We start from the raw sequence: 115,343 nt of genomic DNA, 5'->3' as shown, positions 1-115,343 counted from the left end.
GTCGCGGTAATAAAGGCCCGGTGCTTCGGAACCGTAAACCCGTGCCATACTCCAAGACACTCTTGATCGACATAGATGGCGTCACATATGCCCAAAGGATTGATTCGCGCCGCTGGCGCCTTGCTGACCGCCCTTGCCCTGTACAGTTTGCTGGGCTTTCTTATTCTCCCCGGCATTGCCCTTCGCGTGGCCAACCAACAGTTGGCCAATTACGCCACCGTGCCGGCGCATATCCAGCGTATCGAGCTCAACCCGTTCAGCCTCGAATTGACCGTGTGGGGCCTGAATATCGGTGAGCCCGGCAAGGAGCAAGTGGGCTTTGAACGCCTCTATGCCAACCTGCAACTCGACAGCCTGTGGACCCGCGCCCTGCACCTGGCGGACGTACAACTCGACAAGCCGAAGACCGAGCTGCTGTTCGACAAATCCGGCCAGCTAAACCTGGCGCAACTGTTCAAATTGCCCGCCAGCGAGCCGACGCCAACCGATCCGAACGCCAAGCCGTTCCCGCTGCGCATCGATAACATCAAGCTGGCGGGCGGTTATGTGCACTTCCAGGATTTGCGCCCCAGTGAGCCGATCGAGTTTCTCTACGACAAACTGGATTTCGAGCTGAAGAACCTCAGCACGTTGCCCGAAGACAACGCTGATATGACGCTGGTTGCGGCCGGGCCCGAAGGTGGCCAGATCGACTGGACCGGCAACTTCAGCCTCATCCCGATTGCCTCCGAAGGCAAACTCAAGGTTACCGACGGCAAGATGAAAGTCTGGTGGCCCTATGTGCGTGACGCGGTGCCTCTGGTACTCGACGACGGCGTCCTCAACTTCAGCACCGACTACAAGTTGAGCCTGGCCAAGGAAACCGAGCTTAACCTGACCAACGTCGCCTTGAGTGTCGCGCCGTTCGCGATCAAGACGCCGGATGGCCGGCCATTGGCCCGCCTGGAACGCCTGGACGTCAGTGACACCTCCGTGGACCTGGCCAAGCAGCAGGTGATTGTCGGCAAGATTCGCAGCAACAAGCTCGAAACCTGGGCCGCCCTTGAAGCAGACGGCCAGCTCGACTGGCAGAAACTGTTCGCCAGCCAACCGAGCAAGCCGGCAGCCGCGCCCGAACCGGCTACCGCACCCGCCACCGCCGACTCGCCAAAACCGGCGCCGCCAGCCCCGAGCAAGCCTTGGCAAGTGCTGCTCAAGGACGTGCAACTGCGCGACTACCAAGTGCACCTGGCTGACCGCTCGGCTAAACCGGCAGTCGCCCTGGAAGTCGGCCCGCTGAACCTGGACCTGCAGGATTTCGATAGCCTCAACCAGAGCCCGTTTACCCTCAAGCTCGATACTGGGGTAGGCAAACAAGGCAAGCTGCAGGCTACCGGCCAGGTCAACTTGAACCCGGTTACCGCCAAGCTGAAAGTGGATACCAAGGACATCGACCTGCGCGTCGCCCAGTCCTATATCAGCCCGTTTATCCGCCTGGAACTGCGTAGCGGCATGCTGGGGAGCAACCTCGACGTCAACCTGAAAAGCACCGAGCCCCTGGCGTTCCAGGTAACTGGCCGGGCGCAGGTCGACCAGTTGCACACCCTGGACACCATGAAGACCCGCGACTTCCTCAAGTGGCAGCGGTTGGTGCTCGAAGGCGTGAATTATCAACACGGCGACAGCCTGTCGATCGACAAGGTCAACCTGCTGCAACCCTATGCGCGGTTCATGATCAACGACGACCGCACCACCAACATCGATGACCTGCTGATTCCGCAGCCGGCAAACGGCGCCAGTAAGCCCGCTGCAAAACCTGCGGCTGGCAAAGAAAAGCCGCTGGGCATTCACATTGGTCAAATTGCGATCAACGACGGCTCGGCCAACTTCGCCGACTTCAGCCTGACCCCGAACTTCGCCACGGCCATCCAACAGCTCAACGGCCAGATTGGCACCATCGACAGTCGCCAGGCCAAACCGGCGACCGTCGACGTGAAGGGCAAGGTCGACCGTTACGCGCCAGTCACCATCAAGGGCAGCGTAAACCCGTTTGACCCGATGGCGGCGCTGGACATCGCCACCAGCTTCAAGCGTGTCGAACTGACCACGCTGACGCCGTACTCGGGCAAGTTCGCCGGGTTCCGCATCCGCAAGGGCCGACTCAACCTCGACCTGCATTACGTCATCACCAAGGGCCAGCTGAAAGCCGAGAACAAGGTGGTGGTTGAGCAACTGCAACTGGGCGAAAAGGTTGACAGTGCCGACGCCGTGGACCTGCCAATTCGCCTGGCGATTGCCCTGCTCAAAGACAGCGACGGCAAGATCTCCATTGAGCTGCCGGTGACCGGCGACTTGAACAACCCGCAATTCAGCGTGATGCCGATTGTGTGGCAGACGCTGCGTAACCTGGTGGTGCGTGCAGCCACGGCGCCGTTCAAGTTTATCGGCGGGCTGATTAGCGGTGGTGGTGCGCAAGACCTCGGCAACGTGTCTTTCGCCGCGGGTTCCAGCGATCTGAGCAAGGACTCCGAGTCGGCACTGGACAGCCTGGCCAAGGCGCTCAAAGAACGCCCCGCCCTGCGCCTGGAAATCGAAGGTACCGCCGCCGCCAGCAGTGACGGCCCGCTTTTGGCCGCACAGCGACTGGAACGCGAATACCAGTACAACTACTACAAGATCTTGCAGCGCCGTGGCGATAAAGTCCCGGCCCAGGCGTCGCTGCTTGCTGTCCCGGAAAAGGAAAAGGCTCCGCTGCTGGAAGGCATCTACCGCACCCGCCTCAAACTGCAGCCGCCGCCCGAGTGGAAAGACCTCAGCAGCGATGACCGCACTGCCAAGCTGCGAGACGGTGTGATCAAGTTCTGGAGCGCCAGTGACGTGCTGCTGCGCCAACTGGGCCAGGACCGCGCCAGCGCGATCAAGGACTACCTGGTGGACAAGGGGAAACTCGAAGACGACCGGGTTTACTTTATCGACGCCAACCTTGGTGAAGCGCAGAAAGATGGCCGGGTGGTGACACCGATGCATCTGGATGCCGAATAAACCGGCACCCGCTGAACATCTGTGGCGAGGGGGCTTGTCCCCCCTTGGGCTGCGTAGCGGCCCCAATGAGGGCGTCGCGGTCATTCAGGCGGATCACCGTCGTCATACCAAGGGGCCGCTACGCAGCCCAACGGGGGGTAAGCCCCCTCGCCACAAGAGCCTCTGACCTCCCCACTTTTCTACCCACAATAGAACAGGCCCCGGCACAAGTGCCGGGGCCTGTAATGACCACATCCGTGTGGCCGGTCGCATGAACCTGTGAGGTGCATTGAGCGGATGTCTAGACTCGCTCGTGGCCGCCTCTGCCTAGTTCAGGCGATTCGTTAAGCGTTACTCTGCTTGCAGGCCAGCAGCCGAAACAGATTTAACGCCTTTGATTTTCTTGGCGATATTCACCGCGGTAGTTTTCTGAGCTTCAGTGACCGCTACGGTCGAAGACAGGGAAACTACGCCTTTGTTGGTTTCGACCTTAATGTCGGTACCAGGAATGCCTTTCTCGGTTACCAGGTCAGCTTTCACTTTGGTGGTGATCCAAGTGTCCGAGGTGGACTCTTTGGCGCCAGCTGCTGCGCTTTTGGTTTTGTCGACGTTATCGGCTTTAGTTGCGCCGCCTGCCATCAGGCCGTCAGCCGAAACCGCGGTCACGCCTTTGATTTTCTTGGTGATTGCTACAGCAGTAGCTTTTTGCGAATCGGAGATAGCGACTGTCGAGGACAGGGAAACCACGCCTTTGTTGGTTTCAACCTTGATGTCCGAACCAGGAATGCCTTTCTCGGTCAGCAGGTCGGATTTAACCTTGGTGGTGATCCAGGTATCCGAAACGCTTTCTTTAGCCTTGGTGGCTTCACCAGCCGCCAGGGTCATTGGAGCTTGGGAAGTCTGAGCAAAGGCCACGTTAGCACCCATGGCCAGGGTCAGAGCGGTAGCAGTAGCGAGAGCGAACTTCTTCATACGAGTAACTCCTGTTTTATTAAAAATCTGCAGTGTGTGAACCTTGATGCTGCAGCGTTAACAGGGTTATTGCAGGCAGTGTGCCAAGACCCAAAACCAAATAAAATCCTTTTAAAACAACATGTTATAGAATCAGCTGATTTTCGGAATCGTGCAACTTGCATGAACCGGACTGTGCCTGCATGCAAGTTGCGGCTTTAGGGGCCTGGTAAGCACCTGATTTCCCGACACTTTCCGGCAGGCATAAAAAAGGACTCCGAAGAGTCCTTTTTCCAGCGTGCAGCAACGGGGTGATTAAACGCCCGAAGCCTTGGCTGCTGCTACGTCCTTGATGGACAGCTTGATACGGCCGCGGTTGTCCACGTCCAGTACCAGCACTTCCACTTCCTGGCCTTCTTTCAGAATGTCGGTCACTTTCTCAACGCGAGCGTCGCTCAGCATGGAGATGTGCACCAGACCGTCTTTGCCTGGCAGGATGTTGACGAATGCGCCGAAGTCGACGATGCGCTCAACCTTACCCACGTAGATCTTGCCGATCTCGGCTTCAGCGGTGATGCCCAGAACGCGCTGACGTGCTGCTTCAGCTGCTTCCTTGGTTTCGCCGAAGATCTTGATCGAGCCGTCGTCTTCGATGTCGATCGAAGCCTTGGTCTCTTCACAGATCGCACGAATGGTCGCGCCGCCTTTACCGATAACATCACGGATTTTGTCGGTGTCGATTTTCATCGCGATCATGGTCGGAGCATTTTCCGACAGCTCGGTACGCGACTGACCAATGATCACGTTCATCTGGCCGAGGATGTTCAGGCGCGCTTCCAGGGCTTGGCCCAGAGCGATTTCCATGATCTCTTCGGTGATGCCTTTGATCTTGATGTCCATCTGCAGCGCGGTAACACCTTTGGCGGTACCGGCTACTTTGAAGTCCATGTCGCCCAAGTGGTCTTCGTCACCCAGGATGTCGGTCAGGATGGCGAACTTCTCGCCTTCTTTAACCAGACCCATGGCGATACCGGCAACCGGTGCCTTCATCGGCACACCGGCGTCCATCAGGGCCAGGGAAGCACCGCAGACCGAAGCCATGGAGCTGGAACCGTTGGACTCGGTGATTTCCGACACAACACGAATGGTGTACGGGAACACGTCGGCGGCAGGCAGCATGGCAGCGATCGAACGACGGGCCAGGCGGCCGTGACCGATTTCGCGACGACCAGCACCACCCATGCGACCACACTCACCTACCGAGAACGGAGGGAAGTTGTAGTGCAGCATGAACGGGTCTTTTTTCTCGCCTTCCAGGGTGTCCAACAGCTGTGCGTCACGGGCAGTACCCAGTGTTGCAACTACCAGAGCCTGGGTTTCGCCACGGGTGAACAGGGCCGAACCGTGGGTTTTTGGCAGAACGCCGACTTCGATGTTCAGCGGACGTACGGTCTTGGTGTCGCGGCCGTCGATACGTGGCTTGCCGTTAACGATGTTTTCGCGAACGGTGCGGTATTCGATTTCGCCGAACGCTGCTTTGACTTCGCTGGACGAAGGCTGGCCTTCTTCACCGGACAGCTTGGCAACAACCTGGTCCTTCAGCTCACCCAGGCGAGCGTAACGGTCGGCCTTGATGGTGATGGTGTAAGCCTGGGAGATCGCGTCGCCGAACTCGGCACGGATCGCGCCCAGCAGAGCAGTCGCTTCAGGCTGTGGAGCCCAGGTCCAGGTTGGCTTGGCAGCTTCGGCGGCCAGTTCTTTAACGGCGTTGATCACAACCTGGAACTCGTCGTGAGCAAACAGTACCGCGCCCAGCATCTGGTCTTCGGTCAGCTCTTTGGCTTCCGATTCAACCATCAATACGGCTTCCGAAGTACCGGCAACGACCATGTCCAGGCTCGAAGCTTTCTGTTGTTCGTAAGTCGGGTTCAGCAGGTAGCCGGTGCTTTCGTGGAAAGCAACGCGAGCGGCGCCGATCGGGCCATCGAAAGGAATACCGGAGATGGCCAGGGCAGCCGAGGTACCGATCATCGCAGCGATGTCCGGATCTGTCTTCTTGCTGGTGGAAACGACGGTGCAGACAACCTGCACTTCGTTCATGAAGCCTTCTGGGAACAGCGGACGGATCGGACGGTCGATCAGTCGGGAAGTCAGGGTTTCTTTCTCGGAAGGACGGCCTTCGCGCTTGAAGAAACCACCAGGGATCTTACCGGCAGCGTAAGTCTTTTCCTGGTAGTGAACGGAAAGAGGGAAGAAGCCTTTGCTTGGGTCAGCGGTCTTGGCGCCTACAACGGTCACCAATACGGTGACGTCGTCGTCAACGGTGACCAGCACTGCGCCGGAGGCTTGACGGGCGATACGGCCTGTCTCGAGGGTAACGGTCGATTGACCGAACTGGAATTTTTTGATAACCGGGTTCACGGTGTCCTACCTTCTTTGTGGCTCTTGGGGAACTTGTCTTCTTGCGAAATTCTTGGGCAATGTCGGGAATCGGCCCAACGCCTGTCCAGGGTAAAACGTGTATCCAGATAAAACTTGAGGCTGGAAGCCTGCCATGGGCCAGCGGGAAACCCACTGGCACACGACAGCCAACCAACCTCTAGCGCAATCGCTTATTAGCGACGCAGACCCAGGCGACCGATCAGAGTCTGATAACGACCCAGATCCTTGCCTTTCAGGTAATCCAGCAGCTTACGACGCTGGTTTACCATGCGGATCAGACCACGACGGGAGTGGTGATCTTTACCGTTGGCCTTGAAGTGACCTTGCAGCTTGTTGATGTTGTGGGTCAGCAGTGCAACTTGCACTTCTGGCGAACCAGTGTCACCAACAGCTTGCTGGTAGTCAGCTACGATTTGAGCTTTTTCTTGAACGTCGAGAGCCATGAGGCAATCCTTTTTTCAGGAAACCACCCAAAGGGCGGTTTCAACAGGCCAGGGACAAATCCCTGTATCTAAAAATGAGTAGTGACCATGCCTGCTAACAGCCACCCTCGTTCCAGTTTGCGTAAAAGCTACTGCGCTCGGTAATCCTGCGTCAAAAACAGGCTCGGAATGCTCATTAACAGCAGTTAACTCCGCCTCCTCGCCTGTTTTTTCCTTGTCTTACCTTCGCTCGCTACGCTTTCACCACAAACTGGTTTCGGTCATTCTGACCGAATCAGTCGACGCGGCGCTATGCGCCCGTCTTCGCTCACTTCACCGATACCGATAAAGCGACCGTTGTGATCTTGTACTCGCACCATGCCGAACTTCGGCGCATCCGGCGCGCGTACCGGTTGGCCGTTAAGCCAGTAGAACGCGCTGTGCTCCGAGAAGTGCAGCAATGGCCAATCCAGCAAACCGCTGTCCGATGGCATCAGGAAGCGATCTACCGCCTCGTTGCCGCCTTCGGCATGTACTGCTTCCAGCTCTTCCAGCGTGACCGTCTGGGCCAGGGTGAAAGGGCCGGCCTGGGTACGCCGCAGCTCTGCAACGTATGCGCCACAGCCCAGTTGCTCACCGATATCTTCCACGAGGGTACGGATATAGGTGCCTTTGCTGCAGTCCACTGCCAACCGGGCAGTGTCGCCTTCAGCGGCGAGCAATTCCAAGCGCGCAATAGTAACAGAACGCGGTTCGCGCTCCACCACTTCACCTGCACGTGCCAGCTTGTAAAGAGGCTGGCCATCACGCTTGAGGGCCGAGTACATCGGCGGTATCTGACTGATTTGCCCACGAAAAGCGGGCAACGCAGCTTCGATATCAGCACGACCAACGGTCACGTCGCGAACCTGCAAAACATCACCTTCGGCGTCGGCCGTGGTGGTGGTCTTGCCCAGTTGCATCAGGGTTTCGTAACCCTTGTCGGAATCGAGCAGGTATTGCGAAAACTTGGTGGCCTCGCCAAAGCACAACGGCAATACGCCAGTGGCCAAGGGGTCGAGGCTGCCGGTGTGCCCTGCCTTCTCGGCATTGAGCAGCCAGCGAACCTTCTGCAACGCCGCATTGGAGGTAAAGCCAATGGGTTTGTCGAGCAGAATGATGCCGCTGACGTTACGACGGATACGTTTGACCTGAGCCACCGACTACTCCTTGGCGTCTTCAGGCGTGGCGGATTCCGGGTGCTGATTGTCTTCAGCCACGGCCCGCTCGATCAGTGCCGACAGGTGCGCGCCACGCACGACGCTTTCGTCGTAGTGGAAGTGCAACTGCGGAACGCTGCGCAGCTTCATTTCACGGGCCAACTGCATGCGCAGGAAGCCTGCGGCAGAGTTGAGCACCTTGATGCTTTGCGCGATTTCTTCGCTGTTGTCCTGGCCCATCACGGTGATGAAGATCTTGGCGTGACCAACGTCACGGCTCACTTCAACGGCGGTGATGGTGACCAGGCCAACACGTGGGTCTTTTACTTCACGACGGATCAGTTGTGCCAGCTCACGCTGCATCTGATCGCCGATACGTTGGGTACGGCTGTATTCTTTTGCCATGTCTTGTTACCTGTTACTGCCACACGGTGAAACCCGTGGGGTCTGAAAGCGGCAAACGCCCGGCCTGACAAAAGCCAGACCGGGCGTTGCGTTTAGAGTCCGAACACGGCGCCTGGCATTTGCATGCCCGGGCGCCGCGTGGCCCTTGAAGTGCGCGAGTTAGAGGCTGCGAGCAACCTGGACCTTCTCGTAAACTTCGATCTTGTCGCCAGCCTTGACGTCGTTGTAGCTCTTGACGCCGATACCGCATTCCATGCCGGCACGTACTTCGGAAGCGTCATCCTTGAAGCGGCGCAGGGATTCCAGCTCGCCTTCGAAGATAACGATGTCTTCACGCAGTACACGGATTGGACGGTTACGGTGCACAACACCTTCGATAACCATGCAACCGGCGATCGCGCCGAATTTCGGCGAGCGGAACACGTCACGCACCTCGGCCACACCCAGGATGTTCTCCCGGACGTCGCTGCCAAGCATGCCGGTAAGGGCTTTCTTGACGTCTTCGATGATGTCGTAGATGACGTTGTAGTAACGCATGTCCAGGCCTTCCTGCTCGACGATCTTCCGTGCGCCAGCATCGGCACGCACGTTGAAGCCGAACAGTACAGCGTTGGAAGCCAGTGCCAGGTTGGCATCGGACTCGGTGATACCACCGACACCGCCACCGACAACACGCACTTGCACTTCGTCGTTACCCAGGCCGTTCAAGGCGCCGTTCAACGCTTCGAGGGAACCACGAACGTCAGATTTGAGGACGATGTTAAGCGTCTTCTTCTCAGCCTGGCCCATGTTCTCGAAGATGTTTTCCAGCTTGCCGGCGTGAGCACGGGCCAGCTTGACTTCGCGGAACTTGCCTTGACGGAACAGAGCCACTTCACGGGCTTTCTTCTCATCCGACAGCACGCTCATCTCGTCGCCAGCGTCCGGGGTACCGTCCAGGCCGAGGATCTCGACAGGGATGGAAGGACCGGCTTCCTTGATTGGCTTGCCGTTCTCGTCGAGCATGGCACGTACACGGCCATAGTTCGAACCGACCAGCACCATGTCGCCTTGGCGCAGGGTACCGTCTTGAACCAGAACGGTTGCAACCGGGCCACGACCTTTGTCGAGACGCGATTCAACCACAACACCGCGACCAGGGGCCGATGGGGTTGCTTTCAGTTCGAGTACTTCGGCTTGCAGCAGGACCGCTTCGAGCAGTTCGTCTACACCGGTACCGACTTTCGCCGAAACCGAAACGAATGGCGTATCACCGCCCCACTCTTCGGAAGTCACGCCGTGAACCGACAGTTCGCTACGGATGCGATCGAGATCGGCGCCCGGCTTGTCGATTTTGTTCACTGCTACAACCAGTGGAACACCAGCGGCCTTGGCGTGCTGGACAGCTTCAATGGTCTGCGGCATTACGCCGTCGTCCGCTGCAACTACCAGGATCACGATGTCAGTCGCCTTGGCACCACGGGCACGCATTGCGGTAAACGCGGCGTGACCCGGGGTATCGAGGAAGGTGACCATGCCGCGTTCGGTTTCAACGTGGTAGGCACCGATGTGCTGGGTGATACCGCCGGCTTCGCCTGCAGCTACCTTGGCACGACGGATGTAGTCGAGCAGCGAGGTTTTACCGTGGTCAACGTGGCCCATTACGGTCACGACTGGCGCACGGGAGAACGTCTCACCTTCAAACTTCAGGGACTCGGCCAGGGAATCTTCCAGGGCGGTGTCGCTGACCAGGGTCACTTTGTGGCCCAGCTCTTCAGCAACCAGTTGGGCAGTTTCCTGATCCAGTACCTGGTTGATGGTGGCTGGAGTACCCAGTTTGAACATGAACTTGATGATTTCAGCAGCCTTGACCGACATCTGGTTGGCGAGGTCGCCAACAGTGATGGTCTCGCCGATCTGCACATCACGCACGACAGGGCCGGTTGGGCTCTGGAAACCGTGGGCGTTGCGCTTCTTCAGCTTGGCCTTGCCGCGACCACCGCGACGGAAGCTGTCGCTTTCTTCGTCGGTAGTACGTGGAGCAACGCGTGGCGCTGGCGCCTTCTCTTTGACCGAAGCACGATGTGGAGCGTTTTTGCGCTCACCATCGCCACTGCCACGACGATTGTTATCGTCTGCACGTGGTTTGTCCGGACGACGAGGTTCTTCGCGTTTGCGAGCGTCGGCTGCAGGAGCAGGCGCGGCGGCAACCGGAGCGGCCTCACGAACAGCTTCTACAGGCGCGCTAGGCGCAGCAACTGCATCAGCGTTAGCAGATTGCGCAGCAGCAGGCTGGCGACGCGCTTCTTCTTCGGCGCGACGCTTGGCTTCTTCTTCAGCCTTCTGACGAGCAGTATTTTCTACTGCGCGACGTTCTTCCAGTTCGCGTTTGCGCTCGGCTTCAATTTCTTCCGGGCTGCGCTGTACGAAGACTTTCTTCTTGCGTACTTCAACGCTGATGCTCTTGCTACCAGCAACACGCAGGGTGCTGGTGGTTTTGCGCTGCAATGTAATCTTGCGCGGTTCTTCCACTTTCGCCTTGTGGCTGCTCTTCAAGTGAGTCAGCAAAGACTGCTTCTCACTATCGCTCACACCTTCATCGGCGGCGGTGTGCGGCAGACCTGCCTCACGCATCTGCTGCAACAGGCGCTCTACCGGTGTTTTGACCTCATCGGCCAGTTGTTTCACCGTGACTTGCGTCATGCACTTCTCTCCTCAGGCCGCGCCTAATTACTCGAACCAATGGGCTCGGGCGGCCATGATCAACTTGCCGGCACGATCATCGTCAATGCCGTCGATGTCGAGCAGGTCGTCAATAGACTGCTCGGCCAGGTCTTCGCGGGTAATTACGCCGCGCACCGCCAGTTCCATCGCCAAATCCTTGTCCATACCCTCAAGCGAGAGCAGGTCTTCGGCCGGATGGGCGTCTGCCAGCTTTTCCTCAGTAGCGATGGCTTTAGTCAACAAACGATCCTTGGCCCGAGCGCGAAGCTCGTTGACGGTGTCTTCGTCAAAGCCGTCGATGTTGAGCATTTCTTCCAACGGTACGTAGGCAATCTCTTCCAGGCTGGTGAAGCCTTCATCTACCAGCACCTGTGCCAGGTCTTCGTCGACTTCCAGCTCGTCGATGAAGTTGCGCAGGATGTCGCCGGTTTCTGCTTGCTGTTTAGCCTGGATGTCCGATTCGGTCATCACGTTCAGGGTCCAGCCGGTCAACTGGCTGGCCAAACGTACGTTCTGACCACCGCGACCGATGGCCTGAGCCAGATTGTCTGCGCCAACGGCGATGTCCATTGCATGGGCATCCTCGTCAACGATAATTGCCGCCACTTCAGCAGGCGACATTGCGTTGATCACAAACTGCGCCGGGTTATCGTCCCACAGGACGATGTCCACACGCTCACCGCCCAATTCGCCCGACACTGCCTGGACGCGCGAACCGCGCATACCAATGCAAGCACCTTGCGGGTCGATGCGTTTGTCCTTGGAGCGGACCGCGATCTTGGCGCGCGAACCCGGATCGCGGGACGCAGCCATGACTTCGATCAGGCCTTCGGCAATTTCCGGCACTTCGATGCGGAACAACTCGATCAGCATTTCCGGCGCGGTACGCGACAGGATCAGCTGAGGGCCGCGGTTCTCGGTGCGGATTTCCTTGAGCAGCGCACGCAAGCGCACACCGACCCGGAAAGTTTCGCGGGAAATGATGTCTTCGCGGGCCAGCAACGCTTCAGCGTTGTTACCCAGGTCGACGATCACGTTGTCGCGGGTAACCTTTTTCACGGTGCCGGAGATGATTTCCCCCAGGCGCTCGCGATAGGCGTCAACGACTTGAGCGCGCTCGGCTTCGCGGACCTTCTGCACGATGACTTGCTTGGCAGTCTGTGCAGCGATGCGGCCGAACTCGATGGATTCGATCTTTTCTTCGACGACATCACCGACCTGGGCGCCCGGGTGCGTTTCAGCAACCTTGCTCGGCCAGGTTTCGATGGCCGGATCATCAAGATCGGCTTCCTCGACGACCGTCCAGCGACGGAAAGTCTCGTAGGCACCGGTGTGGCGGTTGATTTCCACACGCAGATCAACTTCGTCTTCAAAACGCTTTTTGGTAGCAGTGGCCAGGGCCAGCTCCAGCGCTTCAAAAATCACGTTTGCCGGTACGCCCTTTTCATTGGATACCGACTCAACAACCAGCAGTACTTCTTTGCTCATCGTACGCCTCGCCTTTCGCAAGCCATTGGATCCGCGGGATCCGCGTCTCAGTCAAAACTGGGAATAATGTTGGCCTTGTCGATCATATCGATCGGCAACAGGAACTCATGGTCTTCTACCTGCACCACGACGTCCTGCTCTTCTACACCGCGCAGAAGGCCCTGAAAGTTGCGTCGCCCTTCAAAGGGAGAGCGCAGCTTGATCTTCACTTGTTCACCGGCAAATTTTGCAAACTGATCAATAGTGAACAGTGGGCGTTCCATGCCAGGCGAGGAAACTTCGAGGGTGTATTCAACAGCGATCGGATCTTCAACATCCAGGACACCGCTGATCTGACGGCTGACAATGGCACAATCGTCCACCAGCACGCCGCCCTCTTTATCGATATAAACGCGCAACATTGAGTGGCGACCTTGAGCCGAAAACTCAATACCCCAGCATTCATAGCCTAGGGCCACGATCACCGGGGCCAACAAGGCCTGCAACTCTTCTAGCTTGCTCGACACCTGAACCCCCTCGTGCATGTATGTGCATGCTGTGCAAAATAAAAAAATGGGCGAAACGCCCATCCTTGAAACGCCGTCGAACAGCGGCGTTGAAAGTGTCCAGCTAACAAAAAGCCCCTTAAAAGGGGCTCCGCTAAAACTGGTTGCGGGGGCCGGATTTGAACCGACGACCTTCGGGTTATGAGCCCGACGAGCTACCAGACTGCTCCACCCCGCGACAAAGCTGGGGCGGAAGTATACGACCGATCCCTTACAGGGTCAATGTAACCTTCCACCTACAAGAAAGCCCGCAACAGCGGGCTCTCCTGATAATTGGTACCGAGAAGGGGACTCGAACCCCTACACCCTATGGGCACAACCACCTCAAGGTTGCGTGTCTACCAATTCCACCACCTCGGCAATACAGCGTTTACAACCTTCTTACTTTTGCTCTTGAGCTGGAGGCACGTCAGTCGCTGGAGTAGCCGACTTTTGCTCTTGAAGCACCGGGACATCATCAGAAGCCGGTTTTGCTTTTGGTACTTCCAACACTGCTGGGTTTGGGAGACCTACCTGAGTCAGCACATGAGCTTTCTCTTTAGCAAAGTAACCTAACCCCAAGCTGGTTATGAAGAAACCGGCGGCAAGTATAGCAGTAAACTTACTTAGAAAGGTAGAGGAACCTTGGCTTCCGAACACAGTATTTGAAGCACCTGCCCCGAAAGACGCACCAGCGTCCGCACCTTTACCCTGCTGCAGCAAAACCAGGGCAACTACGCCCAGTGCACCCAGCAGATGAAAAACAACGATGACTGTTTCCAGCATTTTTTCAGTTTCCCGCGGCGCGACAAATCGCACCGAACTCATCTGCATTCAGGGAAGCTCCACCAATGAGCCCCCCATCGATATCCGGCATGCCGAACAGTTCGACCGCATTGGCCGCCTTCACGCTGCCGCCGTATAGAAGCCGCACACCTCGTGCGACCTCAGAATTCTCTGCCGCCAACTGCGCGCGAATGGCTGCGTGCACATCCTGCGCCTGTTGCGGCGAAGCAGTCAGCCCGGTACCAATGGCCCAGACCGGCTCGTAAGCAATTACTGCATTTGCAAAGGCACCGACTCCCAGCTCCTCGATGATGCTGCCCAGCTGACGCCCGACAACTTCAAGAGTTTTACCGGACTCACGCTGCTCAAGGGTCTCCCCTATGCACAACACCGGAATCAAGCCACAAGCCTGTGCCGCTGCGAATTTGCGATTGAGTGTCCCATCACGCTCGCCCATGATCTGGCGGCGCTCGGAGTGCCCAACAAGCACCAGGGAACAACCCGCATCAACCAGCTGACTCGGTGCAATCTCACCGGTCAACGCACCCTGCATGGATTCCACCGCAGAGTTCTGCGCGCCGACCTGAATCGACTTGCCTTTCAAGCCATCAATCACTTGATTGATATACAAGCAAGGCGGGAATACCGCGACTTCTACACCGCCAGGCAAGGCCAAATGACGAAGGCCGTTGATCAGCTCAGCGACACTGGCGCGGGTACCGTGCATCTTCCAGTTACCAGCTACCATAGTGCGACGCATGCTGTACCCCGTCGGTCAAAGTGGGCGCAGATGTTACCCAACCACATCATCACTGGCAAGCCGAATTCAGGCGCAAACTTCAGTTACCAGTTTTGCCAGCTCTTCGGCATAGCCGCGAACCTGTGTTTCGTCCTCGCCTTCGACCATGACACGCACCAAAGGCTCGGTACCTGACTTGCGCAGCAAGACCCGGCCACGACCCGCCATGGCGGCAGTGACACGCTCGCTGGCCTCTTTCACGGACGGATGCTCGATAGGGTTGTCACCGCCCGCAAACCGCACATTGAGCAGCACTTGCGGGCACTTGCGCAGCGCCTGGCGCGCCTGCGCCAGGCTTTCTTCGCGACGACGCAGTGCCAGCAGCACTTGCAGCGCCGCAATAATCGCGTCCCCGGTAGTCGTGTGCTGGAAGCACACCACATGCCCGGAGTTCTCGCCGCCCACCTGCCAATTGCGCTCCAGCAGTTCAGCGATCACATAGCGGTCACCGACATTGGCGCGCACAAACGGAATCCCCAGGTCTGCCAGGGCCAGCTCCAGCCCGAGATTGCTCATCAAGGTACCCACGACGCCGCCCTGCAGCTTGTTGCGCTCATGCAAGTCGCGGGCAATGATAAACAACAGGTCATCGCCATCAACAATTGCACCGGTGTGGTCGACCATCAATACCCGATCGCCGTCGCCGTCGAACGCAATACCCAAGTCGGCATGCTCGGCCAGCACCGCCGCCTGCAACTGCCCCATGTGGGTCGAGCCGCAGTTGTCGTTGATGTTCAAGCCGTTAGGCTGGGCCGACAGCACAGTAACGTCTGCACCAAGCTCCTTGAACACACTCGGCGCCACCTTGTAGGTCGCGCCGTGGGCGCAGTCGATGACGACTTTCAACCCGGCAAAATTGGTACTGCTCGGCACGCTGCTTTTGCAGAACTCGATATAACGACCAGAAGCGTCGTTAATCCGCGAAACCTTGCCCAGCTTGCTCGACTCGACGACGGTCATCGGCGCATCCAGCAACTCTTCGATCATGTGTTCGATCTCGTCCGGCAGTTTGGTGCCCTGGCCCGAGAAGAATTTGATGCCGTTGTCATCGTGAGGATTGTGCGAAGCACTGATCACGATACCGGCTTCAGCGTGAAAGGTACGCGTCAGGTAAGCAATCGCCGGCGTAGGCATCGGGCCCAGCAACATCACATCAGCGCCGGCAGCAGACAGACCTGCCTCCAGCGCAGACTCAAACATGTACCCCGAGATACGCGTGTCCTTGCCCACCAGGATGCGACAGGCGCCCATGCTGCGGAACGCCATGCCGGCGGCCCAGCCCAGCTTGAGCATGAAGTCTGGAGTAATCGGAAATTCGCCGACCCGACCGCGAATGCCATCGGTGCCAAAATATTTTTTAGTCATAAGTGCTCCATCATTCTTATTCGGCTGATTCAACCGCTGCGATCATCCGCACTACATCTACCGTCTCGGCAACGTCATGCACCCGCAAGATACGCGCACCCTTCACCACGGCAAGCGCCGCGAGTGCCAGGCCGCCATGCAGGCGCTCACCCACCGGACGATTCAACGCCAGACCTATCATGCTCTTGCGCGAAACCCCTACCAGCAGGGGGCGACCAAGGGCATGCAGGGATTCCATATGCTTGAACAGGCTTAAATTGTGTTGCAGGGTCTTGGCAAAGCCAAATCCCGGGTCGAGGATGATCCTCTCCGGGGCAATCCCCACCGCGACGCATTGGGCCATGCGCTCGGCAAGAAAGCCTTTCACTTCACCGACCAGGTTGTCGTAATGCGGGTCGTCCTGCATCGTGCCCGGCTCACCGAGCATGTGCATCAGGCAAACCGGCAGGCCCGTGGCAGCGGCCGCATCCAGGGCGCCATCGCGCTGCAGGGAACGCACATCGTTGATCAACCCGGCGCCCAGCCGCGCGCTTTCGCGCATGACGGCCGGCGTCGACGTGTCGACAGAGATGATGACATCCAGCTCTCGATGAATGCGCTCGATAATGGGCGCGACCCGCTCCAGCTCCTCCAAGGGAGACACCGCACGAGCCCCAGGGCGCGTCGATTCGCCACCGACATCAATCAGGGTCGCGCCAGCTGCCACCATGGCCTCTGCATGGCGCAACGCAGCATCAAGCTGACTGAAGCGGCCACCATCGGAAAAGGAATCAGGGGTTACGTTAAGAATGCCCATAACGTGTGTTTGGGCCAAATCAAGAACCCGGCTGCCGCAAGGCAACCGGGTCGAGGACAACGCAGAAGTCATTTCAAACCTTAATGGTCAGCAGCCGGGCCGCCGATCGGAGCTTCAGGGCGCTCGTTCTGTACCACTGGCGGCGTGCCCGAAGTACCCGAACCACCTTCCCAATCACGAGGCTCGCGGGGCGTACGACCCGCCATGATGTCGTCGATCTGCTCGGCATCAATGGTCTCGTACTTCATCAGGGCATCAGCCATGGCGTCGAGCTTGTCACGGTTGTCTGTGAGGATCTGCTTGGCCGTGCCGTAGCACTGGTCAATGATGCTGCGCACTTCGGAGTCGATCAGCTTGGCGGTCTCACCGGAGAAGCTGGCAGCTTGACCGCCACCACCGCGACCCAGGAACACCTCGCCTTCGTCCTCGGCATACATCAAGGGGCCGAGTTTTTCCGACAGGCCCCACTTGGTCACCATGTTCCGTGCAATCTGGCTGGCACGCATGATGTCGTTGGACGCACCGGTAGTAACACCGTCGAAGCCCAAGGTCATCTCTTCCGCGATCCGGCCACCGTACAGCGAGCAGATCTGGCTGATCAACGCACGCTTGGAGAGGCTGTAGCGATCCTCTTCCGGCAGGAACATGGTGACGCCCAGCGCCCGACCACGAGGAATGATCGACACTTTGTAGACGGGGTCATGCTCAGGCACAACGCGACCGACAATGGCGTGACCGGCTTCGTGATAGGCGGTGTTTTGCTTCTCTTTCTCGGACATGACCATGGATTTGCGCTCGGCGCCCATCATGATCTTATCTTTCGCCAGTTCAAACTCTTTCATTTCGACGATGCGCTTGCCGGTACGGGCTGCGAACAGCGAGGCTTCGTTTACCAGGTTGGCAAGGTCGGCACCGGAGAAGCCAGGCGTACCACGGGCAATCACGGCCGGAGCCACGTCGTCGCCCATCGGCACTTTGCGCATGTGCACTTTCAGAATCTGTTCACGGCCACGGATGTCTGGCAGACCGACCACAACCTGACGGTCAAAACGGCCCGGACGCAGCAGCGCAGGGTCGAGTACGTCAGGACGGTTGGTCGCGGCAATCACGATGATGCCGTCGTTCATTTCGAAGCCGTCCATCTCAACCAGCAACTGGTTAAGTGTTTGCTCACGCTCATCATGACCGCCACCCATGCCAGCACCACGATGGCGACCAACGGCGTCGATTTCATCGATGAAGATGATGCATGGCGCGTGCTTCTTGGCCTGCTCGAACATATCGCGAACACGGCTGGCACCGACACCGACGAACATCTCGACGAAATCGGAACCGGAAATGGTGAAGAAAGGTACTTTGGCTTCGCCGGCAATAGCCTTGGCCAACAGGGTTTTACCGGTACCTGGCGGGCCAACCATCAGCACACCGCGTGGAATTCGGCCGCCCAGACGCTGGAACTTGCCCGGGTCGCGCAGGAATTCTACCAGCTCACCCACTTCTTCCTTGGCTTCGTCGCAACCGGCAACGTCAGCCAGGGTGGTCTTCACCTGGTCTTCGGAAAGCAGGCGTGCCTTGCTCTTGCCGAAACTCATCGGCCCGCCCTTGCCTCCCGCACCACCTTGCATCTGGCGCATGAAGAACATGAACACGGCAATGATCACCAGGATCGGGAAGCTGGCTACCAAGAGCTGGGTCCAGATGCTCTGCTGCTCAGGCTGCTTGCCTTCAACGACCACGTGGTTATCCACCAAGTCACCGATCAGGCCATTGTCCTGGATTGCCGGACGGATGGTCTTGAAGCTGTCGCCATCGTTGCGCTTGCCGGTAATCACGTAGCCGTCAACTGCTACGCGCTCGACCTTGCCATCCTTAACTTGCTGGATGAAGTCGGAATAGTTGAGGGTCTGCGGCTCGTTAGGGCTGGAGAAGTTGTTCATCACCGTCACGAGGACAGCCGCGATGATCAACCACAGGATCAGATTCTTTGCCATATCGTTCAATTAACTACCCTCTGAAGCAAGCTCCGCTACTGGCGCGTGCTTCGCATGATATTCACCGGCCTAACTTACTACATTACCTACAACTCTGGCAGGCGTCGTCTGTAACCCTTTGTGAAACTTTGACTACACAATATTCGTAAAGCTTCGTGACGAAAGCGATATAAAAAAACCTATCGCCTCCGTCAAATTCCTCAAAAACGCTCTTCACTGGCAGCGCCTTCAATGCCACGGAAACCGCGACCCAGCAAATACTGCTCACGGGACCTGTCTCGGGAAGAGTCAGGTTTGCGTGTCTGTACCTTGTCGAACAGCTTGCGGATGTTCTTGTGATACTCGTCGAAGCCTTCACCCTGGAAGACCTTGACCAGAAAATCACCACCCGGACGTAGTACCCGTCCCGCTAGGTCCAGTGCCAATTCGCAAAGGAACATGGCTCGCGGCATATCAACAGCTGGTAATCCACTCATATTGGGGGCCATATCGGAAATCACAAGGTCTACCTGCGAATTTCCGACTGCCTCGAGGATCTGTGCCAGCACTTCATCCTGGGTAAAATCGCCGTGAACAAAGGTCACGTCCGGGATGCTGTCCATTTCCAGGATGTCGGATGCGATCAAGCGACCTTGCCCACCAATCAGACGACTGGTCACCTGGGACCAGCCACCCGGGGCGGCCCCCAGGTCGATTACGCTCATGCCAGGGCGGATCAACTTGTCCTTTTCCTGGATCTCCAGCAGCTTGTAGCTGGCCCGGGAGCGGTAGCCATCCTTTTGCGCCATTTTGACGTAAGGGTCGTTGAAATGCTCTTGCAGCCACTTAAGGCTAGTTTTGGAACGGACCACGGGCCACCTCGAAAATAAAACGGGTCGTGATTAACTGGGCGGTCCCGGACTCGCTCGGGTAAACTGGCCGCCGCTTTTTACAAGATCAGACGCAGGGGTCAGATTATGCCGCTCACTCAAGAGCAGAAGAAACAGTACAAATCCATTGGCCACCATCTGAAACCAGTTTTGACTGTGGCTGACAACGGTTTGACTGAAGGTGTGTTAGCCGAACTTGAACGCGCATTGGGCGATCATGAACTGATCAAGATCAAGGTCAGCATCCTTGATCGCGAGGCGCGCCTGGCAGCCATTGCAGAACTGTGCAAGGCTGGCAAAGCGGACCTGGTTCAGGTCATCGGCAAGATGGCGCTGCTGTATCGCAAGAACTTCAGCGTCAACAAGCAACTGTCGAACGTACACCGCTTCAAGTGAAACAAGGGTCACGGGCGTGCTTCGCGCGCCCTGCCACTCCATCCTGGCGCCGGCTGTACAACCAGCACCAACCCGGAAAACCCTAGCACAAGATAGCTGAACAGCTGCCAGCGCAACGCTTCCGGCAGAAAGATGCGCACCACGCAAAACATTGCGCACGCATACAGCGCCATCAACAGCAGTTGCCCGCGAATATCCCGCCACAAACTCCCCAAGCCTTCGGCCTTGACCAGCACCAGCGCCTGAAGCGTCACGCACGCCGCTGCAAAACCCACCAGCAACGCACTTAATAATCCGCCGACCTCATCGATCAGCAACGGTGCCAGGCCAATCAGGCCCAGCGCCGGTAGCACACCAATATGTAACAGCCATAGGCCGCCAACCCAAAGCATCTGGGCAAACTGCCAAAGCATGGCGCCCGCACGAAGCGGGCGCCGTCTTTCAGATGTGACGAACTTCGACAATCTCGTACTCGATCACGCCACCAGGCGTCTTGACGGCCACCACATCACCCTCCTCCTTGGCAATCAAGGCGCGGGCCAGCGGCGAGCCGACGGAGATCTTGCCGAGTTTGAAGTCGGCCTCGTCTTCACCCACGATGTGGTAAACCACGCTTTCGTCAGTCTCGACGTTGGCGATTTCCACGGTAGTGCCGAAAATCACCTTGCCGGTCTTCGGGATGGTCGTGACGTCGATGATCACCGCATTCTGCATGCGGCCTTCGATGTCACGGATCCGCGCCTCAACCATACCTTGCTGCTCGCGAGCAGCATGGTATTCAGCGTTTTCTTTCAGATCGCCCAGTTCCCGGGCCGTACCGATGTCCTGGCTCAGCTTCGGACGGACGACCTTGGTCAGGTGGGCGTGCTCTTCTTCCAGGGCTTTTGCGCCCTGGACGGTCATTGGGTATTTGATCATGCCTTCAATCCTGCGTGTAGATCCTGCAAGCGGCGCACGGTTTTTTCAGGACCGAACTTGAGCGCTTCGCAGATAGCTTCGCCAGCAGCAATGGTGGTGGTGCAGTAAATCTTGTGCTGCAAGGCGTTACGACGAATGGAGTAGGAGTCCGCGATCGACTGGCGACCTTCAGTGGTGTTGATGATCAAGGTGACTTCGTCATTTTTGATCATGTCGACCACGTGTGGACGGCCTTCCGTTACCTTGTTCACGCGACGCACTTTCAGGCCGGCAGCCTCAATCAGCTTGGCGGTCCCGGCAGTGGCCACGACTTCGAAGCCCAAGTTGATCAGATCACGGGCCACGCCTGCAACCAGTGGCTTGTCATCATCGCGTACGCTGATGAACGCAGTACCGCCGGTCGGCAGCACTTCACTGGCGCCCATCTGGGCTTTGGCGAACGCTTCACCGAAGGTATCGCCCACGCCCATCACTTCACCGGTGGACTTCATCTCTGGGCCCAGGATCGGGTCCACGCCAGGGAACTTGGCGAATGGGAACACCGCCTCTTTCACGCTGTAGAAGTTCGGGATGATTTCCTTGGTGAAGCCGATTTCCTTCAAGGTCTTACCGGCCATCACGCGCGCGGCAATCATCGCCAGGGAAACACCGATGCACTTGGAAACAAATGGCACGGTACGCGAAGCACGCGGGTTGACTTCGATAACGTAGATGTCTTCGCCTTGCAGCGCCAACTGAACGTTCATCAGGCCGACCACGCCCAGCTCCAGGGCCATCTTCTTGACCTGTTCGCGCATCTCGTCCTGGATGTGCGCAGGCAACGAGTACGGCGGCAGCGAGCAAGCGGAGTCACCGGAGTGAACGCCAGCCTGTTCGATGTGCTGCATGATCGCGCCGATCACCACGTCGGTGCCGTCGCAGACCGCATCCACGTCCATCTCGATGGCGCAATTGAGGAAGTGGTCCAGCAGCACCGGGCTGTCGTTGGACACTTTCACTGCATCACGCAGGTAACGCTTGAGCTCTTCTTCTTCGTAGACGATTTCCATCGCCCGGCCGCCCAGTACGTAGGACGGGCGCACTACCAGCGGATAACCGATTTTGCTGGCGGCGCGGATCGCTTCGTCTTCGCTGCGCACGGTGGCGTTGGGCGGCTGACGCAGGTTCAGGCGCTCAACCATTTGCTGGAAGCGCTCACGGTCTTCGGCACGGTCGATAGCGTCAGGGCTGGTACCGATGATCGGCACGCCAGCAGCTTCAAGTGCGCGAGCCAGTTTCAGCGGGGTTTGGCCGCCGTACTGGACGATCACGCCCTTTGGCTTCTCGACGCGACAGATTTCCAGCACGTCTTCAAGCGTTACCGGCTCGAAGTACAGACGGTCGGACGTGTCGTAGTCAGTGGAAACAGTTTCCGGGTTGCAGTTGACCATAATGGTCTCGTACCCGTCTTCGCGCAGGGCGAGAGCGGCGTGTACGCAGCAATAATCGAACTCGATGCCTTGCCCGATACGGTTTGGACCGCCACCCAGGATCATGATTTTGTCGCGGCCCGACGGCGCGGCTTCGCACTCTTCCTCGTAGGTGGAGTACATGTACGCGGTGTCGGTTGCGAACTCGGCCGCACAAGTATCAACGCGCTTGTAGACCGGGTAGATATCCAGCTTGTGGCGATGCGTGCGCAGGTTCTTTTCGGTCACACCCAGCAGCTTGGCCAGGCGCATGTCGGAGAAGCCTTTGCGCTTGAGGCGGAACATCAGGTCGCGGTCGATAGAAGACAGGCCGAGGGTCTTGACCTTCTCTTCTTCTTTGATCAGATCTTCGATCTGCACCAGGAACCACGGGTCGATCATGTTCATGCCGAAGATGTCTTCGACGGTCATGCCGGCGCGGAAAGCATCGGCCACGTACCAGATACGCTCGGCGCCCGGCACGGTCAGCTCGCGCTTGAGCACGCTCATGCTTTCCGGGTTGCTCAGGTCGAGTTTCTCGTCCAGGCCGCAAACACCCACTTCCAGGCCACGCAGGGCTTTCTGCAGGGATTCCTGGAAGGTCCGGCCGATGGCCATGACTTCACCGACCGACTTCATCTGAGTGGTCAGGCGGGCGTCGGCTTTCGGGAATTTCTCGAAAGCGAAGCGTGGCAGCTTGGTGACGACGTAGTCGATCGACGGCTCGAAGGATGCCGGCGTTGCGCCGCCCGTGATTTCGTTCTGCAGTTCGTCCAGGGTGTAACCGATCGCCAGCTTGGCAGCGATGCGCGCAATCGGGAAGCCGGTCGCTTTCGATGCCAGCGCCGAAGAACGCGATACACGCGGGTTCATCTCGATCACAACCATGCGGCCAGTGTCCGGGCAGATGCCGAACTGTACGTTGGAGCCACCGGTTTCCACGCCGATCTCACGCAGCACCGCCAACGAGGCGTTGCGCATGATCTGGTATTCCTTGTCCGTCAGGGTCTGTGCTGGCGCAACAGTGATCGAGTCACCGGTGTGCACGCCCATCGGGTCAAAGTTTTCGATCGAGCAGACGATGATGCAGTTGTCCTTTTTATCGCGGACAACCTCCATTTCATATTCTTTCCAGCCGATCAGGGATTCGTCGATCAGCAGCTCTTTGGTCGGAGACAGGTCCAGGCCGCGGGCGCAGATTTCTTCGAATTCTTCACGGTTGTAGGCAATACCGCCGCCGGTGCCGCCCATGGTGAAGGACGGACGGATGATGCACGGGAAGCCAAGCTTCTCGAGGACCACGTTGGCCTCTTCCATGCTGTGGGCGATACCCGAACGCGGGCAATCAAGGCCGATGGACTTCATGGCCTTGTCGAAACGCGAACGGTCTTCAGCCTTGTCGATGGTGTCGGCATTGGCGCCGATCATCTCTACGCCGAACTTCTCCAGGACGCCTTCGCGCTCCAGGTCCAGTGCGCAGTTCAGGGCGGTCTGGCCACCCATGGTTGGCAGCAGCGCGTCCGGACGCTCTTTCTCGATGATCTTGGCAACGGTCTGCCACTTGATCGGCTCGATATAGGTGGCGTCGGCCATGTCCGGGTCGGTCATGATGGTGGCCGGGTTGGAGTTCACCAGGATGACGCGGTAACCCTCTTCGCGCAGGGCTTTACAGGCCTGGGCGCCGGAGTAGTCGAATTCGCAAGCCTGGCCGATTACGATCGGGCCAGCGCCGAGAATCAGGATGCTTTTTATGTCTGTACGTTTTGGCATGGGTTTGTCACTCAAATCCGCAGGTCAGTCGGCAAGCCGTCTTGAACAATCTTTGAAGAGCCTGAGGGGGCCGCCGGTTTCCCGGGCCACCCTCAGGCCGCTCAGTTAGCGTCGCTTGGCCATCTCATTAATGAAACGGTCGAACAGCGGCGCTACGTCGTTCGGGCCCGGGCTTGCTTCAGGGTGGCCCTGGAAGCTGAACGCGCTCTTGTCGGTGCGCTCGATGCCTTGCAGGGAACCGTCGAAAAGCGACTTGTGAATCGCCCGGACATTGCCCGGAAGAGTCGCTTCATCCACCGCAAAACCGTGGTTCTGGCTGGTGATCATCACCACGCCCGTGTCCAGGTCCTGCACCGGGTGGTTGGCACCGTGGTGGCCGTGGCCCATTTTCAGGGTCTTGGCGCCGGAGGCCAGGGCCAGCAGTTGATGGCCGAGGCAGATACCGAATACCGGAATCTCGGTTTCCAGGACTTCCTTGATCGCCTTGATGGCGTAGTCGCAAGGCTCCGGGTCACCCGGGCCGTTGGACAGGAATACACCGTCCGGCTGCAGGGCCAGAACGTCGCTGGCCGGGGTTTGCGCCGGCACTACGGTCACGCGGCAACCGCGCGCCACCAGCATGCGCAGGATGTTGTGCTTGATACCGTAGTCGTAGGCCACGACATGGTAAGGCAGCTCGGACGCGTCGATGGTCGCGTGGCTGTCGGTCTTCAATTCCCAGACAGTGGAGCGCCACTCGTACTGGTCCTTGGTGCTGACGACTTTCGCCAGGTCCATGCCTTTCAGGCCAGGGAAACCCTGGGCTGCTGCGATCGCTGCTTCTTCAGAGATGTTGTCACCGGCCATGATGCAGCCGTTTTGCGAGCCTTTTTCACGCAGGATGCGTGTGAGGCGACGCGTATCGATACCGGCGATCGCCACAACGTTGTTGGCTTTCAGGTAATCAGACAAAGACATCGTGTTACGCCAGTTGCTCGCAACCAGTGGCAGGTCGCGAATGACCAGACCTGCCGACCAGACACGATCAGACTCGGCGTCTTCCGGTGTAGTACCGGTGTTGCCGATGTGCGGATAGGTCAGGGTAACGATCTGTTGGGCGTAGGAAGGATCGGTAAGGATTTCCTGATAGCCGGTCATGGCGGTGTTGAACACCACCTCTCCAACGGTCTGACCGTCGGCTCCAATGGCTTCGCCGCGAAAAATGCTGCCATCAGCAAGGGCGAGTATGGCTGGCTTAGTCAAGAAGACCTCCCGTAAATAAAGCCTGAAAGGGCGATCGCAGGTTGTAAAAAAGCGGAGTGACGTATGGACACGTCACCCCGCTTCTTCACCGAATTATTCTGCGCGCTTTTAGTGGACACACTAAAGCTGTAGCTTACAGAAAAAGGCTTTTTTGGTCCACCGCTAATGAGCCTTAAAGGCAGGGGAATGCGACAGGACGTCGCCTAGCGGGTAAAAACGGGGCCTTAGGATAATCCTGAGACCCCGTTTTAGCTACTTCTTAATGCAGGTCCAGCACGTCGCGCATGTCGTACAGGGCTGGCGCACGGCCATCAAGCCACAGCGCCGCACGTACGGCACCCTTGGCGAACGTCATGCGGCTCGACGCCTTGTGAGTAATCTCAAGACGCTCGCCTTCGGTTGCGAACAGCACCGTGTGGTCGCCCACCACGTCGCCACCGCGCACGGTGGCAAAACCGATGGTGTCGTGAGCACGAGCGCCGGTGTGACCTTCGCGACCATACACCGCCACCTTCGACAGGTCCCGCCCAAGGGCGTCGGCAATCGCCTCACCCATGCGCAACGCCGTACCGGACGGCGCATCGATCTTGTGCCGGTGATGAGTCTCGATGATCTCGATGTCAGCCTCATCGCCCATCACCCGCGCCGCCATGTCGAGCAGCTTCAGCGACAGATTGACACCGACACTGAAGTTGGCCGCGAACACGATAGGAATATCCTTGCCCGCCTCCACCAGCAGCAGCTTTTGCTCGGCGTTCAGCCCGGTAGTGCCAATTACCATGGCCTTGCCCGCCTTGCGGCAGAAAGCCAGGTTTTTCAGCATCACGTCTGGCAGGGTGAAATCGATCAGTACGTCGAACTCATCGGCGACCTGCTCCAGGTTGCCGGACAACGAAACGCCAATGCGCCCCAGGGACGCCAATTCACCCGCATCCGCACCAATCAAGGTGCTGCCGGGACGCACAATCGCCGCCGTCAGCCCGGAGGCCGGCGAGCGCGCCTGTACAGCCTCGACCAGGGTTTTGCCCATGCGCCCGGCAGCGCCCATCACCGCGATACGTCGCATACTCACTTCCTTACAGGTCGCCGAAGAAGCGCTTCACGCCTTCGAACCAGCCGGTGGTTTTTGGTGAATGCGTGTCATCGCCAGCCAGCGAACTGCGGAATTCTTCCAGCAGTTCACGCTGACGACGACCCAGGTTCACCGGCGTTTCTACCGCCACACGGCACATCAAGTCGCCGGCACCGCCACCGCGCACTGGCGCAACGCCTTTGCCACGGATACGGAACTGCTTGCCGGTTTGCGTACCTTCGGGAATCTTCAGCTTGACCCGACCGTCCAGCGTCGGGATCTCAAGCTCGCCACCCAGGGCCGCATCCACAAAGCTGATCGGCACTTCACAGAACAGATGCTTGCCGTCGCGCTGGAAGATCGAGTGCTCGCGCACATTGATCACCACGTACAGGTCGCCCGTCGGGCCGCCCTGCGTGCCCGCCTCGCCTTCGCCCGACAGACGAATGCGGTCGCCGGTATCCACACCCGCCGGCACTTTCACCGAGAGGGTCTTGTACTCTTCGACACGCCCTTCGCCGTGGCACGAGTCGCATGGGTCGGAAATGATCTTGCCCTGGCCATGACAACGCGGGCAGGTTTGCTGCACCGAGAAGAAGCCTTGCTGCATCCGCACCTGGCCGATACCGCCGCACGTCGGGCACGTGATCGGCGAGGAGCCTTTCTTGGCGCCCGAACCGTCGCACGGCTTGCAGTTGACCAGCGTCGGAACACGGATATTGACGCTGGTGCCGCGCACTGCTTCTTCCAGGTTCAGCTCCAGGGTGTAACGCAGGTCGCTGCCACGCTGGGCACCGCCACGCTGGCCACCGCGGCCGCCGCCAAAGAAGTCGCTGAACACGTCGCCGAAAATATCGGAGAAGTTCTGGCCGCCGAAACCGGCACCGCCGCCACCCATGCTCGGGTCGACACCGGCATGGCCGTACTGATCGTAAGCTGCACGCTTGTTTGGATCACACAGGCATTCGTAGGCCTCGTTGGCCTCTTTGAACAGGTCTTCGGATTCTTTGTTATCCGGATTACGGTCCGGGTGGTGCTTCATCGCCAGGCGACGGTAAGCCTTTTTCAGGTCCGCCTCGCTGGAGCCGCGCTCCACACCCAACACTTCGTAATAGTCACGCTTTGCCATAAGTCTTTGCACTCTTAAGGACGTCCGGCAAAACCCTCCTGAGCCTTGCCAAACTCGTTGAGCCCCAATACAGGCCCGGACCCAACTCACGTCAATTCAACGATCCTGGTCGTTACTGCTTTCAGCCGGCAACCGGCCAAAAACGCGGTGATTGTCGTCCGGAAAGCAGGAGCATTCCCGATCACACCGCCAGCATCCGAGCGTTGTCGCATGCTGTAAAAATTCGCGTACCCCAGACACGCCAACGCGGGAGCAAGCTCCCGCGCGGCGACATCCTACCAGTCACCGCTTGTGAGCGGTCAACCGGGCGACCAAGTTACTTCTGGTCTTTTACTTCTTCGAACTCGGCATCGACAACATCGTCGTGCTTGGCTTCAGGTTCTGCCTGGTGTGCAGCACCGTCAGCCGGCTGGCCTTGTTCGGCGTACATTTTCTGAGCGACTGGCGCCGAGACTTTCGACAGCTCTTCAACCTTGGCTTCGATAGCGGCCTTGTCGTCGCCTTTAACAGCGGCTTCCAGGGCAACTACGGCTGCTTCGATTGCAGTTTTCTCTTCGCCAGTCACTTTATCGCCAGCGTCAGCGACCATTTTACGCGTCGAGTGAACCAGTGCATCACCCTGGTTACGGGCAGCGGCCAGCTCTTCGAACTTGCGGTCTTCGTCAGCGTTGGCTTCAGCATCACGGATCATCTGCTGGATTTCTTCCTCGGACAGACCCGAGTTAGCCTTGATCACGATCGACTGAGTCTTGCCGGTGGCCTTGTCTTTGGCGCCCACGTGCAGAATGCCGTTAGCGTCGATGTCGAAGGTCACTTCAATTTGTGGCACGCCACGTGGTGCTGGTGGAATCTCGGCCAGGTCGAACTTGCCCAGGGACTTGTTCTGACCGGCTTGCTTACGCTCACCTTGCAGCACGTGAATGGTCACAGCGCCCTGGTTGTCGTCGGCAGTCGAGAACACTTGCGATTTCTTGGTAGGAATCGTGGTGTTTTTCTCGATCAGCGCAGTCATCACGCCGCCCATGGTTTCGATACCCAGGGTCAGCGGGCTTACGTCCAGCAGCAGAACGTCTTTGACGTCGCCGGCCAATACCGCGCCCTGGATGGCAGCACCCATGGCAACCGCTTCGTCCGGGTTCACATCTTTACGTGCTTCTTTACCGAAGAACTCGGTCACCAGCTTCTGAACCAGTGGCATACGGGTCTGACCGCCGACCAGGATCACGTCGTTGATCGCGCCAACGTCGATACCCGAGTCTTTCAGCGCAATGCGGCAAGGCTCGATGGTGCGTTGAACCAGGTCTTCTACCAGCGATTCCAGCTTGGCGCGCGAGATCTTCACGTTCAAGTGCTTAGGACCGGTGGCGTCTGCAGTGATGTACGGCAGGTTCACGTCGGTCGAATTGCTCGAAGACAGTTCGATCTTGGCTTTCTCAGCGGCTTCTTTCAGGCGCTGCATGGCCAGCGGGTCACCCTTGAGGTTCATGCCGCTTTCTTTCTTGAATTCGTCGACGAGGTAGTCGATCAGACGAATGTCAAAGTCTTCACCGCCCAGGAACGTGTCACCGTTGGTGGCCAACACTTCGAACTGGTGCTCGCCATCGACTTCAGCGATTTCGATCACGGAAACGTCGAAGGTACCGCCACCCAGGTCGTAAACGATCACGGTGTGGTCGCCCTTGGCCTTGTCCATACCGTAGGCCAGAGCGGCTGCGGTAGGTTCGTTGATGATACGTTTTACGTCCAGGCCAGCAATACGGCCGGCGTCTTTGGTCGCCTGACGCTGGCTGTCGTTGAAGTAGGCCGGAACGGTGATCACCGCTTCAGTCACCGCTTCACCGAGGTAGTCTTCGGCGGTTTTCTTCATCTTTTTCAAGATTTCAGCCGAGATTTGTGGCGGCGACATTTTCTGGCCGTTCACTTCAACCCAGGCGTCACCGTTGTCAGCCTTGGCGATTTTGTATGGGACCATCTTGATGTCTTTCTGTACGACTTCTTCGTCGAACTTACGACCGATCAAACGCTTCACCGCGTACAGGGTGTTATGCGGATTGGTCACAGCTTGACGCTTGGCGGACTGGCCCACCAGGATTTCGCCGTCGTTGGCATATGCCACGATGGACGGGGTGGTACGTGCGCCTTCGGCGTTTTCAATAACTTTGGATACGCCGTTTTCCAGCACGGAGACGCAGGAGTTGGTAGTCCCCAGGTCGATACCGATAATTTTGCCCATGATTTACTCTCCCGAAACTTAGATTTTGTTGCCGCAGCAGTGGTGGCTGACTGCGGCAGTACTTAAACGCTTGACTTATAGATGGGGCCGTTACGACTTATTTCAAGCCTGCTCATCAATAGAAGGTGCAACCGGTGCAGGAGCCTTGCTCACCACAACCATTGCCGGGCGCAGCAAGCGACCGTTGAGCTGGTAGCCCTTCTGGAACACCTTCAACACGCTGTTTGGCTCAAGATCAGCGTTTTCCTGCATCGCCATTGCCTGATGATGCTCGGCATTGAACGGCTCACCGCCTTGCGGATCGATGGCTTCCAACTGATAACGCTTCAGGGTGTCCTGGAACATTTTCAGGGTCAGTTCGATCCCTTCGCGCATTGGGCGGATGTTTTCGTCGTCCGGGTTGGACAGCTCAAGGCCGCGCTCCAGGCTGTCGATGATCGGCAACAGATCACCGGCAAATTTTTCCAGGGCGAACTTGTGAGCTTTTTCTACATCCTGCTCGGCGCGGCGGCGGACGTTCTGCAGGTCGGCGGCAACACGCAACGATTGATCCTGCGCGCCTGCCAACTGCTCTTCGAGCACTTGCACACGCGCGGCCAGGTCTTCACCTGCTGCCTGGTTGGCGTCTGGATTTTGCGTATCCTGCGTCTGTTCGTCAGCCATAGATTTCTCCTTTCAAAATCATGCGCGAACTCGACTCGCGCTTCTGTTCCGGTATATGGGGCCACAATTTTCAGGTTCAAGGGTTGAGGCGTTACCAAAAGTCTTTCACTTGCCTTGGATCAATTCCGCCCCGTCATTCCCTGTCGCACTTAAAAACACAGCCCTTCAAGCAAATCGGACTAAGCATCAGGATTGTCACCCCCAAACAAAACACTGTATAAATAACCAGACCTAAAGCCTGGGAGCGGCCGTCATGCTGGTGCACCTGTCCGTACATAACTACGCCATCGTTGAACACCTGGACCTTGAACTGGATCGCGGGATGAGCGTAATCACAGGCGAAACCGGCGCCGGCAAGTCGATCATGCTCGACGCCCTGGGCCTGACCCTGGGTGACCGCGCCGACAGCGGCGTAGTTCGCCCGGGCGCCGACAAGGCCGACATCCTCGCCACTTTTGACCTGGCCGACATCCCGGAAGCCGAGGCCTGGCTTGCCGAGCGCGACCTTAACAATGAAGGCCCGTGCATCCTGCGTCGGGTGATCACCGCCGAAGGGCGCTCCCGCGGCTATATCAACGGCACGCCCTGCCCCCTCGCTGATTTGAAAGCCCTTGGCGAGTTGCTGATCGATATCCACAGCCAGCATGAACACCAGTCCCTGCTGAAAACCGATACCCATCGCCGGCTCCTCGACGAATACGCCGGCGCCACCGACCTGGCGCGCCAGGTGCAATTGGCTGCGCAGCGCTGGCGCCAAACCCGCCAGGAACTGGAGCGTCTCTCCAACTCCGGCGATGAACAGCGTGCGCGCCACCAATTGCTCAGTTATCAACTGGAAGAACTGGAAAGCCTGGGGCTCGGCGAAACGGAACTGGAGCAACTGGAACAGGAACACAAGAACCTGACCAACGCCGAAACCCTACTGGGCATTTGCCGGCAAGTGGTGGAGCAGTGCAGCGAAAGTGATTCCGGCAATGTGCTCAATGCCCTGACTGCCAGCCTCAACCGCCTGTCCAGTGTGAATAGCGCTTCAGGCTCGTTGAATGAAGCCACGACGCTGCTGACCAGTGCGCAAATTCAGGTGGAAGAAGCCGTCGGCGAGCTGAACCGTTTCCTTGATCACTTCGACGCAGACCCCGCACGCCTGCAGGATATAGAAGAGCGACTGGACACCATCTACACCCTGGCGCGCAAACACCGGATCCAGCCGACCGAAGTCGCGACCCTGCAACAAAAGCTGCTGGATGAAATTGAGACCCTGAATGCCAACGACGAATCCATCGAGCGACTGGGGGAGGAACTCGGCTCTTTTGCTCGTCACTACAAGGAAAAAGCCCGAGAACTGAGCGACCTGCGTCATCAGGCAGCGACTGGCCTGGCCAGCGCAGTGGAACAGGAAATACAACGCCTGGGGATGCCCGGCGGGCGCTTCACCATCGAGCTGCACACCAACACCAGCGATGAACTGCTGCCCAATGGCCTTGAACAGGTAGAACTACTGGTCAGTGCAAACCCGGGCCAACCGCTCAAGGCACTCGCCAAAGTAGCCTCTGGTGGAGAGCTTTCACGGATCAGCCTTGCGATCCAGGTGATTACGGCCCAGACCTCACGTGTGCCAACGCTAGTATTCGATGAAGTGGACGTCGGGATCGGCGGCCCGACTGCCGAGATCGTCGGCCAGTTGTTGCGCCGGCTCGGTGATCGCGGCCAGGTACTGACCGTTACCCACTTGCCACAAGTGGCAGCCCAAGGGCATCAACATTTGTTCGTGCACAAGGTGCGAGGCAGCGATGCGACCCATACCGCCGTGTCCAAGCTGAACAAGACTGAACGAGTGGAAGAAGTGGCGCGAATGCTCGGAGGCATCGACCTGACCAAGGAGTCCCTGGCCCATGCGAAGAAAATGGTGGTAACCGCGAAGGCCTGAGGCCCGGCCTACGGAGTATTTTCTTTTCTATAGAAAGCACGAAGGCGACCCTAGGGTCGCCTTCGATCGTTTCGCAGAGCGAATCTGCGTAGCTTTCTTACTTTTTCTTACGTATGTACAGAACCAAATTGTGATCCACCAATTCGACTCCGTGCTCGTCGGCGATCGCCTTCTGGAGCTTCTCGATTTCCGGGCTGACGAACTCGACCACTTCGCCAGTTTCCACGTCGACCATGTGGTCGTGGTGGCCGCTGTCAGCCAGTTCGAAGACTGCATGACCGCCGTCGAAATTATGACGAACCACCAGTCCTGCTGCTTCAAACTGGGTCAGAACACGGTAAACCGTGGCCAGGCCGACGTCCTCGTTAGACTCCATCAGTGCCTTGTATACATCCTCGGCACTCATGTGGCGCTGCTCAGCAGAATCGAGCATTTGTAGAATCTTGACTCGTGGCAGAGTCACTTTAAGACCGGCTTTGCGTAGTTCGCTATTTTCAACCATGGTTAGCTTTCTCGCGGATGCTGCTTCGCAGCTTCTCTTAATACGGGTATGATCGGCGTTTACGTTGTCCCAGCCAAGATAGTGGAAGTCGCCCACCGATGCAAAACACCAAGCTCTTGCTAACCAGTTTCACCTTTGTGGGACTGCTCGCACTCGCCGGTTGTTCATTCCCCGGGGTTTACAAAATCGACATCCAGCAGGGCAATGTCGTCACGCAGGACATGATAGACCAGTTACGCCCGGGAATGACCCGACGGCAAGTACGGTTTATCATGGGTAATCCCCTGCTGACCGACACATTCCATGCCGATCGCTGGGATTATCTCTATAGCATCCAGCCTGGTGGCGGTGAACGCCAGCAGGAGCGGGTCAGTGTCATCTTTAATGGCAATGACCAGCTCACCAGCCTCTCTGGGGACTTCAAGCCGGGCGTAAGCCGCGATGAAGCCCTGCTGGGCAAGGACAACGGCACCACCGCCCCTGCGCCCGCGCAGAACGAGGAAAAGCCCAAGTCCGAGGTACCGGCCAAGCCTGGCTCCTTGCTGGACGAGATCCAGAAAGGCGTCGACGGCGTGCAAACCGTTCCGGTGCCGACTCCAGAACCCCTGGACGCCAGCCCGCAATAAATGCGCAACGCTCGATAAAAAGCCCGGCATGCCGGGCTTTTTGTTGCCTGCCATTTCGCAAACTATGAATTCTGCTGTTTTGCCTTCGCAGCCTTGGCCGCACGCAAGCGCCGTATCTCCATCGGGTCTGCCAGCAATGGCCGATAAATCTCAATTCGGTCTCCGGCTTGCACGCACCGAACATCCGGGTCCGCTACTACCTTACCGAAAATCCCCAACGGGCAGCTCTGCAGATTCAGTTGCGCAAATTGCGTGGCCATTCCAGAAGCCAGCACCGCCGCCCTGAGGCTCGAGCCCGGCGCTACCGCCAGGCTCATCAATGCCTGGCGATCCACCGCAGCGTATACCACCTCTATTTCAACCCATGGTTCAGCCATGAATTTGCTTCGCGCGCTGGCAAAACGCGTCCACCAAGGTATTGGCCGCTTGATTGAACAGTGGGCCCAAGGTGGCACGCACGATAGGGCCGGCGTAATCGAACGACAGGTCCAGGCTGATTTTACAGGCCTTCTCGTTCAACGCCTTGAACACCCACACACCGTGCAGCTGAGTGAACGGGCCTTCTTCGAGGTTCATCTCGATGGACTGCCCGGGCACCAGTATGTTGCGCGTGACAAAGTGCTGGCTCAAGCCGCCCTTCGCTACCCCCACGCTGGCGAGCATATGCTCGTCACTGCTCTCCAGCACCTCGGCAGTCGAACACCAAGGCAGGAACTCCGGGTAACGCGCCACGTCGTTGACCAGGTCATAGAGCGCCTGTGCCGGGTAAGGCAGCAGGGCCGAACGTTGAATATGCGTCGTCATGTGAGCGTTATTTCCACAGCTGAACGGCAAACATCGCGAAAGGACAACAGGATTCGCGAAAGAAAAAAATCAAAAACCAGCCTGCATTGTCCGGGATTCACTCAACACGCTCAAGCACGCAGGTTGACCGTAGCCGACGCGCTCGCAACTCCCTATAATGCCGCCCCTATGGCTAAACAAAAGAAACACCCAACAGGGACCATCGCGCAAAACAAAAAGGCGCGACACGATTACTTCATCGAACATCGGTTCGAGGCTGGTCTGGTCCTGGCCGGCTGGGAAGTAAAAAGTCTGCGCGCCAGCAAGCTGCAACTGGTCGACAGTTATGTGCTGCTCAAAGACGGTGAGGCCTGGCTGCTCGGCAGTCATATCACGCCGCTGATGACCGCCAGCACCCACGTGATCGCCGACCCGGTGCGCACGCGCAAGCTGTTGCTCAATGCCCGCGAACTGGAAAAGCTCCAGGCCGCCGTGCAGCAGAAGGGCTACGCCTGTATCTGCCTGTCATGGTACTGGAGCAAGCACCTGGTCAAGTGCGAGATCGCACTGGGCAAGGGCAAGAAGGAATACGACAAGCGTGACACCGAGCGCGAACGTGATTCCAACCGGGAATTGCAGCGTGCCGTACGCAACAAGGGCAAGGAAGACTGACCTTCTTGTGAGTTATTGTGGCCGAGGGAGCCTGCTGCCTCAGCCACAATAATTGCTACATCCCTTTGCGCCGCTCCGCCCGGGCCATGCGCTGAACTTCCTGACGCACCTCCTCCAGCACTTCCTGCACATACAGCAGGTGGCGTGTTGCAACTTCCCGTGCCTGCTCGGCGCGTCCCTCGATAATCGCCAGGTACAGGTCACGGTGCTGATTGATCAGCATGTCCCGTGTCTCGGTGCGCTGCTGGTACATGCCGCCAATGTTGGTCACCACGTTGCGCTTGAGCAGGTCGAACAAGCCGCGAATGGTGTGCAGCAATACCGCGTTATGGCTGGCCTCGGCGATAGCCAGGTGAAACCTCGCATCCGCCGCGCCCTCTTCCACACGGCTCACTTCGTCTGGTCGCGTGTAGCAATCCTGTAGTTCTTCGAACGCGGCGGTAAGCCGTTCGCGGTCCACCTCAGTGGCGCGCAACGCTGCGTAATATGCGCAAGAGGCTTCCAGCGTCTGACGAAACTCCAGAAGATCGCGCTGAGCCTCGGGGTTATTTTCCAGCAGGTGCAGCAGTGGATCGCTGAAGGTTGAACCCAGCGACTCCACCACATAATTGCCACCACCCTGGCGGCTGACCAGCAGGCCTTTGGCCGCCAGTTTTTGGATCGCCTCACGCAACGAAGGGCGCGACACCCCGAATTGCTCGGCCAGTGCGCGCTCGGCCGGCAAGCGCTCGCCCGACTTCAGCGTGCCCTCAAGGATCATGCCCTCAAGCTGCTCGACGATATCGTCAGACAAACGGCGCTGACGCACCTGATCAAACCCCATAACTCACTCTCCACCATCCCGACCACTCGCCGGGGCCCCTATTCTGGCCTATCGCCGCGCATCCGGCACCTATCAGAACCCTCTTGTTTCAGCCAATCAGCACCCGCTCACCATGAACTACGACCAAAGATTCACAAGCGGCAAATTGACACATCCCCCTGAAGGCTTTTAACCTAGCCAACGGTGACTGTAAGTTGGTATTACCAATTTACCAAATCACTCAAGCAGTGCCTGACCAACAACAATTAGGGGCCACCCCATATGCAAACCTGGCAACAGCTCTACAGCCCGCTCGGCAGCCTCGGCCTGTCCGCACTGGCCGCCGTTATTCCCATCGTATTTTTCTTCCTGGCCCTGGCCGTGTTCCGCCTCAAAGGTCACGTTGCCGGCAGCATCACCTTGGCGCTGTCGATCCTGGTGGCGATCTTTGCCTTCCAAATGCCGGTGGACATGGCGCTCGCCGCCGCCGGTTATGGCTTTGCCTACGGCCTGTGGCCAATCGCCTGGATCATCGTCGCCGCTGTATTCTTGTACAAACTGACGGTCAAGAGCGGCCAGTTCGAAATCATCCGCAGCTCGGTGCTGTCGATTACCGACGACCAGCGCCTGCAAGTGCTGCTGATCGGCTTCTGCTTCGGCGCCTTTCTTGAAGGCGCAGCCGGTTTCGGTGCTCCCGTGGCGATTACCGCCGCACTGCTGGTCGGCCTGGGCTTCAACCCGCTGTACGCCGCCGGCCTGTGCCTGATTGCCAACACCGCCCCCGTCGCCTTTGGCGCACTGGGGATTCCGATCATCGTAGCCGGGCAAGTAACCGGCATCGACGCGTTCAAGATCGGTGCCATGGCGGGCCGCCAGTTACCACTGCTGTCGTTGTTCGTACCGTTCTGGCTGGTGTTCATGATGGACGGCCTGCGCGGCGTCAAGGAAACCTGGCCAGCCGCACTGGTTGCGGGCCTGAGCTTTGCCGTTACGCAATTCTTCACCTCAAACTTCATCGGCCCGGAACTGCCAGACATCACCTCGGCCCTGGCCAGCCTGATTTCCCTGACTCTGTTCCTCAAAGTCTGGCAGCCCAAGCGCAGCGCCGGTGCGCAAATCGCTGGCGCAACGTCCGGCACCGCCATCACCGCCAGCGCCGGTGGTTTTGGCCTGCCGCGCAACACCCTGGCGTCGCCTTACAGCCTGGGGGAAATTTTCAAGGCCTGGTCGCCGTTCCTGATCCTGACCGTGCTGGTCACCCTCTGGACCCTCAAGCCGTTCAAGGCGATGTTTGCTGCGGGTGGCGCGATGTACAGCTCGGTGTTCAACTTCGCGATCCCGCACCTGGACCAATTGGTGATCAAGGTTGCACCCATCGTTGCCACCCCTACGGCGATCCCTGCGGTATTCAAGCTTGACCCGATTTCCGCCACCGGCACGGCGATTTTCTTCTCTGCCCTGGTGTCGATGGTGGTGCTGAAGATTGATTTCAAAACTGGTCTGACCACCCTGAAAGAAACCTTCTATGAGCTGCGCTGGCCAATCCTGTCCATCGGCATGGTGCTGGCCTTTGCTTTCGTCACCAACTACTCCGGCATGTCATCAACCATGGCCCTGGTGTTGGCGGCTACCGGCGCGGCGTTCCCGTTCTTCTCGCCATTCCTTGGCTGGCTCGGGGTATTCCTGACGGGTTCCGACACCTCATCCAACGCACTGTTCAGCTCACTGCAAGCCACCACCGCGCACCAGATCGGCGTCAACGACACCTTGCTGGTGGCCGCGAATACCAGCGGCGGCGTAACCGGCAAGATGATCTCGCCGCAGTCGATCGCCGTGGCGTGCGCCGCAACCGGCCTGGTGGGCAAAGAATCCGACCTGTTTCGCTTTACCCTCAAGCACAGCTTGTTCTTCGCGACGATTGTCGGGTTGATCACCTTGGCACAGGCCTACTGGTTCACCGGCATGCTGGTGCACTGATACCTGCGTGTAATAGGGTAAGAATCGACGCCGGGCCGTTATTCCGGCGTCAGCTATTTCTGGAGGACCGATGAGCCTGCCTGCTGCCTTTTTGAGCGACGCCGCACAACTGATCCCGAAGGATCGCCGTTTCGACGATCCACTTTCCACCCTTGCCTTCGGCACCGATGCCAGTTTTTACCGACTGATCCCACAACTGGTGATCCGCGTAGAGTCGGAAGATGAAGTGGTGGCGCTGCTGCAACTGGCCCAGCGCGATCGCGTGCCCGTAACCTTTCGTGCGGCAGGCACCAGCCTTTCCGGGCAGGCCATCAGCGACTCGGTACTGATCGTGCTCGGGGACAATTGGAACGGGCGCGAGATTCGCGGCCAGGGCACACAAATCCGCCTGCAACCGGGCGTGATCGGTGCCCAGGCAAACGCCTGGCTGGCGCCATTCGGGCGCAAGATCGGCCCGGACCCGGCGTCTATCAACGCCTGCAAAATTGGCGGCATAGTCGCCAACAATGCCAGCGGCATGTGCTGCGGCACGGCACAGAATACCTATCACACCCTGGCGGGAATCCGCTTGGTGCTGGCTGATGGCAGCCGCCTGGACACAGAAGACCCGGTCAGCGTTTCGGCCTTTCGCCAACACCACGCCAACCTGCTCGAACGCCTGTCGACACTGGGACGCGAAACGCGGGCCAATGCCGAACTGGCTGCAAAAATCCGCCATAAATACCGTCTGAAAAATACCACCGGCTTGTCACTCAACGCCCTGGTGGATTTCGACGAGCCACTGGATATCCTCAGCCACCTGCTGGTGGGCTCCGAGGGCACCTTGGGCTTTATCAGCGCTGTGACCTACGACACGGTGATCGATCACCCGAACAAAGCCTCGGCGCTGATCGTGTTCCCTGATGTGGAAACCTGCTGCACCGCCGTGACCGTCCTCAAGACACAGCCCGTTTCGGCGGTAGAACTGCTGGACCGTCGCAGCATGCGCTCAGTGCAGGACAAGCCCGGCATGCCGGCTTTCGTACAGCAGTTGTCGGAAAATGCCTGCGCGCTGCTGATCGAATCCCGCGCCGCTTCGCCATCGCTGCTGCATGAGCAACTGGCGCTGATCATGGCCTCCCTGGCCAACTTCCCGGTGGAGAAACAAGTCGACTTCACCGAAGACCCGGTAGAAAACGCCCGCCTTTGGGCGATCCGTAAAGACACCTTTCCGGCCGTGGGCGCTGTGCGTAAAACCGGTACCACCGTGATCATCGAAGACGTGACCTTCCCAGTTGAACAACTGGCCATCGGGGTTAATCGCCTGATCGGGTTGTTCGACAAACATCACTACGACGAAGCGATCCTTTTCGGACACGCCCTGGAAGGCAACCTGCACTTTGTCTTCACACAAGGCTTCAACAGCGCGCAAGAAGTCGCACGCTACCAGGCGTTCATGGACGACGTGGCCCAGTTGGTGGCCGTTGAGTTTGGCGGTTCGTTGAAGGCCGAGCACGGCACCGGCCGCAACATGGCTCCCTTCGTCGAATTGGAATGGGGCAGCGATGCCTACCAGTTGATGTGGCAGCTCAAGCGCCTGCTCGACCCCAACGGCATTCTCAACCCGGACGTGGTACTCAGCGAAGACCCGCAAATCCACCTCAAGCACCTCAAACCCCTGCCCGCCGCGGACGAGCTTGTGGATAAGTGCATCGAGTGCGGCTTCTGCGAACCGGTGTGCCCGTCAAAAGGGCTGACCCTGAGCCCGCGCCAACGCATTGTGATCTGGCGCGATATCCAGGCTAAAAAGCGCGCCGGTATCGACACCACCGAACTGGAAGCGGCCTATCAGTACCAAGGCATCGACACCTGCGCGGCAACCGGGCTTTGCGCGCAACGTTGCCCGGTAGGCATCAATACCGGCGACTTGGTGAAAAAGCTGCGAAGCCGCGACGCCGACCGTACGAAAACAGCCGAATGGCTGTCGACGCATTTCGCGACTGCCTTGCAAGGTGCGCGCTTCACGCTGCACGTGGCCAACGGTGCGCGCATGCTACTGGGCGCTCCGCGACTGGCGAAGCTCTCGGCCACAGTGACCCGGTTGTCCAAGGGGCAAATCCCTCTGTGGAGCAACGCCATGCCACAACCGGAAAAGGCCATTCGCTTCAGCCCCGCCGTGAGCGATGCACGACCAAGGGTGGTGTACCTCGCCGCCTGCGTATCACGAGCAATGGGGCCGGCAGCCGGCGACACCGAGCAGATGTCGCTGTACGACAAAACCCGTGGCCTGCTGGAAAAAGCCGGTTACCAGGTAGTCTTCCCCGACAATCAAGACAACCTCTGTTGCGGTCAGCCTTTCGCGTCCAAAGGCTACGCTGAACAAGCCGAACACAAACGCCAGGAACTGATCGGCGCCCTGCTCCACGCCAGCCGTGGCGGCCTCGACCCGATCTACTGCGACACCAGCCCGTGCACCCTACGCCTGGTCCAGGACCTGGCCGAAACCCGCCTCGACCTCTACGACCCGGTACGTTTTATCCGCACCCACCTCATGGACCGCCTCGACTTCACCCCCCAGGAAGCTCCGATCGCCGTGCACGTCACCTGCAGCACCCAACACCTGGGAGAAAGCCAGGCGCTGATCGACCTGGCCAGGCGTTGCAGCAAAACCGTGGTGATCCCCGAAGGCATTCACTGCTGCGGGTTTGCCGGCGACAAGGGCTTCACCACGCCAGAGCTGAATGCGCACTCACTGCGCAGCCTCAAAGACGCGGTGCAATATTGCAGCGAAGGCATCTCCACCAGCCGTACGTGTGAGATTGGTCTGACGCAACACGGTGGAATTGATTACCACGGGCTGGTGTACCTGGTGGACAGAGTGACACAAGCGCGCGTCCATTAAAGCCGCCCTCTTTGAGTGCAAAACCTAATGATTTCGGGCTTTTTCGACTAATCCACCGACAAAACAGAACCCCTGCGCGCCGGCGTAGTCATCTGCATAGGCCTCGACACACGAGGCTCATCAGTGACCTCGCTGGCTGCACGGAAAACCGGCAGCATCGAGCCCTATTTGCACAAGGAGATACCCATGAAGCGTTCCGCTCTTGCTGGTTTGTTCATTACCGCTGCGATGCTGGCGTCCCCCGTGTTTGCTGCCGGAACAAAAGACGATCTGTGCCAAATCAACCTGGACAAAATCAACAACGGGAAAGCGTTGCTCGCCACTGATACCAGTGGCAAGTCCGGCGAAATCGACACCGCCGTTTCCCAAGCCAAAGCAGCCCACGCTGCTGGCGATGACAAGAAATGCATCGAGATCACCTCCAAAGCCCTGCAAGACCTGCAAGACTCGGACAAAGGCGGCAACCAGTAACTCGCCGCCGCCCAAGGCCAACCTTCGGGTTGGCCTTCTGTGAGCGATTGGCGTACACTGCACAGGCTGGTCACTCACTAAGAAACAACGAGTTACAAGCACGGGGCCGTTTAGGATTCGACGCCGGTCGCGAAACTTTAGGTGCATGCCGAGTTGGTAACAGAACTCGTAAATCCACTGTTGCAACTACTTATAGTTGCCAATGACGAAACCTACGGCCAGGAATTCTCTCTCGCTGCGTAAGCAGCTTTAGATCCTGAGCTTCTGGTACCTTCGGGTCCAGCAATCACCAGGGGATGTCTGTAAACCCAAAGTGATTGTCATATAGAACAGAATCGCCGTGCAGTACGTTGTGGACGAATCGGCTAAAACTTACACAACTCGCCCAAAGCACCCTGCCCTTCGGGTCGCTGAGGGTTAACTTAATAGAAACGGCTACGCATGTAGTACCGACAGCGGAGTACTGGCGGACGGGGGTTCAAATCCCCCCGGCTCCACCATTTCATCATCTAAAGACGTCCACGGACGTCTTTTTTTGTGCCTGAAATCCAGTAAATACGGGGGCTTCAGGGCTACAGAAGGCTTTCTAGGCTTTTTGAGTTCCAGACGATTTGGTATTCCCAATGGTATTCCCGGCTACCCGGCGCTAATCTTGGGAATACCAAAAGGTGTCATGGAGTACTTCTCATGTGCGCTCAAACCACCCGCCTCTCCGACCGCCAGCTCAAGGCGGTCAAACCGAAAGACAAGGATTACGTCCTCACCGATGGCGACGGGCTCCAACTGCGAGTCAGGGTCAATCGCTCGATGCAGTGGAATTTCAACTACCGACATCCCGTAACCAAGAACCGAATCAACATGGCACTCGGACCCTATCCCGAGGTTTCTCTTGCGCAAGCCAGGAAGAAAACCGTTGAGGCCAGAGAGCTGCTTGCACAGGGCATCGACCCCAAAGCTCAGCGTAATGAACTGCAGGAAGCCAAACGAGCGGAAACGGAACATACGTTCGAGAACGTAGCCACCGCTTGGTTCGAATTGAAGAAGGATTCCGTCACCCCGGCGTATGCCGAAGACATCTGGCGCTCACTCACACTGCATGTTTTTCCAAGCATGAAATCAACGCCGTTGTCGGAAGTGAGCGCGCCAATGGTCATCAAACTGCTTCGTCCGATTGAAGCTAAAGGCAGCCTCGAGACGGTTAAGCGAGTGAGCCAGCGCCTTAACGAGATTATGACCTACGGGGTCAACTCCGGAATGATCTTTGCCAACCCTCTCAGCGGCATTCGAGCGGTGTTCAAGAAACCCAAGAAAGTGAATATGGCCGCGCTACCACCTGATGAGCTTCCGGAGCTCATGATGGAAATCGCGAACGCCAGCATCAAACGGACCACACGCTGCCTGATCGAATCGCAGCTACACACTATGACGCGCCCTGTCGAAGCGGCGACAACCCGATGGGCAGACATCGATTTCGACAAACGCATTTGGACCATCCCTCCGGAGCGAATGAAAAAGCGTCGTCCGCACACAATCCCACTGACCGAACATGCACTTTCGTTATTGGATACGCTTAAGCCCCATAGCGGCCACAGGGAATATGTGTTCCCGTCAGATAGAAACCCGCGCACCCACGCGAATAGCCAGACAGCCAATATGGCGTTGAAAAGAATGGGCTTTCAGGACCGCTTGGTCAGCCACGGCATGCGCTCCATGGCCAGCACAATCCTGAACGAGCATGGATGGGATCCAGAACTGATCGAAGTCGCGCTGGCGCATGTCGACAAGGACGAAGTTCGGAGCGCCTACAACCGGGCGGATTACATCGAACGTCGGCGCCCGATGATGGCCTGGTGGAGTGAGCATATCCAGAAAGCGGCTACCGGCAGCCTGTCAGCGTCGGCCATCAATCAAACCAGGGACCGCAAGGTGGTGCCGATACGCTGACATCACGGCGACAGTTCATGCCATCCGTGTAGTGGAGCGTGCCAGCGCTTCTTCGGCCAAGCCTCTGAGTAAGGGAAGGCTCCGCATTCCCATACTCAGAGGCTCACGCTTAAACGCCTGTCAGGCAACCACGGCTTTGGCCTTTCTAAGGTGGATCAACCCTGCTGTTAACTCGTAGTAGTAGACGGTAGCTGGAGCTGAGCATCGCAGGTAGCGCTCCAGAAACCATCTCACGTGCTTTTCTCTCCAGGACCAGGGAGTCGCGCAACCCCAGCGCTCACGAATCACCTCGTGCATCCTTTCTGCTTGCCTGATGTGCCGCTGCTGCGTGGCATGTGCACCTTTGAGCATAGGGCGTAGGAACAACGCTATGTCGAACTCGGCCGTCATCGCCGGCCTCCGATGTAGGCACTCACCACATCGATGCGGTTATGTCCCAACTCGCGGCTGATCTGCTTACGGGCTCGCTGATCGAGTGCTCGATCCTCTTGATGAACACGACCACCATTAACGGGTGCAGGAAAGCCGATTAGTTGCTCATAGCGCTCACAGGCGTAAGCCGCCCGCAGCTCATGAAAACCTTTCAATCCATGCTCATGCAGGATGTCCCGTGCCGGTCGCACAACTGCCTGCATAAAGTCTTTGTAGCTTTCGTCGGGCGCCAACAAATTCCGGCTGCCATTAGGTGAGGTCGCGCTGGCCCAATCCAAGGCATCGCGAACTTGATCCGTTACCGTAATCCAGCGCGGTGCCGAGGCCCCTGATCGACCACCTTTGGTGCCATCCTGGATGTTGATCTTGCCCAGTTGCCGCACCTCACGTTGCAGTCGGGGCAGATCGGCCAGGATCGCTTCGCGCAGGCGCATACCAGTCTCACGGGCGAGGAGCACAATGGCACTCACCCTCGATTGCTGACGATCTGACAGCGCCCGTGCGATCAACTTGACCTGCGCCCGGTCTAGGCCTTGCGGAGCCTCACTCCGCACACTTGAGCGCTGCAAGCCCAGCGCCTTACTCGGACTCGGGATTTTGACGTACTGATCACCGCGCAGTGCGGCCATCGTTCGGTTCACGCTGGACAGTCGGTTCTGCGCGGTGGCAATGCCGACGTTGCCCTGATCAACCTGCTCCCGCACGTGGACGGCATACCGCATGAGGATCTCGCGGTCTATCTGGCGCGCGTCGTTCACCCTCGGTCCTTCATCGGATCGACACCAATGCACGAACGCCTGCCAGCGATCACTGTGGGCTTTGACGGTAGCAAAATGGCCGTCGCCAAACAGGTCTTTCAGTGCTTGCGGTCCAGCATAGCTAAGCTGGCGACCGAAGCCGAAATTGCGCCCCGCTCGCTTACCGACCCGAGCCATTTTTCTGTTCCTGATCGGCTGCCGCGAGATCATGCAAAAGGGCTCGCCAGTGCGCACTTACAATCGCGAACTGAGCCCAATCAGTCGGGCGAAAACACAGCGTGTTGTCGGTGACGTAAAGATGCGCGCCCTGCTCTTCCAACCATTGGATAATGGAGGTCGTCGACGTGATAGTTCTATGGAGGGTGGCGACACCGGCGACACCGGCGACAACCCTTGCCTTGCCTGCCTTTGAGCGTGGCGACAAAATGGCGACAGTACCGGCGACAAATCGCACTTTCGGCTCCTTTTGGCGTTGAGCCAGATGGTTGCGCAGCGCTTCATCGAGATTGAACATGGCGCACCTCGAAGGTGTGGCCGTCGGAGATCAACCACTGATGATCAATCAACTCGACCAGCAGCTTTGCGGCATGACGACTGCTCTTGCGGGCAAAGCGGGGACCGTTGCGATTCAGATCTCGAATACTGAAGCGCTTCCAATCCTTGACCTGCAGCCAGCGCAACAGCCGGTCCGCCTCTTCTTTTACCCTGCACACCGGCTCCTGCTCGGTCAGGCGCTGGATCTCGGTGAGGTAGTAGCCAACTAAGGCCGAGGCCCGCTGGATATGGTCGACCTCCACGACGCTGCTCTCTTCCACAACGGCCAAAATGCCGGCGACGCGCAAAAGGTTGTCGGCGGCCTTCGAACCGCTGGGCCGCACGCTGGCCAGCTCACCAAACTCACCCAGTTGAGCTTCGATAGCATCATGCAAATCAATCCAGCGACGACGCGCCAGCGGACTGAGGCTCAGCTTTGACAGTTGCAAGGCTCCGTCAGCGGAAAGTGACCAAGGCTGATAAAACAGAGCCGAAAGGCGATGATGATAGCGCTCGAAGGCAGCGTCTTTGGACAAGTCGACAGCCTGGTAGCTACGTTGCCCGGCTAGACTGGTGGGCCAGGTCATCAAGCAGCGCCCTAGAATGCCTTGCCCCTGCAGCAACGGGTCACTGAGTAACTGCATGGCCAAATACGGTTGCAGCATCAGGTGCAGGCTCAAGCGTCGGTCATAGGCTCGCAAGCTTTCACCAACCATGGAACGCGCGCGATCTATCGGGCTGCCATCCCAGAGTGACGACAAGGTCGTGACCGCTTTCAAACGGTTATCCCGACTCATGGTGCTGCTGCCGAGGAATTGTCCACCCTCATCACAGAACAGACCCATGCTAGGCAGGTCATGACAGAGCCCCTTGATCAGGGCCTCGATAGTCGGGTCGGTGGTGATCAGTCTAGGGGCTGAGGGCTCCGCTTCGAGCGGCATTCCGTTTGCGGGCTGAGGATCGCCAGGCTTGATACGCTGCGCCTGTCGCTGTGCGGCACGGTACCGGGCAAGTTGTTCGCGATAGCGCTGCCACTGTTCACGCTCCCATTGCCGTGCCGGCAGCAATGCACATCGGTCTGCGGCGGTCTTGCGATCACCTGACGCGGCCACCGTGATCAGGTACAGCGACAGGGGATAATTTCTCCCGTCGAGCTGTAAGCCCGCATGACCTTGAGTGGCCAGCGCCGAGGCAGCCAACACTGATTGCGCGGCCAGTGCCTGGGGCACGCCGATGACCTCGGCCATTCGCTCTACCGCAGGCCCAAGAATCCCACCCAGTGCCTGCACCGGATAAGGCTGGGCCACGGGATTCGACTCAATCAGCGGTCGAGGTGGTTGCGGTAGTTCAAGCTTCGGATCTAACTGCTGCATGGGCCCTCTCCTCGTTCATTGCTGGTTGCCCTCACGTAGTCCCGCCACGGATGTTGAGTGTTATCAGGGATCAAGGCCCCTGCAGCCTGTGAGGTGTTCACTGACGTGTAACGAACGGCTCCTTACGACCGGGAGCAAGGGCATGACCCCATGAATCTGACCTCCTTAGACGCATCCGAAGATGCGGGCGGGTGGAGGCTGTGCCGACTGACGAGTTCGACACCTGGAGATCCTGAGTGGAAGAAGGCAACAACATCGACACCTGGGGCATGCCTGACTGTCAGTCAGGTGCAGTCTTTCCATAGGCTGCGGCACCGGCGCCTGTGTCGTTGCGGATTGCGACGAATCGGATTTGTCAGGCCGATTGTCACGAGGAGAGATGCGGCAATGCCTTTTGCGACGTGGCTTGCAGCAGTGGTAAGAGCGCCCGTCTCTTTCCAGGAGAAAGAGACGGGCGCAATCTGGCGCAGCGAAGTGTGCCGAGAGATGAGGTTGCTGCAGTGCAGCGAGGAAGGTCCATCGTCTGTCGCAGTGGACAGATAAGTGGAGTAGGCATCCATCACTCTTGGGGAGTGACCGTGCGAGCCGCCGGATGCTAATCGCACTTTGGGAGAACCACCACGCGAGGGGCTTAGCCTTAAAGGTTCTGGCTACCTGGGCAGGTGCTGTCAACGACAGCGATCCGTGCACCAATTTTTATACCCACTCGAAAAGGTGGTCAAGCGTCACAGCCAATGCGCTGAGAAAGTGGCGACTGTCGCCACTTCTGTCGCCATGCCCCAGATCACATTATACGTGGGTTGTCGCCGCTGTCGCCGCTGTCGCCACACCTACATCCATGCCCAACGAAAAGATTCGGACACACACACTGAATAACGTTGCGCTCGATGGAAATCGGGGGGAAATACTGATGGTGATAGTAGGCGTGGTGTGAATTAAATTTGAGCATGGAGGGTGGAACGCGGCGGCTTCGAGAAAAAGCAAGTGAACCCTCCGATCGGCGCGATCAAAGATCGCTTGATCGGAGGGTTTGGCGGGAAAAGCAAATCTCAAACGTCAATTACAAACTCAGGCGTCGAAACGGGTTGATTGGGAAGTGACGGCCTCACGTCGCATGATCAGCGTCTGCTGCAACCGCAGCAAAAAACCTGCTTCAAATGCCTCTTGTGGATCACCTGGACGATGACGCTTTCGGTTCTGAGACAGCGCCCACCATAACGGTAATGATGAGCCCTCAAGCCAAGTCTCTGCGCAACGAACGCCCTCCTTGATTACCGGAGCGAACTCATCGCCCCACGGAGTCTGGATCGCGGGAGCCCCTTCAACTGACGGGACAGAGACATATTCATGGATCTGTTGATGGACGCTTTGAGCTGGGATGCCAGTCAGATTCCGGAACGCCCTGTCGTACAACACCGCCGCGTCATCCAACAGCTCTACTGCCAGCTCAACGTCTTGCGGAAAATGAAGCAGAATACTCTGGGCTCCGTTAAGCCGGAGAGTGGCAGCCTGCCGCAGTTTAATCGCAGCATCTTCAGGGGTAAGCACTGAAGTATCGATGCTGTTGGGTTTGGGGAGTCCGATGAGAAGCGAAAGATCAAACATCACGGAATCCTCCGAGATAGTTTGCAGCCTGAACCATTTAGGCGGGGGTGGCGCACGAGCTTAAAAGGGGGACATGCCATTTTCCTTATCTCCTTGGTTTGATTAAGGAATGCCATCCACCGTTGCGACACGAATGGGTGGCACACCGTACAGGGGTCGCAAACCGGAAACCAAGGAACCCGGCCAGGCCGAAGCCTGCCCTGCACGGTGCGCCATAGAAAAGCAGCAGCTAGCACTTGAAGTGCTGACTGTGCGATATGGCACATACCGCGCCTTGGTTTCGATTCAGGTTGCGACACCCGGTCGCGGGATTGACCGCGACGGAGCAAAGCGTAAATGTGAAGCCACGACAACACAAGCATGAGTGTCAATAAGTGCAGCATTCAGATGAAAGCGTCCGGCACAACTAGCGGTTGTCGTTATCTAGCGGCTTTTGCGGGCCCGATAGAATGCAGCGTCTTCTCCTAAACCCCATCACCCTGACAGGATCGGAAACCACATACATGACATCCTTTCGAAAAAATGATTTTGCTGAAGAGTCGACGGAAAAAGAAATGCGTTGGGCACTATTCGGGGAGCCTGAGACTCCGCAGAGCCCCGTGGGGTTTTAGATCATAGGACAGCCCTCAACGCAGGCGACAGGATAGTACCCGACGACCTGTTGATTAATGCATTGAGCGGGACGACGCTCTTACATATCGGAATGCCACGCACGCACACCCTTGCCAATCAGGAACATTGTTCCTAAAATGATATTAAGGTAACGCAGTGGTACACACAACGACGGAGCAGGACGATATGAGCGTCAAAAAAACAGTCAAGCCTGCTGCAACACTTCTGGATTTCGAGATTTTCTATAACGGAGAGCTATTTCAAACAGTCAAGTTTTCCAGCTTCCGTAAATGCAACAACTGGCGCGAAAAGAACCTGGAAACACCGTTTCTCTATGTGATTAAAACGCCAAATTGCAATCGTGAAAATTGCATCGAGATGTCCAAGCGCTACTTCACGACCAAACATCGTGTGTACCCAGACATTTTTGAACGGCCAGAGTGGGATGTCGTTACTGATGCCGAAGTTCAAATGCGAGTAGAACAGAACATCGTCTTAGAGGCTCGTGAACGTACGGGGGTGAATATTTCTGTCCAAGTCGGCGGCGGCAAATATGATGTGACTGTTGTTCACTATGACAAGCCGATGCGTGATCGCGTGGAGATTATCAAGGGCGATATGAGCCGCGAAGAGGCTTACGAATTCATTCGTGACTACCGCGTCGATGCAAGTGCGAGCGTAATGAAATCAACCGACGAGGTGGAACCCTTGACTGAAATGAATCAAGACGAGCGCCAGCAACTGGTTCTGAATACATTACTGACCGTCATCAAGCCAAAAAATACTGGTTGGAGAGAAATTAGCAAAGCCATAGAAGATCTTAATATCATCGAATCCGATGGCTGGCTGGAAGTGCGCGACATAATCCAATACCTATTGGATCAAGGTCGCATCGCTCGACCTGAGTTCGATCCGCACGCGGATGACGAGTATTACTTTGCAACTACCTAGAACGCAGCAGCCATTGAGGAGAACAGAAGTAAAGCTCGCTGAAACCTACTGATAAAGAGGAATACCTTATTGAGGAGCCTTAGCGTGCATCCCGAATACCGAAATGAAGATAAGCACCCTCAAAGACCGGACGCCTCCTTACACAATCCTTCACCAGTCTATCTACGTGAACTTCTGGAGATCGCGCGCGTCACCCAAGAAGCAGCAGCGACCGCACTAGGTATCACTGATCGAGTTATGCGTTACTACTTGAGCGATCAAGAGTCAGCTACCTATCGACCAGCTCCGTATGCAGTCCAGTATGCACTTGAGCAACTGGCAGCACATGCAGCCAAGGAACGAAGTGCTAATCATATCTGAGCCTTGGAGGAGCCGCCAAGCAGATCCTCCAGTGCGGCACTTAATCTGAAGCCGAGGCTGCTCGGATGCAAATACTCGACACAAGCATGTGCGCTACTACCCCTCCCTCACAGCCATAAAATCACTCTTAATATGTTTCCCACTGGCCGATCCCAGGACGGTGCTCGCTACTGCCAGTGCGAATGAGAATACAGTGAAGAGTGCGCTGCCCATCGTAGCCGATGATGACGTTGTCACCTTCTTGCGCTTGATCCATTACTTCATTTTTTTGGAAGTAGAGACGATGCTCGGAGCGAGTAGGGTGGTCCTCACGAGCATCGTACCAGGTAACATTAGCTTGAGCGCCGATGTTTTCCCCCCTCACAGAGAAGTGGACATTCAACTCTGACCGATTGGTTCCTAGCACGTCCTTGAGCGCAGCCACGCCATTAAACTCATGCTGGTTTGAACGCTCTGGGCGGGCCTCCACCGCAGAAAGGGTCTTGATACAAGCGGGGTTCAGCACAATAGGTCGATTCGACATCGCATTCCAATCCTTCTGAAATTCAAATATTGGGGGGTAATCACCGAGGCTCACCATAGCAACCGCCTAGAGACTCTGCCCCTACCATATGATGCCAAATCGACAGCATTTCAAGAGGGAGTGCTGGAAAATCGCTGCCGACTGACTGCGGATGCGTAACAAAAAATTTTTCATGCCTAGGACAGGCCGACAATTGGATCGCAATGAAGCCGGAGACCGCAGTATAAAAACACAATTCGAAGGATTAAACTTTATATAGCATTCAATTAAAATCTTATATTTTTCATATAGATAGAACAAAAAATTCCGCGAGCGCGGAATAGATCACTATTCAAAAATGCTCGCCAATGCGCGTAGCGATGCTCACAGCTTGAGTTGGCCAGATAAGTGGCGCAAATTAGGGCAATCAAGGTCATGTACTCGACGTAGTTTCTGCTGGGCCTTTCGAGATCGGCTCGGGAAAACCGCGACCTACCCATTTGAGACCTACGAGTTAGCCCTAACTCAAGACGAACGCGGGGAGAGGGAAAGCGCCCACCCCAAATACGTTTTTTCGAAAAGTGAAGGCCATCAATGATAGCTTGATAGAAACATGCAACCTTGCCAGAAGATCACTGATACAAAACGATAGGCACAATCACCTCGCCCAATATCGTCAGCGTCAACCTCCATTCTTCGACCAGCTCAGTTGACATACGCTATTACTGCCTCTCAAATAAAACAGCTATTTCATTAATGGACTCGCCTCCAGCCTGATTTGATTTTTATTCTAACGACGTCAGCTTCTTGTTCGTCTTGTTGGGGGACATTTGTGCGCACCACACGAATTTTGTAAGTGCTCGAAGCCACACCCTTGGATATTTCCAGCTCCTCGCCTTCTTTAGCCCCAATTTCACGAAAGTATTTAGTCATGTAGGTAATGCGATACTCATTCCGGGTTCCGCCGACATCATGTAACTTATTATTGTAGTAAACGAATCGAAACTTTCGCAGAGTCCCCATTTCGTCTTCACAATCGATCCATGCATCGGGATTCTTGACAGTCGCATCCAACGGAGGCAGAAAAGTTAGCAGCTCTCCTTCCGATTTCGGAATGAGAATGCCACCCTGATGCCCTCCGGTCGAGCCAACGTCATTTGCGCTAAGTGTCTTGCTAAAGGTTCTATGAGTCATATTCTTCCTGGAGTTATCTCTAGGGCTCGCTTCAAGTCGGCCGCATCTCTGGACGAAACAGGGACACTTTCATTTGCCAATTCACTTTTCCAAAGTGATCTGTCAATCATCACTTCCTCTACTGTACCCTTGTAGAAAAGACGATAGATGGTTACTGGGTGTGTCTGACCACGACGGTGGGCCCTCGCACTTGCCTGGGCCTCCAATGCAGGGTTCCACACTGGAGTGAAATGGATTACAACTGTGGCTGCGGTGATATTCAACCCGGCACCTGCGGCTTTAGGGTTCAATACCAAACATCCCGGCCCGTCATGATTTGAAAAATCGTCAATTATCGCCTGACGGTCTTGCTGAGGAGTCGAACCATTAATCGCTCCCCAATATGTGTTGGGGAGGCTCTGGACCGCCTCCATCAAGAGTCCCCCGACCCGATTGAAGAGCGCAAACACAATGACCTTTCGTCCATTACAGAATGCCTCACGAAGCAGGCTCACAACACGCTCCATTTTGGGAGTCATGAGAGGACACCCAGTTGAGCGGAGCACGCTCGCCTCTTCGCCCTCGTCGTCACCTTCTTCATCTTTCCGCAGCCAAGGATGCGCACAAACTAATTGCAGTTGGAGCGTTGCAACCAAAGCTCCCGCCACAGGGTACTTAGCCAAGGTAGCCGCACGTACCATGGAATAATGGTCGGCGAGCAAATCATCCAGCTCTAACGGAATATCGATATTAATTCGCGCGGGAAGGTCACCTGCCACGTCAACCACTCTGCGTTTGAGAATGATCGGATCCGTAAAGTGCCCAATCGCTTGTGCCGATTCGAGGCTGTCCGAGTAGGCTGCTTCAAATTCCCGTCTCGAACCCAACAAACCTGGTATCGCAAAATCTGCGAGTGACCACAGATCCAATAGACTGTTTTCAACCGGAGTGCCAGTCATAGGAATGGTTCGCCGGCGCGGGATCGATACGACTGCACTTCTACGATTCGAGTCCGGGTTCTTGATGGCTTGTGCCTCATCGCAGATTACCCATGACCATTCAAACGATGAAAAGATTGAAATGTCATTAACCATCGTGTCGTAGGTCGTAATGACCACACTTGTCCGTTGGAGCTCTCGGTAAATTCCAGCTCTATTGGCCCCCCGATGAACCATCACTGTCATCCCGGCCGCGAAGCGCTCAAATTCACGCACCCAGTTGGCAATCAAGCTGGTCGGGCAAACTATCAAGGCAGGAGCATCGGTTTTCGGCGGTTCCATCAGCAACAACGCAATGATCTGTAGTGTTTTCCCTAGCCCCATTTCGTCGGCCAGGATCAATCCGCCGGTATGTCTAATGGTGTTCCACATCCAACTGACGCCGCGCGATTGGTACGGAAAAAGGGTAGCTGTCAGCCCCTGAATAGTCATTTCGCCATCTAGGTCCTCAGCAGCGACTCTACCAGCCTGAAGAAACCCCTCTTCGACCTCGACCTGCATACTTGCATCCACGCCGCGGATAAGGCTGATTGCTTGGCTATAGGTAAGCCTATCGGGAGAACAGCCATTCAGCATTTTTTCGAAAAGGATGACTGCATCTCGCGGCAGAGGCCGAATCGTCGTACCGTCTATGACCCATGCATGGCGATTGCTGGGCGCGAGATGCACATAGCGATTTCCTCTCAGCAAGCGGACCCCACCAAGTCGCGCAACAATCCAGTCCCCAGCCCGGCCGATGATCATTACTGGGTCGATCAATCGCTCCGAAAGCATCAAGCCTTCGGGTATGTTCTGTCGCAGCGACTCATAACTCTCTGGGAATTCGGCAGGCTCAGTCATTGCAGCCACTCCTCAACCGCTTTAAATCCTCAATATCCCAAGGAATTGGGCGCTTCGTATGAAGCGCTCGATGACAGGATGGACAAAGTGGAACTAGATCGGTACGTGGATCATAAGGGCGAGGTTCGATAAGCGATGCAAGCGGCTCAAGATGGTGTACTTCAATTATCGCCCCCGCCTCCCCGTAGACCCGTCGGGGCTCGAGTCCGCAAACGATACAACGTTCTCCGTGAATGCGGATACACAAGAGCCTGTTGCGCGGGTTGCGCTCCCTTCGCTTCACGACTGACTGAAGAATAGCGCCTTCAAATGAGGGAATTTCATCATTGACCTCCTCCTCAATAACGTCATATCCGATGAGCTCGGCCATTGCGGCCATCATCGGTACTATCACGTCGCGACAGATGGCGATGATCGCAACGTCATCGTGTGGATGGTCCTGATTCCGGATTAGCGCAGTCATCCGGAAAGAGCCAGACGTAACAGCCCAGTCGGCGAGGTTTTGGCCAGCGATTTCCACCGCAATATCTGACCGGATCGAGGCGACAAGAGCACGCGCCAACTGCACATCCTCCGAAGCTGCCCTTCGGATTTGTCCGATTATCTCTCCTGAGAAGCTACCAAACGACAGACCGACGCTGTGCCCTTTCAAGCCGTAAGGCTTAAGCTCGGCAACCGGTCCGTGCTTCTGGTCAAGATCGCCGAACCATATACGCAGGCCCGATCGCAGTCCGCTGACGTCGACTGCGGCAGCGATCGCAGCCCCGGTTCCCTCTTCCAGCTCCTTTAAAATCAGATCCTTCTTCCCTACGATCATTCTGCGTCTTCATCCTCAATCATCAAGTCAGCAGGGTCAGGATCAGGAACATTGCGTAGGAGCTTGCGCAGGTTGTTCGATATCTCGCTGCGGATGTCCTCGAAGATCGGTTCCAGCTCTTCGTTCGTATTGTTTTGCTCTGCTGCGGCAAATGCCCATAGAAGCAGGTCCATACCCTCTACCGCGTAACCGTTGGCAGCGGCACGCTTATATATCTTCTGGTAGAAATCATGATGTTTGTTCAGCAGTACCGCCGGCATGTGGCCGCTATCGCCTGCGCTACGCAGGGCAGGCTGCCATAGCTCACCAGTATTGATGTCTTCGACCGCATCGACATATACCGTGTCCGCGCTCACATTGCTTTGGACAGTAAGCTTGAGCTTGATCTTCGAACCCATGTTATTGGAGATGACTGCCGACTGGGCAGCAGGATCGACGGATGTCACCTGAGCCTTACTGGCACTGCCTGTATCCGCAATGTTCTTGTTCGCACTGGTGTGGTCGATCTGACGAACATTTGTCTGCTCACGAGTTTGCCTTCGAGCACGCTTCCCAGCTTCCCGGTAGATTGGCTGCAGTAGATCACGCAGACCGTCCTCTAGGTCGGGGTGGAAAAGAATCCGGGATTTCTTTACGTCGATCCGGAACGCATCATCAAGCTCGTGGCCGAAGTCGAACTCGATCCGCAGCAGCGAAGTATGCGGTTCAGGAGCTCCGAAGACGTCCATCCAGCTGCCATCTTGAATCAAGCGCCCCTCTCGATAGACGTAGAAACCCTGAGCGCGGTTGGAGATCCGCGCATGGGCTTTTTCCTCATCTTTGGTCATGTCGCTGCGATGGGGCAGGATCCACGCCCGAATATTCGCGATCTCTTCCGAGCCGTCGGGCATTTCCACTAGGAGCTTCTGCTTTGTCTCGGCAAGGACCTGTTCTGAGCGGGAGGGATAGAAGGGATTCCAAGGATCGACAGGGATTTGATTAACGAAAATGGATACGTTGCGCTCCCTATCGTCAGCCGAGTCGACGAACCGGTGGTAAACGAGCGAAAGATGTTTGACAAGGCTTTCTGCCAGCCGCTTGATCGCAGCCTGTTCCTTAGCCGAGCCAGGCTCATAATCCTTCGTCAGGATCCTGTCACAGTTCTCCCAGATCAAGAGCGTTCCCTTGTCACCGCAGAGTTCTTCAAACATCTCCTGTTCGTCTGAGGTAACTGGCTCCTTGAGCATTTCCCACTTTTTCTGCTTGGCAACATACTCGAGATCCCAAGCAAGCTTTGCGAGTTCCTGGTCCGGACTCTTGCGGGAAATCAGAGTGTACTTGAGACATACGGAGCTTGACGCCGTCTTCAGACCAAGCCCGAACTTGCCGAGGCTCTCAGGATTCTCGCGCTCGGGAGCCCCGTAGCGCATGGCCCGATGGATGCCCTGCGCATCCATACCTTCGCCGTTGTCGCCGAAATAGACAAACTTTCGGCCGTCTTCACGGAGAGTGATCTCGACATTGATCTGCCCCGCCTTCGCGGCAATCGAATTGTCGATGATGTCCGCAGCCGCAGTCCTAACGTTGTAGCCAGTATCCCTAAGACCAAAAATCAAACGTGGAGCATCGGGCTCGTTGATCAAATCGTTCACATCGAAATCCTTTTATCATGGGCTTCTACCGTCTAGTCCGGCGAGTTTCTGCACCAAGCGAAAATTCGGGCCAGTATAATTGTACTCTGACGCTGCAGGACAACTCGCTCAATCGGCTTTTAATGAACATCCGTTCCAGCAAGCCTAGTCCGATGTCGCAACCATTTTTTTAGGAGGGTGCCTGATCGGACGATAGCAGGCTAAGTTTCCGCTCCAGCCGGTCCAATGTGTCCGGTTCCTTCTTCAATTGACACTCCCAGATAATCAGAACATTCCAGCCGGCAGCCTCAAGGCTATTGATGTTGGCGAGGTCACTTGCGACATTTTTCTGGAATTTTTCCTCCCAAAACTCTGGCCTCGTCTTCGGGACCGTTGAGTAAGGGCAGCCCGGGTGCCGGTGCCAGAAGCAGCCATGGACAAAGATGCAGACCTTCAGACGTGGGATCACGATGTCTGGCTTGCCGGCTAGGTCCTTACGATGGATGCGATAACGGTAACCTCGACCGTGCAAAAAGCGCCTGACTACCATTTCTGGCACAGTGTCCTTGCCGCGAATGGCGGACATCATCCTAGAACGAGTTGCAGTGTCTACAGTGTCCATATCTGAACCGTAACCGTGAAAGATCTCTGTTCGGTAACTCTCGCTTTGCGAGGTTCAAGAAACATGCCGACAAGCTAGCAGTTGAGCTGGATTCGGTAATAGCTTGGATCATGTACCAGAACGGCAAACAAAATCTGCCACCGCAAAGCACTGTACATGCACACAGCCAAACGATAATTTCAAGTCGTTTTTTGCTCCTGCAAGCTAATTTAGAAAACGCTTCACATTAGCTGCCATAGGGATATTATAGTGATATTTCGTCACAGATTTGACCCAGAAGAGCTCATATGAATTTCGCTGACAATGAACAAAACGCTTATGGAGATGCACCGAGCTTATTGGCGAATCGTCCCGCTAATCATGCCGACAACGACCTAGCGTTGTTAAAGAAGCTGCTCGACATCTACGACCAAGGCTTTTTGGCTGAGACCCTCAACGAAGCCAGTCCTGGGCACTGGTGTCGCGAGACGATCAACCGCTGGCACAAGGGTAAGGCATCTCCGAAACTCTCCTACGTCGAGCACGCGCGCCTCAGTGAGCTGCTACCTCGAAAGGTCGAAGGCAAGCGCACATTCACTTTCATCGATTTGTTTGCCGGAATCGGCGGTATTCGAAAGGGCTTCGAGGCGATCGGCGGCGAGTGCCTGTTCACCTCCGAATGGAACAAGTACGCAGTTCGGACCTACAAAGCCAACCATTATTGCGACCCAGCTCGCCATCGCTTCAACTTGGATATCAGGTCCGTGACACTATCCGATCGGCCTGACGTCAGCGAGGACGAGGCATATCGCAATATTGATATTGAAATACCAGATCATGATGTGTTGCTGGCAGGTTTTCCTTGCCAGCCTTTCTCCTTGGCAGGCGTTTCGAAAAAGAATTCGTTAGGTCGCAAGCATGGGTTCGAATGCGAAACTCAAGGCACGCTCTTCTTTGATGTTGCCAGAATCATAGCGGCCAAGCGGCCAGCAGCGTTTTTGCTCGAAAACGTGAAAAATCTTAAGAGTCACGACAAGGGCAACACATTCCGGATCATCTGCGAGACGCTGGACGAGCTCGGCTACGAAGTGGCTGATGTAAACGCACCTAAGGGTGCCGATCCGAAGGTGATTGATGCCATGAAATTTCTGCCTCAGCACCGCGAGCGGATCGTACTGGTAGGCTTCAGACGCGATTTAAATGTCCATGAGGGCTTCACTCTCAAAGACATAGTCAAGCACCAGCCAGCACAACGGCCTTCGTTCGGCGATCTTCTAGACGAGGACGTCGACAGCAAGTACATCCTCACGCCCAAGCTGTGGGAGTATCTCTATAAGTACGCTCAGAAACACAAGGAGAAGGGTAACGGCTTCGGGTTCGGCCTGACTGGCCCCAACAGTGTGGCGCGTACGCTGTCCGCCCGCTACCACAAGGATGGCTCCGAAATTCTTGTTGATCGCGGATTCTCGGAAAAACTTGAATTTCATGGCGAACTTAATCATATGAATAGGCCGCGCCGCCTTACTCCTCATGAATGTGCCCGCTTGATGGGGTTTGACAAACCGGGCGAGAGCAGCTTCGTGATTCCTGTCTCTGACACCCAAGCTTACCGTCAATTCGGCAACTCCGTAGCAGTGCCTGTTTTCGAAGCGGTCGCGCGAATAATGAAAGACCGTATCTTAGCGGCCAAGGCAAAAGCACAAGATGCGGAAAGACCGAAACTTGAAATTGCGCTTCCGGGATAACGGTCGCCACCTACAAATTTATTTCGTCCTCGATAGAAATCTGTGGACCTCTATCAACGGGTAGGCAGTTAACAAACAATAATCGTAAACCATGGCTGCCGAGCAAGATTGTCAATTCGATTACGAGCGGCGGGTCATGGCATTGCCATCTGAAGTATTCCAATTGGTATTCCAATCAAAATACCGCTCGAATATTTTTTAGAATAATCAATAGCATAACAGACCGATTCAGATTACCCCGGCCCACCAAATACGAAGCACCACCAAAACCCGCCTTATGCGGGTTTTGTTGTTTCTGTTTCCTGGAAATACACCGCCGAATGGCCCTTCGGATTTTTCCTGCAAGACGTCGCGCCCTGCATGAACTAGCGCAAGCCACACCACAAAGTTAGCCTTCACGGGTTGCTGCTCATCAGCAACCGGCTTTGACAGGCCGAAAAGTGTAACCTTTCACTCCCCTTGATCAGTCGGCATGCTTCGCGCATTCCGCTTCGTTCATGGCGGCTGTGCGTGGGGCATCTTCGGGTGCGCCGGGTTCCTACACTTCCGGTCTGTCAACCCGCGTACAGCTGCCACCCAATCCTGTTTGACAGCAGGGGAATGGCAGCTCCTCTTACCAGTGTAGGAGCTTCACCATGAAAAAGATTACTCCCAATCCTCCATGTTCAAACCAATCCAGCACAGACATCTTCTGCATCGCTCAAAACATCGACCCCGAAACCCTTCTGGTACAAGCCTGCGAAACCCTCGCCTCGCTGAACGCGCTCACTACCGACCTGGCTTTCGAGTTTGACGGCGCCTTTCGCCATAAGCTTTTGGCCACTCAACAATTGAGCGTCCTGGGTGAGTTGCTGGTGACGCGCGCACTGGACATTCTTGTGCCAACGGCAGAGTCAGTACCAGCGGGAAGGACCACCTCTCAACACTGAAAATGGCCATCCAGCGGGCACGCGCCAATAACGTCAGAAAAAGGTGAACGGCTATTTTCCTCGAAAATATCCGTCACCTTTTTCCCGGCAATCCCGCTGGCCTACCCAACCGCGCTAACCCGTGCCCGGCGCCCGCCATGAATCAACACATGCACCATCAACCCTGCCACCAGCCCCCAAAAAGCCCCTCCCACTCCCAGCAAGGTGACATTCGCCGCCGTTGCCAAAAACGTGATCAACGCAGTCTCCCGTGTGCGGGTATCAGCCATTGCATTGGACAAGCTCGTACCAATGGCACCCAGTAACGCCAAGCCAGCCAGCGCGGTGATAAACGGGCGCGGCAGGATCATGAACAATGTCGCAAGCGTGACGCCAAAGATCCCGACCGTCACATAGAGCCCGCCACACACCAGCCCGGCGATGTAGCGTTTGGATGGGTCCTGGTGGGTATCCTTGCCGGTGCAGATGGCAGCGGTGATCGCGGCCACGTTGAAGGCGTGAGCACCGAACGGGGCCATGATCAGCGAACCAAGCCCGGTGGCGGTGATGATCGGATTGGCGCTGGTCTTGAAGCCGTCATTGCGCAGCACCAGCATCCCGGGAATGTACTGCCCGGTCAGTGTGATCACGAACAATGGCAGTGCCACCCCCAGCAGTGCGGCGATGGAGAATTGCGGCATTTCAAACACCGGTACAGCCAGTTGCAAGTGCAGACTCTGCAGGTCGATACGTTCCTCGCCGACCAGCAGTAACATGCCAACCAGCAGGACGCCGAGCATCGCATAACGGGAGGTAAAGCGTCGCAGCACGGCATACGTCACCAGCAGCGTGATGACCAGCAGCGGCTCGACGCTTACACCCCCAAACGTCGCCACGCCGAACTGCAGCAGGATGCCCGCCAGCAACCCGGCACTGATGCCGCCGGGGATCAGTCGAACCAACCGTTCAAAGGCACCGCACACGCCCAGCACAATGAAGCCAATGGCACACATAACGTAGGCCCCGATCACTTCGCCATAGGGGGTGAACGGCATGACGGTGGCCAGGAAAGCAACACCGGGTGTGGACCAGGCGGTGACGATTGGTTCGCGGTAGCGGTAACTCAACCAGGCGCCGGTAACGCCCACGCCAATGCTGACCGACCAGATCCAGGAAGCCGTTTGCGCCGCGCTGAGTTGCGCCAGTTGCGCGGCCTGGAACACCAGCACGAAGGTACCGGCGTAGTTGACGATTACCGATATCAGCGCGCTGATGCTGGGAGAGATGAAGTCGGCGACACGCAATCCTGTGTCCGATCGGCTCATGGGGCGTTCCTTACCTGAGGTCGTTGGGGGCTCAAAGGCTAACACCGCTGCGGATGGCCCTTTCAGTCCAATCCCCCGCACCCGACCAGACCACTGGCTAGATAATAGCCTTGGCCAACTGCCGCGTAGCCGCCTCGATTTCAGTGGGCGTAAGCGCCGAGAAACCCAATAACCAGCCACACACCGCGGGCGGTTGGGCGTAAAGGCGGCTGAGGCCCGGCAGTTGAATACCCACTCTGGCAGCCTGCCTGATCGTAGCAAGCTCCGACCAGCCTTCGGCAAGGATGCAGGGCATTTGCAAGCCACCCGGCGGCAGGCGCGCGGTCACAACGCCACTCAAATGCCGCTGCACGGCCTGCGCCATCGCGTCGCGGCGCGCCCCGTAGATTTTGCGCATCGCGCGCACATGGCCGCCGAAGTGGCCGTCGTCTATAAAGCGTGCCAACGTCAGTTGGGCGATCTGCGGTGTGTGGCCGTCCAGAATGCTTCGCGCGTAGGTCATGGGCTTGACCAGTTCGGGCGGCAGCACCATGTAGCCCATACGCAACCCGGGATACAGCGACTTGGCGAAAGTCCCCAGGTAGATCGTTCTCTGGTATCGGTCCAGGCCTTGCACGCAGGCCGTTGGCAGCCCTTCGTAGTGGAACTGGCTGTCGTAGTCGTCCTCGATGATCCAGCCCTGGCGTTGTTCGGCCCAGGCAATCAGCTCAAGGCGGCGCTCCAAGGCAAGTGTGGCGCCGGTTGGGTATTGATGGGAGGGCGTGACGTACACGGTGTTGGCACCGCTGATGTCGGCATACAGTTGATCCACACACAGGCCGTTGCCATCCACCGGCACCGGTATGACCTCCAGCTGGGCCATTTCAAACGCCTTGCGCGCACCAAAATAGCCGGGATCTTCCATGAGGATTGGCTGACCGGCATCCACCAGAACCTGGGCACACAGGTAGAGCGCCTGGCGTGTGCTGGACAGCACCAGTACCTGGTCTGGCGTCACACGGGCACCGCGTTCCAGGTTCAAGTAGCTCGCGATGGCTTCCCGCAAAGGCTCGGCGCCTTGGGGGTCGCCGTGCAATAGAACGCTGTCGCGGCAATCTTTCAGGACTTGTCGCTGCAATCGCTCCCAGACGCCTGTCGGGAATGTGCGTGTTTCGGGCAGGCCGGTGGCGAAGGCTTTTACCACTTGCTGATCGTTGACGCCGCCACTGGCAAGAATCTGCGCGCCCCTGGCACTGAGTGCCCCGGACAGGCTTATCGGCACCGGTTTACGTTGACGCACCCCTAGTAGGCTCGGCCCGATCTTTTCGGACACAAAGCTGCCCGAGCCTTCACGACGGCTGAGATAGCCGTCCAGTTGCAGCTGGACATAGGCGATTTCCACCGTGTCCCGGGAGATGCCCAAGGAGCGCGACAACGTCCGGGTGGCCGGCAAGCGGCTGCCTGGCGCAAGCACGCCTTCGAGAATCAATTGACGCAGCACTCGCTGCACACGCACGCGCAAATCCAGCGTGGCGAGTTTAGGGTCTGCGAGACGGATCTTGAGGGTGTCCAACTCGAAATTGTGGGTCATGTGCCAAGCCTGGGATGGAAGATACGACGCGCCAAACCTGCCATCTTTGTTGCGCGTCGCCGATATGTCCATGGGCAATATCGGCGGGGCTCGCGCTACAGGGGCATTCGATACTCGATGAAGCCCGAATCCTGGGCGACCCGATTGTAGAGCGCTTGCGCTCGTTTGTTGGTTTGGTGGGTGTGCCAATAAAGGCGTGAGCAGTCGTGCTGTTGGGCGATGTGGCGTACCCATTCAATCAGGGCTTTACCGGTCCCGCCGCCACGGACGGTGGGTGCCACATACAGGTCCTCAAGGTAGCAATAATCAGTAGCCGTCCAGGTGGAACGATGCAGGATGGCGTTGACGAACCCCACCAGTTCGCCATTTTGAACAGCGACGGCGCCGAACATACTTTCGTCCGGGTCGAGAAACCGTTTGAACGTCAAACGGCTCGTCGCGTCCTCCAGGGCCACTTCATAGAAGTCCTGATAGGCCAGCCACAACGGCAGCCACTGCTGATAATCCTCAAGTTGCACCGCCCGAACGGTCACGGCTTGCTGCTCATTACTCATCGCACGTTCCTTCTGAAAGCCCGAACCCGGAACCGGTTCGGGACGGCGCAATGGTAGGTTTTGCATGCCGCTCCAAACCAACCACTTCAGGCCACCTCGGCAGGCCAATCCGGGTAGGTGCTTATAGGCCATGATCGGAGCCTGTCAGGTCGGCTTGGCGCTGCCTTAAATGCCTGACCCTACAAAAACCTCACATTCATTCACGAATTATTAAGAATCACACTCGTATACTCGCCGATCGCCCGGACTGCTCCCCCGAACGGTCCCCTGCCCCGGTAGCCAGAATCCATGACGCGTTCCGCTCCTCTGCTGCTCCTGCTTGCTGCGCTGTTGTTTTTCTTTGCCCTTGGCAATCACGAGTTGCAAGGCTCGACCGAGGCCCGTGTGGCCGGGATCGCCATGGCCATGCACCTGGATAACGACTGGGTGGTGCCGCGCTTGTTTCGTGAACCGTTCCTGGAGAAACCACCACTGAGCCTGTGGCTCGACGCCGGGGCGATTCGCCTGTTTGGCGGCACTACCTGGGCGGTGCGCCTGGCGTCGGCGTTTGCCGGGCTGTTCAGTGTGATGCTGCTGTACGGGATGTTGCGCAAATTTGGCCGGCCCAAGACCCTGGCGTTTGTTGCGGCGCTGATGCTGGCGACCATGGCCAGTTACTGGAGCAACGTGCGCGGCGTGGGTGAAGATTCGCTGCTCACCCTCGGGGTCACCATGGCCCTGCTGGCGTTCTATCAGGCCAACCGCCCCGAGTCGGAGCGCGACAGTTCCAACCTGGGCACCTGGTTACTGTTCACCCTCGGGATGGTGATCGCCACCTTGAGCAAAGGGGTTCTGGGCCTGGCCATGCCGGGCATCGTGATCTTCGTTTATTTGGCCAGCACCAGCCTGATGGATAAGCAATTCAAGCTGGGCGACTGGATCAAACCCGGGCTGTTCACCCTGTTGGCGCTGGTGCCGCTGATGATCTGGCTGGGGTTCCTGTACCAGCGCGACGGGCTGCAAGCGGTACGCGAAGTGCTGCTGACCAACAGCGTCGGGCGCTTCAGCGGCTCGTTTGTCGAAGCCGGCCACTACGAGCCGTTCTATTACTACATCGCCAAATTGCCCGAAGCCTTTTTGCCCTGGAACATCCTGGTGTACCTGGGCCTGTGGCACTTTCGCAAAAGCCTGGTACGCAACCGCTACCGGCTGTTTTTCAGCGTGTGGCTGGTGGCGCAGTTCACCCTGCTGACGTTCGCCTCCAGCAAGCGCACGGTTTACCTGATGGCGCTGACACCCGCCGCTGCGGTGCTGGCTGCCGAGTATGGCGGCGTGCTGTTGGGCTGGCTGAAAAGTCGTGGGCAGGTCTCCCACGTGGCCGAGCATGTTTATGAACATCGCCGCGGCCTGGTGGGTGGCTTTTTCACGGTGGTGGTTGCCTGCTACTTGGTTGCCGCCTTCTGGTTCGCGCCCAAGGCCGATGTGCGCCAGTCGTTTGTGCCGGTGATCAGTGCGATCCAGGCCATGCAGGCGCAAGGCAAAGAGGTGGTGCTGTACCAGGCGAATGAGCGAATCGCTGGCGCCGGGGTGTTTTACATGCAGGCCTATTTGACGATCCTGCAGACGCCGCAAGAGCTCAAAAGCTACCTCGCCGCCAAGCCCGGCAACGTGGCAGTGGTGGACAATACTGACCGGCTGGACGTACCGGTGACGGTGGTCAAGGAGATGGCGATCAACCGCCAGCCTTACTACTTCGTCGAGCAATGATCAAAGGGGCGAATAGCCCCAGTAACTAACTACCGCCATCGTCCCCCCAACACTGCGCACCCTCAGGGTTCATTGAACCCTGAGGACCGGCCATGCCCACCCAGCCCCCGAACACATCACCGCTTACCCTCCAACAGCACAACAACTACCTGCTGCAAATCGGTCATCGCTTGCAAGTCTTCTCCAATGACCAGGCGCCCGCCGCGCAGCCCTCTGCCGAGTTGCAGGCGGTGCAGGAATTGCACGCGGCCCTGGCAGAAGAAAACCGCTGGACCGTGCAGAGCACACAGGGCCATTACAGCGTGCCCCGCGACTGGGTGATCCACGGCGCGCAGGGCCTGTTGAACCGCACCCGCATCCGCACCGCGCTCCACGACAAACTGGCCGCCATCGAGATAAAGCGGCGCCCCAACGGGCATGTCCGCAAAAACTGGATTCTGGACAGCCATCAGTCGATGCTGGAGGCCGAGGTCAAGTTGAAGGTTGCCGACCGCCTACTCAACCCCGGCGACCTCTCGTTGGTGATGAATATCGTCAGCGGCCCCGAGCTTCGTCCGGGGATCCATCGCCTGACCTTTCGCTACCGCCAACAAACCATCGAGTTCGCCGGGGCGTTTGTCCTCACGCGCAGCCAGGCAGCGGCCGCCCACCTGGATACCGAAGACGGCGATGTGCTGCTGTTCACCCCATCCCGAGGCCTGGAGGGCTTCACCTCGCTCAAGCATCTGGACCGCACGTTGCGAGAGCGCATGGGCCAGGCGGCCTGGCGGCAGGAGCTGTTGCAGCACCTGCCGCGCCGCTACCAGCGTTTGCAGGCAGCCAGTATCTGGCCCTTGGCGTTAAGCCCGATCGACAGCGTCCCGCTGACCGAACACACCTACAGCGCCCTGCAGGAAAAACAGCGCCAGGACATTGATTTTGCCCTGGGCCTGGAGGCTCACCCGGCGCCCGTGAGTGTTGCCCAAATGACCCTCGAACTGCACCGGGCACTGCGCGGCTTCCCCTGGGACCTGACGTCCCGCCTGGAGTTGCGCGCGCAACTGTTGCTCGAAAAAATGCTTCACCAATCCACCCCCGACTGGTACCGCAGCGCCAGTGAGGCACAGCGCAAAACCCTCGCCGAACACCTGCGCACTTACGAACACCTCAGCCTGCACGTACTGGCGCTGCTGGGCCCGGCGGTGTCGCCCGAGGCCATGGCGCGCCTGCAATTGCTTGAACACCTGGATGAAGACCTGGATATCCGGAGCCTGATTCCCGAGCAACTGCAAATCAGCACGGAGCGCACCCTGAAATCAGGCAACTCATACCCCCAGCTAAACAATTTGGTGCAACTGGCGGTACGTGGCCTGCACCGTGGCGATGAGCTGGCGGGCTCCGAGTTTTTCAAACACACCTCGCTGACGTACGCCCACCAGCCGCTGCCGCCCGAGTTCAAGGACGTTACCCCGGCCTACCTGGCCGAGCTGCTCGCCAAAGTGCAGCCCAGCCTGAACTTCGCCGAAGAACAACAACGCGCGCATAGCTTGCCGGCAGTGCAGGAAGCCATGCAGCAGATGCTCGACAGCCGCCTGCACGCGCTGGCCTACAGTGCATCGTTGCAAAACCACATCAGCACAGACGACTACGCACTACTCCAGACCCTGAGCGAAGGCCCATCGCAAACGCTCACCGCGTGCTGCCTGTTCCTGCACAAGGCGCCGCTCAAAGACCTCTGGGCCCTGCGCCAGACCGACGCGACAGGCACCCTCAAGCGCTTGCTGTTGTGCACCGCGCATGCCCCGCGCGCCGAGCAATTCCAGGCGTTTGACAGTGAGCGGGAGTTGCAGGCGCACATCATCGGCTGGAGCCAGGACGTGTCGGCCGTGCCTGGCTCGCGCAGCATGAAGGACTACTTGCTGGAGCAAATCGTCAGCCGGATCCGGCCAAAATACAGCGCGATGCTCTCCGCCTTGGGCTTCATCCCGGCCAACCGCGAGTACCGGATGATCGGCTTCGGCGCCCCGTCGACCTATGCGGCCTGCCTGCTGGAGATGAGTACCACGACCCTGGCCATCCAGGCCGATGAATACCTGCACCTCATGCCCAACTGGCTCATCCAGGCCTCGGCCGCCGACCGTCAGAAACTCGCCGACCTCAAGGAGCAGGCACTCGGCGCCGCACAGGCGTATGGCTCAAGCCCGGGAAGCCCACAACAGTTTCCCGACTTTGACAGCTACCTGCACACGGCGGCAAAAACCGCGCTCAATCAACTGCTGGGCAACCCGACGCCCGCGGTAGACCCAAACCTGGTGGGCGTGATTACCCCTCGCGAGCGCCTTAGCTACACCACGCTGTACCGCAATGGCTACGACGCCAGCCTGGGTTTCATCAACCCCGCAAGCACCACTGCACAGTTCAAGGGGCCGCCGGGTGTGGACCTGAGCCAGCTCACCGCACACACGGTGAGCCGCTCGGTAAGGGGCACCTGGATCGGTGACCGGTACGTCGCCGAGGTGGAGAACACCTTGCTGGACACTCAAGATGCCAACTACGGATGGCGCCGCAGCATGGCGCTGGAGGTCACCCAGCTCCATATGCACATCGCCGCGCTGGAGTGCTGCCTTAAAGGCTGCCTGGCGAGGAGCGACCTGGCCTGGCTGGAAAAAAGCATCGACAGCCTGGCCGACAACCGCGACAGCGTGCGCAATCGCTATCGCCTTTACCCACTGCAAATCAGCGGCCAAGTGATCGATGGCTGCTACCTGTTCCGTCACGCCAACGATCTGCCTCTGCTCTATACCCCCAACGCACCGGACGGCATCGCCTTCAGGCCACAAAGGGAATTCAACGAACGCCTGAAAAACCTCGAAGGCATGAACACCTACTACATCAGCCGGGTAGCCAGCATCGAGCGCACCGCGTTCGAACTCAGGTTGCAGGCGCTGGTGACAGGGCTGCCGGCACAGCGCAAGGGGCTTTATTCCACACCGGTGTTCGATGAAGTGCCTCGCACCGCACGGCCACTCAAAGACCTGCATTACCACAGCTACGACAAGCCTCTGCGCCATCGCATCGATGAAGTCAAAAACACCACCACCGGGCGCCTGCAGATGATCATGGCGCTGGTCAGCGTCATCGGTGAAATCACCATTGCGGTCCTTACCGCACCGTTTCCTGCCTTGAGCCTGGCCTTGGGTGGCTTGCTGGTGTTCAAGGATTCGATGCTCGCGCTGCATGCCTATAACCGCAACCAAACCGCCGACGCGCTGGGCCATTACCTGGGGGCATTGCTCAATGCCGGTGGGGCGTTGCTGACTGATTTGCGCCCACTGCTGCTGACCTCCACCAGGCTTGTTCGCCCGCCGCTGCGCCATGTTGTTCGCGCGCCCGGGGATCAACAGGCGATCACGCTGGCCAAGCAGCTACAACCGCAACCGCCCGCCCCCCAAGGCATGCAGCCCGTGCTGTATGCCGGCGACCGCCTGTGGGCCGCGCCGATCCCGGACAGCCTCGGGCGGTTCCTGCTGTTTCGCTTTGACGACGCCAGCGGCCAATTGCAGTCCACCGGAAAACTGGTGAATAAAACAGCGGACGGTGGGTGGCAGCGTTCCGGCGTGACGGGCGGCATGCCCAAGTACGAAAAGCTTGAAGCGCCTTACGAGTTACCAGACAAATTTCGCAGGAATGTTGCCTCTATCATTCCACCGGAAGACCGAACGGCGCTGTTCCTGCAGGTCGCCCACCTGGACGGAGACCTCAACACCCACTCCATCTGGATCTCGCGAAGGCAGCTCGCCCCGGCGCTCCAGCGTCACCTGGCGCTGGTCAAGACACTCACTGACGACGCCGATGCTTTTTTTGCCCGGCTCCCACCCCAAATCATGCGCGCCGATACGCTGAACCTGGCCCCGGATATTGCCCTACCCGAGTTGCTCACACAGTTGCTCGACGATGCACAACATTTGGTGGTGGGTGAGGCGGCCTTTTCCTTCGCGGCGCGAAAGGTGTTGATCGAGCATATGCAGCACCTGCGCAAGCTGGACGTGAGCGCAATCTACATTGAGCACCTGTGGCGCGACATTCATCACGTAAAGACCCACTCGCGGATTTCCAGCGGTTTTTCCAGGCAGGCCGAGCGACAACTCAAGTCCATCGACCGCGAAACCCTCCGTGACCCGCAAGGGCTATACGGTTATTGGAAACTGGTGGAAACCGCGCAGGAGCACGGTATTGAAATCCGGTCGCTGAACGCCTCGACCTGCTATGACCTGGAAAACACCCTGGGCCTGGTCGACTCGCGTCCTGCGCCCATCCGTCCAAATACCCTGACCAATTTCTACGCCCATACCCTCATCAACGCCGACCAGGAAAAGACTCCGGGCAAGCGCTGGATAGCCTTGGTAGATCAAAAGCGCATGAGTACTTATCGCGGCACATTGGGCCTGGCCGATCTGCAAAAAAGCATCGCGCTGCGCGTCGAAGACGGCCTCGACAAACCCACTCAATTGCTTGCCGACGTGGCGGGAGGCATCCCGGGCGATACCTTGGCCAAGGGCGACCTGAAGTTGTCGCTGCACACCGCGAGCCACGCGGCGCAACCAGCGCCGCAGCCGGGCCCATTGCCAGGACGCTCACAACCGTTGCCAGCCGTACGCCCTGTTCCAGCCGAGGCGCCCACACACTTCAGCGACTTCGATCTGCCGCAGGAGCACATGCCTTTGTTCAACCATGACATCACCCTGCCGATAGACACGCGCGAGGCGCTCTTCTCTACCGCCTACCAGGAGCTCACCAGCAGCCGCAGGGCCGCACAAGCCACGTTCGACCACACCCGCAAAAAGCTCAAGGCCCAGGCCCAGGCGTTTTTTGCCGACCAAACACCGCCCCCACGGGTGGCGTTGCCCAGCGTCGATCCGTCCATGGATGAGGTAAAGGTTATTGAGCAACTGCTGGAAACCGCCAACGGCCTGGTAATGGGCGAAGCTCATGGCGTCACGTCGAGCAAAGCCTTCCTCAGTCGGCACATGGAGCACCTGAACAGTCAGCGCCAGGTCAAGACGCTCTACATGGAACAACTGACCACTGACCTGCATCAGGCAGACCTGGACATTGCCAACAGCCTGGGGTTTATACCCGACGAATTGTGGGCATTTCTCAAGGCGCTGGACGACAGCCATGGGGTTCCCACCGGCAGCCTCCACAGTTTCATCAGCGTGGTACAGGTGGCGCTCAAGCATAAGGTGCGGGTCCGTGCCCTGGACTGCATTGCCAGCGTGCGGGTTGACGGCATGACGGCCTCCCGGACATCAATGTTCAACTATTTCGCGACACAGGTCATACGCGCGGACCAGCTTCAATACGGCGCTCACAAATGGGTCGCGCTGGTCAGTGAGACGCACCTGAACACCCATCGCGGCATACCGGGCATTGCCGACCTCAACAACGGTATCAGTGTGCTGCTGGACGATGTGCCTTCGGGTTCGGCCACAGGTTTTGTGCGCGAACCCGCAACAGTGCTGGCCATGACGCGCGAACAGCAATGGCCGCTGGTGCGCTACGACTTCAAGAAAAGCGTCGAAGTCGCGGGCGCCCCGCTACCTTTTGGCGCCGTGCCCGCGCCCGCACCCAGCCTTGAACAACGCCTGCGGCGCAAAGGCGACTTCCTGCTTCGTCGCACCCTGGATGGCGGGATGGAAATCATCCACAAAAACCGCGACAGCGTACTGGTGCACACCACGTTGCAGCAGGATGCCAGAGGTCATTTTGTCAGCCGCTGGCACCTCGATGAGCGGCGCTTCGCAAGCCGCGAGGCGCTGATGGACTTCATCAAAACCCATAAAGCCATGCGCCAGGTCGACTGACCCGGCTGTGCGTGCGCAGGGCGGCCTGACCATTCGTCGCTCACACGTCGTAAACCCTGCGCACACGAAAAAACCGTTTCAGCTCTCGCCAGGGCTGCCGATACCTCCTGACTACCCATCGGCTGGTCGCTACTTCCAGCAACCGGATGTACCCGCAAATCTGTTCCTGGAGGAATGCGATGAATAGTTGGTTCGGCAACATCAGCGTCAACATGAAACTGGGCCTGGGCTTCGGCCTGGTGCTGGTGCTTACTTCGATCCTTGCGCTCACCGGCTGGACCAGCCTGGGCGGCCTGATCGACCGCAGCAACTGGATGAGCGACATCACCCAGCTCAACGCTTCGCTGACCAAGCTGCGGATCGTACGCCTGCAATACATGCTGGCCAACGGTGACGAAACCGTGGCGCAAAACGTGCAGACCAACCTCGACGGCTTTGCCGCCCAGCAACAGAAGCTGCTGGACAGTTTCAAGAGCAGCGAAAACCTCAAGCTGCTCAATGAGCAAAAAGCGATCATCACCGCCTACCAGCAGTCGCTGAACAAAATGCGCGAGGCCTACCGCAACGGCAACGCCGCACGCCAGGTCATGGGCGACAAGGCCGACATCGCCAACGCGCAGATCGATGCCCTGGACACCAGCGTGCGGCAGATGCCCGACGGCGCCGAGCGTTTCGCCCAGTTCGAGGCCGTGACCACCGCCAAACAAAAATTCCAGCTGGCGCGCTACGAAGTGCGCGGCTACACCGGCAACGTCAACGCCGACACCGAAGCCCGTGCTGTGGCGCAGATCGAGAACGCCATCGACGGCTTGAAAGACCTGCATACCGCGTTCGGAGCCAGCCAACAGGCCGCCCTGGGGTCACTGGAAACCGCGCTGCGCGCCTATCGCAGCGCCCTGCAGAACTACAAGGCTGCCAACGCCAACATCGTTGTCGCCCGCGCAGAAATGACCACCCAAGGCACCGACATTGTCAGCATCAGCGACAAGCTGTACGACCTCCAGCTGCAACGCCGTGACGCCGAAAGCGCCCAGGCCCGCAGCCTGCAATTGATCAGCACATTGCTGGCGTTGCTGGTGGGCATCGTGGCGGCCGTGGTCATCACTCGCCAGATTACCCGCCCACTGCGCGAGACCCTCGCCGTGGTGGAACGCATCGCCTCCGGTGACCTGAGCCACAACATCCAGGTAACCCGCCGCGACGAACTCGGCGTATTGCAGCAGGGCATCCAGCGCATGGGCACCACCCTGCGTGAACTGATCAGCGGCATCCGCGACGGCGTGACCCAGATCGCCAGCGCCGCCGAAGAGTTGTCGGCCGTCACCGAGCAAACCAGCGCCGGGGTCAACAGCCAGAAGATCGAGACCGATCAAGTGGCGACCGCCATGCACGAAATGACCGCCACCGTGCAGGAAGTCGCGCGTAATGCCGAACAAGCTTCCCAAGCCGCCTCCGCCGCTGACGGCGAAGCCCGCGCCGGTGACAAGGTGGTGGCCGAAGCCATCGCCCAGATCGAGCGTCTGGCCGCCGAAGTGGCCCGCTCCACCGACGCCATGACGCACCTGCAGCAAGAGAGCAACAAGATCGGCAGCGTGATGGACGTGATCAAGGCCGTGGCCGAGCAGACCAACTTGCTGGCACTCAACGCCGCCATCGAAGCCGCGCGTGCCGGTGAAGCCGGTCGTGGTTTTGCCGTAGTCGCCGACGAGGTACGCGGCCTGGCCCAGCGCACCCAGAAATCCACCGAAGAAATCGAAGGCCTGGTGGCCGGTTTGCAGAACGGCACCCAGCAAGTCGCCGCCGTGATGAACAACAGCCGCAGCCTCACCGACAGCAGCGTCGAACTGACGCGCAAGGCCGGTGTATCACTGGAAAACATCACCCGTACGGTGTCGAGTATCCAGTCGATGAACCAGCAGATCGCCGCCGCTGCCGAACAACAGAGCGCCGTGGCTGAAGAAATCAGCCGCAGCATCGTGAATGTGCGGGACGTGTCGGAACAGACGGCAGCAGCCAGTGACGAGACGGCCAAGTCGAGTGTGGAACTGGCGCGCCTGGGCGGGCAGTTGCAACAGATGGTCAGCCATTTCCGGGTGTAAACCACCTTCAACGCAAGCCCCTTCAACTGTGGCGAGGGAGCTTGCTCCCGTTGGGTCGCGAAGCGGCCCCAATCCAGACAACCGAGACCGTTCAGGTAAACCCGGCGCCTGGTTTTGGGGCTGCTGCGCAGCCCAACGGGAGCAAGCTCCCTCACCACATTAGAACGGGTTTAAACCGCTACTTCCTCAACAAACACCAACCGGTTCCCCGACGGGTCGCTGATGCTCATCTCGCGGCTGCCCCACGGCGTGTCTTCAATCCCGGGCTTGGCGTTGCGGTAGTGCTTGGCCAGTAACTGCTGCTGGTACGCGTCCAACCCTTGAGCCTGAATCCGCACCGCCGCACCTGGCGAGCAATCGCCATGGTGCTCGGACAAGTGCAACACACACTCCCCCAGCGACACCTGCAGGTACAGCGGAAAGTTGTCTTCAAAGCGGTGCTGCCAATCGACCTTGAACCCCAGGAAATCGACGTAGAACGCCAGGGTCCTGGCCTCATCGAAACTGCGCAAAATCGGGGTGACTTTTCCTAAGTGCATGGCGATTGCTCCGTGTTTGAAAGCCGCCACTATAAGGCCGCGAACCCCTTGCGCAAATCCCCGCTGCGCGCCAGGAACCTTCCGGGCCGCTGCCCGTTGGCCTTTCCGTCGCTGTAGCTCAACACACCGTTGACCCACACACCGTCAATCCCTTCAGCCGCACGCTGTGGCGCCTTGAAGTCGGCTACATCCCGCACCCGCAACGGGTCAAACAACACCAGGTCGGCCCAATGTCCTTCGCGAATTTCACCGCGCTCGGCCAGCCCGAAACGTGCCGCCGACAAGCCGGTCATCTTGTGCACGGCAGTGTGCAGCGGGAACAACCCAAGGTCCCGGCTGAAATGCCCAAGCACCCGTGGAAACGCCCCCCACAAGCGTGGGTGGGGAAACGGATCTTCGGGCAGCCCGTCCGAGCCAATCATCGACAGCGGATGCGCCAGGATCCGCTGCACATCGGTCTCATCCATCCCGTAATACACCGCCCCGGCGGGTTGCAGGCGCCGGGCGGCGTCCACCAGCGGCACGGCCCATTCGGCGGCGATGTCCTGCAGATCCCGTCCGCCCATTTCCGGATGCGGCGTCGACCAGGTGATGGTGATGCGAAACGCGTCGGTGACTTGCTTGAGGTCCAGGGTCGAAGAGCTCGCGGCATACGGGTAGCAATCGCAGCCCACCGGATGGGTCTTCGCCGCCAGCTCCAGTGAAGCCAACAACTGTGGACTGCGCCCCCAGTTGCCGGCGCCCGCGCACTTGAGGTGGGAAATGATCACCGGCGCCTTGGCATGACGGCCAATCTGAAACGCCTCGTCCATCGCCTCCAGCACTGGCTCGAATTCGCTGCGCAAATGGGTGGTGTACACCGCACCGAACGCCGTGAGTTCTTCGCTCAGTTGCAGCACTTCATCGGTCTCGGCGTTGAAGGCGCTGGCGTAGGCAAGCCCGGTGGATAAACCCAGGGCACCGTGCGCAAGGCTCTCCTGCAACTGCACGCGCATCGCGGCGATTTCATCCGCCGTGGCGGTGCGGTGCAGGTCGTCCATATGGTTGCTGCGCAGCGCCGTGTGGCCGATCAGCGCGGCCACATTGACCGCCGGATGGGCACTTTCCACCGCCGCGCGGTAATCGGCAAAACGCGGGTAGGCAAACGCCTCGCGCGTGCCCAACAGGTTCATCGGGTCTGGTGGATCGGCGCGCAGGCTGACCGGCGATGCGCTGATGCCGCAGTTGCCGACGATCACCGTGGTCACGCCCTGGCTGAGTTTGGGCAGCATTTGCGGATGACGAATCACCACCGTGTCGTCGTGGGTGTGCACGTCGATAAACCCCGGCGCCAGCACGCGCCCGGTGGCGTCGATTTCATGCTCGGCGCTGTCCTGGGACAGGTCGCCGATCTTCTCGATGCGCCCTTCGCGCAACGCCACATCGGCGACATAGCCGGGTGTGTTGCTGCCATCAATGATCAGCGCCTGGCGGATCAGCGTGTGGTACTTCATCTCAGTCTCCAAGCGGCAGGCTGTCGGGGCCGCCGCGATAATCGTCCAGGGCCAGCTTGATCCGTCGCAGGCGTTCCTGGTTGTCGTCCGGCATGGCCAGCGCCAGCTCGGTAGCGAGCACGTCGATGGCCAACAGCATTCCGTAGCGCGCCGCCGTTGGCTTGTAGATAAAACTGGTTTCCGCCGGTTGCAGCGGCAGCAGCACATCGGCCAGCTGCGCCAGCGGGGAATCCGGCAGGGTGATGGCGATGATTTTGGCGCCGTAGTTACGCGCCAGCGCCACCACGCCCAATACCTCCGGGGTGATGCCGGTCAGCGAGCAGACGATCAGCGCGTGCTTCGGCCCCAAGGTGGCAGCGGTCACGCGCATCATCACCGGGTCGTGGCAGGCGGCGATCGCGTAGCCCAGGCGCACCAGGCGCACTTGCAACTCGTCGCTGCACAGGCTCGAGGGCCCGCCCATGCCGAACGCATGGATCATCCGCGCATTGCCCAGCAGGCTCACGGCGTCGACAAAACTACGCTGGTTGAAACCGGACAAATGCCGGCGCAACGTCGCCTCGATATCGCTGAGAATCTGCCGGTGAAACGCCGATTGTTCGGGCAGCCCCGCGGGGTCGAGGAAACGGCTGCCAACCCCGCTGGCCTGGGCCAGTTGCAGGCGCAGGTCGCGCAAGTCGCGGCACCCGACGCTGCGGGCAAAACGCGACAGGGTGGCAGTGCTGACTTGCGCCCGTTGGGACAACTCTTCCAGGCTGGCGGACGCTGCAAAGCTGACGTCATCGAGCATCAACCTGGCGATACGCCCTTCGCCGGCGCTGAAGGAATCCTGGCGGGCGCGGATCTGGTAGAGGATGTCCATGGGGTCTCCGGTTACAGGATGCAGGACAGACCATAAGTCAGACCGAAGGCAACCACCGAAATCAGGGTCTCCAGCACGGTCCAGGTCTTGAAGGTCTGGATCACCGTCATATTGAAGTATTCCTTGATCAGCCAGAAGCCGCCGTCGTTCACGTGGGAAAAGATTACCGAACCTGCACCGGTCGCCAGCACCAGCAGTTCCGGGTGTGGATAACCCAGGCCCATGGCGACCGGCGCTACCACGCCCGACGCGGTGGTCATCGCGACAGTGGCCGAGCCAGTGGCGATACGCATCAGCGCGGCGAACAGCCAGCCCATCACCAGCGGCGACAGGTTGAAGGCATGGGCCAGGCCGAGGATTTCATTGGTAACGCCGGCATCCACCAAAATCCGGTTAAGACCGCCGCCCGCACCTACCAGCAAGGTGATGCTGGCGGTTGGTGCGAGGCATTCGTTGGTGAACTTGAGAATCGACTCGCGGTTGAAACCCTGAGCCAGGCCCAGCGTCCAGAAGCTCACCAGGGTCGCCACCAACAGCGCTATCACCGAGTTACCGATAAACAACAGGAACTGGTTGAACGCAGTGCCCGGCGTGGAAATCAGGTTGGCCCAGCCGCCGATCATCATCAGCACCACCGGCAACAGGATGGTACCCATGGTCAGGCTGAAGCTCGGCAGACGGGTGCGCGGCTCGCGGTCGATGAACTGACGTTCCAGCGGGTTTTCCGCCGGCAGGTGGATGCGCGGCACGATGAACTTGGCGTACAGCGGCCCCGCAATGATTGCCGTCGGGATACCCACCAGAATCGCATACAGCACGGTTTGCCCGACTGAAGCGTTATAGGCCAGCACCGCCATCATCGCCGCCGGATGTGGCGGCACCAGCGCGTGCACCACCGACAAACCCGCCACCATCGGCAAACCGACCATCAGGATCGACACGCCCACCCGCCGCGCCACGGTAAACGCAATCGGCACCAGCAATACAAAACCGACCTCGAAGAACAGTGGCAACCCCACCAGAAACGCAATGCACACCATCGCCCAGTGCGCATTGCGCTCGCCGAAGCGGTTGATCAGCGTGCGCGCCACCTGCTCGGCGCCGCCGGATTCGGCCATCATCTTGCCGAGCATGGTGCCCAGCGCAACCACCAGGGCGATATGCCCCAGCGTCTTGCCGACGCCCGCCTCATAGGAGCCCATGATCGTGTCCGCCGGCATCCCGGCCAACAGCGCCAGGCCGATGGACACCAGGGTGATGACGATAAACGGGTTGAGCCGGTAACGCGCGATCAATACGATCAATGCAATGATGGCGATGGCGGCGTAGATCAACAGCCAATACCCCGGTGATGCGGCCATGCGGTACTCCTCGAAAAGGGTCACGTCGAATAGGTTGTGAAAGTCATAAATCATTACCGAGGTAGATTTTCAATTTTTATGAAAGTAATTTTCGCCCACAGATAAGCGTTGTCGCTCAGGGATATGCCCAGGACACGTGAATGAAAATCCGGGGGGCGTTCTTACATGAAGATTGCCGGGGCTGGAAACTCAACTGCGCAGGCCGAGTCTTAGACTGCACACCGACTCATGACCAGGAAAACCCAGAATGAATCGCAAACACCTGCTTGTCCCTTTCGCCGCCAGCGCACTGCTGCTGGCCTTGTGCGGCACAGCCTCGGCCGACGAGAACCCGGCGCTGAAAAAGTGCATGGACGGCGCCAATACCACCGCCGACATGGTCGATTGCAATGCCAAGGAAACCAAAGTGCAGGACGCGCGCCTGAACACCGCCTACAAAGCGGCGATGACGGCGATGGAAGGCAACCGCAAACAGCAATTGCAGGACGTGCAGCGCCAGTGGCTCAAGTTTCGTGATGCCAATTGCGGCTTCATTGGCTCGGCAACCGGCGGCACCATTGATCAGGTCAACGGCTCCGGTTGCCTGCTGGACATGACCCAGACCCGCGCCCAGGAACTGGAAAACCTGGTCGGGCCATGATGGCCGAACACACCCTTGCGTAGCAGCGGTCGAGTAGAACGAGGCCGCGTTCGGCTGCGCAGCAGTCGTAAAACCTGAGACTTCGGTGTGTCAGATGCACCGCGGACGCAGCCTCGCCAAAGCTCGACAGCTGCTACGCAATCGCACTTCAGCAACTGTCAGTCGTGCTGCACCCGGGCGCGCTTGAGCAGTTTGCGGCAGCGCTCGGACAGGTGCAGCACCCGCAAGTGCTTGCCGGCCTTGGTGTAGCGCTCGCGCAGGGTCATCAACGCAGCAATCGCCGAATAGTCGACGAAGCTCAAGTGACGGCAATCCAGCGTCACCTGGGCCGGGTCGTTGGCCGGGTCGAACCGGTTCAGGAACGGCGTGGTCGAGGCGAAGAACAGTGTGCCGTGCAGACGATAGAGTTTGCTGCCGTCCGCTTCCATATGCTCATCCGCGTATAGCTCGCGCGCTTGCTGCCAGGCAAAGTTCAGCGCCGCAATCACAATCCCGCACAGCACCGCCGTCGCCAGGTCGGTGAACACGGTAATCACCGTCACCGCCATGATCACCAGCACGTCGTTGAGCGGCACCTTGTTGATCACCCGCAACGAAGCCCAGGCAAAAGTCTGCTGCGACACCACAAACATCACGCCCACCAACGCCGCCAGCGGAATGCGCTCGATCAGCGGTGACAGAAACAGAATGAACAACAGGATCATCACCCCGGCAAATACCCCGGAGAAGCGCCCGCGCCCGCCGGAGCTGAGGTTGATCACGGTTTGCCCGATCATCGCGCAGCCGCCCATGCCGCCGAACAATCCCGAGACCATGTTGGCGGCACCCAAGGCCACGCTTTCGCGGTCCGGGTAGCCACGGGTCTCGGTGATTTCGTCGGTGAGGTTGAGGGTCAGCAGGGTTTCCAGCAGGCCGACCATGGCCATCAGGATCGCGTAGGGCGCGATGATGTGCAGGGTTTCGAGGGTCCAGGGAATCTGCGGCAGCGCGAAGGTCGGCAAGCCGCCGGCGATATGGGCCATGTCGCCCAGGGTGCGGGTTGGCAGGCCGAGCAGGTACACCGCAAGACCCACGCCGAGGATCGCCACCAGCGCTGGCGGCACGGCGCGGGTCAGGCGCGGCAGCAGGTAGACGATGGCCATGGTTGCCGCGACCAGCCCGGTCATCACGTACAACGGCGTGCCGTTGAGCCAGGTGTCACCGCTCTTGAAATGCTCCAGCTGCGCCAGGGCAATGATGATCGCCAGGCCGTTGACGAACCCGAGCATCACCGGGTGCGGCACCATGCGCACCAGCTTGCCCAGGCGCAACAGGCCGAAGGCAACCATGATCAGGCCGCCCAGCAACACCGTGGCCAGCAGGTACTGCACACCGTGTTGCACCACCAGCGCGACGATCACCACGGCCATCGAACCGGCGGCACCGGAGACCATGCCAGGCCGGCCGCCGAACAGCGCGGTCAGGGTGCAAATGATAAACGCGCCGTAAAGGCCCATCAGCGGGTTGAGGTGAGCCACCAGGGCAAAGGCGATGCATTCGGGCAGCAAGGCAAACGACGTGGTGAGTCCGGCCAGGGCGTCGGCGCGCAGACGGGTGAGGTTCATTGAAGTACCGGGGAGTTGCGGGGATAAGGCGAGGGATGGTACGGAATTGGGCGGGGTGGGGCTAGTGCAGTGTCATGACAGGTAGACCCTGTTGCCTCCATCGCAGGCAAGCCAGCCTCCACATTTGATCGTGTTCACACATCAAAATGTGGGAGCCGGGCTTGCCCGCGAAGGGCTCAACTCGGTTTCAAGCGAACATCACACCATCTCGTTGCGAATCCACTCGACTACAGAAGTGCGCTTCGGCGCCCAACCCAGCAGTTCGCGGGCGTGCTTGCCACGCACACGGCTGTTGGAGCCCAAACCGTAGTTGGCCATTTCATAGCCCCACTCGGCTTCAGCATCTGCCAACGGCCAATCCTGTGGCTTGCCCAGCTTCAGCGCTTCGGCAATCGCGGTGGTCATGTCGACAAACGCCGCCTCGCCACTCTCCACAAAGTAGAAAGTACCCGGCACATTCTTTTCCAGCGCCAACAGGTACAGCGCAACCACGTCTTCGATGTGCACGTTGGACCAGATGTTCTGGCCGGTGCCCACGTGGCGTACCACACCGCTTTTACGCGCCTGCTTGAGCAAACGCGGCAATTGCACGCTGTCGCGCTTCACGCCCAGGCTGTGACCGTAGATCAATGTGTTGCAGATCACCGCCGAGTTCACGCCGTCTTTGGCGGCCGCCAAAATCAAATTGTCGATGGCCACGCGAGCAGCCTTGTCGACGGTCGGCTCCGGCAGGCTGTCTTCGAAGTAAATGACATCACTCGACTTACCGCCCGACGCATCACCCACGATGCTCGAACCGCTGGTGTGCAGGAACGGCTTGTGGGAACCGCGCAAGGCTGCCAGCAAGCTTTCCACGGCGCCGCGATGGTCGCTGCTGGCCGCGTTGATCACCGCGTCAGCGTTCTTCGCCTGTTCGCTCAACAACGCGCTGTCGTCCAGCGTGCCGATCACAGGCGTGATGCCCAGTGCGGTCATTTCTTCAGCCTGTTCGGCGCTGCGTACCAAGCCTGTGACTTTATGGCCAGCCTGGACCAGGCCAGTGGCGATGGAGCCGCCGATAAAACCGGCAGCGCCAGTAATGAATACGTTCATGGAGGTGTCTCCCTGCGTGAGTAATTGATGGGTTAAGTATTGCGGACCTATCCATGCGGAATAAGTCCGTATTGCCCAATTCAATCTTGCGCAGGGGTCACGAATCAGCTGGCGTAGCTGGCCAGCTTGCCCTGGATAAAGTCCAGGAAGCACTGGATGCGCAAGGCCAATTGCGAGTTGCGGTAGTACACGGCGTTGATCGGTTGGCGATAGCCGCTGTTGAATTCGGCCAGTACCGGTATCAGGCGCCCGGTCTTGATGTCCTGGGCGGTCATGAAGTCCGACAAGCAGGTGATGCCCTGCCCTTCCAGCGCCAGTTGGCGCAAGGTTTCACCGCTGGAAGCGGCGATGCCCGGCTGGATCTGCCAGCGATCCCCGTGCACATGGCGCAGTGGCCAGTGGTTGAGGGTTTCGGTCTGGGTGAAGCCGAGCAAGGTGTGTTCGGCCAGTTCGGCAACGGTGGTGGGCGTGCCGTGCTGTTTTAGGTAAGCCGGGCTGGCAAGGATATGCAGCGGGCTGCAACCCAGCGAGCGGGCGTGCAGGGTGGAGTCCGCCAGGGCACCGATGCGGATCGCGATGTCGGTGCTCTGCTCCAGCAGGTCGATGATCAGGTCGTTGCTGTTCAGCTCCAGCTGGATGTCCGGGTACCGGCCACGAAACTCGGCGATGTACGGCACGATCGCATGCAGCATGAACGGCGACGCCGCGTTGATCCGCAGTCGACCCGACGGGGTTTGCTGGCGCGACGACAGGCGCTCTTCCAGGTCGTCCATTTGCTCGAGGATCACCTTGGCCCGCTCGAAAAAATACTTGCCCTCTTCGGTCAGGTCCATGCGCCGCGTGGTGCGGTTGATCAAGGTGGTGTCGAGCTTGGCTTCCAGGCGCGACAAGGTACGGCTGACCGCCGACGGCGTCTGCCCGACCTGTTCGGCGGCGGCGGAAATCGACCCGCATTCAATCACGCAGACGAAGATCTGTAGCTCATCGGATCGGGCTTTCAACGTGAATCCTCTTTATAGCGGCTGCACGGATACTAGCCGCATTACAGGCTCAGGTTAAACACCTGCGCCAGGTGCTGCTCATAACGCGCCACGTCGGCTTCGATGGCCGGGCGTTTCATCACGTCCACGCACAGGAAGGTCGGCAGGCCGGTCATGTCGAGGAATTCGTTGGCCTTGTGAAACGGGAAGTACACCGCGTCCACGCCCTTGGCTTCGAAAAAGTCGGTGGGGTCGTCAAAGGCTTGCTGCGGGGCGTTCCAGGTCAGGGACAGCATGTATTGCTTGCCCTGGATCAGGCCGCCGCTGCCGTATTTCTGCGAGGCATCGGAACGGGTACGGCCGTCGCTGGCGTACAGGCTGCCAAGGCCTTCGGTGAAGACTTCGTCGATGTACTTCTTGACGATCCATGGGGCGCCCATCCACCAGCCGGGCATCTGGTAGATGATCACGTCGGCCCAGAGGAATTTGGCGACTTCTTCGGCCACGTCGTAGCCGGCGTCGATGTGGGTTTGCTTGACGTCGATGCCGCCACGGTCGAGCACGGCCAGGGCGGCCTCATGCAGGGTGCTGTTGTAGCGGCCATCGGAATGGGCGAATTGTTTACCGCCGTTGAGCAACAGAACTTTTTTCATGGATGTGCCTAAAGATTAAAAATGTCTGAAGGCAGGGTAACGGGGCCGATGCTGTGGAATAAGCGTCGAAACTGCAAAATACATTTGAGCAAAAAGCACGAATCAGCAATTGATTCTTAACCACTGATCAGCAGATGGCCACCCAATGCGGCCATGCCGATGAAAAATACCCGCTTGAATAGCACCGCACTGATGCGCTGGCGCACGGCCTGACCCAGCCACATCCCAAGCAATGCCGGCACCAGCGCCAGCAACGAGGCGTTCAATTCGCCGCCGCCCAGGCTGCCGCGCCAGAACAACCCGGCCGCCAGCGCCAGGGTCGACACCGTGAACGACAGCCCCAGCGCCTGCACCAGTTGATCGCGGTTCAAGCCCAACGCTTGCAGATACGGCACCGCCGGGATCACGAACACCCCGGTGGCCGACGTGATGATCCCGGTCAGCACGCCGCACAACGGGCCAAGCCAGCGCTCGGTGGTCGGGCTGATCTTGAAGGTCGGCAGCAACAAACCACTCAAGGCATACACCAGCAATGCCCCGCCCAACGCCCGCACCACCCAGTGCCCGCCGTCCATGCCCAGCCACAACGAGCCCAGCCCGGTGCCGAGGAAAACCAGCAGGAGCATCGGCCACAGGCGTTTGACCAAGGCCTTTAGATGGCCGCCGAACGCCAGTTGCCAGAGGTTGGTGACCGTCGAGGGGATGATCAGCAACGCCGCAGCCTGCACCGGCAACATAGCCAGGCCGAGCATGCCCATGGCGACGGTGGGCAGGCCCAGGCCGATCACACCCTTGACCGTACCGGCCAGCAGAAATGTGCCAATCACCAGTAATGTAAGGGCCGGCCCGAGGTTTTGGTAGAACGCGAGGAAAGTATTCATGGGCCGATTTTGCGCGTTTGGATGATGACTGAAAATTCACCATATACTGAGGCAGCCTCTTGTTTTGCATGAGGCTGATGACGTCGTCGCAGGCACGCCAGCTCCCACAGTTGATCGCATTCCAACTGTGGGAGCTGGCTTGCCTGCGATGAGGCCGGCCCATTCACCCGGAACCTACAGCCCATGCACTTTGACCTGATCGACCTGCGCCTGTACCTGCACATCCTCGACACCGGCAATATCACCGCCGGCGCCAGCCGCAGCCATTTGTCCCTGGCCGCCGCCAGTGCGCGGATTCGGGCGATGGAAGCCTCGCTGGGCATTGAGTGCCTGGAACGTGGCCGACGCGGCGTCACCCCGACACCGGCAGGCAAAGCCCTGGCCGGTCATGCGCGCCTGCTGTTGCAGCAAGCCGAACACCTGCAGCAAGACCTCGCGGAATACGCCAACGGCGTCAAAGGCCAGGTGCGCCTGCTGTGCAACACCACCGCCCTGAGCGAGTACCTGCCGGAACTGCTGGCAGACTTTCTACGCGAGCACCCCAACCTCGACATCGACCTGCAGGAACTGCCGAGCCTGCGCATCACCCATGCCTTGCGCCAGGGCGCGGCGGACCTGGGGATTATTTCCGATGCGGTGGACACCCACGGCCTGCAAACCCTGGCCTTTCGCGATGACCCGCTGGTGTTGATCATGCCGCTGGATCACCCATTGGCCGGGCGCACCGTGAGTTTTATCGACAGCTTGCAACATGACTACGTGGGCCTGGCCGCCGACAGCGCGCTGGCGGTGTACCTGGAAGAACAGGCATTGCACGCAGGCTTTCGCTTGCAGACCCGCATTCGCGCGGACGGGTTTGACGCGTTGATTCGCATGGTCGCCCGGGGCGCCGGGCTGGGGATCGTGCCCCTCGCCGCGCTGGAACGCTGGCCGCTGGAGCAGCGCTTCAAGGCCCAACCCCTGACCGAGGATTGGGCCTGTCGCAAACTGCTGTTGTGCGCGCGCGGCTTCGACCAATTGCCCGGTTACGCCGCCCAACTGCTAAACGCCCTCTCCCCCTGTAGGAGCGAGCTTGCTCGCGAAGAACGTCAACGATAACGCGGGCTTTCTGATTTAACCCGGCGCCCTCGGGTTTTTCGCGAGCAAGCTCGCTCCTACAGGGTTTTGGCGACCCTTGCGGAAAAACACGTAGTACACCAGCGACAGAATCAACAGGAACGGCACCCCGAACACCAGCGTCATCCTGAACGCGTCGGTGAAGAACGTGGTGATCATCACCGCGCCCATCAGCACCAGGCCCAGCAGCGTGCTGTAGGGAAACAGCGCCAACTGGAACGACAGCTTCGCCCCGCCGTGACGCTTGCGGTAGCGGCGAAAAAACAGGTGCGTGAGGAAGATCATGAACCAGGTGAAGATCGCGCCAAACATCGAAATCGCCATCATCAGGGTGAACGAGCTTTCCGGATACACCACGTTCAGCAACGTTGCCAGGGCAATGCCCGAGCTGGACAGCAGCAAGGCGTTCAACGGGATCCCGCTCTTGCTCAAGGCGCCCATGGACTTGGGTGCAAAGCCGGCGCGGGACAGGCTGAACATCATGCGTGTGGTGATGTAGAGCTGGCTGTTCATCGCCGACAACGCAGCGATCAGGATCACGAAGTTCATCACGCCCGTGGCGCCGGGAATGCCGATGGTCTGCATCACCGTGACGAACGGGCTTTGCGCATGCCCGGCCTGGTTCCACGGCACGATGGCGAGCATCAGCGCCAGGGTCAGCAGGTAGAACACCACCAGCCGCACGATGGTTGCGCGGAAAGCTTTTTTCACCGCCTGCTCCGGGTCGGCCGCTTCACCGGCGGCTACCGCGATCATTTCCACGCTCAGGTAGCTGAAGATCGAGACGATCACCGCGATCCACATGCCGCTCAACCCGTTCGGGAAAAAGCCACCGTGAGCCGTGTAGTTCTGCACGCCGTAATCCGGATTGCCGGAGCCGACCACCACATACACCGCCAGGATAATGAAGCCGACAATGGCGCTGATCTTGATCGTGGAAAACCAGTATTCGAAGGTGCCGAAGGTCTTGACGCTGATGGCATTGAGCACGATCAACACGCTGGAAAACGACACGATCCACACCCATTCCGGCACGTTGGCGAACCAGTACTTCATGTACATCGCCACCGCCGTGACCTCGGCGCCCACCGCCAGCACAATCGCTGCCCAGTACGCATAACGCACCAGGAAACCGGCCAGTGGGCTGACGTAAAACTCGGCATACGCGCCGAACGATCCCGAGGTGGAATGCGCCACGGTCATCTCCGCCAGGCAGCCCATCAACAGCAACGTGATCAGCGCGCCGATGGCATAGCTGACCAGCACGCTGGGCCCGGCATAGCCGATGGCGTAGGCGCTGCCCATGAACAGCCCGGTGCCGATGGCGCCCCCGATGGCGATCATGCTCATCTGGCCGGAAGTGAGCTGGCGCCGCAGGCCCAACTCGCGATTGGTTATTTCGGCAAAGCCCTGGTTTGGCGTAGTCACGTGGCGTGCCCCTTTATTATTGTGATTGCACTGTTTGTTGCTTGCCCTGAACCTTGTGGGAGCTGGCTTGCCTGCGATGCAGACACCTCGGTATGTCAGTTAAACCAAAGTGACGCCATCGCCGGCAAGCCGGGCTCCTACAAGGGTTTTGTGTTGTATCAGGTGACGCTGTGGCGCACTTTGAATTGCGGCTGGTCCCAGGCTTTCTGGTCGAGAATCTCACCGAGGATTTCCACTGCATCCCACACCTCGGTAAAGCTGGTGTACAGCGGGGTAAACCCGAAACGCATGATGCGTGGCTCGCGATAATCACCAATCACGCCACGGGCGATCAAGGCCTGGATCACCGCATAACCCTCAGGGTGTTCAAAGCTGACGTGGCTGCCACGCCGGGCATGTTCACGCGGGGTGATCAGGGTCAGCTGGTGGGCAGCGCAACGGGATTCCACCAGCTCGATAAACACGTCTGTCAGCGCCAGGGATTTAGCGCGCAGACTCGCCATGTCGGTCTGGGCGAAAATATCCAGGCCACATTCCACCATCGCCAGCGAGGTAATCGGCTGGGTGCCGCACAGGTAGCGCGCAATGCCCTGGCTCGGCGCATAACGCGATTCCATGGCGAACTGCCGGGTATGCCCGAACCAGCCCGAGAGCGGCTGCGTGACCACGTCCACCAGCGCCGGGTTGACCCACACAAACGCCTGCGAGCCCGGCCCGCCGTTGAGGTATTTGTAGGTGCAGCCAATCGCATAATCGGCACCGGCCTGATGCAAGTCGATAGGCACCGCGCCCGCCGAATGCGCCAGGTCCCAGATCGCCAGCGCGCCACATTCATGGCTCAACGCGGTCTGGGCCTGCATGTCGTACATGTAGCCGGTCTTGTAGTTGACGTGGGTGAGCATCACCACGGCGGTGTCCTGGTCGATGGCCTGCGGCAGTTCGTCGGGGCTGTTGACCAGGCGCAGGGAATAGCCTTGTTGCAGCAGTTCGGTGAGGCCTTCTGCGATGTACAGGTCGGTGGGGAAATTGCTCGCTTCGCTGACGATGACCTTGCGGCTCGGCGCTCGCTCGCGCTGCACGGTCAGTGCTGCGCTGAGCACCTTGAACAGGTTGATGGACGTGGTATCGGTGATCACCACTTCACCGTCGCGGGCGCCGATCAGCGGCGCCAGGCGGTTGCCCAGGCGCTGGGACAAGTCGGCCCAGCCGGCGCTGTTCCAGCTGCGGATCAGGCCATTGCCCCACTCCTCGGCGATCACCGCTTGCGCCCGCTCCAGTGCCGCTACCGGGCGCGCACCGAGGGAGTTGCCGTCGAGGTAGATGACCCCGGCCGGCAAGGCGAATTGGTTGCGCAGTGGCGCCAGCGGATCCTGGTCGTCGAGGGTCAGGCAATCGGTGCGGGTGGTCATGGTCAGTCCTGTTCTTGTAGTAACAATGAGCCAAATAATGAACGAAGCTTTAGAGAATTTTCGTGCAAAGTGGTGGGCAACAGGCTAATTAAGCTGTAGGAAATTCGAATTTAACCTCCAAACACGCGGATTTATTCTAACCATGATTCTCGACGCCACCGACCTGCGCCTTCTGCATTTCCTGCAACAGGATGGCCGTATCAGTAACCAGGAACTGGCGGAGAAAGTCGCCCTGTCGCCGTCGGCCTGCCTGCGGCGTTTGCGCCTGCTGGAGAGCGAGGGAATCATCAGCGGTTATCGGGCGGTGTTGAACGCCGAGCAATTGGGGATCGAGCTGGAGGCCATCGTCCACCTGTCGTTGCGTCAAGATGTGGAGGATTGGCACGAGACGTTTATCAAGAAGGTGCAAGGCTGGCCGGAGGTGGCCAGTGCGTATGTGATTACCGGGGCGAGCAATTATGTGCTGCGGGTGCAGGCGCGGAATTTAAAGCACTTTTCGGATTTTATTGTGAACCATCTGAACCGCACGGCGGGGGTGATGGATATTCGCTCGGAGATCGTGCTGCAGAAGATCAAGGATCGGGATGATCTGCTGGATTTGGTAGTGCGCAAATAGCACGAACACCACACCCCCTGTAGGAGCTGGCTTGCCAGCGATAGCGGTGGTTCAGTCACCACCGTCATCGCCGGCAAGCCGGCGCCTACAGGAAGTCGGGATCAGTCTTCGAGCGCACGCACCCGTTGCATGCGTTTCTGCTCCACCGGCGCTGCCGCTGGCTGCAACTCAAAGTCAAAATCAATCTGCGCAAACTGCCCTTGCACACCAAATTCCTTCGCCAGGTTGGCGTCCTCGCTGAAGCGAATCTCGGCGATCAACTCATCGCGGGTCGCATAGGCAAAGTCATCATGCAGGTACGGGTCATCCGACAGGTTGATCTGCGTGGTGAGGTGCCGATGGCCCGGCGCCGAGATGAAGAAGTGGATATGCGCCGGCCGCTGGCCATGGCGCCCCAACTGGTCAAGCAACTGTTGGGTCGGCCCGGTCGGCGGGCAGCCATACCCGGACGGCACAATGCTGCGAAAACGATAGTTGCCCTGGGCATCCGTCTCGATGCGCCGGCGCAGATTGAATTCCGATTGCGTGCCGTCAAACCACGAATAGGTACCGCCCGTGTTGGCCTGCCACACATCCACAATTGCCCCCGCCAGCGGCTTGCCGTTGGTGTCGCGCACCTGGCCCTGCATGAACAGCGGCACGCCCGGGTCGAGGCCGTCATCCAGTCGCGCTTCGTATCTGGACAGCGGCGCCCCGGCCACGTACAGCGGGCCTTCGATGGTGCGCGGGGTGCCGCCGGATTTGCCGGCTTCCTCGTCCGCCGCGTCCATCAGCATGTCCAGGTAATGCTCCAGGCCCAACCCTGCCGCGAGCAACCCGGCTTCCTGGTTCTTGCCCAGTTCGTTGAGGTAGTTGACCGCCTTCCAGAACTCTTCCGGGGTCACTTCCAGGTCTTCAATGATGTTGACCGTGTCCCGCAGGATCCGGTAGATCAGCGCCTTGGCCCGTGGGTTGCCGCCGTCGTTAAGGTTGCCGCTGGCTTCTTCGAGAAACTGTTGGGCGTGAGCAGTCTGGGAAAGTCGGATGGACATGGTGCAATCCTCATCTTGTAATTATTAGGTGAAAAAACAGACTCAGCGATCATCCTCACGGATCGACGATGGATGCCGGCACAGGGCATTCACTTCGATGGCCATGTAAGGATAAAGCGGCAGTTGCATCAACAGGTCATGCAGTTCCTGCACGCTGTCGACATCAAACACGCTGTAGTTGGCGTACAGCCCGGCGATGCGCCACAAGTGGCGCCATTTGCCTTGCTCTTGCAGCCGCTGCGAGAAGGCTTTTTCTTCAGCCTTCAGGCCAGCAGCGCGCTCGGGGTTCATGTCGACAGGCAGGTTCACGGTCATTTTTACGTGGAACAACATCGCAGGTGTCCTCGGGTTATTTATCGCGGCGGAAGAACGCCAGGCGCTCTTCATCGATGGCCAGGCCCAGGCCCGGAGCGGTGGAGACATGCAGGTGGAAATCGCGGTACACCAGCGGCTCGGCGAGGATGTCTTCAGTGAGCAGCAGCGGGCCGAACAGCTCGGTGTCCCACGCCAGTTTGTTCAAGGTAAGGAAGGCATGGGCCGAAGCCAGGGTGCCGATACCGCCCTCAAGCATGGTGCCGCCGTACAGGCCGATGCCCGCCGCTTCGGCAATCGCGGCGGTGCGCAGTACCGAGCGCGGGCCGCCATTTTTCGCGATCTTCAGGGCGAACACCGAGGCCGCGCCTTCGCGGGCCAGGTTGAAAGCATCTTCCACACATTCGATAGATTCGTCGGCCATGATCGGCGCCGGGCTCGACAGGTTGAGCCGCACCATGCCGCCACGGTTGTTGCGCGAGATCGGTTGTTCGATCAGGTCGATGCCATTGTCACCCAGCACTTTGCAGGCACGCAGGGCCACGGCTTCGTCCCACGCCTGGTTGACGTCGACCCGCACACTGGCGCGGTCGCCGAGGGCTTTTTTGATCGCGATCACGTGGGCCAGGTCCTGGCTGACTTCGCCGGCGCCGATCTTCAATTTGAAGATGCGATGGCGGCGCAGGTCGAGCATCTTCTCGGCCTCGGCGATGTCTTTTTCGGTGTTGCCGCTGGCCAGGGTCCAGGCCACCGGCAAGGCGTCCCGCACGCGGCCGCCGAGCAATTCGCTGACCGGCAGGTTCAGGCGCTTGCCGAGTGCATCGAGCAACGCGCTTTCGATACCCGACTTGGCAAAGGTGTTGCCCCGAATGCTGCGCTCCAGGCGCAACATGGCGGCGTTGATGTTGCTGGCGTCCTGGCCCAGCAGCAGCGGCGCGAAGTGCCGGTCGATGTTGATCTTGATGCTGTCGGGGCTCTCATTGCCGTAGCTCAGGCCGCCGATGGTGGTGGACTCGCCAATGCCTTCGATGCCGTCGGCGCAGCGCACGCGGATGACCACCAGGGTCTGGTTCTGCATCGTGTGCATCGCCAGCTTGTGCGGGCGGATAGTGGGAAGGTCGACGATGATGGTCTCGATCGACTCGATGGCGCAAATCGGCATGGCAATACCCGTTGGGTTCTTTATAGATTTGGCCTGATTCTGTTCCGCATTTTTTCTGGCTTCCAATATAGAATTGGTCTTGAACAATACCCTTAAGGTATGAAAGGAGTCCTTATGGAACTGCGCCATCTGCGTTACTTCCAGGTGCTGGGGGAAACCCTCAACTTCACCCGCGCCGCCGAACGCCTGCACATTGCCCAGCCGCCGTTGAGCCGGCAGATCCAGCAATTGGAGGACGAACTGGGCGTGGTCCTGCTGGAACGCGGGCGGCCGTTGCGGCTGACCGAAGCCGGGCGGTTTTTCTATGAGCACGCCAATGTGCTGCTGGAGCAACTGGGCAAGGTGTGCGACAACACCCGGCGCATCGGCCTTGGGCAGAAAACCTGGCTGGGCATCGGTTTCGCGCCCTCGACGCTGTATGGCGTGCTGCCGGAGTTGATTCGCCGGCTGCGCAGCCACGACGGGCTGGAGCTGGAGTTGGGCCTGTCGGAAATGACCACGCTGCAACAGGTCGAAGCACTCAAGGCCGGGCGGATTGACGTGGGCTTCGGGCGGATTCGCATTGACGACCCGGCCATTCTGCAGCGGGTATTGGTGGAGGATCGGCTGGTGGCGGTATTGCCAGCCGGGCATCCCTTGCTGGGCGCCCCGGCCACCCTGGCGCAACTGGCCGCCGAACCTTTCGTGCTGTACCCCGGCAACCCGCGCCCCAGCTACGCCGACCATGTGATCGCGCTGTTCGACGCCCACGGCTTGAGCCTGAAGGTTGCGCAGTGGACCAATGAATTGCAGACCGCTATCGGGCTGGTCGGCGCAGGCATGGGCGTGACGCTGGTGCCGGCCTCGGTGCAGGTGCTGCACCGGGCGGACATCGGCTATACGCCGGTAGTAGAAACTACCGCCACGTCGCCGATCATTCTCAGCCGGCGGATCAATGACCAGTCGCCGGGGCTCAGTCATTGCCTGCAATTGGTGGAAGAGTTGATCTGAGACCTCACAACCATCACAAATCCCCTGTGGGAGCGGGCTTGCCTGCGATAGCGGTGAGTCAGAAAAGAAAATGCAGGCTGGTCCTCCGCTATCGCAGGCAAGCCAGCTCCCACAGTTGATCTGCGTTGTTTTTGCATAAAGTGTTCATCCACGCATGCGCCGGGCGTCGTTGCGTTGCAGGGTCTGGCTGGGCGACTCATCGAACAGCTTGCGGTATTCGGCCGAGAATCGCCCCAGGTGGGTAAAGCCCCAGCCCAGGGCGATTTCGGAGATGGTGCGGGTTGAGCCGTGTTCGAGGATTTGCTGGCGCACGGCGCCCAGGCGGTATTTCTTCAGGTAGGCCATGGGCGACAGGGCGAAGTATTTGCGGAAAGCATCGAACAGCTTGAAACGCGACACGCCCGCCGCCGCTTCCAGATCCTCCAGGTGCAACGCTTCCCGGGCGTTGTCGTGGATGTACTGCCGGGCACGGATCAAATAGTGCGGCAGCTTTACGCCCAACACGTCCCGCAGTTCTTCGGAATAATTATTCGGCTGGGCCAGGATCAAGCCCTTGATCAGCGAGCTCTCCAGGTCCCGGGTAAACGCTGCCTGGTCGTACAGTTCGCTGCTGCGCTCAAGCTCGGCGATGAAATACCGCGCCATGCGCCACCACGACGCCGAGGCGCCATCCACCGCGTCCATCACCGACTCAAAGCGCAGCGGCGCCTCAATCGGCCGTTGCAGCAAGCCTTCCAGGGATTCACTCATGGCCGCGCGGGTGATCACCACCTGCAACTTGCGGCAGTCGCCGGAGATTGCCAGCACCTGATGCTCATTGGGCGAGATGATCACGCCCTGGTCGCGGTTGGAGCTGAGCCGTTCGCCGTTCTTGCTCAACTCCTGCTCGCCCACCAGCGGCAAGCTCAGGCTGTAGCTGCTGAAATGCTCGGCGTCTTCGATGTCGATAGTCACGTCAGTGCCGTACTCAATAATCCCCAACGTGGTGGCGCGGGACTTGAACACATTGGCGCTGTGGTGAAAGCGGATGCGCTCCGGCGTCGCGGTTTGCAGCCGGTGCGGCCCGCAGATGCCGGACATCCAGCTGCAGGCGCCTTCAAGGTCGAAGCGCTCGATACGTATATCGCGTGTATTGCTACTCATCACGGGGCACCCACGGCAATTGTGGCCGGCGCGCTCTTGTGGCGCGTCCTGGTAGAGCAAGAGCAAGTTTTGCGCCACGCCAGCAGCATTGCCACTGGGTGGATAGCAACCGTCGACTAAGTGGATAACACGCCGACTTTTCCGACAATCACCTTGCAAGACAGTAGCGCATTCCACCGCCGCCCTGCACTGCCATGGGTATTTCATGCCCACTAAGTGGCCCACCTTCCCCCATTAACCGGATAGCCCGCCGCCCCGCCGCAACCTCTTAATGGCCTACCCGTTTAGCCATTATCAAAAAGGTGCCTCCCATGAGTGGTGCAAGAAGCGTCGAACAGTGGAAAAGCTTTATCGAAGGCTGCCTGGACTTTCGTCCGGTGGATGAAGTGTTCCGCATCGCCCGGGACATGTTCACCGAGCCCCAGCTGTTTGATCTGGAGATGGAGCTGATCTTCGAAAAGAACTGGATCTACGCCTGTCACGAAAGCGAATTGGCCAACAAGCACGACTTTGTGACGATGCGCGCCGGGCGCCAGCCGATGATCATCACCCGCGACGCCGAAGGCCAACTCAACGCACTGATCAACGCCTGCCAGCATCGCGGCACCACCCTGACGCGGGTCGGCAAGGGCAATCAGTCCACCTTCACCTGCCCGTTCCACGCCTGGTGCTACAAGAGCGACGGCCGGCTGGTGAAGGTAAAGGCACCGGGGGAATACCCGGAAGGGTTCGACAAGGCCACTCGCGGCCTGAAAAAAGCGCGCATCGAAAGCTACAAGGGCTTTGTGTTCATCAGCCTGGACGTGAACGGCACCAACAGCCTGGAAGACTTCCTGGGCGATGCCAAAGTGTTCTTCGACATGATGGTCGCCCAGTCCGCCACCGGAGAGCTGCAAGTGCTGCCCGGCAAGTCGGCCTACACCTACGACGGCAACTGGAAGCTGCAAAACGAAAACGGCCTGGACGGTTATCACGTCAGCACGGTGCACTACAACTATGTGGCCACGGTGCAGCATCGCCAGCAGGTCAACACCGAGAACGGCACTGGCTCGGGCACGACCCTGGACTACAGCAAGCTCGGCGCCGGTGACGCGAACACCGACGACGGCTGGTTTGCCTTCAACAATGGCCACAGCCTGTTGTTCAGCGACATGCCCAACCCGACCGTGCGCTCGGGCTACGCCACCATCATGCCGCGCCTGATCGAAGAACACGGCCAGCAAAAAGCCGAGTGGATGATGCATCGCCTGCGCAACCTGAATATCTACCCGAGCTTGTTCTTTCTCGACCAGATCAGCTCACAGCTGCGGATCATCCGCCCCATCGCGTGGAACAAGACCGAGATCATCAGCCAGTGCCTGGGGGTGAAGGGCGAGTCTGACGCTGACCGTGAAAACCGCATTCGCCAGTTCGAGGATTTCTTCAACGTCTCGGGCATGGGCACGCCGGATGACCTGGTGGAGTTTCGTGAAGCCCAGCGCGGTTTCCAGGGCCGCCTGGAGCGCTGGAGCGATATCTCCCGCGGCAGCCACCGCTGGGAAACCGGGCCGACGGCCAACAGTGAATCGATCGGCATCCAACCGGCGATGACCGGCACCGAATTCACCCACGAAGGGCTGTACGTCAACCAGCACCGCAACTGGCAGAAATTCCTGCTGGACGGGCTCGATGCCCAAGCCTTGAAACTGCGGGAGGTGGAATGATGAATGCGCAATTGCAGTACCGGATCGAGCAGTTTTTTTACCGTAAATCCGAGCTGTGCGACGCCCAGGATTGGGACGCCTACGTGCAGCTGTTCGACCCGCAAAGTGAGTTCCACCTGCCGCAATGGGACTCCGAACACGTGTACACCCGCGACCCCAAGCGCGAGATGTCGCTGATCTACTACGCCAACCGTTCCGGGCTGGAGGATCGGGTATTTCGCCTGCGCACGGGCAAGGCAGCGTCTGCCACGCCGATGCCGAGGACGCTGCACTTGATCAATAACGTGCGGATTGCCGAGCAGGCAGACGGGCAACTGGAAGTGCGGCTGAACTGGCACACGCTGTTCTACCGGCTGGCGACGTCAGAGCAGTTCTACGGCAACGCCACCTACAGCCTCAAGCCCGATGGCGACAGTTGGTTGATCACCCGCAAACACGTGCTGCTGCTCAACGACACCATCAACTCGGTGCTGGATTTCTATCACCTGTGAACACCTCACCCCCCCCGTAGCAGCTGTCGAGCCTTGGCGAGGCTGCGTTGGCGGCGCACCTGACACTCCGCAGACGCAGCCTCGCCAAGGCTCGACAGCTGCTACGGGGGGCGTTTTAGAGAGCGAGCATATGAATCACAAAGTGGCCTTCAGTTTTGCCGACGGCAAGACCCTGTTTTTCCCGGTGGGCGCCAATGAGATCCTGCTGGATGCGGCGTTGCGCAACGGCATCAACATCCCGCTCGATTGCCGCGAAGGCGTGTGCGGCACTTGCCAGGGCCGCTGCGAGTCCGGCGACTACAGCCAGGACTATGTGGACGAGGAAGCCCTCTCCAGCCTCGACCTGCAACAACGCAAAATGCTCAGTTGCCAGACCCGGGTGCAATCTGACGCGGCGTTCTACTTCGATTTTGATTCCAGCCTGTGCAACGCGCCGGGGCCGGTCCAGATTCGCAGCACGGTGAGCGATGTGCAGCAAATCTCGGCCAGCACGGCGATCCTGCACCTGCAGCTTGAAGCACCATTAGATTTCCTTCCGGGCCAATACGCCCGGCTGTCGATCCCCGGCACCGACAGCCGGCGCTCCTATTCCTTCGCCAACCAGTCGAGTAATCAATTGCAGTTCCTGATCCGCCTGCTACCCGATGGCGTCATGAGCAATTACATCCGCGAACGTTGCCAGGTCGGCGATGAACTGTTGCTGGAGGCGCCACTGGGGGCGTTCTATTTAAGGCACGTCACCCAGCCGCTGGTGTTGGTGGCTGGCGGCACCGGGTTGTCGGCCCTGTTGGGCATGCTCGATGAGCTGGCCGCCAGCAACTGCCAGCAGCCGGTACATCTGTATTACGGCGTGCGCGGTGCTGAAGATTTATGCGAGAGCGCGCGCATCCAGGCCTACGCCGAAAAAATCCCGGGCTTTCGCTACACCGAAGTTCTCAGCGACCCGACGCCCGACTGGAACGGCAAACGCGGCTACCTCACCGAGCATTTCGACTTGGCGCAATTGCGGGATCAATCGGCGGATATGTACGTGTGCGGGCCGCCACCGATGGTCGAATCCATCAAGCAATGGCTGTTGGATCAGGCACTTGATGGCGTTCAGCTGTATTACGAAAAGTTTACCGAGAGTAATATCTGACCCCTCAGCGGTATGAGGGGCTGGTTCGGTGTGCGATCAACCCTGAAAAAAACAAGTAGAAGGGACTGTTAATGGCGGATGACATGGTTAACCCGGTAGGCCTCAAGCGTGGCCTGAAGAACCGGCATATTCAGCTGATTGCCCTGGGAGGGGCGATCGGGACCGGGCTGTTCCTTGGCTCGGCGGGCGTGCTCAAGTCGGCAGGGCCGTCGATGATCCTGGGCTATGCGGTAGCCGGTTTCATCGCGTTCCTGATCATGCGCCAGCTGGGCGAAATGATCGTCGAGGAACCGGTGGCAGGCTCCTTCAGCCACTTTGCCCACAAATACTGGGGCGGTTATGCAGGCTTCCTCGCCGGCTGGAACTACTGGGTACTCTATGTGCTGGTGGGCATGGCCGAGTTGACGGCAGTGGGCAAGTACATCCAGTTCTGGTGGCCCGAGATTCCGACCTGGGTCAGTGCGGTGGTGTTTTTTGTGCTGGTCAACCTGATCAACACCCTGAACGTGAAGTTCTTCGGTGAGACCGAGTTCTGGTTCGCGATCATCAAGGTGGTGGCGATTGTCGGCATGATCGTGCTCGGCTGCTACCTGCTGTTCAGCGGCACCGGAGGCCCGCAAGCCTCGGTGAGCAACCTGTGGAGCCACGGCGGGTTCTTCCCCAATGGCGGCATGGGGCTGTTGATGTCCATGGCGTTCATCATGTTCTCGTTCGGTGGCCTGGAGCTGGTGGGTATTACCGCTGCCGAGGCCAGCGAGCCACGCAAGGTGATCCCGAAGGCGATCAACCAGGTGGTGTACCGGATCCTGATTTTCTACGTCGGCGCACTCACCGTGCTGCTCTCGTTGTACCCTTGGGACCAACTGCTGCAAACCCTCGGCGCATCAGGCGATCCCTACAGCGGCAGCCCGTTTGTGCAGATCTTCTCGTTGATCGGTAACGACACCGCCGCGCATATCCTCAACTTCGTGGTGCTGACCGCGGCGCTGTCGGTGTACAACAGCGGCGTGTACTGCAACAGCCGCATGCTGTTCGGCCTGGCCGAGCAAGGTGATGCGCCCAAAGCGCTGATGAAGCTCAACAAGCAAGGCGTGCCGTTGCGTGCCCTGGGCATCTCGGCTCTGGTGACGCTGTTGTGCGTGGTGATCAACTACGTCGCGCCGCATGACGCATTGGAGCTGTTGTTCGCGCTGGTGGTTGCCTCGCTGATGATCAACTGGGCGCTGATCAGCCTCACCCACATCAAGTTCCGCAAGGCCATGGGCGAGCAAGGCGTGGTGCCGTCGTTCAAGACCTTCTGGTTCCCGTTCAGCAACTACCTGTGCCTGGCGTTCATGCTGATGATCATCTGCGTGATGCTGGCGATTCCGGGTGTACGGGCGTCGGTGTATGCGATTCCGGTTTGGGTCGGGATTATCTACGTGGCGTACCGTTTGCGCTTGAGCAAGGGCAAAGCCTTGGCCACCGCACGCTAACCCTTGTAGGAGCCGGCTTGCCGGCGATGAGGCCCGTAGCCTTGCGCCAGTCTGAAGGCCGCTATCGCCGGCAAGCCGGCTCCTACAGGTGGCGTATTTGAGCTGTAAAAAAGCCCCGGCATTCGATGAATGTCGGGGCTTTTTGTTGGCCTTTGATTACAGCGTCGAACGCACTCGCCACAGCTCCGGGAACAGCACGGTGTCGAGCATCTTGCGCAGGTAGCCCACGCCTTCGGTGCCGCCGGTGCCAGGCTGGAAGCCGATGATCCGTTCCACCGTGGTGACGTGGCGGAAGCGCCATTGGCGGAAGGAGTCTTCGAGGTCGATAAACTTCTCGGCCAATTGATACAGGTCCCAATACCGGCTCGGGTCGCGATACACCTCGCGCCACGCCGCCTCCACGGACTCATCGTGAACCGTCGGCGCCGTCGGGTCGCGTTCGGCGCGCTTGGGGTCGATCGCCAGCCCGGCCTTGGTCATCAGGTTGATCGCTTCGTCATACAGCGACGGCGTGGCAATCGCCAGCTGCAACTCTTTCAACAACTCCGGCCGATGGGCGTGTGGCCGCAACAGCGCCGCACTTTTGTTACCGAGAATGAACTCGATTTCCCGGTACTGGAACGACTGGAAGCCCGACGACTGGCCCAGGTACGGGCGAATCGACGTGTACTCCGAGGGCGTCATGGTCGCCAACACCGCCCAGGCGTGCACCAGTTGGTCAAAGATCCGCGACACCCGCGCCAGCATCTTGAACGCCGGCGGCAACTCACCCAGGCGCACGTGTTCGCGGGCGGCCTTGAGTTCGTGGAGCATCAGCTTCATCCACAGCTCCGAGGTCTGGTGCTGGATGATGAACAGCATCTCGTTGTGGTCCGGCGACAGCGGGTGCTGGGCGCTGAGTACTTTGCCCAGGTCCAGATAATCGCCGTAGCTCATGGACTCGGAAAAATTCAGCTCGGCGTTATGCCATTCTTCCGGCGGCTGGTAATCAGGGGAGAAAGGACACTGGCTCATCGCGTGGGCTCCTTGAGCGGGCGCAGGATTGCTCGTACCGGGCTGGCATCGAGGTTGGCAAAACGCAGCGGCAGCGCGATCAACTCGTAATCGCCCTCTGGCACGTCGTCGAGAACGATGCCTTCGAGAATCGCCATGCCATGGCGGGCGACTGTGTTGTGGGCGTCCATGGTCTTGGACTGTTGCGGGTCCAGGGAAGGCGTGTCGATGCCGATCAGGCGCACACCCAGGCTGGCCAGCAGCTCAATCGTTTCCGGGGCGACCGCCGTGAAATTCGAATCCCAGGTCTCCAACGGTGCCTGTTGGTAAGTGCGCAACAGCACCCGCTCCGGCAGGTTTTCCAGGCGGCCTTGCAATTGATGCGCCTGTACCAGCGCGCCACTGCCCAGGCAATGCAGCACCCGGCATGGGCCCATGTATACGTCCAGGGACACTTCGCCAATCGGCGCGCCGTCTGCGCTGTAGTGCAACGGTGCGTCCACATGGGCGCCGGTGTGCGGTGACAGGGTGATGCGCCCGACATTCACCGGGCACTCGGGGCCGAACTGCCACACGCGCTCTTCCTGAAACGGCGTATCACCCGGCCAGGTCGGGGTCGCGGTGCTCAGGGGCGGGCTGATGTCCCACCACGTTGTTATTGGATTCATTTCAAGGCTCTCGGTCGTTACTGGGGTGAATGATACGAGGGCCGGCTGTAAATATTCTTGCGAATTCCAGCGCAATGCGGGAAATCTTTCGCACTTCCTGCGAGGAAACGGCTGATTGGTGATTGGATATTTCAAAAGCAGCTGCCCTGGCAAGTCCCCGTAGGAGCTGGCTTGCCAGCGAAGAACTCAAGGGCACCGCGCCAAACCAGAATGTACGCGGCATCGTTAACGACCATCGCTGGCAAGCCAGCTCCTACGGGGACTGGCGTGGTGGCGATGACCAGCGGCTACCTGCGCTTCTGGGCATCCCGATGTCGAGTTCAGACCACTGGCACGCGGCACAAGGCGATAGGGTTCGAACTTCCCTTCCAATGCCTCGGAACCATCATGTCCAAGCCGATCACCGTATTGCGCGACACCCACCCACTGCCGGTGCTGGACGCCTGCAAATGGGAAAAACTCGAAGGCGACCCGCACACCGTCAACCTCAACGCCTACACCAGCGAAGACGGCAGCAAGATCATGGGCACCTGGATCTGCACCCCGGGCAAATGGCGGGTGGAGTATGTGAAGTGGGAATACTGCCACTTCCAGGAAGGCTACTGCGTGATTACCCCGGATGGCCTGGAGCCGATCCATTTGCGGGCCGGGGATATCTTTGTGGTGGAGCCGGGGATGAAGGGGACGTGGGAAGTGGTCGAGACAGTGCGTAAGTATTTTGTGTTTGCCTGACAGCCAAACCCCCTGGACCCCACCGAAGGTGGGTTCCAGGAAACCCCTCTATTGGGGCTTGCGATAGCTGTTGATGATCGCCGAGAAGTCCTTGCCTCCCTCCCCGCGCTGGCTCATCGATTGATATAGCTGCTGCGCCACAGCGCCAAGGATCACCGGCTGGTGCGCCTGGCGGGCCGCCTCAGTGGCCAGTCCCAAATCCTTGAGCATCAGCTCCGCACCAAACCCACCGGTGTAACCCCGGGAGGACGGTGCCGTTTCGATAATCCCCGGCCACGGGTTATAGGTGTCCGAACTCCAGCAGCGCCCGGTGGAGCTGTTGATAATTCCCGCCAACACCTGCGTATCAATGCCCAGCGCATCACCCAGGGCCATGGCTTCGCTGACGCCGACCATGGTGATCCCCAGCAGCAGGTTGTTGCAGATCTTGGCGATTTGCCCGGTGCCGACTTCGCCGCAATGGACAATGTTGCGCCCCATCTGCGCCAACACCGGTTGCAGGGTGGCGAACAGTTCCGGGGTGGCGCCGACCATGAAGGTCAACGTGCCAGCCTGGGCACCACCCGTGCCGCCGGACACTGGTGCATCGGCCATCACCACACCGTGTTTCGCCGCTGCAGCCGCTACATCGCGTGCGGTTTGCGGGTCAATGGTGCTGCAATCAACCGCCGGCACGCCTTTGCCGATGCCGGCGAGCACGCCGTCTTCGCCGAGCCACACGCTGCGTACATGGGCCGCAGCCGGAAGCATGGTCACCACCAGCTCCGCGCCTTCTGCCGCCGCGCGGGGCGAAGCACTGATGGTGCCGCCCAGTTCGGCCAGCTCCTTGAGTACGGTCTGGTTCAAGTCAAACAGGTTCAGCGCGTGGCCAGCCTTGATCAGGTTGCGCGCCATCGGCGCGCCCATGTTGCCCAAGCCAATAAATGCAATTTTCATGCTCGTCTCCTCGATCAGCGCAAGTTGATGGTGGTGTTGACGCCATCGTTAACGCTGTCATCGTCGAACCAGCGGCTGGTGACGGTTTTGGTCTGGGTGTAGAACTGCACCACTTGCTTGCCGTACGGGCCCAGGTCGCCGAGTTTCGAGCCTCGGGAGCCGGTGAAGCTGAAGAACGGGACCGGCACCGGGATCGGGATGTTGATGCCCACCTGGCCCACGTCAATTTCGCTCTGGAATTTACGCGCCGCCGCGCCGCTTTGGGTGAACAGGCCGGTGCCGTTGCCGAACGGGTTGGCGTTGACCAGGGCGATGGCCTGGTCCAGGGTGTCGACTTCGAGCACCACCAGTACCGGGCCGAAGATTTCCTGGGTGTAGATCTGCATGTCGGTGGTCACGCCGGAGAACAGGGTCGGGCCGACAAAGTTGCCGTCCTCAAACCCAGGAACCTTGATGCCACGGCCATCCAGTTCCAGCTTGGCGCCTTCTTTTATGCCGCTTTCGATCAGGTCGAGGACGCGTGCCTTGGCGCGTTTGGAAATCACCGGGCCCACATCGGTACCGGCTTCGCTGCCGGCGTTCACCTTGAGTTTTTGCGCCAGGGCCTTGAGGTCCGGCAGCCATTGCTTGGCCGCGCCCACCAGCACCACCACGGAGGTGGCCATGCAACGCTGGCCGGCCGCGCCGAAACCGGCACCTACCAGGGCGTTGAGGGTTTGCTCACGATTGGCGTCCGGCAGCACCACGGCGTGGTTCTTGGCGCCCATCATCGATTGCACGCGCTTGCCGTGTTTGCCGGCCAGGTCGTAGACATGAGTGCCGACGGCGGTAGAACCGACGAAGGACACTGCCTTGATGTCCTTGTGGGTGCACAGCGCATCCACCACATCCTTGCCGCCGTGAACCACGTTCAGTACGCCGGCTGGCACGCCGGCTTCGACAGCCAATTCAACCAGCAGCACGGTCGACAGCGGGTCCTGTTCCGACGGTTTGAGTACGAAGGTGTTACCGCAGGCAATAGCCATCGGGAACATCCACAGTGGAATCATCGCCGGGAAGTTGAACGGGGTGATGCCGGCGCACACGCCGATCGGCTGGCGCAGGGTGTAGGTGTCCACACCGCCGGCGACGTTTTCAGCGAATTCGCCCATTTGCAGGGTGCCGATGGAGCAGGCGTGTTCGACCACTTCAAGGCCTCGGAAAATGTCGCCTTCAGCATCGGCAATGGTCTTGCCCTGCTCGGCGCTGAGGACCACGGCGATGCGCTTGGAGTGCTCGCGGATCAACGCTTGCAGCTTGAGCATGATGCGCATGCGCGCACCGATCGGCGTCAGCTTCCAGGTTTGGAAGGCGCGATGGGCGGCGTCGATGGCAGCGTTGACTTCTTCGGGGGTGGAAAACGGTACGCGGGCCAGCACTTGCTGGGTGGCCGGGTTGACGATGTCTTGCCATTCGGTGGTCTTGGACTCGACCCACTCGCCGTTGATCAGCAGCTTGACCTGTTGCACGGAAATATCGGCAGATGCGTTCATGTGGTCTCCAATTCTTATTTGTATGGTAGAGAACCAAGGCGTTGAATCGCCTTGAGGATGAGGCGTTCGGACTGTTTTTGGAGTATAGATGTGCAAACTTCTAATAAGAACGCACATAAAAGCCGGTCCAATATGCAAAAAAACATCACCTCGCTAGGCTCCCTGAACTGGGATGACCTGAAGTTTTTCCTCGAAGTCGCCCGTACCCGCAAGGCCAGCGTCGCCGCCAAGCGCCTGGCGGTGGACTACACCACGGTGTCGCGGCGGATTACTTCCCTTGAAGGATCCTTGGGCACCCTGCTGTTTGAAAAGTCCCGGACCAACGGCTTCATACTCACCACTGAAGGCCAGCGCCTGCTGGGTTACGCCGAGTCCATCGAAAGCACCTTGCACATGGCCTGCGAACAGGTCTCCGGTTCCGGCGTGGCGCTGTCCGGCCACGTACGCATGGGCTGCACCGAAGGTTTCGGCAGCTTCTTCGTCACCCCGCAGTTGAGCCACTTCGTCGACACCTACCCGGCGATCTCGGTAGACATCCTGCCCCTGCCCCACTTCATCAGCCTGTCCAAGCGCGAGGCGGATATCGTCATCGCCCTGGAGCGCCCGGAACACGGGCCATACGTGTGCTGCAAGCTGTGCGACTACAAACTGCAGCTGTACGCGACGCAGGAATACCTGGACCAGCACCCGCCGATCCGCCGAGCGGCGGATTTGGCCGAACATCCGTTTATCAGCTACGTGGATGACCTGGCGTTCAGCTCGGAGCTGTTGTACCTGGCCAACGTGGTGCCCGGCGCCAGCGCGAGTTTGCGCAGTACCAGCGTGATCGCGCAGTACGTGGCGGCGCAGCAAGGCCGGTCGCTGGCGATCCTGCCGTGCTTTCTGGCCGCGCAAGACCCGCGACTACTGCCGGTGCTGGGCAAGGAGATCAATATTACGCGGCAGTTTTGGATGTATTGCCGCGAGGACCTGAGGAAGTTGAAGCGGATCACATTGCTGTGGGATTACATCCGTGAGGTGACGGAACAGAATCAGCCGTTGTTGATGGGGCAAACGCGGCAGATGGTGTTCGCCGACTAGAGTCCTACGACATCTGCTCCAGCTCCGGGTCCAGGCTGATCCAGGTGATTTTTTTCGCGACTGCCCCGAATACCCGGTGCAGCAATGGGTTGCGGTGCTGGCAATAACAGTGCAATGGCACCAGTTGGTGTCCCACCTCACGCTTGGCGCCATAGGCCGTCTGGCCGCTTTCCAGGGAGGTGACGCCCACGCTGCACGCCCATTTGACCGCCTGCTCCCATAGCTGGAAGTACAGGTGCGACTGCATGCCGACGCTGTAGTCGATACCGATGAATTTATTGATGGCCTTTTCACCCAGCTGAAAACACAGCATGAACGCGACAAGCTTGCCTGTAGCGTCATCGGTCAGCAGGATGAAGTGCGACTGGGGCTTGAGGGCTATCTGGCGAAAAAACTCGATATTGAGTTTCTCGAACTTGGTTTTGCCCTTTTCGTAGGTCTGTTGAAACAGCCCGTAGAGGGCTTGCAGCGCCTGTTCGTCAGGCTGCTGCACCACGCTTACATTGACCCGCCCCTGGGCGAGGCCGTCTTTGAGTTTCTTTTTCAGCCGGTACCGATGGCGGCTCTTGAGCCCTTCGAGGTACGCCGTAAAGCCACCCGCCGGCAACGTCACCGTGGTGCCCGGGAAGCTCACCATGGGGAACAGTCCGCGAGCCTGGGACAAGGCGTCGAACGCCGGCTTTTGCAATTCACCGAAGTCTTTCCACACGGTCATCGACACGTTGCGGGCTTTCGCGCGGGCGCTCAAGGCATCCTGCAATGGCAAGACAAAGTCTGCCAGCGAGTATCCCGCCAGCATGCCGATGGAGCCTTCATCGGAACAGGGTGAGCCGATAAACAGAGTGCGCTGATACCGCAACGGCGGAAAAATGCTCATGACCCTGGCGATACCCGGGGGCACTACCAGCGCCATCGGCACATTCATGATGAAGGTCGGAGCGATCGCAACCGGGACGCCGCGGTCTTCGATCACGGCGTAGGCAAATTCGAACTGATCCTCAAGCCCGCTGCTTTCGAGGGCTTCGTACCACCAACGTCCTTCGACGTCGGTAAAGCAACTGTCCCACACATCACTCGCAATTGCCGCTACCCGGGTTTCCCAGCGAACGGTGGTCATAATCAGTACTGCCTCTGAACCTGATACGGTTATCGCGCGGCCAACATTTATACGCGAATCGTAAGGTAAAACCGCAGCAAAGGAGGTGAAGAATCACCCACTTTAGTCGGTGCTCACCACGATCGATACGCGTCGATTTTCCGTCCGCCCCACCGCCGTCGCGTTGGACGCCACCGGTTCGCTGCTGCCCAACCCACGCAGTTGTATGTTTTCTTCCTTCATACCAACGCCTGCCAACACGTGCGCCACACTTTTCGCCCGGCGCAGGGACAGTTGCTGGTTGTAGGTCTCCTTGCCCGAGGCGTCGGTGTGGCCGTCGACCCGTACGCGCTCGATGCCCACGCCCAACAGTGCCTTGCCGATGCGCTGGACGATCTCGGTGCTGGGTGCATTCAGGCTTTCGACGTCGCTGCCAAATAGCACCTTGCCCGACAGGCCGAACGCCCAGCCTTCGTCGGTCAGTTCAAAGCCTTGTTGTTTGAGCACGGCGATTTGTGCCGGGGTGAGGCCTTTGGGCGGCGGTGTCTGGCAGCCGCTCAGGGCGAGCAAGGCCACGAGCAAGGTGATAAATAAAAAGCGTGCGGTCGAGAACAAGGGGTCAACTCCTGTGTTGAACGTTGTCGGCGGGGCACTCCGTCTCCGCCGTTTGCTGGCCACCCTGGGAAAGCCGTTTGGCCTGGTACATGGCCGCGTCGGCGGCATTGAGCAGGTTACCGGGAGTGGCGCCATGATCAGGGTAGACAGCGATACCGATACTCAGTGAGGTCAAGACGTGGGTGTCGCCAGGCAGCGCAACGGGTGCGTCCATGCTGGCGATGATCTTGTCGGCGATGCGATGGGCGTCCTCAAGCTTGTGCAACGGTGAGAGCAAGATGGCGAATTCATCCCCACCCAGGCGAGCCACCAGATCGTCTTCGCGCAATTGCGCACGAATGCGCGTCGCCACCGCCACTAATACCGCGTCACCGGCGGCGTGGCCAAAGTTGTCGTTGATGTCTTTGAAGCGGTCGCTGTCGAGGAACAACACCGCGACTTTCTCGTTGAGCTTGGCGGCGCTGCGCAGGGCGCGAATCAATCGTCCTTCAAAAAACGCACGGTTGGGCAACCCGGTCAGGCTGTCATGGCTGGCCTGGTGGGCGAGGGTTTCGTTTTCGCTTTTCAGGTGGGTTTGCCAGGCTTCCAACTCGTCGAGCAAGGCGTTGAAGTCGTTGCCCAGGCTGTCGAGCTCGGCGATCTGCGCCGGTGGCACACGCCGGTCAAACGCCCGCTCGCTGCGCGCGGCGTGGGCCACGGACGCCAGGCTGTGCAACGGCCCGGTGATACCCCGCAACAGACGCCGCGCCAGGAACAACGCGACCCAGGCGCTGAGGGCGGTGCATACCAGGATGCCGGCAAGGCCACTGAGCAAAAAGCGTAACAAGCTGCCGCCATGGCCGGTCAGGTGCACGCGGCCGATGACCTGCCCCTGGTGCAGGATGGGTTGGCTGATAGGCTGTTCGAGCAGGGCATGGGCCAGCTCCAGCTCGATCATCGACAACATTCCGGTTTCCGGACGCTCCCAAAAGGCCAGCCGCTTGCCGTCGACGTTGAAGACTTCGGCCTGGGCCACCTCTTCCTCCGAGGCGATCACGGCCAATGCTTCCGTGGCGGCGGCGCTGTCATTGAACACCACGGCCGCCTCCACGGTGTAGTTGATGGAGCGGGCGATCAGGTGCAGGTTATGGTCGGCATACACCCGTAGCGCAAGTACGCCGAGCAGGGTCAGAGAGATACTGGCCATGCTGACGGCCATCAGCGCCAGGCTCAGGTGGCCGCGCCCGATGACTGAGCGCAGGGTGGGACGCACGGGTGCCTTGGGGTAACTCATGACCCCGGCGCTCGACGTCGAGACAACTGCAGCACGCTCGGATGAATGCGTACGCCACTGCGGGCAACAGAGTCGAGGTTAACCTCGAACGATACCTGCTCATCGCCCACCCGCAGGCAGAACAGGCTGCCCACGGTGCATTGGTCGCCACCTTCGCTGATACTGAGCACCGGATGGCCAATCAACGCTGCGAACAGGCGGCTGCGCTCGTCGCTGTTCAATTGGCCGATGTATATGGCGTCGCAGGCACTGGCGATGTCGGGATGATCGACCAGCAAGCGCTGCACCACCACCGGACGGCCGGTGGCCTGAATGGTGCCTTTGACCAGGTCGTCGGTGTATTGGGTTGGTCCGACGATACACAGGCGCAGTTGGGTGGGTTCGACCGGCCAGCGGGCGTAACTGAGAATTCCGAGGACCACTTGAGTGACGGCCTTCGCCCGCTGATCGGCGACGCCGGCTGGCGGCTGGGCAAAAGTGAGAGGCGCGAGAACCCATAGAAGCGCCAACAGCAGCATGCGTCTGCAGCTCAAACTTCGCTCTGTGGGCGAGACAGCCACGTTCATGCAGCGATTCTCTTAGATCTTCTCGGGATGATGCCGCAACGATAGCACAACGGCGGAACCCGTCCGAAGCGACGCCTAGGAGGATTCCGACATTTTATTAAGAAAAATCACACATTTTGATCAGAAAAATTAGATAACCCATCGGTCAGCTTCTTTAACGATCACGTGCCCAGTTCCAGCATCAACCCACTCAAGCGCTTCACCTTGCGACTCACCGCCTCTTCGAACACACCGCCTCGTGGCTCGATCAGGCTGAACCAGTCCTTGGCGCGGGTGATGCCGGTGTAGATCAACTCTTTGGTGAGCACGGGGTTCAGGGCATCCGGCAGGATCAGCGCGGTGTGAGTGAATTCCGAGCCCTGGGACTTGTGTACCGTCATCGCGTACACGGTCTCCACGTCGTTGAGCCGGCTGGGCAGCACAAAGCGCACGCCGCCCTGACCGTCGTTGCGCGGGAACGCCACGCGCAGCACTTGGGGCCCGCCGTCACTTTCGGGCAGTTTCAGGGCAATCCCGATGTCGCCGTTCATCAGGCCCAGCCCGTAATCGTTGCGGGTCATCAACACCGGGCGCCCTTCGTACCATTGCTGGTCGCTGTCGATCAGCCGGGCCTTGAGCAGCGCCGCGGTGATGCGCTGGTTCAGCCCCTCGACGCCCCATGGGCCTTTGCGTACGGCGCAAAGCAACTGGAATGCATCGAAGGCTTTCAGCAGTTTTTGCGCCCACACGGTCCAGCCCTCGTCATCCCGGGGGGTGTCGAGGGTGGGCCGCGCAGTCTGTAGCAGCTTCAGGTAATAGCGATAACCCTGGGCACCGTCGCCGTGGCCGTCGAGCACCAGGCGCTCCAGGGCATGGTCGTGCTCGCCCTTGAGGCTGACGCAAAACAGGTCGGCGTGGCTGCGGGCGGTCAACAGTTTACGCGCCTGCCCGGGGTTTTGCTGGTTGACCCAGCGGGCCAGTTGGCCGATGCCGCTGCCTTCGCCAAAACGGCGCGAGTAACGCAGCATCACCACCTGTTGCGCCAAGGGATGGCTACCGTCGAGGTCTTCCTGCAGGCCGCTGGCGCCGAGGTCTTCGCCGCTGACCTGTTGCAGCCACTCACGGGTTTGCCGGCTGTAGAAGCCGGCTTCTGCGTCGCGGCACAAATCACCCAGCACCGCGCCTGCCTCAACCGAAGCCAGTTGGTCCTTGTCACCCAGCAGCACCAGGCGGGCGTGAGGCGGCAACGCGTCCAGCAGGTTAGCCATCATTTCCAGGTCGATCATCGAGGCTTCGTCCACCACCAGCACATCCAGGGGCAGCGGGTTGCCGATGTGATGCCGGAAGTGCCGGGTGCCGGGGCGACTGCCGAGCAAACGGTGAACGGTGGTGACCTGGGTCGGGATTTTTTCCTTTACCGCATCGGGCACTTTCAGCGACAGCACTTGTTGGCTGATGGACTCGGTCAAGCGTGCGGCGGCCTTGCCGGTGGGGGCGGCGAGGCGGATGCGCAATGCGCTGCCGCCCTCCACCGCTGGCGCCTGCAAGAGCGCGAGCAAGCGCACCACAGTAGTGGTTTTGCCAGTGCCCGGGCCGCCGGTGACGATACTGAATGCGCCGCGTGTGGCCAGGGCGCAGGCGAGTTTTTGCCAGTCTACGACGCCGTCCGGCGGAGCCTGGTCGAACAGGCGGTTCAGCCGTTCGGACAGATCATCGGCAACACTTTCACGGGTGGCGAGTCGCAGGCGCAACGCGGTGTCGATGCGCCGCTCGTAGGTCCAGTAGCGGCGCAAGTACAGGCGCTTGCCAGACAAGACCAGTGGCCGGCTTTGTGCCTCTTCGCTGCCGTCGACGGCCAGTGCCACCAGGCGGCTGGCGGCCAGGGCGTGGCACCAATGGGCGCCGTCCAGGCCATCAAGCAATTGCGATGGCAGCAGCATGGCACCGCTTTGTGCATCGCCTTCGGGCGGCAGGGACAGGGCGAAATCAGGTGCTTTGAGGGTTTCGAACAGGTCAAGGCATACGTGGCCGTGGCCCAGTTGGTGGCTGGTCAGGGCGGCGGCCAGCAGTACCAAAGGATCAGCCTTTGGCTCAAGCTCGTGGAGGAAACCGACAAAGGCTTTATCCAGCGCACGCAACCAGCCGCGCTGCACCCAAAGATCGAGCAACTGCACCAGATCGGCGGCGCGGTTCAGCGGCGTCAGCTCTTCAAGTGGTAACGGCGACAGGCTCATAGCAACACTCCTTGTTCCCAGGCGGGTTCGGCCTTGAGTGGTAGCGGTTTGCCTTGGAACAGCAGGTCCAGGCCTTCGATCAATTCCCGGGGCGGCCGGGTAAAATACGCGCCCTGGCTCGCAGAATGGCTACCGCGCAGGAACAGGTACAACGCGCCGCCGACGTGCCGGTCGTAGTCGTAATCCGGTAGTCGGGCCTTGAGCTGGCGATGCAGGGCCAGCAGGTAAAGGACGTATTGCAGGTCGTAACGATGATCAAGGATCGACAGTTCCATGGCCTGTTGCGTGTAGGCCGAGTCGTCGGGACCAAGCCAGTTGGATTTGTAATCCGCCACGTAGTAACGGCCTTCGTGTTCGAAGGTCAGGTCGATGAAACCCTTGAACATACCGTTGAGCAACACCGGCTCGGCAGCCACGCGGGATACACCATTGTGCGTGTGCTGGCACACCAGCTTGTCGAGCGCGAGGACGTCAACCTTGTGGCTGGCGAACCAGAACTCCATTTCGATCTGGTAGTGCTGCAGCTCGCTGAGGGCCGCCTGCCCGTTGCCCAGCGGCAGCCGGGCGTGCAACAGATGCTCAAGCCAACCGCCGAGGGTGCCGATCCAGCCTTCCCAACCACGCCGGTTGCAGCGACGGGCGACGGCATCTTCGATGGCGTCGGGAGTAACGTTGAAGCCTTCGCCGCCGGCCCATTCCAGCAGGCCATGGAGGAAGGTGCCGGGGTTCGGCCCGCGTGGGAAACGGTGGATATCGCCGCCGGAAGCCGGCACTTCCCGTGGTGCATCCGGGTCGAGGCGTTCATCGTCGAAGAGCTTCTGCGCCTGCGGGCTCTCCGGCGCTTCGAGGCTCGCGGCGCTCATGCTTTCGCCGATGCGCAGGGCACTGTAGGACGCGATCCACCAGTTTTCTGCCGCCTTGCGCTTGGGCAGCAGCGGCGCGAGCAACGTCGCTTCGTTGCGCGGCGGGTGGAACACAACTGCGTCTGCTTCGGGCATTTCTGCGTAATGCAGCGCCGGGCAACCGTCCTGCAAATCGAGCAGCCAGCGGGCCAGGCCTGCGGATTCGCCCAGTGAAGCACCGCCGCCGAGCAAATAGCCCAGGGCCGACAGGTGCAATACGGAGCTGTTGTTATTGCCACGTTTCAGGTCGGTGATGCCCAACCAACAGGCATGTTTGGCGCGGGTCAGTGCCACGTAAAACAGGCGCAAGTCTTCGGCCAGGCGTTCGTCGTCCGCTTGGGCGATCAACTCGGCGGTGGGTCTGAGGCTGACCTGGGATCTGCCATTTGCGTCGTGGTAATGCAACGGCAAGCGGCTGCCATCCACCGGTTTTGCCGAGCAGATAAACGGCAGGAAAACCAAGTCGTATTCCAATCCCTTGGATTTGTGGATCGTCACCACTTTGACCAGTTGCTCATCGCTTTCCAGCCGCAAAATCTGCTCTTCACCCGCCTGGCCGGAAAGCGCGAGATGTTCGGCCAGATGGCGGATCAGTGCCTGTTCGCCGTCCAGTTCGGCGGCCGCTTGTTGCAGCAATTCCGAGAGGTGCAGCAAGTTGGTCAGTACCCGTTCGCCATCATTGCGAGTGATCAGGGTTTGCGGCAGCTTGAAGTCATGCAGCAAGCGCCGCAGCATCGGCAGCACGCCTTGGGTGCGCCAGATCGTGCGGTAGTCGCGAAACTGCATCACGCGCTTTTCCCACGCCAGCTCGTCCTGGTTCAGACGCTCCAGTTCCGCCAGTGACAGGTTAAGGGTGACGCAGGCCAGGGCGGCACGCAGCGGGCGCTCGACATCCGGCTCGGCGCAGGCCTTGAGCCAGGCCAGCAGGTCATGGGCTTCCTGGGCGGCGAACACCGAGTCTTTGTCGGACAGATACACACTGCGCACGCCACGGGCGGCCAGTTCAGCACGCACGGCCTGGGCCTCCTTGCCGTCCCGTACGAGAATGGCAATGTCCGACGGCAGTACGCCTTTAAGATTACCGTCCTGGCTGAGGAATCCCGCAGTACCCTGCTGGCCGCCGTTGAGTAAGGCGACGATTTGGCTCGCGCACGAAGCCGCCAGTTGTTGACGGTAGAGCACGCCGGATATGGGCTGGTCGGTGGGCAAGTGCCAAAGGTTCAGCGCGGGCAACGTCTGACCGTTGACCTGCAGTTGCTCCTTGCGGCCCTGGGACAATACCGACTGGAACGGTACCGGGTTCGTACCGTCGGGCTCGCGGAACAGGAACGCGCCACGGCCTTTTTCTGCGCGCTGGAACACATGGTTTACCGCCTCGACCATAGCGTGGCTCGAACGGAAGTTGGTGCCCAACGTGTGATGGCGGCCAGTGGTGGACTGGCGCGCGCGCAGGTAGGTGTAGATGTCGGCGCCACGAAACGCGTAGATCGCCTGCTTCGGGTCGCCGATCAGGAACAGGCCGCTGTCGAGGTGGTTTTCTTCGATGCGGTAAATGCTGTCGAAGATGCTGTATTGCACCGGGTCGGTGTCCTGGAACTCGTCGATCAAGGCGACCGGGAACTGCTCGCGGATCACACTGGCCAGGCGCTCGCCGCCGTCGGCCTGCAGGGCGGCGTTGAGGCGGATCAGCATGTCGTCGAAGCCCATTTCGGCGCGACGGCGTTTTTCTTCTTCGAAGCGTTTCCCCACCCAGCCGGCAGCATGTTGCAGTACCGCGGCATCGGGCGTTGGCAAAGCATCGAGGCTGGCCTTGAGACCGGCCATGGCGTCGATACCGGGATGGTGCGGTGGTTCGCCTTTCCAGGCTTCAGCCATGCCGTCGGGTGTGAGGCGGGTGAAGCCGGTGCCGATGTCCAGTTGCTCGAGGGATTCGTCAGCCGCCCAGGCGCTGATTTTTTCGAACCAGGGCTCGAAGTACCGGGCTTGCATCTTGCGGCCATCGACGGCCTTGGCGGCGACTGCTTGCAGGCAAATGTTACGCAGTTCATCTGCCCATTGCTGCCAGGGCGCCTTGAGTGCAACGAGGGCCTGGCGGCGCTCTTGCAGGCAGGCGTTGATCAGTTCGGCAGGTTCACGGGTTTCATCGGTGGGCCGCTCGCTGCCAAACAGCGCGCGTACGCGTGGCATCAGCGCGGCCGGGCCGCCCCAATTGTTGCGCACCCAGTTCAACGCATCGTCGTGCATCGGGTAGCAGAACAGTCGCCAGTAGTCGCGCAGCACTTCGCCGAGCAGGTCGCTGTGGTCGGTTTCCAGGGTCTGGGTGAATAGGCTGCCACTGTCGAACGCGTGTTCGCGCAGCATGCGCTGGCACCAACTGTGGATGGTCGAGACGGCGGCTTCGTCCATCCATTGGGCGGCGATGTCCAGGCGATTCGCGCAGCCGGGCCATTGTGCGGGGCTGTATTGGTCGCGCAGTTCGGCGATCAATGCGTCGGGCTCTTCGATTTCTCCGCGGAAAAAACGCGCGGCTTCTGCCAGGCGGATGCGGATACGTTCACGCAGCTCTTTGGTGGCGGCGTCGGTGAACGTCACGACGAGGATTTGCGGCGGCAACAACTCGCGGCCGAAGCCGGAGTCGTCACCGCCGTGGCCGAGCACCAAGCGCAAATAGAGCGCCGAGATGGTGAACGTCTTGCCCGTGCCGGCGCTGGCTTCGATCAACTGGCTGCCCTGGAGCGGAAAGGCCAGGGCCAGGGGTTTTATGCCGCTCATGCGCTGGCCTCCGCGCTGGTGAGTGATCGCCAGGAGGCATTGATCAACGGTCGATAGAGGGTTTCGCACCAGCCTTCGAACTCTTCGCTGGCCATCAGCGCGGCGTAGTCGGGGAACTGGCGGGTGAGCGCGGGGCTTTCACGGCGCTCGCCGTCGGTGGTTTGGCCGTCGCCTTCGTAGGCTTTGCGGGCGGCGGCTTGGGCTTTGACGGGGTCGGTTTGACCGAGCCAGGCGAACGCGGTCTTGACGGCGATTGGCAGTGGCTGGCTCATGCCGGTTTTCCACGCGAGCAACAGGTTGCCGAGGAGTTCCTGGGCTGTGGTTTGTTCCAGCGGGGCCAGTAGCAGGGTGTCGTCACTGGCGACCAGGCCGGTACTTAATGGCACCCCGCAAGCGCAGGCCACCAGGTGATTGACCCACGGGCGAATCAGGCGGTGCCACTTGCGGGTCTTGATCGAACCGATGCTGTTGGGGATGGCGGTGACGCTCAGGAAGGCGCCGTCGCCGCGCTGGTGCAGGCCGCTGATCCAACCTTCCAGCTGAACGCCCTGATGCTCAAAACTGATAGGTTCGGCGCTGCCGTGCGGGGTAGGCCAGAGTGCCAGGAGTTGTTGGTAACGTTGCAACAGATCAGGTAAAGGCTCGATCAGTTCTTTGCGCAGGCATTCGCCGAAGCCGACCATTGGCAACAAGCCGCTGCCTTGCAGGCGCAGGGCTTGGGCATTAAGGGCTTCATCGAGGTTGTCGGGCTGGGTCAGCGCGGCCGCGAGCAGGCTGTCGCTCAGGCTGTAGCGCTGCAATGCATCGAGGACAAAGGGTTCTTCATCTTCCAGCGGGACTTCAGCGGCTTCGAAAAACACTTTGAGGCGCTGGCTGAAGAAGTGTTTGACCGGATTGCGCAGGAAGTCTTGCAGTTGGCCGAGACCCAGCGGTTCTTCCTGGATGTAGGGCGCCAGGCTGGCGGTGTCAGTGAGGCTCTCGGGGGTTGCGTGGAGCAACTGCCATTCGCGGGCATAGCTGAACAGTTCATCTCCTTCGTGGAAGTAGCGGGCACTGAAGGGTTGGAGGGGGTGTTCCTGAGTGGTGGCTTCCAGCAGCGGCTCGCCGTTGGTGGTGTGCCAGCCGCTCGCAATATGGTCGCGCAACTGGCCGATCAGCACGGAGGCCGGGCGGTCACTGTTGTCGCGAATGCTGCGCCCGACCCAACTGATGTAAAGCTGGTCGCGGGCCGAGAGCAGGGCTTCGAGCAGCAAGTAGCGGTCGTCTTCGCGGCGCGAGCGATCGCCTGGGCGGTAGTCGCTGCCCATCAGGTCGAAGTCCAGTGGTGGCTGCGCCCGTGGGTAGTCGCCGTCGTTCATGCCCAGCAGGCACACCAGCTTGAACGGGATCGCGCGCATGGGCATCAAGGTGCAAAAATTGACAGCACCCGCAAGGAACCGTTGGGACAGGCGGCCTTGGTCGAGGCCGGCCAACCAGGCCTCGCGGACTACGGTCAGGGGTAATTCGTCGTGCAGTCCGACGGACTCGCAGGTCTCCAGCCAGGTTTCTCTCAATTGCTCGAGTTGGCCCAAGAGGTAGTCGTCGTGCTCGTTACTCGGGAGGAAGAACAGTTGCATCAGGTTTTGCAGGCGCTCGCCCCATTCTCTCGGCGCGGCGGGTTGTGACAGTGCCTGGTGGGCGTCGTGCAGTGCGTCGAGCAGCGCGACCAACGGGCCGATCAGCGCGGCGTCGAGGCCGCCGATTTCATCGTAGGGCTCAATGCCATCGCAGGCCGAACCAGAGCCCACGGCGTAACCCAGGAGCATGCGGCGCAGGCCGAAACGCCAGCTGTTTTGTTCGAGCTCCTGGGGCAAGCCCAGACCCGCGCGTTGCTCGGCGTTAAGGCCCCAGCGGATGCCCGCGCCTTCGATCCAGCGATGCAGGGTCGGCAGGTCGCGTTCCTTGATGGCGAAACGTTCGCGCAATGCCGGGACGTCGAGCAGGTCGAGGATTTCACTGACCGGGAACCGGCTGTCGGGCAGCTTAAGCAGGTGTTCGACGGCGATCAGCAGTGGGTCACGGCCCCGCTGGCCTTGGTCTGTCAACGTGAACGGAATGAAGCGCAGGTCGCTCCTTTCAAGCTGGCCGAATACGGCGCGAATGTGCGGCGCGTAGCTGTCGACGTCGGGGACCATGACGATGATGTCCCGTGGGCGCAGCGTGGGGTCGGCACTGAAGCGCTGGAGCAATTGGTCGTGGAGAATTTCAACTTCACGCTGGGCGCTGTGGGCGATGTGGAAACGGATGGAGGTGTCGCGCTCCAGGTCGACGCTTGGCCAGAGTTCGCGGGTTTCGTTGAGCGGGCGCAGTTCGAGGATGTCGTCCTGGAGCTGGTTGAGCACGGTGGTGGGCTCACTTTCGCTGAACAGGTCGATGCGGCCGTCACGGAATGCCGAGCGGTAACTGTTGGGGTCGTCATAGCTGTCCAGCAGGTTGATGTAGTCGCGACCTTGCTTACCCCAGGCAGCGAGCAGCGGGTGGGCGTGCTGGTGCAGGGTTTGCGGGTCGATGGTGACCGGCATTCCAGCTTTGCGGGCCTGGCGTTTGTACTCGTTTCGAAGCAGGTCTTTGTCGGCAACGATGTCGGACCAATGGTGGCGACAAGGGTTGTGCACGCACAGCAGCACTTGGCTGAAACGGGCGAGACCGGCAAGCGCTTCCAGGGCCTGGGCTGGCAGGGAAGAAATGCCGAAGACGATGACTCGGGAAGGCAGGCCAACCGGGGCTTGTTCCAGAGTGTTGATACGCTCGATAAAGCGCTGGTGAACCCCTGCGCGGCTTTGGGCCATGCCCTCCTCTCCGACATCCAGCAGCAACGCACGCCACAGTTCTGCTTGCCAGCAGTTGGCGGGGCTCAGGGGCTTGGAGTCGCCTCGACCATTGCGCAGTTGGTGGCGGCCCGCGGCCCAGTCTTCCAGCCAGTCGGCACGGTAGACCTGGTATTGGTCGAACAGGTCGGCGAGACGTTCAGCCAGTTGGTAGCGTTTACGTAGATCCGTGTCGTGGGTAAGGAAGCGCTGCAGGGGTTCAAAATGCGGTTGGTCGATCAGCTCAGGGAGCAGGCGCATGAGACGCCAGGTCAGCGGGGCTTTATCGAGCAGGGACTTGGGGGGGATTTCGTCTTTGCCCAGGACCATGCGATAGAGCTGCCACATGAAGCTGCCGGGAAGTTGCACATCGATCGCGGCGGCGATACCGCAGCCGCCCATGTCGTCCTCTTCGGGGTCTTCGGCCAGCGCCAGTTTCAACCATTGGGCAATGCCGTTGCTTTGCACCAGGGCGATTTCGTTTTCCAGAGGGGCGAGCGGATAGCGACGCATCCAACTGACGACCAGGCTGCGCAGCTCATCCAGGCGGTTGCCGTGAACCACCATGAATCCAGCACTGAGGGACGTCGCATCCGGCATAAAGGCTTCCTTGGGAAAAGCAAAATCGAGGGATGGACTTTAGCATTGAAGGCCGCCTGTAGGAGCGAGCTTGATTGCGAAGAACGCAAGGGCTCCGCACTGATTCAGAAAGGTCGCGCTATCGTTGACGTCAAGCGCAAGCGTGGTTGGTTTTCGACCGCGCAAAAACAAAACCCCTGATTGCGTTAGCAATCAGGGGTTCTGGAATTTAATCTTGACGATGACCTACTCTCACATGGGGAAACCCC

At 59.2% G+C, this 115,343-nt stretch carries 92 protein-coding genes, 2 tRNA genes, 1 other RNA gene and 1 pseudogene; 28 read left to right on the top strand and 68 right to left on the bottom strand.

Going from position 1 to position 115,343, the window contains the following annotated elements; translation table 11 throughout:
• Nucleotides 1–87 precede the first annotated feature (87 nt).
• On the top strand, nt 88–3,021 hold the full coding sequence (locus tag ACZRN6_RS23265; protein WP_464008931.1) for a DUF748 domain-containing protein: 2,934 nt from the start codon (nt 88–90) through the stop codon (nt 3,019–3,021).
• A gap of 330 nt (nt 3,022–3,351) precedes the next feature.
• Here the strand turns inward: ACZRN6_RS23265 and ACZRN6_RS23260 are convergent, their stop codons facing one another.
• The 16 genes from ACZRN6_RS23260 to rlmE form a co-directional block, all read right to left on the bottom strand.
• Complete coding sequence (locus ACZRN6_RS23260) at nt 3,352–3,972, bottom strand: BON domain-containing protein (RefSeq protein WP_322143170.1); 621 nt, start codon at nt 3,970–3,972, stop codon at nt 3,352–3,354.
• A 294-nt stretch (nt 3,973–4,266) separates the two neighbouring features.
• Complete coding sequence (gene pnp / locus ACZRN6_RS23255; protein ID WP_322143169.1) at nt 4,267–6,372, bottom strand: polyribonucleotide nucleotidyltransferase; 2,106 nt, start codon at nt 6,370–6,372, stop codon at nt 4,267–4,269.
• 194 nt (nt 6,373–6,566) lie between these two features.
• Nucleotides 6,567–6,836, bottom strand: a complete 270-nt coding sequence (gene rpsO / locus ACZRN6_RS23250; protein ID WP_003177875.1) for a 30S ribosomal protein S15 — start codon at nt 6,834–6,836, stop codon at nt 6,567–6,569.
• A gap of 260 nt (nt 6,837–7,096) precedes the next feature.
• Entirely contained in the window at nt 7,097–8,014 is a 918-nt protein-coding gene (gene truB / locus ACZRN6_RS23245; RefSeq protein WP_177089466.1) for a tRNA pseudouridine(55) synthase TruB, read from the bottom strand.
• Between the two features lie 3 nt (nt 8,015–8,017).
• A complete protein-coding gene (gene rbfA / locus ACZRN6_RS23240; RefSeq protein ID WP_003212184.1) occupies nt 8,018–8,419 on the bottom strand; it encodes a 30S ribosome-binding factor RbfA in 402 nt (133 codons plus the stop codon).
• Between the two features lie 159 nt (nt 8,420–8,578).
• On the bottom strand, nt 8,579–11,101 hold the full coding sequence (infB, locus tag ACZRN6_RS23235; protein WP_322143168.1) for a translation initiation factor IF-2: 2,523 nt from the start codon (nt 11,099–11,101) through the stop codon (nt 8,579–8,581).
• Nucleotides 11,102–11,128: 27 nt separating this feature from the next.
• Nucleotides 11,129–12,610 carry a transcription termination factor NusA gene (gene nusA, locus ACZRN6_RS23230; protein ID WP_003212187.1) on the bottom strand — a complete coding sequence of 494 codons (1,482 nt, stop codon included), beginning with the start codon at nt 12,608–12,610 and terminating at the stop codon, nt 11,129–11,131.
• A gap of 47 nt (nt 12,611–12,657) precedes the next feature.
• Nucleotides 12,658–13,116: a ribosome maturation factor RimP gene (gene rimP / locus ACZRN6_RS23225; protein ID WP_034117933.1), complete on the bottom strand. Its 459-nt coding sequence runs from the start codon at nt 13,114–13,116 to the stop codon at nt 12,658–12,660.
• 140 nt (nt 13,117–13,256) lie between these two features.
• Nucleotides 13,257–13,333 (bottom strand) — tRNA-Met (locus ACZRN6_RS23220).
• A gap of 96 nt (nt 13,334–13,429) precedes the next feature.
• Nucleotides 13,430–13,515, bottom strand: a tRNA-Leu gene (locus ACZRN6_RS23215).
• Nucleotides 13,516–13,536: 21 nt separating this feature from the next.
• Nucleotides 13,537–13,920 carry a preprotein translocase subunit SecG gene (secG, locus tag ACZRN6_RS23210; protein WP_026078118.1) on the bottom strand — a complete coding sequence of 128 codons (384 nt, stop codon included), beginning with the start codon at nt 13,918–13,920 and terminating at the stop codon, nt 13,537–13,539.
• Between the two features lie 4 nt (nt 13,921–13,924).
• On the bottom strand, nt 13,925–14,680 hold the full coding sequence (gene tpiA / locus ACZRN6_RS23205; protein WP_464008930.1) for a triose-phosphate isomerase: 756 nt from the start codon (nt 14,678–14,680) through the stop codon (nt 13,925–13,927).
• A gap of 66 nt (nt 14,681–14,746) precedes the next feature.
• On the bottom strand, nt 14,747–16,084 hold the full coding sequence (gene glmM, locus ACZRN6_RS23200; RefSeq protein WP_322143167.1) for a phosphoglucosamine mutase: 1,338 nt from the start codon (nt 16,082–16,084) through the stop codon (nt 14,747–14,749).
• 16 nt (nt 16,085–16,100) lie between these two features.
• Nucleotides 16,101–16,952, bottom strand: a complete 852-nt coding sequence (gene folP / locus ACZRN6_RS23195) for a dihydropteroate synthase (RefSeq protein ID WP_322143166.1) — start codon at nt 16,950–16,952, stop codon at nt 16,101–16,103.
• 8 nt (nt 16,953–16,960) lie between these two features.
• Nucleotides 16,961–18,871 carry an ATP-dependent zinc metalloprotease FtsH gene (gene ftsH, locus ACZRN6_RS23190; RefSeq protein ID WP_322143165.1) on the bottom strand — a complete coding sequence of 637 codons (1,911 nt, stop codon included), beginning with the start codon at nt 18,869–18,871 and terminating at the stop codon, nt 16,961–16,963.
• 200 nt (nt 18,872–19,071) lie between these two features.
• Complete coding sequence (gene rlmE, locus ACZRN6_RS23185) at nt 19,072–19,722, bottom strand: 23S rRNA (uridine(2552)-2'-O)-methyltransferase RlmE (protein WP_464008929.1); 651 nt, start codon at nt 19,720–19,722, stop codon at nt 19,072–19,074.
• Between the two features lie 105 nt (nt 19,723–19,827).
• On the opposite strand from rlmE, the gene yhbY reads away from it, so the two are divergent.
• Complete coding sequence (gene yhbY, locus ACZRN6_RS23180; protein WP_076013755.1) at nt 19,828–20,136, top strand: ribosome assembly RNA-binding protein YhbY; 309 nt, start codon at nt 19,828–19,830, stop codon at nt 20,134–20,136.
• Between the two features lie 8 nt (nt 20,137–20,144).
• On the opposite strand, the gene ACZRN6_RS23175 is transcribed toward yhbY, so the two are convergent.
• From ACZRN6_RS23175 to grpE, 8 genes are all read right to left on the bottom strand, one after another.
• The gene (locus tag ACZRN6_RS23175; protein WP_322143164.1) at nt 20,145–20,549 is read right to left on the bottom strand and encodes an MFS transporter; all 405 of its coding nucleotides are present in this window, start codon (nt 20,547–20,549) and stop codon (nt 20,145–20,147) included.
• A gap of 28 nt (nt 20,550–20,577) precedes the next feature.
• Nucleotides 20,578–21,054 (bottom strand): transcription elongation factor GreA, encoded by a 477-nt coding sequence (gene greA, locus ACZRN6_RS23170; protein WP_076013757.1) that lies wholly within the window; start codon nt 21,052–21,054, stop codon nt 20,578–20,580.
• Entirely contained in the window at nt 21,051–24,272 is a 3,222-nt protein-coding gene (gene carB / locus ACZRN6_RS23165; protein WP_464008928.1) for a carbamoyl-phosphate synthase large subunit, read from the bottom strand. Before carB ends, greA begins: the two co-directional genes overlap by 4 nt.
• A gap of 105 nt (nt 24,273–24,377) precedes the next feature.
• Nucleotides 24,378–25,514, bottom strand: a complete 1,137-nt coding sequence (carA, locus tag ACZRN6_RS23160; RefSeq protein WP_464008927.1) for a glutamine-hydrolyzing carbamoyl-phosphate synthase small subunit — start codon at nt 25,512–25,514, stop codon at nt 24,378–24,380.
• Nucleotides 25,515–25,773: 259 nt separating this feature from the next.
• Nucleotides 25,774–26,580 (bottom strand): 4-hydroxy-tetrahydrodipicolinate reductase, encoded by an 807-nt coding sequence (gene dapB, locus ACZRN6_RS23155; RefSeq protein WP_464008926.1) that lies wholly within the window; start codon nt 26,578–26,580, stop codon nt 25,774–25,776.
• A 10-nt stretch (nt 26,581–26,590) separates the two neighbouring features.
• Entirely contained in the window at nt 26,591–27,715 is a 1,125-nt protein-coding gene (gene dnaJ / locus ACZRN6_RS23150; protein ID WP_010174305.1) for a molecular chaperone DnaJ, read from the bottom strand.
• 316 nt (nt 27,716–28,031) lie between these two features.
• Nucleotides 28,032–29,948 carry a molecular chaperone DnaK gene (gene dnaK, locus ACZRN6_RS23145; protein ID WP_322143160.1) on the bottom strand — a complete coding sequence of 639 codons (1,917 nt, stop codon included), beginning with the start codon at nt 29,946–29,948 and terminating at the stop codon, nt 28,032–28,034.
• Between the two features lie 102 nt (nt 29,949–30,050).
• Nucleotides 30,051–30,611 (bottom strand): nucleotide exchange factor GrpE, encoded by a 561-nt coding sequence (grpE, locus tag ACZRN6_RS23140; RefSeq protein ID WP_003212224.1) that lies wholly within the window; start codon nt 30,609–30,611, stop codon nt 30,051–30,053.
• A gap of 253 nt (nt 30,612–30,864) precedes the next feature.
• On the opposite strand from grpE, the gene recN reads away from it, so the two are divergent.
• Nucleotides 30,865–32,538, top strand: coding sequence for a DNA repair protein RecN (gene recN, locus ACZRN6_RS23135; RefSeq protein WP_464008925.1), 1,674 nt, complete (start codon nt 30,865–30,867; stop codon nt 32,536–32,538).
• 97 nt (nt 32,539–32,635) lie between these two features.
• On the opposite strand, the gene fur is transcribed toward recN, so the two are convergent.
• Nucleotides 32,636–33,040: a ferric iron uptake transcriptional regulator gene (fur, locus tag ACZRN6_RS23130; RefSeq protein ID WP_088423601.1), complete on the bottom strand. Its 405-nt coding sequence runs from the start codon at nt 33,038–33,040 to the stop codon at nt 32,636–32,638.
• Between the two features lie 98 nt (nt 33,041–33,138).
• Between fur and ACZRN6_RS23125 the strand changes: the two genes are divergently transcribed.
• Nucleotides 33,139–33,666, top strand: a complete 528-nt coding sequence (locus ACZRN6_RS23125) for an outer membrane protein assembly factor BamE (RefSeq protein ID WP_167665363.1) — start codon at nt 33,139–33,141, stop codon at nt 33,664–33,666.
• Between the two features lie 62 nt (nt 33,667–33,728).
• On the opposite strand, the gene ACZRN6_RS23120 is transcribed toward ACZRN6_RS23125, so the two are convergent.
• Entirely contained in the window at nt 33,729–34,043 is a 315-nt protein-coding gene (locus ACZRN6_RS23120; protein WP_464008924.1) for an RnfH family protein, read from the bottom strand.
• On the bottom strand, nt 34,036–34,470 hold the full coding sequence (locus tag ACZRN6_RS23115) for a type II toxin-antitoxin system RatA family toxin (protein ID WP_322143157.1): 435 nt from the start codon (nt 34,468–34,470) through the stop codon (nt 34,036–34,038). Before ACZRN6_RS23115 ends, ACZRN6_RS23120 begins: the two co-directional genes overlap by 8 nt.
• A 168-nt stretch (nt 34,471–34,638) precedes the next feature.
• On the opposite strand from ACZRN6_RS23115, the gene smpB reads away from it, so the two are divergent.
• Nucleotides 34,639–35,121, top strand: a complete 483-nt coding sequence (smpB, locus tag ACZRN6_RS23110) for an SsrA-binding protein SmpB (RefSeq protein ID WP_076013764.1) — start codon at nt 34,639–34,641, stop codon at nt 35,119–35,121.
• 55 nt (nt 35,122–35,176) lie between these two features.
• Here smpB and ACZRN6_RS23105 read toward each other — a convergent pair whose 3' ends face one another.
• Nucleotides 35,177–35,944 carry an FCD domain-containing protein gene (locus tag ACZRN6_RS23105; RefSeq protein WP_322143156.1) on the bottom strand — a complete coding sequence of 256 codons (768 nt, stop codon included), beginning with the start codon at nt 35,942–35,944 and terminating at the stop codon, nt 35,177–35,179.
• A gap of 261 nt (nt 35,945–36,205) precedes the next feature.
• Between ACZRN6_RS23105 and ACZRN6_RS23100 the strand changes: the two genes are divergently transcribed.
• From ACZRN6_RS23100 to ACZRN6_RS23080, 5 genes are all read left to right on the top strand, one after another.
• On the top strand, nt 36,206–37,900 hold the full coding sequence (locus ACZRN6_RS23100) for a lactate permease LctP family transporter (protein ID WP_322143155.1): 1,695 nt from the start codon (nt 36,206–36,208) through the stop codon (nt 37,898–37,900).
• A gap of 70 nt (nt 37,901–37,970) precedes the next feature.
• Nucleotides 37,971–40,781 (top strand): FAD-binding and (Fe-S)-binding domain-containing protein, encoded by a 2,811-nt coding sequence (locus ACZRN6_RS23095; RefSeq protein WP_464008923.1) that lies wholly within the window; start codon nt 37,971–37,973, stop codon nt 40,779–40,781.
• Nucleotides 40,782–40,967: 186 nt separating this feature from the next.
• A complete protein-coding gene (locus ACZRN6_RS23090; RefSeq protein WP_322148610.1) occupies nt 40,968–41,252 on the top strand; it encodes a hypothetical protein in 285 nt (94 codons plus the stop codon).
• Nucleotides 41,253–41,354: 102 nt separating this feature from the next.
• Nucleotides 41,355–41,752, top strand: a transfer-messenger RNA (tmRNA) gene (ssrA, locus tag ACZRN6_RS23085).
• 187 nt (nt 41,753–41,939) lie between these two features.
• Nucleotides 41,940–43,196, top strand: a complete 1,257-nt coding sequence (locus ACZRN6_RS23080; RefSeq protein WP_464008922.1) for an integrase domain-containing protein — start codon at nt 41,940–41,942, stop codon at nt 43,194–43,196.
• 120 nt (nt 43,197–43,316) lie between these two features.
• Here the strand turns inward: ACZRN6_RS23080 and ACZRN6_RS23075 are convergent, their stop codons facing one another.
• The 5 genes from ACZRN6_RS23075 to ACZRN6_RS23055 form a co-directional block, all read right to left on the bottom strand.
• Nucleotides 43,317–43,586, bottom strand: a complete 270-nt coding sequence (locus ACZRN6_RS23075; protein WP_464008921.1) for a hypothetical protein — start codon at nt 43,584–43,586, stop codon at nt 43,317–43,319.
• Nucleotides 43,583–44,563: an integrase domain-containing protein gene (locus tag ACZRN6_RS23070; RefSeq protein ID WP_464008920.1), complete on the bottom strand. Its 981-nt coding sequence runs from the start codon at nt 44,561–44,563 to the stop codon at nt 43,583–43,585. The genes ACZRN6_RS23075 and ACZRN6_RS23070 overlap by 4 nt, the downstream gene beginning before the upstream one ends.
• Complete coding sequence (locus ACZRN6_RS23065; RefSeq protein WP_198809796.1) at nt 44,547–44,900, bottom strand: hypothetical protein; 354 nt, start codon at nt 44,898–44,900, stop codon at nt 44,547–44,549. The genes ACZRN6_RS23070 and ACZRN6_RS23065 overlap by 17 nt, the downstream gene beginning before the upstream one ends.
• Nucleotides 44,884–46,293, bottom strand: coding sequence for a YfjI family protein (locus ACZRN6_RS23060; RefSeq protein WP_198809797.1), 1,410 nt, complete (start codon nt 46,291–46,293; stop codon nt 44,884–44,886). The genes ACZRN6_RS23065 and ACZRN6_RS23060 overlap by 17 nt, the downstream gene beginning before the upstream one ends.
• A gap of 1,068 nt (nt 46,294–47,361) precedes the next feature.
• Nucleotides 47,362–47,898, bottom strand: coding sequence for a LasR-specific antiactivator QslA (locus ACZRN6_RS23055; protein WP_065950575.1), 537 nt, complete (start codon nt 47,896–47,898; stop codon nt 47,362–47,364).
• Nucleotides 47,899–48,696: 798 nt separating this feature from the next.
• Here ACZRN6_RS23055 and ACZRN6_RS23050 point away from each other — a divergent pair.
• Both ACZRN6_RS23050 and ACZRN6_RS23045 read left to right on the top strand, forming a co-directional pair.
• A complete protein-coding gene (locus tag ACZRN6_RS23050; protein ID WP_464008919.1) occupies nt 48,697–49,461 on the top strand; it encodes a hypothetical protein in 765 nt (254 codons plus the stop codon).
• 84 nt (nt 49,462–49,545) lie between these two features.
• Entirely contained in the window at nt 49,546–49,821 is a 276-nt protein-coding gene (locus ACZRN6_RS23045) for a hypothetical protein (RefSeq protein ID WP_078739170.1), read from the top strand.
• A 127-nt stretch (nt 49,822–49,948) separates the two neighbouring features.
• On the opposite strand, the gene ACZRN6_RS23040 is transcribed toward ACZRN6_RS23045, so the two are convergent.
• The 6 genes from ACZRN6_RS23040 to ACZRN6_RS23015 form a co-directional block, all read right to left on the bottom strand.
• Nucleotides 49,949–50,344: a type II restriction endonuclease gene (locus ACZRN6_RS23040; RefSeq protein WP_078739368.1), complete on the bottom strand. Its 396-nt coding sequence runs from the start codon at nt 50,342–50,344 to the stop codon at nt 49,949–49,951.
• 732 nt (nt 50,345–51,076) lie between these two features.
• Complete coding sequence (locus tag ACZRN6_RS23035) at nt 51,077–51,517, bottom strand: EcoRII N-terminal effector-binding domain-containing protein (RefSeq protein ID WP_078739171.1); 441 nt, start codon at nt 51,515–51,517, stop codon at nt 51,077–51,079.
• On the bottom strand, nt 51,514–53,334 hold the full coding sequence (locus ACZRN6_RS23030) for a DEAD/DEAH box helicase (RefSeq protein ID WP_464008918.1): 1,821 nt from the start codon (nt 53,332–53,334) through the stop codon (nt 51,514–51,516). The genes ACZRN6_RS23035 and ACZRN6_RS23030 overlap by 4 nt, the downstream gene beginning before the upstream one ends.
• The gene (locus ACZRN6_RS23025; RefSeq protein ID WP_464008917.1) at nt 53,327–54,151 is read right to left on the bottom strand and encodes an HNH endonuclease; all 825 of its coding nucleotides are present in this window, start codon (nt 54,149–54,151) and stop codon (nt 53,327–53,329) included. Before ACZRN6_RS23025 ends, ACZRN6_RS23030 begins: the two co-directional genes overlap by 8 nt.
• A complete protein-coding gene (locus ACZRN6_RS23020) occupies nt 54,148–55,782 on the bottom strand; it encodes an ATP-binding protein (RefSeq protein ID WP_198809800.1) in 1,635 nt (544 codons plus the stop codon). Before ACZRN6_RS23020 ends, ACZRN6_RS23025 begins: the two co-directional genes overlap by 4 nt.
• A 169-nt stretch (nt 55,783–55,951) precedes the next feature.
• A complete protein-coding gene (locus tag ACZRN6_RS23015) occupies nt 55,952–56,383 on the bottom strand; it encodes a very short patch repair endonuclease (protein WP_464008916.1) in 432 nt (143 codons plus the stop codon).
• Nucleotides 56,384–56,670: 287 nt separating this feature from the next.
• On the opposite strand from ACZRN6_RS23015, the gene dcm reads away from it, so the two are divergent.
• Nucleotides 56,671–58,107, top strand: a complete 1,437-nt coding sequence (gene dcm, locus ACZRN6_RS23010; RefSeq protein ID WP_464008915.1) for a DNA (cytosine-5-)-methyltransferase — start codon at nt 56,671–56,673, stop codon at nt 58,105–58,107.
• A 635-nt stretch (nt 58,108–58,742) separates the two neighbouring features.
• Nucleotides 58,743–59,036, top strand: a complete 294-nt coding sequence (locus ACZRN6_RS23005) for a DUF6124 family protein (protein ID WP_464008914.1) — start codon at nt 58,743–58,745, stop codon at nt 59,034–59,036.
• Between the two features lie 101 nt (nt 59,037–59,137).
• Here ACZRN6_RS23005 and ACZRN6_RS23000 read toward each other — a convergent pair whose 3' ends face one another.
• The 3 genes from ACZRN6_RS23000 to ACZRN6_RS22990 form a co-directional block, all read right to left on the bottom strand.
• Nucleotides 59,138–60,340, bottom strand: coding sequence for a benzoate/H(+) symporter BenE family transporter (locus ACZRN6_RS23000; RefSeq protein ID WP_464008913.1), 1,203 nt, complete (start codon nt 60,338–60,340; stop codon nt 59,138–59,140).
• A gap of 97 nt (nt 60,341–60,437) precedes the next feature.
• Entirely contained in the window at nt 60,438–61,910 is a 1,473-nt protein-coding gene (gene pdxR / locus ACZRN6_RS22995) for a MocR-like pyridoxine biosynthesis transcription factor PdxR (RefSeq protein ID WP_464008912.1), read from the bottom strand.
• Nucleotides 61,911–62,005: 95 nt separating this feature from the next.
• Nucleotides 62,006–62,596, bottom strand: coding sequence for an N-acetyltransferase family protein (locus ACZRN6_RS22990; protein ID WP_464008911.1), 591 nt, complete (start codon nt 62,594–62,596; stop codon nt 62,006–62,008).
• A gap of 156 nt (nt 62,597–62,752) precedes the next feature.
• Here ACZRN6_RS22990 and ACZRN6_RS22985 point away from each other — a divergent pair, with 156 nt between their 5' ends.
• The 4 genes and pseudogenes from ACZRN6_RS22985 to ACZRN6_RS22970 all read left to right on the top strand — a co-directional run bounded on the left by ACZRN6_RS22985 (nt 62,753) and on the right by ACZRN6_RS22970 (nt 72,152).
• Complete coding sequence (locus ACZRN6_RS22985; protein WP_322143147.1) at nt 62,753–64,210, top strand: ArnT family glycosyltransferase; 1,458 nt, start codon at nt 62,753–62,755, stop codon at nt 64,208–64,210.
• Between the two features lie 92 nt (nt 64,211–64,302).
• Nucleotides 64,303–70,053 carry a membrane-targeted effector domain-containing toxin gene (locus ACZRN6_RS22980; protein ID WP_464008910.1) on the top strand — a complete coding sequence of 1,917 codons (5,751 nt, stop codon included), beginning with the start codon at nt 64,303–64,305 and terminating at the stop codon, nt 70,051–70,053.
• Between the two features lie 146 nt (nt 70,054–70,199).
• A pseudogene (locus ACZRN6_RS22975) lies at nt 70,200–71,297 on the top strand (methyl-accepting chemotaxis protein); the annotation flags it as partial.
• Nucleotides 71,289–72,152, top strand: coding sequence for a methyl-accepting chemotaxis protein (locus ACZRN6_RS22970; protein ID WP_464008943.1), 864 nt, complete (start codon nt 71,289–71,291; stop codon nt 72,150–72,152). The pseudogene ACZRN6_RS22975 and the gene ACZRN6_RS22970, both read left to right, overlap by 9 nt.
• A gap of 170 nt (nt 72,153–72,322) precedes the next feature.
• Here ACZRN6_RS22970 and ACZRN6_RS22965 read toward each other — a convergent pair whose 3' ends face one another.
• Genes ACZRN6_RS22965 through ACZRN6_RS22950 form a run of 4 tightly spaced genes read right to left on the bottom strand, consistent with a single transcriptional unit; the run spans nt 72,323 to nt 76,407 of the window.
• Entirely contained in the window at nt 72,323–72,691 is a 369-nt protein-coding gene (locus ACZRN6_RS22965; RefSeq protein ID WP_464008909.1) for a glyoxalase superfamily protein, read from the bottom strand.
• 29 nt (nt 72,692–72,720) lie between these two features.
• Entirely contained in the window at nt 72,721–74,184 is a 1,464-nt protein-coding gene (locus ACZRN6_RS22960; RefSeq protein WP_464008908.1) for an N-acyl-D-amino-acid deacylase family protein, read from the bottom strand.
• A 1-nt stretch (nt 74,185) separates the two neighbouring features.
• A complete protein-coding gene (locus tag ACZRN6_RS22955) occupies nt 74,186–75,046 on the bottom strand; it encodes a MurR/RpiR family transcriptional regulator (RefSeq protein ID WP_464008907.1) in 861 nt (286 codons plus the stop codon).
• 11 nt (nt 75,047–75,057) lie between these two features.
• Entirely contained in the window at nt 75,058–76,407 is a 1,350-nt protein-coding gene (locus ACZRN6_RS22950) for a GntT/GntP/DsdX family permease (RefSeq protein ID WP_322143141.1), read from the bottom strand.
• A gap of 247 nt (nt 76,408–76,654) precedes the next feature.
• Here ACZRN6_RS22950 and ACZRN6_RS22945 point away from each other — a divergent pair, with 247 nt between their 5' ends.
• A complete protein-coding gene (locus ACZRN6_RS22945; protein WP_322143140.1) occupies nt 76,655–77,047 on the top strand; it encodes a lysozyme inhibitor LprI family protein in 393 nt (130 codons plus the stop codon).
• A gap of 158 nt (nt 77,048–77,205) precedes the next feature.
• On the opposite strand, the gene ACZRN6_RS22940 is transcribed toward ACZRN6_RS22945, so the two are convergent.
• The 5 genes from ACZRN6_RS22940 to ACZRN6_RS22920 form a co-directional block, all read right to left on the bottom strand.
• Nucleotides 77,206–78,651: a SulP family inorganic anion transporter gene (locus ACZRN6_RS22940; RefSeq protein ID WP_322143139.1), complete on the bottom strand. Its 1,446-nt coding sequence runs from the start codon at nt 78,649–78,651 to the stop codon at nt 77,206–77,208.
• A 198-nt stretch (nt 78,652–78,849) separates the two neighbouring features.
• Nucleotides 78,850–79,743 carry an NAD-dependent epimerase/dehydratase family protein gene (locus ACZRN6_RS22935; RefSeq protein ID WP_322143138.1) on the bottom strand — a complete coding sequence of 298 codons (894 nt, stop codon included), beginning with the start codon at nt 79,741–79,743 and terminating at the stop codon, nt 78,850–78,852.
• Between the two features lie 104 nt (nt 79,744–79,847).
• Nucleotides 79,848–80,744: a LysR substrate-binding domain-containing protein gene (locus ACZRN6_RS22930; RefSeq protein WP_464008906.1), complete on the bottom strand. Its 897-nt coding sequence runs from the start codon at nt 80,742–80,744 to the stop codon at nt 79,848–79,850.
• Between the two features lie 41 nt (nt 80,745–80,785).
• A complete protein-coding gene (gene mdaB, locus ACZRN6_RS22925) occupies nt 80,786–81,376 on the bottom strand; it encodes an NADPH:quinone oxidoreductase MdaB (RefSeq protein WP_464008905.1) in 591 nt (196 codons plus the stop codon).
• A gap of 116 nt (nt 81,377–81,492) precedes the next feature.
• Nucleotides 81,493–82,257 carry a sulfite exporter TauE/SafE family protein gene (locus tag ACZRN6_RS22920; protein ID WP_464008904.1) on the bottom strand — a complete coding sequence of 255 codons (765 nt, stop codon included), beginning with the start codon at nt 82,255–82,257 and terminating at the stop codon, nt 81,493–81,495.
• A 183-nt stretch (nt 82,258–82,440) separates the two neighbouring features.
• On the opposite strand from ACZRN6_RS22920, the gene ACZRN6_RS22915 reads away from it, so the two are divergent.
• Nucleotides 82,441–83,355 carry a LysR family transcriptional regulator gene (locus ACZRN6_RS22915; protein WP_464008903.1) on the top strand — a complete coding sequence of 305 codons (915 nt, stop codon included), beginning with the start codon at nt 82,441–82,443 and terminating at the stop codon, nt 83,353–83,355.
• Between the two features lie 15 nt (nt 83,356–83,370).
• Here ACZRN6_RS22915 and ACZRN6_RS22910 read toward each other — a convergent pair whose 3' ends face one another.
• On the bottom strand, nt 83,371–84,801 hold the full coding sequence (locus ACZRN6_RS22910) for an amino acid permease (protein WP_464008902.1): 1,431 nt from the start codon (nt 84,799–84,801) through the stop codon (nt 83,371–83,373).
• 158 nt (nt 84,802–84,959) lie between these two features.
• A complete protein-coding gene (kynU, locus tag ACZRN6_RS22905; RefSeq protein WP_464008901.1) occupies nt 84,960–86,210 on the bottom strand; it encodes a kynureninase in 1,251 nt (416 codons plus the stop codon).
• A 142-nt stretch (nt 86,211–86,352) separates the two neighbouring features.
• Here kynU and ACZRN6_RS22900 point away from each other — a divergent pair, with 142 nt between their 5' ends.
• A complete protein-coding gene (locus ACZRN6_RS22900; protein WP_003212305.1) occupies nt 86,353–86,826 on the top strand; it encodes an Lrp/AsnC family transcriptional regulator in 474 nt (157 codons plus the stop codon).
• 101 nt (nt 86,827–86,927) lie between these two features.
• Here ACZRN6_RS22900 and catA read toward each other — a convergent pair whose 3' ends face one another.
• Genes catA through ACZRN6_RS22885 form a run of 3 tightly spaced genes read right to left on the bottom strand, consistent with a single transcriptional unit; the run spans nt 86,928 to nt 89,331 of the window.
• Entirely contained in the window at nt 86,928–87,857 is a 930-nt protein-coding gene (catA, locus tag ACZRN6_RS22895) for a catechol 1,2-dioxygenase (RefSeq protein ID WP_464008900.1), read from the bottom strand.
• A 42-nt stretch (nt 87,858–87,899) separates the two neighbouring features.
• Nucleotides 87,900–88,190 carry a muconolactone Delta-isomerase gene (gene catC, locus ACZRN6_RS22890; RefSeq protein WP_003212310.1) on the bottom strand — a complete coding sequence of 97 codons (291 nt, stop codon included), beginning with the start codon at nt 88,188–88,190 and terminating at the stop codon, nt 87,900–87,902.
• 16 nt (nt 88,191–88,206) lie between these two features.
• The gene (locus ACZRN6_RS22885; protein WP_464008899.1) at nt 88,207–89,331 is read right to left on the bottom strand and encodes a muconate cycloisomerase family protein; all 1,125 of its coding nucleotides are present in this window, start codon (nt 89,329–89,331) and stop codon (nt 88,207–88,209) included.
• A gap of 114 nt (nt 89,332–89,445) precedes the next feature.
• On the opposite strand from ACZRN6_RS22885, the gene ACZRN6_RS22880 reads away from it, so the two are divergent.
• Entirely contained in the window at nt 89,446–90,321 is an 876-nt protein-coding gene (locus ACZRN6_RS22880; RefSeq protein WP_464008898.1) for a LysR family transcriptional regulator, read from the top strand.
• A 144-nt stretch (nt 90,322–90,465) separates the two neighbouring features.
• Here ACZRN6_RS22880 and ACZRN6_RS22875 read toward each other — a convergent pair whose 3' ends face one another.
• Nucleotides 90,466–91,464, bottom strand: coding sequence for an AraC family transcriptional regulator (locus ACZRN6_RS22875; RefSeq protein WP_464008897.1), 999 nt, complete (start codon nt 91,462–91,464; stop codon nt 90,466–90,468).
• Nucleotides 91,465–91,775: 311 nt separating this feature from the next.
• Here ACZRN6_RS22875 and antA point away from each other — a divergent pair, with 311 nt between their 5' ends.
• The 4 genes from antA (at nt 91,776) to ACZRN6_RS22855 (ending at nt 96,271) form a co-directional block, all read left to right on the top strand.
• The gene (gene antA, locus ACZRN6_RS22870; RefSeq protein WP_464008896.1) at nt 91,776–93,167 is read left to right on the top strand and encodes an anthranilate 1,2-dioxygenase large subunit; all 1,392 of its coding nucleotides are present in this window, start codon (nt 91,776–91,778) and stop codon (nt 93,165–93,167) included.
• Nucleotides 93,167–93,658: an anthranilate 1,2-dioxygenase small subunit gene (gene antB / locus ACZRN6_RS22865; protein ID WP_464008942.1), complete on the top strand. Its 492-nt coding sequence runs from the start codon at nt 93,167–93,169 to the stop codon at nt 93,656–93,658. The genes antA and antB overlap by 1 nt, the downstream gene beginning before the upstream one ends.
• Nucleotides 93,659–93,788: 130 nt before the next feature.
• Nucleotides 93,789–94,796: an anthranilate 1,2-dioxygenase electron transfer component AntC gene (gene antC, locus ACZRN6_RS22860; protein ID WP_322143125.1), complete on the top strand. Its 1,008-nt coding sequence runs from the start codon at nt 93,789–93,791 to the stop codon at nt 94,794–94,796.
• A gap of 71 nt (nt 94,797–94,867) precedes the next feature.
• A complete protein-coding gene (locus ACZRN6_RS22855; protein WP_322143124.1) occupies nt 94,868–96,271 on the top strand; it encodes an amino acid permease in 1,404 nt (467 codons plus the stop codon).
• 156 nt (nt 96,272–96,427) lie between these two features.
• Here ACZRN6_RS22855 and kynA read toward each other — a convergent pair whose 3' ends face one another.
• Nucleotides 96,428–97,285, bottom strand: a complete 858-nt coding sequence (kynA, locus tag ACZRN6_RS22850; protein ID WP_464008895.1) for a tryptophan 2,3-dioxygenase — start codon at nt 97,283–97,285, stop codon at nt 96,428–96,430.
• The gene (gene kynB, locus ACZRN6_RS22845; protein WP_322143122.1) at nt 97,282–97,932 is read right to left on the bottom strand and encodes an arylformamidase; all 651 of its coding nucleotides are present in this window, start codon (nt 97,930–97,932) and stop codon (nt 97,282–97,284) included. The genes kynA and kynB overlap by 4 nt, the downstream gene beginning before the upstream one ends.
• A 387-nt stretch (nt 97,933–98,319) precedes the next feature.
• On the opposite strand from kynB, the gene ACZRN6_RS22840 reads away from it, so the two are divergent.
• Nucleotides 98,320–98,664, top strand: a complete 345-nt coding sequence (locus tag ACZRN6_RS22840; RefSeq protein ID WP_003212331.1) for a cupin domain-containing protein — start codon at nt 98,320–98,322, stop codon at nt 98,662–98,664.
• A 48-nt stretch (nt 98,665–98,712) separates the two neighbouring features.
• Here the strand turns inward: ACZRN6_RS22840 and mmsB are convergent, their stop codons facing one another.
• Nucleotides 98,713–99,600, bottom strand: coding sequence for a 3-hydroxyisobutyrate dehydrogenase (mmsB, locus tag ACZRN6_RS22835; protein WP_177042125.1), 888 nt, complete (start codon nt 99,598–99,600; stop codon nt 98,713–98,715).
• A 14-nt stretch (nt 99,601–99,614) separates the two neighbouring features.
• Nucleotides 99,615–101,132: a CoA-acylating methylmalonate-semialdehyde dehydrogenase gene (locus ACZRN6_RS22830; protein WP_322143121.1), complete on the bottom strand. Its 1,518-nt coding sequence runs from the start codon at nt 101,130–101,132 to the stop codon at nt 99,615–99,617.
• A 132-nt stretch (nt 101,133–101,264) separates the two neighbouring features.
• Between ACZRN6_RS22830 and ACZRN6_RS22825 the strand changes: the two genes are divergently transcribed.
• Nucleotides 101,265–102,212 (top strand): LysR family transcriptional regulator, encoded by a 948-nt coding sequence (locus tag ACZRN6_RS22825; RefSeq protein ID WP_464008894.1) that lies wholly within the window; start codon nt 101,265–101,267, stop codon nt 102,210–102,212.
• Between the two features lie 4 nt (nt 102,213–102,216).
• Here ACZRN6_RS22825 and ACZRN6_RS22820 read toward each other — a convergent pair whose 3' ends face one another.
• The 7 genes from ACZRN6_RS22820 to recC all read right to left on the bottom strand — a co-directional run bounded on the left by ACZRN6_RS22820 (nt 102,217) and on the right by recC (nt 115,095).
• Complete coding sequence (locus ACZRN6_RS22820; protein WP_464008893.1) at nt 102,217–103,329, bottom strand: GNAT family N-acetyltransferase; 1,113 nt, start codon at nt 103,327–103,329, stop codon at nt 102,217–102,219.
• Between the two features lie 102 nt (nt 103,330–103,431).
• On the bottom strand, nt 103,432–103,923 hold the full coding sequence (yfiB, locus tag ACZRN6_RS22815) for an outer membrane lipoprotein YfiB (protein ID WP_322143114.1): 492 nt from the start codon (nt 103,921–103,923) through the stop codon (nt 103,432–103,434).
• 4 nt (nt 103,924–103,927) lie between these two features.
• Nucleotides 103,928–105,196 carry a diguanylate cyclase DgcN/YfiN gene (gene dgcN, locus ACZRN6_RS22810; protein ID WP_322143113.1) on the bottom strand — a complete coding sequence of 423 codons (1,269 nt, stop codon included), beginning with the start codon at nt 105,194–105,196 and terminating at the stop codon, nt 103,928–103,930.
• On the bottom strand, nt 105,193–105,762 hold the full coding sequence (yfiR, locus tag ACZRN6_RS22805; RefSeq protein ID WP_464008892.1) for a regulatory sequestration protein YfiR: 570 nt from the start codon (nt 105,760–105,762) through the stop codon (nt 105,193–105,195). The genes dgcN and yfiR overlap by 4 nt, the downstream gene beginning before the upstream one ends.
• A 161-nt stretch (nt 105,763–105,923) precedes the next feature.
• Nucleotides 105,924–107,975, bottom strand: coding sequence for an exodeoxyribonuclease V subunit alpha (gene recD / locus ACZRN6_RS22800; protein ID WP_464008891.1), 2,052 nt, complete (start codon nt 107,973–107,975; stop codon nt 105,924–105,926).
• On the bottom strand, nt 107,972–111,649 hold the full coding sequence (gene recB, locus ACZRN6_RS22795) for an exodeoxyribonuclease V subunit beta (protein ID WP_464008890.1): 3,678 nt from the start codon (nt 111,647–111,649) through the stop codon (nt 107,972–107,974). Before recB ends, recD begins: the two co-directional genes overlap by 4 nt.
• Nucleotides 111,646–115,095, bottom strand: a complete 3,450-nt coding sequence (recC, locus tag ACZRN6_RS22790) for an exodeoxyribonuclease V subunit gamma (protein WP_464008889.1) — start codon at nt 115,093–115,095, stop codon at nt 111,646–111,648. The genes recB and recC overlap by 4 nt, the downstream gene beginning before the upstream one ends.
• Nucleotides 115,096–115,343: the final 248 nt, after the last annotated feature.

The organism is Pseudomonas sp. A125, from assembly GCF_055409485.1.
Note: the sequence above shows the minus strand (reverse complement) of the source record. Positions and strands in the feature narration are given on the sequence as shown.

What these genes read in the sequence shown, in the direction of transcription:
- ACZRN6_RS22855 (WP_322143124.1), top strand. Translation starts at nt 94,868, where the DNA reads ATGGCGGATGACATGGTTAACCCGGTAGGCCTCAAGCGTGGCCTGAAG.
- dapB (WP_464008926.1), bottom strand. Translation starts at nt 26,580, where the DNA reads ATGCGACGTATCGCGGTGATGGGCGCTGCCGGGCGCATGGGCAAAACC.
- kynA (WP_464008895.1), bottom strand. Translation starts at nt 97,285, where the DNA reads ATGAGCCAGTGTCCTTTCTCCCCTGATTACCAGCCGCCGGAAGAATGG.
- infB (WP_322143168.1), bottom strand. Translation starts at nt 11,101, where the DNA reads ATGACGCAAGTCACGGTGAAACAACTGGCCGATGAGGTCAAAACACCG.
- ACZRN6_RS23050 (WP_464008919.1), top strand. Translation starts at nt 48,697, where the DNA reads ATGAGCGTCAAAAAAACAGTCAAGCCTGCTGCAACACTTCTGGATTTC.
- ACZRN6_RS22935 (WP_322143138.1), bottom strand. Translation starts at nt 79,743, where the DNA reads ATGAACGTATTCATTACTGGCGCTGCCGGTTTTATCGGCGGCTCCATC.
- dcm (WP_464008915.1), top strand. Translation starts at nt 56,671, where the DNA reads ATGAATTTCGCTGACAATGAACAAAACGCTTATGGAGATGCACCGAGC.
- mdaB (WP_464008905.1), bottom strand. Translation starts at nt 81,376, where the DNA reads ATGAAAAAAGTTCTGTTGCTCAACGGCGGTAAACAATTCGCCCATTCC.
- ACZRN6_RS23070 (WP_464008920.1), bottom strand. Translation starts at nt 44,563, where the DNA reads ATGGCTCGGGTCGGTAAGCGAGCGGGGCGCAATTTCGGCTTCGGTCGC.
- ACZRN6_RS23100 (WP_322143155.1), top strand. Translation starts at nt 36,206, where the DNA reads ATGCAAACCTGGCAACAGCTCTACAGCCCGCTCGGCAGCCTCGGCCTG.
- recD (WP_464008891.1), bottom strand. Translation starts at nt 107,975, where the DNA reads ATGAGCCTGTCGCCGTTACCACTTGAAGAGCTGACGCCGCTGAACCGC.
- ACZRN6_RS23260 (WP_322143170.1), bottom strand. Translation starts at nt 3,972, where the DNA reads ATGAAGAAGTTCGCTCTCGCTACTGCTACCGCTCTGACCCTGGCCATG.
- smpB (WP_076013764.1), top strand. Translation starts at nt 34,639, where the DNA reads ATGGCTAAACAAAAGAAACACCCAACAGGGACCATCGCGCAAAACAAA.
- yhbY (WP_076013755.1), top strand. Translation starts at nt 19,828, where the DNA reads ATGCCGCTCACTCAAGAGCAGAAGAAACAGTACAAATCCATTGGCCAC.
- ACZRN6_RS22970 (WP_464008943.1), top strand. Translation starts at nt 71,289, where the DNA reads ATGGGCACCACCCTGCGTGAACTGATCAGCGGCATCCGCGACGGCGTG.
- rbfA (WP_003212184.1), bottom strand. Translation starts at nt 8,419, where the DNA reads ATGGCAAAAGAATACAGCCGTACCCAACGTATCGGCGATCAGATGCAG.
- kynB (WP_322143122.1), bottom strand. Translation starts at nt 97,932, where the DNA reads ATGAATCCAATAACAACGTGGTGGGACATCAGCCCGCCCCTGAGCACC.
- ACZRN6_RS22820 (WP_464008893.1), bottom strand. Translation starts at nt 103,329, where the DNA reads ATGACCACCGTTCGCTGGGAAACCCGGGTAGCGGCAATTGCGAGTGAT.
- antC (WP_322143125.1), top strand. Translation starts at nt 93,789, where the DNA reads ATGAATCACAAAGTGGCCTTCAGTTTTGCCGACGGCAAGACCCTGTTT.
- ACZRN6_RS22920 (WP_464008904.1), bottom strand. Translation starts at nt 82,257, where the DNA reads ATGAATACTTTCCTCGCGTTCTACCAAAACCTCGGGCCGGCCCTTACA.
- recN (WP_464008925.1), top strand. Translation starts at nt 30,865, where the DNA reads ATGCTGGTGCACCTGTCCGTACATAACTACGCCATCGTTGAACACCTG.
- ACZRN6_RS22965 (WP_464008909.1), bottom strand. Translation starts at nt 72,691, where the DNA reads ATGCACTTAGGAAAAGTCACCCCGATTTTGCGCAGTTTCGATGAGGCC.
- ACZRN6_RS22825 (WP_464008894.1), top strand. Translation starts at nt 101,265, where the DNA reads ATGCAAAAAAACATCACCTCGCTAGGCTCCCTGAACTGGGATGACCTG.
- ACZRN6_RS23265 (WP_464008931.1), top strand. Translation starts at nt 88, where the DNA reads ATGCCCAAAGGATTGATTCGCGCCGCTGGCGCCTTGCTGACCGCCCTT.
- ACZRN6_RS23105 (WP_322143156.1), bottom strand. Translation starts at nt 35,944, where the DNA reads ATGGGGTTTGATCAGGTGCGTCAGCGCCGTTTGTCTGACGATATCGTC.
- ACZRN6_RS23005 (WP_464008914.1), top strand. Translation starts at nt 58,743, where the DNA reads ATGAAAAAGATTACTCCCAATCCTCCATGTTCAAACCAATCCAGCACA.
- dnaK (WP_322143160.1), bottom strand. Translation starts at nt 29,948, where the DNA reads ATGGGCAAAATTATCGGTATCGACCTGGGGACTACCAACTCCTGCGTC.
- antA (WP_464008896.1), top strand. Translation starts at nt 91,776, where the DNA reads ATGAGTGGTGCAAGAAGCGTCGAACAGTGGAAAAGCTTTATCGAAGGC.
- carB (WP_464008928.1), bottom strand. Translation starts at nt 24,272, where the DNA reads ATGCCAAAACGTACAGACATAAAAAGCATCCTGATTCTCGGCGCTGGC.
- ACZRN6_RS22990 (WP_464008911.1), bottom strand. Translation starts at nt 62,596, where the DNA reads ATGGCCTATAAGCACCTACCCGGATTGGCCTGCCGAGGTGGCCTGAAG.
- recB (WP_464008890.1), bottom strand. Translation starts at nt 111,649, where the DNA reads ATGAGCGGCATAAAACCCCTGGCCCTGGCCTTTCCGCTCCAGGGCAGC.
- dgcN (WP_322143113.1), bottom strand. Translation starts at nt 105,196, where the DNA reads ATGAGTTACCCCAAGGCACCCGTGCGTCCCACCCTGCGCTCAGTCATC.
- ACZRN6_RS22900 (WP_003212305.1), top strand. Translation starts at nt 86,353, where the DNA reads ATGATTCTCGACGCCACCGACCTGCGCCTTCTGCATTTCCTGCAACAG.
- ACZRN6_RS23095 (WP_464008923.1), top strand. Translation starts at nt 37,971, where the DNA reads ATGAGCCTGCCTGCTGCCTTTTTGAGCGACGCCGCACAACTGATCCCG.
- mmsB (WP_177042125.1), bottom strand. Translation starts at nt 99,600, where the DNA reads ATGAAAATTGCATTTATTGGCTTGGGCAACATGGGCGCGCCGATGGCG.
- catC (WP_003212310.1), bottom strand. Translation starts at nt 88,190, where the DNA reads ATGTTGTTCCACGTAAAAATGACCGTGAACCTGCCTGTCGACATGAAC.
- nusA (WP_003212187.1), bottom strand. Translation starts at nt 12,610, where the DNA reads ATGAGCAAAGAAGTACTGCTGGTTGTTGAGTCGGTATCCAATGAAAAG.
- ACZRN6_RS23015 (WP_464008916.1), bottom strand. Translation starts at nt 56,383, where the DNA reads ATGGACACTGTAGACACTGCAACTCGTTCTAGGATGATGTCCGCCATT.
- folP (WP_322143166.1), bottom strand. Translation starts at nt 16,952, where the DNA reads ATGACTTCTGCGTTGTCCTCGACCCGGTTGCCTTGCGGCAGCCGGGTT.
- ACZRN6_RS22945 (WP_322143140.1), top strand. Translation starts at nt 76,655, where the DNA reads ATGAATCGCAAACACCTGCTTGTCCCTTTCGCCGCCAGCGCACTGCTG.
- ACZRN6_RS23175 (WP_322143164.1), bottom strand. Translation starts at nt 20,549, where the DNA reads ATGCTTTGGCAGTTTGCCCAGATGCTTTGGGTTGGCGGCCTATGGCTG.
- ACZRN6_RS23040 (WP_078739368.1), bottom strand. Translation starts at nt 50,344, where the DNA reads ATGTCGAATCGACCTATTGTGCTGAACCCCGCTTGTATCAAGACCCTT.
- ACZRN6_RS23080 (WP_464008922.1), top strand. Translation starts at nt 41,940, where the DNA reads ATGTGCGCTCAAACCACCCGCCTCTCCGACCGCCAGCTCAAGGCGGTC.
- dnaJ (WP_010174305.1), bottom strand. Translation starts at nt 27,715, where the DNA reads ATGGCAAAGCGTGACTATTACGAAGTGTTGGGTGTGGAGCGCGGCTCC.
- ACZRN6_RS22985 (WP_322143147.1), top strand. Translation starts at nt 62,753, where the DNA reads ATGACGCGTTCCGCTCCTCTGCTGCTCCTGCTTGCTGCGCTGTTGTTT.
- ACZRN6_RS22940 (WP_322143139.1), bottom strand. Translation starts at nt 78,651, where the DNA reads ATGAACCTCACCCGTCTGCGCGCCGACGCCCTGGCCGGACTCACCACG.
- ACZRN6_RS23075 (WP_464008921.1), bottom strand. Translation starts at nt 43,586, where the DNA reads ATGACGGCCGAGTTCGACATAGCGTTGTTCCTACGCCCTATGCTCAAA.
- ACZRN6_RS22950 (WP_322143141.1), bottom strand. Translation starts at nt 76,407, where the DNA reads ATGGCCGCATCACCGGGGTATTGGCTGTTGATCTACGCCGCCATCGCC.
- ACZRN6_RS22840 (WP_003212331.1), top strand. Translation starts at nt 98,320, where the DNA reads ATGTCCAAGCCGATCACCGTATTGCGCGACACCCACCCACTGCCGGTG.
- ACZRN6_RS23115 (WP_322143157.1), bottom strand. Translation starts at nt 34,470, where the DNA reads ATGACGACGCATATTCAACGTTCGGCCCTGCTGCCTTACCCGGCACAG.
- rpsO (WP_003177875.1), bottom strand. Translation starts at nt 6,836, where the DNA reads ATGGCTCTCGACGTTCAAGAAAAAGCTCAAATCGTAGCTGACTACCAG.
- ftsH (WP_322143165.1), bottom strand. Translation starts at nt 18,871, where the DNA reads ATGGCAAAGAATCTGATCCTGTGGTTGATCATCGCGGCTGTCCTCGTG.
- catA (WP_464008900.1), bottom strand. Translation starts at nt 87,857, where the DNA reads ATGTCCATCCGACTTTCCCAGACTGCTCACGCCCAACAGTTTCTCGAA.
- antB (WP_464008942.1), top strand. Translation starts at nt 93,167, where the DNA reads ATGAATGCGCAATTGCAGTACCGGATCGAGCAGTTTTTTTACCGTAAA.
- ACZRN6_RS23090 (WP_322148610.1), top strand. Translation starts at nt 40,968, where the DNA reads ATGAAGCGTTCCGCTCTTGCTGGTTTGTTCATTACCGCTGCGATGCTG.
- ACZRN6_RS22980 (WP_464008910.1), top strand. Translation starts at nt 64,303, where the DNA reads ATGCCCACCCAGCCCCCGAACACATCACCGCTTACCCTCCAACAGCAC.
- ACZRN6_RS22880 (WP_464008898.1), top strand. Translation starts at nt 89,446, where the DNA reads ATGGAACTGCGCCATCTGCGTTACTTCCAGGTGCTGGGGGAAACCCTC.
- ACZRN6_RS22960 (WP_464008908.1), bottom strand. Translation starts at nt 74,184, where the DNA reads ATGAAGTACCACACGCTGATCCGCCAGGCGCTGATCATTGATGGCAGC.
- secG (WP_026078118.1), bottom strand. Translation starts at nt 13,920, where the DNA reads ATGCTGGAAACAGTCATCGTTGTTTTTCATCTGCTGGGTGCACTGGGC.
- ACZRN6_RS23065 (WP_198809796.1), bottom strand. Translation starts at nt 44,900, where the DNA reads ATGTTCAATCTCGATGAAGCGCTGCGCAACCATCTGGCTCAACGCCAA.
- greA (WP_076013757.1), bottom strand. Translation starts at nt 21,054, where the DNA reads ATGATCAAATACCCAATGACCGTCCAGGGCGCAAAAGCCCTGGAAGAA.
- tpiA (WP_464008930.1), bottom strand. Translation starts at nt 14,680, where the DNA reads ATGCGTCGCACTATGGTAGCTGGTAACTGGAAGATGCACGGTACCCGC.
- grpE (WP_003212224.1), bottom strand. Translation starts at nt 30,611, where the DNA reads ATGGCTGACGAACAGACGCAGGATACGCAAAATCCAGACGCCAACCAG.
- fur (WP_088423601.1), bottom strand. Translation starts at nt 33,040, where the DNA reads ATGGTTGAAAATAGCGAACTACGCAAAGCCGGTCTTAAAGTGACTCTG.
- pdxR (WP_464008912.1), bottom strand. Translation starts at nt 61,910, where the DNA reads ATGACCCACAATTTCGAGTTGGACACCCTCAAGATCCGTCTCGCAGAC.
- ACZRN6_RS23055 (WP_065950575.1), bottom strand. Translation starts at nt 47,898, where the DNA reads ATGTTTGATCTTTCGCTTCTCATCGGACTCCCCAAACCCAACAGCATC.
- yfiR (WP_464008892.1), bottom strand. Translation starts at nt 105,762, where the DNA reads ATGAACGTGGCTGTCTCGCCCACAGAGCGAAGTTTGAGCTGCAGACGC.
- ACZRN6_RS23025 (WP_464008917.1), bottom strand. Translation starts at nt 54,151, where the DNA reads ATGATCGTAGGGAAGAAGGATCTGATTTTAAAGGAGCTGGAAGAGGGA.
- ACZRN6_RS22955 (WP_464008907.1), bottom strand. Translation starts at nt 75,046, where the DNA reads ATGGACATCCTCTACCAGATCCGCGCCCGCCAGGATTCCTTCAGCGCC.
- ACZRN6_RS23060 (WP_198809797.1), bottom strand. Translation starts at nt 46,293, where the DNA reads ATGCAGCAGTTAGATCCGAAGCTTGAACTACCGCAACCACCTCGACCG.
- ACZRN6_RS23125 (WP_167665363.1), top strand. Translation starts at nt 33,139, where the DNA reads ATGCAAAACACCAAGCTCTTGCTAACCAGTTTCACCTTTGTGGGACTG.
- recC (WP_464008889.1), bottom strand. Translation starts at nt 115,095, where the DNA reads ATGCCGGATGCGACGTCCCTCAGTGCTGGATTCATGGTGGTTCACGGC.
- ACZRN6_RS23030 (WP_464008918.1), bottom strand. Translation starts at nt 53,334, where the DNA reads ATGACTGAGCCTGCCGAATTCCCAGAGAGTTATGAGTCGCTGCGACAG.
- glmM (WP_322143167.1), bottom strand. Translation starts at nt 16,084, where the DNA reads ATGACTAAAAAATATTTTGGCACCGATGGCATTCGCGGTCGGGTCGGC.
- kynU (WP_464008901.1), bottom strand. Translation starts at nt 86,210, where the DNA reads ATGACCACCCGCACCGATTGCCTGACCCTCGACGACCAGGATCCGCTG.
- ACZRN6_RS23000 (WP_464008913.1), bottom strand. Translation starts at nt 60,340, where the DNA reads ATGAGCCGATCGGACACAGGATTGCGTGTCGCCGACTTCATCTCTCCC.
- ACZRN6_RS23120 (WP_464008924.1), bottom strand. Translation starts at nt 34,043, where the DNA reads ATGGCTGAACCATGGGTTGAAATAGAGGTGGTATACGCTGCGGTGGAT.
- ACZRN6_RS22885 (WP_464008899.1), bottom strand. Translation starts at nt 89,331, where the DNA reads ATGCCGATTTGCGCCATCGAGTCGATCGAGACCATCATCGTCGACCTT.
- ACZRN6_RS22875 (WP_464008897.1), bottom strand. Translation starts at nt 91,464, where the DNA reads ATGAGTAGCAATACACGCGATATACGTATCGAGCGCTTCGACCTTGAA.
- ACZRN6_RS23035 (WP_078739171.1), bottom strand. Translation starts at nt 51,517, where the DNA reads ATGACTCATAGAACCTTTAGCAAGACACTTAGCGCAAATGACGTTGGC.
- ACZRN6_RS22915 (WP_464008903.1), top strand. Translation starts at nt 82,441, where the DNA reads ATGCACTTTGACCTGATCGACCTGCGCCTGTACCTGCACATCCTCGAC.
- ACZRN6_RS22830 (WP_322143121.1), bottom strand. Translation starts at nt 101,132, where the DNA reads ATGAACGCATCTGCCGATATTTCCGTGCAACAGGTCAAGCTGCTGATC.